This is a genomic window from Variovorax sp. GW821-FHT09D04, assembly GCF_059416405.1.
Window position 1 is genome coordinate 1 of sequence record NZ_JBWKPA010000011.1, and the last position, 108,865, is coordinate 108,865.

The window sequence follows — 108,865 nt, forward strand, 5'->3', positions numbered from 1 at the left end:
AGGTCAGTGGAACACCCTGGTCAATATTGGATTGGCACTTTGCGGTTTAGCTGGTCAAGATTGCACTGGCACTAACAGAGGAGGGGGAGAGCGACTCGCAAGGGAATCAAACCGCCGGGGTCAAGCGGCTTCTCCCACCTGCAGCGCACCAGTACAGGCGTCGCCTCGGGGCTATAGAACTTCACGTCAAGCCGCTCTGCGGTTATGTAAGCGGCGGGGTTCTCCGGCAGGTTTTTGACCGAGTCGAGCACCGCTTGGGCACCCTCCCCATAGGGGCACGTGATAAATCCACTCACAAATGTTTGGATGTGGTCGATTCCGGAGTAGCCGCAACGATCGTTCGGCCTGGTCTCCGGACTGTGATCGTCGTGGTTGCTGACGAGCGGGTGCCAGGTAGGGTACGTGTGCACCACAGGCCCGAGCTGATCGACGATCTCGCGCAACGCTTCCTTGCTTCTTGCACGCTCAGCCTCGTCGACGCCGCTAAGACGCCCGATCAAATAGCTTTCGGCCTCTTGGTATCCGTCTTGTGCCGCCTCGTCTGCCCTAAAAGCCATCGCATGCCTCACATATAGTTGTTCATCTGTGCATGATATCTGCGTTGCATGCGCAATGTTTGCTTTTTATGCACATCAAAGCAAATTTGCGGGCCCTGCCTCCCTAGGTCGGGGCTGCACTGCAGATCGGCCCCAAGCTCTACTCGGTCTTGGCCGAACGCAACCGAATCTCCGAACCAGACGTGATCGGCAAGGGTCCGAGCGGCAATTGGCATGCAAAAAGACACTCTTTGCATGCTTATTCTCGGTGATTGCTTGCAGTCCGAATGGTTTTTACGATAACATGCAAACCATGCGATTTTGCATGCATTAATCGGAGATCATCATGGTCGACGTTCACTTCACCTTCGACGAGCTACTTACGCTAAAGGCTTTGCAGTTCAAGTCCTCCTTGAGTGGGCATGAGAGCAACGCCTTTGTGGGCCGCATTCTTGAGCAGGACCAGGCGCAGGCCGAAGCCATCGGCATGAAGAACATGTGCTTTCGCGTGAACCCTGTCTTGCAAGCCCGATTCGAAGCCATGTTGAGCGTGTTGGACATGTCAAAGCAAGAAGCGCTAACAGAGGCGGTGCAAGACATGGTGAATCGGGCCGACGAGAAGCTCGAAAAACTTGGGCTGGGGCCGGTGTCCTATGACGCTCGCCTTCGCGAGCTGGGATTCGAACTCGGCGAGCCTGACGCAGAAGGCCGCCGCAGCATCAATCGCATCGCGAAGGAAGGAGCTTGAACATGGCCTTCGAATCATTTGAAGATCTTGCTCGCGCTGGCCTCAAGCGCGTTTCGATGGGGCCGACCCGAGTCCTAGTGAAGTCGGAAGTCAGCACCAAGGGACGCACTCAGACACTGTTCAGGTTTTCTGACGACTTGGTTGAGAAGGCAGGCTGGACGGCCGGCAAGGATCGGATCACGCTTTCGATCGATCGAATAGATCTGGCGATTAGAGCTCGTCGGACCCTCGTCGGCGGCTACAAGCTGATCGCCAATGGATCTGCACGCCCGTACCTCAAGTTCACTGCAGCGCGTGGCATGCCAATCGCTGATGCGCCGTCGGAATCAATAGACGTCGTTGTTGTGGGCGGCGAAATTTTGTTCACGCTCCCGTACGGCGTGCGGCTCGCTGCCTAGCGAGCGTTTGATGCTATTTGCTGATGCGCTCTTGGGAGGGCTGCGTGGCGATCGCGGAGGAGGACGCGATCACCGTCAGAATCTTCTTGGCCTCGTCGATTGAGCTTTGACTACTCGCTTCACCTTTGAGTATTGATCCGAGCTCATTGAGGAACTTTTCCTCGAGTGGCGCCAATAGCGAAGGGAAAGCAGCGGATCCGGTGCTTTCGATAAACGCACTTTGTTCGGGCAGCACAGCCTTGAGAATTCTTGTGCCCACTGCATCATCGAACAGCTGAGTCTTGAGCCCAAGCTTCGCTTGCTTGATCTTCATCATGCCGGTGATCAGCAGCGTTGTGTATGCCTGAAAAATCGCCCAAGCCAACGGGGAGACGTATGGGCGGGCCATGTCACCGTCGAGCTTGAGCGTCTTTGGGTCGAACACGTCCAGATCTGCGAACAAGTTTCGAATATTCGCGTCCGACCTGGAAATCTTCAACATCTCTTCGTACTTGATCGTTCCGACTATGGAGAGCGAAAGACGCAGCGAAGCGAACGAGGACCACGCAGCCCAGAGGCGATCAACAGCCTCCAACTGCTTCGCCTGCAGCGCCAGTTGCCTATCCTTCAGTCCCGACAGCCCATGGTTGCGCAGCATCTGCAATTCAGACTCTTTGCCTTTGAGGTCGGATCGCAGAAGCTCGAGCTTTTCATCGAACTCGTGCTTGACCGAAGCGGCCAGCCGGTTCAGGACGACCGCCTTGCCGAGCGCTACCGCCGCGGCCGCGAGGGCTGCCCAGGAAATGAAGGGGTGCAGGAATTGGAGGTCAGGCATCACCGGAGCGCCCACGCTGTTTGTGTCGGGGCATTCTGGCGCACTGGAGGGCGAGCAGCTCCCCTCCCACGCTTCGTGTTGGCCCGGAAAGGGCGAGCCCTTGGTCACGGCAAGCCTATTTTTCTCGCCAGGTACTTACGCACCTAGTCAGCCGAGTTGCCGATCGCCCTCACTGCTTCGCGCAGCTGCACCTCCGTGAATCCCAAGCTCTTTGTCCAGTCGCGGACCTCATAGTCCTGCTCCAGCAAAACGCGCTTTCGACCTTGAACTGTTTACTGCGCGTTGTTGCTCACGGACATCTCCAGTCAAGCGCCAGCTCCAGGGAATGGAGAGCGGAGCAATGTAGGCCCTCCCCCCGCTTAGTGAGCGCAAGTTTGACACGACGGGACACATCCAACAGCCAGTCTATTCGTGCGGTCGAAGTCACAAAACCTTCGATATCCCAACGCTCTTGACTGCAATCTTTGACGGAATTTTTTGCTCTCCATTTTGATTTCATTATGCAAGAATGCGGAAATCAACTAGAGGAGAAGCTCATGCGTATTGATAAGGTGAAAATAAAGAACTTCAAATGCTATGAGGGCCAATTTGAGGCGGTGTTTAAGCCTGGCGTGAATATCATTGTAGGAGGCAATGAGGCTGGAAAATCGACCATACTGGAAGCGCTGCAGCTTGCGATGACGGGACTCTTGAATGGCCGTTCAATCAGGAATGAAGTCTCAAGTTACCTCTTCAACGTCAACATCGAACAGGCCTACTTAGCGAGTCTCTCCACAAAATTTCCGCTCGCACCTCCTGAGATTTGTATTGAGGTTTTCTTCTCCGGTTCGGGCCCGGAACTCGCCGAGCTTGAGGGTGACGGCAACTCGGAAAAAACTCCTGCATCTGGAGTCGTTTTTAAAATCCAGTTCGACGAAGAGAACTTTAAAGACGCATATGAAGAAATGCTGAAAGCCGGGGATGTCGGATCCATTCCGATTGAATATTACGTGCCAAAGCTAACTTCATTTGCACGAAAAGGGATCACTGCACGAAACATTCCCATAAAATCTGCTCTGATCGATTCAACGAGTTCCCGTTATCAAAACGGCTCTGACACCTATATATCTAGGATCATAAGGGATAGCTTGGAAGAAAACGAGCGGGCATCCATCTCGCAAGCGCACCGAAAATTGCGCGAAGCCTTTATGTCCGATGCCCAACTAAAGCTAATAAATGACAAGATAACAACGGCAGCAAAAATTAGCAATAAAGCCGTTAGCATTTCTGTCGACTTATCTTCTCAGAATGCTTGGGAGAGCAGCCTGATGACATATATCGATAACATCCCATTTCACTACATCGGAAAGGGCGAGCAATGCATAATAAAAACTAAACTTGCCCTTAGCGCTAAGAAAAATAAAGAGGCAACTCTCTTACTTATCGAGGAGCCCGAAAATCATCTCTCCCACTCTCGACTCAATCAACTGATTCGTGAATTGAGTACTGACAACGGCGACAAGCAAGTCATTCTCTCCACTCATAGCAGTTTTGTCGCCAACAAGCTCGGTCTAGATAATCTGATGCTCTTGAAAAAGGCAAAAATGATTCGCGTCGCTGAACTGAAGGCTAGCGATTTTTTCAAAAAACTCGCCGGCTACGATACTCTGAGATTGGTTTTATCCTCAAAGGCAATCCTCGTCGAGGGGGACTCGGATGAGCTTGTCGTGCAGCGAGCTTATATGGATGTGAACGGCGGGCGTCTACCGATTGAGGATTCGATTGACGTGATCTCTGTGGGGACGTCGTTTCTTCGATTTCTCGAGCTCGCAGCCGCTCTTGAAATCACTGTGGCTGTCATGACCGACAGCGACGGCAATCCTGCCGCCCTAAAGAAAAAGTACGCGGACTATGCTGACAAAGATCACATCCGAATTTGCTATGACGAATTCGTCGACGACGGAGATCTCTTGATCGGCAAAAAAGCTTTCAACTACAACACGCTTGAACCAAAAATTCTGAAGTCCAATGGCCTTAAGAAAATGAATGATCTGCTGGGGAAGGCCTTCAAGACAGAAGACGAAATGCATGTTCACATGCACGCGAATAAAACAGAAGTCGCGCTCGCGATATTCAATTCAAAGACCGCTATTGACTACCCCAAGTTCGTCAAGGACGCTATTTCACTATGAGCGGTATGAATGAACTGGTTGTCGCCGTGGCCGGATCGGGCAAAACGACCTACCTTGTTCGCGAAGCGCTAAAGGTAAGAAACGAAAACGTCTTGATTGTTACGTACACAGAGTCGAATGAGGCGGAAATAAGACAAAAAGTGCTTGAGGAAAATGGATTCATCCCAGCCAATATCACTATTGGAACATGGTTTGCATTTTTGATTAGCCATGGAGTTCGCCCGTTTCAGGGGGCGATTTTCTCGTTCGACGTCAAGGGCATGTTGCTGGTTTCAAGTCAGTCCGGGGTTAAATACACAACCAAAGCTGGCATACCTGTATGTTGGAGCGAAGAAGAGGCATTTGAAAAACACTACTTTGACTCTCGGAGGAGAATTTATTCGGACAAGTTATCCAAGTTGGCGATAAGATGTAATTCTGCTTCCCATGGGAAAGTCTTCGATAGGATTGCAAGAATCTATCAGAATATTTTCGTGGATGAAGTGCAGGATCTTGCAGGCTACGATCTTGAATTCATAGTTGGACTATTCCAGTCCTCGGCTCGAGTTCGGGTTGTGGGCGATCCAAGGCAAGTCACATATCTAACCCATCATGAGCGAAAGTACAGCAAATACCGTGATGGGGGAATAGTTGATTTTATTAAAAACGAGATTCCAAAGAGGTTGGTTGTCAGCATCGACCAAGGCAGTTTGACTGTCTCTCATCGAAATAGCCAAGAAATTTGCGACCTGTCTTCGAAGCTGTACCCAAGTTTGCCAAAGAGCGTTGCGTGCGCGTGCGAAGCGTGTAGGGATAGGAAATCCATTTGGAACGGGATTTTTATCGTTCATCCTCGACTCTATGCCCAATATTTACGGCAATGCGCACCGATGCAATTGCGCGACAGCGTAGTGACAAAAGGAATTTTGAAAGATTATCCGGTCATGAACTTCGGCGGTTCGAAGGGTCTAGGGTTTGACCATGTTGCGATACATCCGACGAAAGGGATGGTCGACTGGCTGTCGAATGTGAGCGAGCCACTAAAAGCCATGACCAGGGCGAAGCTATACGTAGCCCTCACGCGTGCGAGATTTAGCGTGGCTATCGTGGCGGACTGGACGGGCAAGACAGTTCCCGCAGGCTTCAGCCTTTACGAGTGATTTGCCGGGCGAAACGTCCGTATTGAGGTTGCAAGGCGCGCTCGAGTTGACGGCGTGCAAACGGAAATCGCAATCGATCGGTGGGGCAAATCGCTTTCGGCATTGGCGAACGACACTCGCACCGACTCATGCCAGACTTGACGTGCCTCCGCTGAGACACCCGGTGCTGACGCGGCGATAGAAGAGTTGCTCCTCGGGTTCACTCAACAAGGAAGAAAGGCCTAGGCCCTCTGCACAGTCTTGTTAGATGTGTTGCCGCTGCTCTTCGCTCGTCTAGGAACGAGGACGTCGCGAGTTTGGATCGAACGGCGGAAGACCGGCTCGTGCACGTAGCAAATTAAATTCTTCAAGCACTGCCGCCTCAATCTCATGGCGCTCGATGGGCTTGTCATCGAACATGTAGTCGAGAGCCACCCAGTGATCGCTGAAGGTCAAGATAGCGTACTCAAGCCAACTCTCAAAACCATCAGGCGGTTGCGGACGGGAGGCGCCGCCTGTTGGTGGGGCGACGGGGGAACTGCCCAACAGGTCAGTTGGCGGAAGGTGTTGTGCCATGCGCGTGCAATCAGCCCTCTCGAATGCCCGCGATGCCTTGGACCGTGCTCAGGACTGTGAACGTGAAGGGCGTCGACGGGTCATAGACATAGAGGCACATGGCTTCTCCGTCAAGCAGGCGCATCGTGCAGGACTTTTTCCCCGTCGGACGTACCAAATTGAGTGTCATGCCATCGCAGGTGCTGCTTTTTTAACTCTCGAAGACGGTGCCCGTTGAGCGGGTCAACAAAATTCCCGCAGTCCGTCTCGAACAGCCATGCAGATGAGCTCTTCGTCCCTCTGACGCCGCATTCCCACAGCGAGATGCATCGAGCGAACTTGGGCACAGCCAGTTCGGCCATGTAAGCCGGAAGAATCACGTGCAGCTTCGTAGCTGCCCAGGTCTTGCTGGAGAGAATGAACAAAACCTCTGCAGGCCGAGTTGCGATAAAGCGGCGCCAGAACTGGCACTCGCCTGCGGAATCCGGGGACGAGAGAGCTTCAATATGCCAAAGGGGAGCGTTCACGCAGTGCTCTGCCCAGTAAAAATTGCGCGAATGAAAGTCTTGCTCCTCAACCATTGGAGAGGGAGTTTCGAAGCGCGTATCAACGCGAAGCATAAGAGCTCAGTATGTGGAAGATCGTCCGTGGTGTGATCGTACTCATGGCGGGGCCATTTTGTCCATGCCCAGTCCGTCCCCAAAACACGCCAGAGACCCAGCTCTTGTGGCGCTTGGTGGCGCGATAAGGTCCTCGCGTAAATCGCGTGGGATTTCGCAGGAAGAGCTCGCACATCAGTGCCAGGTTGATCGCTCGTACATGAGCAGCATCGAACGCGGCGAGCAAAACCCTGGAGTGATGACCATCGTTCACGTCGCCAAAGCCATAGGCGTCTCCGTCGCGCAACTCGCAGCGGAAGCGAACCGCTAGCCGCCAGCCTTGGACGCCCGGCAATTGGGCGTTCTCGTGGCACTTTGGTGTGGTGAGCGCTCTGCGAGCGCCCAAAGTTATCCACAATCGTCGGGCCAAGTTTGCTTTTCGATTGAAATGATCAAGGCTCTCCCTCTACCTTGCTCAGATCTGGCAAAGAGAGCTTGACTACATCTGATCTTCTTGTTGGTCGGAAATTCGAGCCCGGCGTTCTGGATCGCCGAGCGCACGCGCTCGCGCGCCTCCTTGACCTCGGTCTCGGCCAGCCCGACCAGCGTGAAGCTCGGCAGGCCGTTCGCCAGATGCACCTCGACCGTGACGGCTGCGGCCTCCAGGCCGAGCAAGGCGCGGCTTTGCACCAAAGACAGACTCATTTTTCTCCCTCTCCCCAAGTTGGTGCGCCTGCGACGTGCAAGCCCAGGACCGTGCAGCGTGCAAGCGTGTGCAACTGCCGGAAACAGGGCTTGTAACGATTTGGCGCTCATCGCCGGACACCTGCGCCCTCTGGCCGGGGCGGTATTCGTGCAGTTTGGCACGCTCCCTGCTTTGAGGGTGCTCAGGTCCAACAACACACTTGCGAGGAGTTCCCTGATGACGCACCGTACCGCCGCCCAGGCGTTGATCGTTCTGGCCACTGCACTGACCGCCTCGGGCGCCGCCATGGCCCAGGCCGCCGACGCCGCCGCACCGGCGCCCGCGCCCCTGCTCACGGGCAATGTCTCGCTGACCACGAACTACAAGTTCCGCGGCCAGGACCAGGACATGATCGGCAAGAACGACTACGCCAAGACCAAGGGCTTCAAGCCCGCCATCCAGGGCGGCTTCGACTACGCCTTCGGCGACAGCGGCTTCTACATCGGCAACTGGAACTCCAGCGTCAACTGGCTCAAGGGCAACAGCATCGAGAGCGACCTGTACGGCGGCTACAAGTTCAAGGCCGGCCCGGTCGACATGGACGTGGGTGCGCTCACCTACATCTACCCGGGCAACTCGGTGGGCAACACCACCGAGCTGTACGTGGGCGCCACCTACGCCAACGACAGCTTCGGCTCGTTCACGGCCAAGTACTCGCACACGGTGTCCAAGGACTACTTCGGCTACGCCGGCGCCAAGACGGGCTCGGGCCTGAAGGGCCGCAACACCGGCTACCTGAACCTGGCCTACAGCAAGGAGATCGTGCCCAAGGTCACGCTCAAGGCCGCCGTCGGCTTCACCAACATGTCCAGCGACATCCGCAGCCTGGGCTACAAGAGCTACGTGGACTACAACATCGGCGCCACCTACGACTTCGGCAGCGGCCTGACGCTCACCGGCTCGGTGCAGGGCGCCAACAAGAAGGCCAACTACCAGGTCGTGGCCTACCCGGGCATCGAGATCCCCGACTTCGGCACCTTCGGCACCACCTACTACTCGCCCAACAAGGCACGCTTCATCCTCACGCTGACGAAGACGCTGTAATCGACACAACAACCAGGCGCGGCCCACGTTGCCGCGCCGCCTTTCATCCATCCAGAAGGAGCAACTCATCATGAAGCTGGTCACAGCCATCATCAAACCGTTCAAGCTCGACGAGGTGCGCGAAGCGCTCTCGGCCATCGGCGTGCAGGGCATCACCGTCACGGAAGTGAAGGGCTTCGGTCGCCAGAAGGGCCACACCGAGCTGTACCGCGGCGCCGAGTACGTGGTCGACTTCCTGCCCAAGGTGAAGATCGAGGCGGCCATCTCCGACGAGCTGGTCGACCGCGTGATCGAGGCGGTGGAAGGCGCCGCGCGCACCGGGAAGATCGGCGACGGCAAGATCTTTGTCTACAACCTCGAGCAGGTCGTGCGCATCCGCACCGGCGAAACGGGCCGCGAAGCCCTCTGATCGAGTCCTGGCCCGAAAGAACAACGACTATGAAAAAACTTCTTGTCTCTCTTGCGCTCGGCTTGAGCGTCTTCGTCGCCGGTACTTCGGCGCTGGCCCAGGCACCCGCCGCCACCCCTGAGGCACCGGCTGCATCGGCACCTGCTGCACCTGCCGCTGCTGCGCCCGCGCCTGCAGCAGCTGCAGCACCCGCGGCCGCCGAGGCCGCGCCCGCCGCACCGGCCGCTGCTCCCGCGCCCAAGGTCGACTCCGGCGACACCGCCTGGATGCTCACCTCGACCCTGCTCGTGATCCTGATGACCATCCCCGGCCTGGCGCTGTTCTACGGCGGCCTGGGCCGCTCCAAGAACATGCTGTCGGTGCTGATGCAGGTCTTCGTGATCTTCTCGCTCATCAGCCTGCTGTGGGCCATCTACGGCTACAGCCTGGCCTTCACGGGCGACGGCAACTTCTTCGGAAGCTTCGACAAGATCTTCATGAAGGGCATCACGCAGGAGACCTTCGGCGCGTTGACCACGATCCCCGAATACGTGTTCTTCGCCTTCCAGGGCACCTTCGCGGCCATCACCGTGGCGCTGATCGTCGGCGCTTTTGCAGAACGCGCCAAGTTCTCGGCCGTGCTGCTGTTCTCGGTGATCTGGTTCACCTTCAGCTACGTGCCCATGGCCCACATCGTGTGGGGCGGCGGCCTGCTGGGCAAGGACGGCGCGCTCGACTTCGCCGGCGGCACCGTGGTGCACATCAACGCCGGTATCGCCGGCCTGGTCGGTGCCTACATGGTCGGCAAGCGCGTGGGCTACGGCAAGGAAGCCTTCACGCCGCACTCGCTCACGCTCACCATGGTCGGCGCCTCGCTGCTGTGGGTCGGCTGGTTCGGCTTCAACGCCGGCTCGGCAGGTGCGGCCAACGCGGCTGCCGGCCTGGCCTTCGTGAACACGGTGCTCGCCACCGCCGCCGCGGCCCTGTCGTGGATCCTGGGTGAGAGCCTGCACAAGGGCAAGGCCTCGATGCTGGGCGCTGCATCCGGTGCCGTGGCCGGCCTCGTGGCTGTCACGCCCGCCGCCGGTTTCGTCGGCCCGATGGGCTCGATCGTGATGGGCCTGCTGGCCGGCCTGGTCTGCCTGTGGGGCGTGGGCGGTCTCAAGCGCATGCTCGGCGCGGACGACGCGTTCGACGTGTTCGGCGTGCACGGCGTGGGCGGCATCCTGGGTGCCATCCTGACCGGCGTGTTCGCTGCCAAGGGCCTGGGCGGCACCGGCGGCCTGACGCCCGACACCTTCTCGATGGGCGCGCAGGTCTGGATCCAGGTCAAGAGCGTGCTGTTCACCATCGTGTGGTCCGGCGTGGTTGCGTTCATCGCCTACAAGATCGCCGACCTGACCCTGGGCCTGCGTGTGTCGGAAGAAGAAGAGCGCGAAGGCCTCGACATCTCGTCCCACGGCGAAACGGCTTACAACCGCTGATTCGCACACAGACAGCGGGTGGTCCGGCACGGCGCCGGCCCCCGCTCCTCCAAGACCACCACCCCCCTTTTCGATACAAAGAAGAACAACCACTCCCGGTTTTTTCAGGCGAGTCTCCTTTGGATGTTCAGCCCGCGAGCGCTTCGGCGTCAGCGGGTTTTTTTTTGCCCGCGGCCCGCGTGGCCGGGGGCACAATCGCCCCACCATGTGGACCTCCATCGAAGACAGCCTCTGCGAACTGGGTGAATCGCCGTTCTGGCATCCGCACGAACGCGCGCTCTACTGGCTCGACATCCCGGGCCGCGCCGTGCTGCGCACGCGCGGCGAGATCGGCTCGCCCACGGCCACGGTCGAGCGATGGGCCTTGCCCACCGAACCCGGCTGCATGGCGCCGGCGCGCAGCGGCGGCCTCGTGATCGCGCTGCGCGACGGCATCTACCGGGCCCGCGAGTGGGGCGGCAGCCTTGTGGCCATGGCACGCGCGGAGCACGACGTGCGCACCATGCGCTTCAACGACGGCAAGTGCGACGCGCTCGGCCGCTTCTGGGCCGGTTCGCTCAACGAGGCCAAGGACCGCGCCAACGCCGCGCTCTACTGCTTCGACGCACGCCCGGGAGACGTCTCGCCCACCATCACGTCGATGCTGGAGCACGTCACCACCGCCAACGGCCTGGCGTTCTCGCCCGACAACCGCACCCTGTACTGGGCCGACACCGCCGCGCACGTGGTGCGCGCCTGGGACTGGGACGCCGAGGCCAACACGCTGTCGCATGCGCGCGTGTTCCAGCAGTTCGACCCCAAACCCGCGGGCTGGGTACCCAGCACGCCCACGCACTACGACGGCCGCCCCGACGGCGCCACCGTCGACGCCGCCGGCCACTACTGGGTCGCGATGTTCGAGGGCGCGCAGCTGCTGCGCTTTGCGCCCACGGGCGAGCGCGTTGCGGCCATCGCGGTGCCGGTGCAGTGCCCGACCATGCCCTGCTTCGGCGGCGACGACCTGCGCACCCTGTTCGTCACCAGCGGGCGCAAGGGCCGTCCGGCCGACGAGCTGGTGCAGCGCCCGGCCTCGGGCACCGTGCTCTCGATGCGCGTCGACACGCCGGGCCTGCCGGTGAATTTCTTCGAAGACTGAGTCGGGCCGCTGCCGAGGATGGCCCTGCACCACATCCCCCCGATCCAATGCCTGCTGACCTTCGAGGCCGTCGCGCGGCTGCGGCATGCGGGTCGCGCGGCCGACGAGCTGTGCGTGACCGCCAGCGCCGTGAGCCACCGCATCCGCCAGCTCGAGGCGCACGTGGGCTTCAAGCTCTTCGGGCGCAGCGACTTCAGCCTCACGGCCGACGGCGCGGCCTACCTGGCGAACGTGCGCGTCGGCCTGGCCGCGCTGCAGCAGGCCACGCCCGGCAGCCGTGACGCGGCACTGCGTGCGCCGCGCCTGAGCGTGGCCGTCACGCCCACCTTCAGCCGCCAGTTCCTGATGCCGCGGCTGGAGCTCTTTCGCAACCTCTACCCCGACATCGAGCTGGCGCTGCATGTGTCGATCCCGCTGCTCGACGTCACGGCCGAGCAGACCGACCTGCAGGTGCGCTACGGCATCGGCGCCTACGCCGACTGCGAGCACCGCCTGCTCATCGCCGAGGACGTGGTGCCCGCCTGCAGCCCGAGCTACCTGAACGAGTTCGGGCCCTTCGACGGCTTTCGCACCGCGGCCGAGATCGCCAGCGCGCGGCTGATCCGCAGCCCGCTCGAGCCCTGGGGCACCTGGTTCGCGAGCTGCGGCATCGACCAGCCCGAGCCGCACCTGGGCGCGCAGTTCAACGACCTGGGCCTGGTCTACGACGCGGCCGCCAGCGGCTTCGGCGTGGCGCTGGTGCGACAGAAGCTGGGCGCCGCCTGGTTCGAATCGGGCCGGCTGGTGGCGCTGTCGGAACGCCCCGTGCCCTCGCCGCACCGCCACTACATCTGCTGGCAGCCGGGCACGCTGGAGCGCTGGGAATGCGCGGCCTTCGTCGACTGGATCGTTCAGACGCTGCACTGACCGACACGCCGGCCCGACAAATTTTTATCAAGGTCCGGGCAAAAAACCTTCAATCCGGACGGTGCGCATCTCCCTAGAGTGCGGGGCACAACAACAGCCTCCCCGGAGACAACGCATGACCTGGCAGCAGATCTACGACCCGTTCGGCAACATGATCATTTCCACCGCGCTCGCCGCGATCCCGGTGGTGGTGATGCTTGCGTGCCTCGGCTTCTTCCACATCAAGGCCCACATCGCCGCCGGCCTGGGCCTGCTGGCGGCGCTGGCCGTCGCCGTGTTCGCCTACGGCATGCCGGCCGAAATGGCCGGGCGCGCCGCGCTCTTCGGCGGCTTCACGGGCCTGCTGCCGATCGGCTGGATCGTGCTGAACATCATCTTCCTGCAGCAGCTGGCCGAACAGAACGGCAGCTTCAAGGTGCTGCAGGACTCGCTCTCGGGCATCACCGAAGACCGCCGCATCCAGCTGCTGCTGATCGCCTTCTGCTTCGGCGCGTTCTTCGAGGGCGCGGCGGGCTTCGGCACGCCGGTGGCGGTCACGGCCGGCATCCTGATCGGGCTGGGCTTCTCGCCGCTGGCCGCCTCGGGCCTCTCGCTGATCGCCAACACCGCGCCGGTCGCTTTCGGCGCGCTCGGCACGCCGGTGATCACGCTGGCCAAGGTGCACGGCTACGACCTGATGGAAGTCACCGCGATGATCGGGCGCCAGCTGCCGTTCTTCTCGCTGCTGGTGCCGTTCTGGCTGGTCTGGGCCTTCGCCGGACGCAAGGCGATGATGGAAGTGTGGCCGGCCATCCTGGTCACGGGCGTGTCGTTCGCGGTGCCGCAGTACCTGGTGTCGAACTTCATCGGCCCCGAGCTGGTCGACATCATCGCGGCCATCGTGTCGATGGCCAGCCTGGTGCTGTTCCTGCGCGTGTGGCAGCCCAAGAACGTGTGGCGCTCGCCCTCGCTGCGCGGCAAGGACGTGAGCGCGCACGAGGCCAAGCCGCCGGCGGCCATCGTCGTGCACAGCCGCGAAGCGCTGGTGCGCGCGTGGATGCCCTGGGTGATTCTTTCGGTGTTCGTCTTCATCTGGGGCCTGCCGGCGGTGAAGACCGCGCTCAACGGCGTGTTCGCGCCCTCGTTCCCGATGGGCGGGCTGCACAACCTGATCGAGAAGATGCCGCCGGTGGTCACCGCGCCCACCAAGGAAGGCGCGGTGTACGTGCTGAACCTGCTGTCGGCCACGGGCACCGGCATTCTCCTGTCGGCGATCGTGAGCGCGCTGTTCATGAAGTACAACCCGATCGAGATCGTGCGCACCTTCTTGCGCACGCTCTGGATGGTGCGCTACTCGCTCATGACCATCGTGCTGATGCTCGCGCTGGGCACACTCACGCGCTACTCGGGCACCGACACCACGCTGGGCTTGGCGTTCGCCAACACCGGTGTGTTCTATCCCTTCTTCGGCACGCTCATGGGCTGGATCGGTGTGGCCATGACCGGCTCCGACACGGCCTCGAACGTGCTCTTCGGCGGCATGCAGAAGGTCGCGGCCGAGCAGCTGGGCCTGGCGCCCAACCTCATGGGTGCGGCCAACAGCTCGGGCGGCGTGATGGGTAAGATGATCGACGCCCAGTCGATCGTGGTGGCCTCCACCGCCACGCGGTGGTTCAATCACGAAGGCGACATCCTGCGCTACGTGTTCTTCCACTCGATCGCGCTGGCCTCGCTGGTCGGCCTGTACGTGACGCTGCAGGCCTATGTGTGGCCATTCACCCTGATGGTCGTCCGCTGAAAGTTGTTCCCGCCATGAATGCTCCCGTCACGACCGACCAGCACGCGCAGCTGTCGAAGGCGGAGCGCCAGGCGCAGGTGGTGCGGGCGCTGCAGGCGCACCTGCCCGCGCATGCGCTCATCTGGCACGCCGAAGACACCACGCCCTACGAGTGCGACGGCCTCACGGCCTACCGCCAGCGCCCGCTGGTGGTGGCCTTGCCCGAGACCGAGGCGCAGGTGGCCGCCGTGCTGCGCGCCTGCCATGCGCTGGCCGTGCCCGTGGTGGCGCGCGGCGCCGGCACCGGGCTCTCGGGCGGCGCCATGCCGCACGCGCTGGGCGTGACGCTGTCGCTGGCCAAGTTCAACCGCATCCTGAAGGTCGACCCCGTGAGCCGCACGGCCGTCGTGCAGTGCGGCGTGCGCAACCTCGCGATCAGCGAGGCCGCCGCGCCTTTCAACCTCTACTACGCGCCCGATCCGTCGAGTCAGATCGCCTGCACCATCGGCGGCAACGTGGCCGAGAACTCGGGCGGCGTGCACTGCCTGAAGTACGGCCTCACGCTGCACAACGTGCTGCGCGTGCGCGGCTTCACGGCCGAGGGCGAGCCGATCGAGTTCGGCGGCGAGGCGCTCGATGCGCCGGGGCTCGACCTGCTCGCGCTGGCCATCGGCAGCGAAGGCATGCTGGCCGTGACCACCGAGGTCACGGTCAAGCTCGTGCCCAAGCCGCAGCTCGCGCGCTGCATCATGGCCAGCTTCGACGACGTGCGCAAAGCCGGCGACGCGGTCGCGGCGGTGATTGCCGCAGGCATCATCCCGGCTGGCCTGGAGATGATGGACAAGCCCATGACCGCCGCCGTCGAAGACTTCGTGCACGCGGGCTACGACCTCGACGCCGCGGCCATCCTGCTGTGCGAATCCGACGGTACGCCGGAAGAGGTCGAAGAGGAAATCGGCCGCATGACCGACGTGCTGCGCGGTTGCGGTGCCACCGCCATCGCCGTGAGCACCAGCGAAGACGAGCGCATGAAGTTCTGGAGCGGCCGCAAGAACGCCTTTCCGGCGTCGGGCCGCATCAGTCCCGACTACATGTGCCTCGATTCGACCATCCCGCGCAAGCGGCTCGCCGACATCCTGCTGGCGATCCAGGAGATGGAGAAAAAGTACAACCTGCGCTGCTGCAACGTGTTCCACGCGGGCGACGGCAACCTGCACCCCCTGGTGCTGTTCGACGCCAACGACCCCGACGAGCTGCACCGCTGCGAGCTGTTCGGCGCCGACATCCTCGAGACCAGCGTCGCCATGGGCGGCACCGTGTCGGGCGAGCACGGCGTGGGCGTGGAAAAGCTCAACAGCATGTGCGTGCAGTTCACCGCGGCCGAGAACGAGCAGATGTTCGGCATCAAGCGCGCCTTCGACCCCGCCGGGCTGCTCAACCCCGGCAAGGTGATTCCCACGCTGCAGCGCTGCGCCGAATACGGCAAGGAAGTGGTGCGCGGCGGCCGGCTGGCGCATCCCGACCTGCCGAGATTCTGAGAGCTTCATGAACACGGATACCGCCCTCCAGAAGGTCGTCGAGCGCGTGCGCGCCGCCGCGGCCGATGCCACGCCGCTGCGCCTGCGCGGCGGCGGCACCAAGGATTTCTACGGCCAGCCGCCGCGCGGCGAGCTGCTCGACCTGCGCGCGCTCGCCGGCATCACGAGCTACGAGCCCAGCGAGCTGGTCGTCACCGTGCGTGCCGGCACGCCGCTGGCCGAGCTCGAGGCCGCGCTCGCCGAACAAGGCCAGTGCCTGCCCTTCGAGCCGCCGTGCTTCGATGCCGGCGGCACGGTGGGCGGCATGGTCGCCGCCGGCCTCAGCGGCCCGTCGCGCGCCAGCGTGGGCGCGGTGCGCGACTACGTGCTCGGCACCACGCTCATCAACGGCCGCGCCGAGGTGCTGAGCTTCGGCGGCCAGGTGATGAAGAACGTCGCCGGCTACGACGTCTCGCGCGTGCTGGCCGGCTCGCTCGGCACGCTGGGCGTGATCGCCGAAGTGAGCCTCAAGGTGCTGCCCGTGGCGCCCGCCGAGGCCACGCTCGCCTTCGCCTGCAGCCAGGCCGATGCGCTGCGCCTGCTCAACGAGTGGGGCGGACGCCCGCTGCCGCTGAACGCGAGCAGCTGGTTCGAACACGCGCCCGGCGCGGGCGTGCTGCGCCTGCGGCTGCGCGGCGCCGTGGCGGCCGTCGAAGCCGCTTGCGCGCAGCTCGGCGGCGAACGCCAGGACCCGGTGCGCGCGGCCGCCGGCTGGGCCGCGCTGCGCGACCAGCGCATGCCGTGGTTCGCGGTCGACGAAGCCGGGTCGCTGGCGCTGTGGCGCCTCTCGGTGCCGCAGACCGCGCCGGTGATCGCCATCGACGGCTGCGCCGCGCCGCTGGTCGAATGGCACGGCGGGCAGCGCTGGTACCTCGCGCCGCCCGCACAGGCCGCGCGCCTGCGCGAAGCCGCGCGTGTCGCCGGTGGCCATGCGACGCTGTTCCGTGTGCCCGCGGCTCAATCAGCTGATTGCGACGTGCCGCGCTTCGACGCGCTGAGCGCGCCGGTGGCGCGCATCCATCGCGCGCTGATGCAGGAGTTCGATCCGCACGGGGTCTTCGACCGCGGCCGGCTCTTCGCAGGCGACCAATAAGAAAAGAAACGACACCCCCGCGATGCAAACCGAACTAGCCCCCGAATTCCGCGACACCGACGCGGGCCGCGAAGCCGAAGCCATCCTGCGCAAGTGCGTGCATTGCGGCTTCTGCACCGCCACCTGCCCGACCTACCAGCTGCTCGGCGACGAGCTCGACGGGCCGCGCGGGCGCATCTACCTCATCAAGCAGGTGCTCGAAGGCCATGCGCCCACGCGCAGCACGCAGCTGCACCTGGACCGCTGCCTCACCTGCCGCAACTGCGAGAGCACCTGCCCGAGCGGCGTGCAGTACGGGAACCTGGTCGACATCGGCCGCAAGATCGTCGACGAAAAAGTGCCGCGCCCCGCCATGGAGTCGGCCACGCGCTGGCTGCTGAAGGAAGCGCTGCCGTCGCCGCTGTTCAGCCCCGCGATGAAGCTCGGCCAATCCGTGCGCGGCCTGCTGCCCGAAGCACTGAAAGCCAAGGTGCCCGCCCAGCAGGACGCCGGCCGCTGGCCCACCGCCACGCATGCGCGCAAGGTGCTGATGCTCGCGGGCTGCGTGCAGCCGTCGATGGCGCCGAACATCAACAGCGCGACCGCGCGCGTGCTCGATGCGGCCGGCATCCAGGCCGTGATCGCGCCCAAGGCGGGCTGTTGCGGCGCGGTGAAGTTCCACCTCAACGACCAGGACGGCGGCAAGGCGCAGATGCGCGCCAACATCGACGCCTGGTGGCCCTTCGTCGAACGCGGCGAGGTGGAGGCGATCGTGATGAACGCCTCGGGCTGCGGCGTCACCGTGCGCGAGTACGGCCACCTGCTGCAGCACGACGCGGCCTATGCCGCCAAGGCCGCACGCATCAGCGCGCTCACGCGCGACCTGAGCGAGCTGCTGCCCGAGCTCGTGCCCGCGCTGCAGGGCCGCGTGTGCGCACCCGAAGGTGTGGTCGCCTACCACCCGCCGTGCACGCTGCAGCATGGCCAGAAGCTGCGCGGCGGTGTCGAGACGCACCTGCGCGCGCTCGGCTTTGATGTGCGCGTGGCGATGAACGAATCGCACCTGTGCTGCGGCTCGGCCGGCACCTACTCGGTGCTGCAGCCCGAGCTGGCCTACCCGCTGCGCGACCGCAAGCTCGGCCACCTGAAGCAGCTGCAGCCCACCACCATCGCCTCGGCCAACATCGGCTGCATCACGCACCTGCAAAGCGGCAGCGGCGACACGCCCGTGCGGCACTGGGTCGAGCTGCTCGACGCGGCGCTGCAGACGCCCGCAGGGTAGGGCGCGCGCGCACGGCAGGGTACGTTGCCGTCCGACGTGCGCACCGCGCGTCGGGGCGCATCATGGCGAACCGAAGACGCTGCAAGGAGTTCGTGCCATGTCTTTCGTTTCTGCATTTCCGCTGCGCCGTGCGTTGCTGGCCGCCGCCTGCATCGCAGGCACCGTCGCCGCGCAGGCGCAGCAGCCGCCCTCGGCCCTGCCGCCCTGGCAGGGCATCGGCACCACGCGCTACGTGTGCGGCGGCATCGGCTCCGACGAGTCGAACGCCATGCGCGCCGCCACGAAGAACCATCCGCTGTCGCTGCTGTTCGCGCGCGCCGACGGGGCGTACCTGGCCAACCTGAATGTCGCGATCAAGGGCGGCGACGCGAACTCGTCCGCCGCCATGGCCTTCACCGCCACCGGCCCGGTGTGCCTCATCGACCTGCCGGCGGGGCGCTATGTGATCGACGTGAGCACGTCGACGGGCGAGACAAAAAGCCAGACCGTGACGGTCGGCGGCGCGCCGAAGAGCGCCGATTTCCGCTTCTGAACTCAGCCGGCGGCCAGCGCCGCCTCGATGTCGCGCGTGAGCGAGGCCGGCGTGTCCAGCGGCGCATAGCGCTTGAGCACCGCGCCGTCGCGCCCGACCAGGAACTTGGTGAAGTTCCACTTGATGGCCGTGCTGCCCAGCAGGCCCGGCTTTTCCTTGGTGAGCCACTGGTACAGCGGCAACGCGTTGCTGCCGTTGACGTCGATCTTCTCCATCATCGGGAAGCTCACGCCGTAGTTGGTCATGCAGAAGGCGCCGATTTCCTCGTTGGTGCCCGGGTCCTGGCCGCCGAACTGGTTGGAGGGAAAGCCCAGCACCGCGAGGCCCTGGTCGGCGTACTTTTCGTGCAGCGCTTCCAGGCCTTCGAACTGCGGCGTGAAGCCGCAATTGCTCGCCGTGTTGACGATCAGCAGCACCTTGCCGCGGAAGGTCGAGAGCTTCACCGGCTTGCCGTCGATGCGGGTGGCCTGGAAGTCGTAGACGCTGGTCATGGAGAGAGCTCCTCAGGTGGACGCGGAAACGCCATCATCGCGCGCGGGCGGGGTTCGCGCAAACGCCGACCACACCGCGCCCAGCACGATCAGCGCGCCGCCGACGAGGATGCGCGAGTTCATGGTGGACGCGCCCAGCGCCACCGACGAGACGCTGGCGAACAGCACCTCCGACAGCATGATCACCGAGGTCGCGCTGGCCGCCAGCTTCGGTGCGCCGTACTGCAGGCACACGTTGGCGACGATGAAGCCCGTGCCCAGCAGCGCGGCCCAGCCCAGCCAGCCCGGCGAGGCGAGCAGCGGTGAATCGATGCCGCCGAACGCGGCGCCGCTCACCGCGCCGACGCCCGCCACCACCGTGCAGCCCCAGAACATGGCCAGCGCGCGCGACTCGCCCGGCGCATGGCGCAGGTGGCGCAGCACGATGTTGGTCACGGCAAAGCCGAAGCCCGCCGCCACGCCCAGCCAGTCGGGCAGGCTCGAGGGCACGGGCCAGTCGGTGCCCGGTGCCTTCAGCACAACCACCACGCCGGTGAGCGCCAGCGCCACGCGCATCAGCGCGCCGCCCGTGGGCCGCTCGCCCAGCAGCAGCCAGGCCAGCAGCACGCTCCACAGCGGCATCAGGTAGAACAGCAACACCACGCGCACCACGTCGCCCTGCGTCACGGCCCAGTTGAAGCCCACGTTGGTGAAGCCCGCCGCCAGGCCCAGCGCCACCAGCATCGGGAACGCGGCGAAGGCCTTCCAGGCGTGCCGGCGCACGAGGCCCATCGCCGTGGCGATGACGAGGTAGATCAGGCAGGTGGTCCACAGCGGATGCAGGCCGTGGCTGGCGATCTGGCGGAACGGAATCCACGAAACGCCCCACACGAAGGCGTTGAACATCAGGGCGAGGGCGGGCATGGGGCGAGGTCTTTTTCAAGGAACACCGCGGAACCGGCTTTGCCGGGCCGCTGGTGTTGCCCCCGGCGAGGGGGTTGGCGGAGCGACACGAAGTGCGCGCAGCCTGGGGGAGGTCAGTGATGCTTGTCGCTGCGGGCGATGGCAAGCAGGTGCTCGACTTCCTCAGGATACTTCTTGAGGTTGTTCTCGTGCCAGCGCTTGATGATCCACATGCAACCCGCCACCACGAGGCCGAAGGCGCTGATCGCGCCGTAGGCCGACAGGCCCAGGCCCGTGCACACGCTGTAGAAGCCGCCCAGCAGAAGAATGCAGGCCTGCTCGTTGAAGTTCTGCACGGCAATGGAGCGGCCCGCGCCCATCAGGTTGTGGCCGCGGTGCTGCAGCAGCGCGTTCATCGGCACCACCAGGAAGCCGCCCAGGCCGCCCAGGATGATCAGGAACGGCACCGCCAGCCAGACGTTGCCGATGAAGTTCATGCAGATCACCATCAGGCCCATCGCGATGCCCATCGGGATCACGCGCGTGGCCATGTCCAGCCGCATGTACATCGAGGCCACGATGGCGCCCACCGCGGTGCCGATGGTGACCACGCCGGTCAGCGCCGAGGCCTGGGTGGTGTTGTATTCGAGCGCCACGGCGGCCCAGGCCAGCACGATGTACTTGAGGTTGCCGCCCGCGCCCCAGAACAGCGTGGTGGTCGCCAGCGAGATCTGGCCCAGCCGGTCGCGCCACAGGCGGGCGTTGCAATGCCAGAAGTCGGGCAGCAGGCCGGCCAGGTTGCGCACCATGCTCTGCTCGGGGTTGGAGCGCAGCGGGCGCATCTCGACGCCGGTGTGCGGGATGCGGGTGTTGAACCAGGCCGCGAGCACGTAGACGAAGATCAGCACCGCAATGGCGGCTTCGGCCGGCGAGTCGATGCCGGTGTCGATGAACGGCAGGTCGATGAGCAGCAGCTGGCTCGACACCGCATGGCCCACCAGCATGCCGCCGAGCACGATGCCCAGCAGGATCGAGGCGATGGTCAGTCCTTCGATCCAGCCGTTGGCCTTGACCAGCTGCGACGACGGCAGCAGCTCGGTGAGGATGCCGTACTTGGCCGGCGAGTAGGCCGCGGCGCCCAGGCCCACGATGGAATACGACAGCAGCGGGTGCGAGCCGAACAGCATCATCAGGCAGCCCACGACCTTGATCGCGTTGCTGATGAACATCACCTTGCCCTTGGGCAGCGCGTCGGCAAAGGCGCCCACCAGCGGGGCCAGCACCACATAGAAGACCGCGAAGATCGGCACCAGGGCGGCCCGCTGCCATTCGGGGGCGCCCGAACTTCGCATGAGATCGACGGCAACGACGAAAAGCGCTTGGTCGGCCAGCGACGAAAAGAACTGGGCCGACATGATCGTGTAAAAACCGCGCTTCATCGATGGGCTGGCTGGCCAGAGGGTCTGCTGGCGGTAGTGAAAAAGTGTCGCGTCAGGCGCGAATGGGCGGTTATAGCATGGGGGTACGACGCGAATTCAGGCATCCCCACGGGATTCGACCCCATTCCCGAAGATGCTAAAACGTGGTCTGAAACCACCCCAACACCCGCCATGCCGCGCCCCATTCTCGCCACCGTCCACACCGCCGCCCTGCGCCACAACCTCGACCGCGCCCGCCGCTCGGCCGTCGACGCCCGTGTCTGGGCCGTGGTCAAGGCCAACGCCTACGGGCACGGCATCGAGCGTGTCTTCGAAGGCCTGCGCGGCGCCGACGGCTTCGCGCTGCTCGACCTGGCCGAGGCCGAGCGCGTGCGCGCGCTGGGCTGGCGCGGCCCGGTGCTGCTGCTCGAAGGCGTGTTCGACGCGCGCGACCTGGAGCTGTGCTCGCGCCTGGACCTGTGGCATTCGGTGCACTGCGACGAGCAGATCGACATGCTCGCGGCCCACAAGACCCTCAAGCCGCAGCGCGTGTTCCTGAAGATGAACTCCGGCATGAACCGCCTGGGCTTCTCGCCCGAGCGCTTCGGTTCGGCCTGGACGCGCCTGAACGCGCTCCCGCAGGTCGACGAGATTTCGCTCATGACGCACTTCAGCGACGCCGACGGCCCGCGCGGCATCGAGCACCAGCTCGAGGTGTTCGAGCGCGCCACGCGCGACCTGCCCGGCGAACGTTCCATCGCCAACAGCGCGGCCACGCTGCGCCACGCGCCGCGCACGCGCGGCGACTGGGTGCGCCCCGGCATCGTGCTGTACGGCAGCGCCCCCGACTTCCCCGAACACGACGCGGCGCACTGGCAGCTGCAGCCGACCATGACGCTGTCGACCCGGCTCATCTCGGTGCAGACGCTGAAGGCCGGCGACACCATCGGCTACGGCTCGCGCTTCGCGGCCGAGGGCCCGCTCACCATCGGGATCGCGGCGGTCGGCTATGCCGACGGCTACCCGCGCCATTGCGACACCGGCACCCCGGTGCTGGTGAACGGCGTGCGCACCCGCATGGTGGGCCGCGTGAGCATGGACATGATCACCGTCGACCTCACGCCCGTGCCCGACGCCGCCTTCGGTGCCGAGGTCACGCTGTGGGGCCGCTCGGCCCTGACCGGCGCGGTGCTGCCGATCGACGAGGTGGCGCAGGCCGCCGGCACCGTCGGCTACGAACTCATGTGCGCGGTCGCGCCGCGGGTGCCATTCGCACCCGCCGACGAATGACGTGAAGGTTCTTTCCAACTGGCGCTCCGTGCGCCTGTGGGAAACCCAGGTCGAACGCGACCTGCACCGCGATCACAGCCTGCGCACGCACGGCCTGCTGATCGGCACTTTCACGCTGCTGCTGATGTGGGGCGTGTCGGCGCTGCAGATGCACCTGCTGCATGTCGAGTCGCTGGCCGTGCGCTACCTCGTCACGCTGGGCGTGGGCTATGTCGGGTATCTGTGCGTGCTGCGCTGGTGGGCGCAACGGCTGGTGGAGCGGCGCACCGAGTTCGAGGCGCCCGATGCGGACCTGAGTGCCGACGGCTCCAGTGATCATGGATGCGCGCCCGACGCCGCCGACGGTGGCAGCGCACTCTCCGACGTGGCCAGCGGCGCGCTCGACGCCGCGGGCGGCGCCGACGAAGGCGCGATCATCGTCGTGCCGGTGCTCGCCATCTTCCTGCTGTGCGTGGCCGTCGTGCTCGGCGCGGGCTCGCTCGTGCTGCTGTACTTCAGCTGGGACGCGCTGCTGGCCGTGGCGATCGAGGTCGCCTTTTCCTACGTGTCGGCCCGCGCCGCCGTGCGCGTGGCGCGCGAAGGCTGGCTCATGGCGGCGGTGCGGCTCACCTGGAAGCCGCTGCTGGGCGCCGTGGTCTGCGCGGTGGCGCTGGGCGCGCTCATCGACCACTTCATGCCGCAGGTCCACTCGCTGCCCGAGGCCGTGCGCGTGCTCACGGGGAAGGCACCGCGCTGAGCAGGTGCTCGACCAGCACCCGGCACTTGGGCGGCAGGTAGCGGCTGGGCGGGTACATCAACCACGCGTGCCCCTGGTAGGTGCCTTGCAGCGCCCAGTCGGGCAGCACGCGCACCACGTGGCCGTCGTCCAGCGCCTCGCGCGCCGTGAAGGCCGGCACGCAGGCCACGCCCAGGTCCGCGAGCGCGCCGTCGAGCCGCATCTCGCTGTGGTTGCAGACGTAGCGGCCGTCCACCACCACCTCGACCTCGTCTTCACCGTCTTTTCGAAAGCGCCAGTGGTTGTCGCGCTCGTGCTCGCCCAGCGACAGGCAGCTGTGCGCGCGCAGGTCGTGCGGGTGCGCGATGGTGCCGTGGCGTGCCAGGTAGGCCGGCGTGGCGCACAGGATGTGCTCGACCGCCATCAGCCGCCGCGCCACCAGCCCCTCGGGCGGCGCCGTGGTCAGCCGCACCACGAGGTCGACGCCTTCGCGGATCGGGTCGATGTCGCGGTCGGCCACGATCAGCTGCACGTCCACTTCCGGATAGGCGCGCAGGAAGTCGAGCAGGTGCGGGTGCAGCACGCGCCGCGCAAAGGCCTTCGGCGCGCTCAGGCGCACCCGGCCGGCCGGCGTGCGCGCGAACTGCGCGCCGATGTCCATCGCGCCCTGCGCCGCCGCCACCAGTTCGCTGCAGCGCGCAAAGGCTTCGGCGCCTGGCTCCGTGAGCCGCAGCTGGCGCGTGGTGCGCTGCAGCAGCTGCACGCCGATCTCCTGTTCGAGCCGCTTCACCTGCCGGCTCGCGGCCGAGGGCGTGATGCCCAGCAGGTCGGCCGCGGCCGAGAAGCTGCCCCGTTCGGCGACCCGCACAAAGGTCACCATCTCGGGCAGCACCTTGAGAAATGAATTCGTTCCGACCACGCAAGAGTCCTGTTCCGGCCGACGGCTGTGCGGCCCTGGTGCCGCCCGGAACAATGCGCCTTCTCTTCTTCTTTCAGGCGCCCCGGGCCGCGGGCAGACAGTATGGATTCAAAGGCGTTGCAAGGTGCGGTCCCGACGGGGCGCGGGTCGTGGACGGCCGGCTTCGGCCCGGCCGAGCTCATGCTGCTGCTCGTGGCGGCGGTCTGGGGCGGCAGCTACGCCGTGGCCAAGCAGGCGACGCAGCAGCTGCCCGTGCTCGAGTTCGTCGCGCTGCGCTTCGGCCTCACCTTTCTCGTGCTGCTGCCCGCGCTGCGGCCGCTGTGGCGTGACCCGCAGTGGCGCCAGGGGCTCGCCGTGGGCGGCCTGCTGGGCGCCAACCTGCTCGCCATCTTCCTGTGCGAGACCTTCGGCGTCTCGCTGACCCTGGCGAGCAACGCCGCCTTCCTCATCAGCCTGTGCGTGGCGATCACGCCGTTCGTCGAATGGTGGCTGCTGGGCCGGCGGCCCGCGCGGCGCGTGTTCTGGGCGGCGGGGCTCTCGGCCGTGGGCGCGGCCCTGCTGTCGGCGCCCTCGCTTGCCGACCTGTCGATGGGGTGGGGCGACGCGCTCATGCTGGTCGCCGCCTTCCTGCGCGCCGTCATGGTGTGCCTCACGCGCCGGCTGGCGGGCCGCCACAACCTGCCGGCGCTCACGCTGACGGCCGTGCAGTCGGGCGTGATGGCGCTGGGCGCGGCGGCGCTGTCGCTGCTGGCTGCGTCGGGCGGGCGTGCTTGGCACCTGCCGCCCGCCACGGCCGGTTTCTGGTGGGGCATGGCGTATCTCGTGCTGCTGTGCACCGTGTTCGCCTTTTTCGCGCAGAACCACGCGGCCTCGCGCAGCAGCCCGAGCCGCGTGTCGCTGCTCATGGGCAGCGAGCCGGTCTTCGGTGCGGCCATCGCGGCGCTCGGGCTGGGCGAGCGCATCGGTGCCTGGGGCTGGGCCGGCGGCCTGCTGATCGTGGGCGCGGCCCTGTGGGTGAGCCTGGCGCCGGAGGAAGGCGGGCAGACGGGGCGCCCCTGACGGCGGAAGGGGGCCGGCTGGGCGCGGCCCCCGGCTCGTGGCATCCTCGGGGGCTGCGGCGTTTCGCCGCCCCCCACAACACCAAGGAATGCAGACATGGGCGCGCAATGGAAAGCCAAGCACAAGGACGTGGCCGCGAATGCCAAGGGCCGGCTGTTCGGCAAGCTGGCCAAGGAAATCATGATCGCCGCGCGCAACGGCGCCGATCCGGCCTCGAACGCGCGGCTGCGGCTGGTCGTCGAGCAGGCCCGCAAGGTCTCGATGCCGAAGGACACGCTCGACCGCGCCATCAAGAAGGGTGCCGGCCTCACGGGCGAGGCGGTGCACTTCGACCACGTCATGTACGAGGGCTTCGCCCCGCACCGCGTGGCCGTGATGGTCGAGTGCCTGACCGACAACGTGAACCGCACCGCGCCTGAAATGCGCGTGCTCTTCCGCAAGGGCCAGCTCGGCACCTCCGGCTCGGTCTCGTGGGACTTCGACCACCTCGGCATGATCGAAGCCGAGCCCGCCAGCAAGGACGCCGACGCCGAAGTGGCCGCCATCGAAGCCGGTGCGCAGGACTTCGAGCCGGGCGCCGAAGACGGCACCACCCTGTTCCTGACCGAGCCCGCCGACCTCGACCTGGTGAGCCGCGCCCTCCCGGCCCAGGGCTTCACCGTGCTGTCGGCCAAGCTGGGCTACCGGCCCAAGAACCCGGTCGATCCGGCGAGCTTGAGTGCTGCTGACCTGGAGGAGGTCGAGGCGTTTCTTGCCGCGATCGATGCGAATGACGACGTGCAGAACGTGTACGTCGGGTTGGCGGGTTGAGCTGAGCGCCTGACGTTCGGGGCGACGCTCCCGCCGACGCGGTACCTTGCTCCGCGAATGTCCCCCGGGGCTTCGCCCCTCCTCCTTGATTTCGCTGCGCAAGGCACCGCATCGGCGTGAGCGTCATCAGCAGTGGTCGTTGATCGGCGAGCACCCGCAGCGTGTCCCGTGCGCAGGACACCGGGTGCTTCCCGCAGCGAAATTAAGGGGGAGGCCGCAGGCCGGAGGACATTCGCGGAGGGAAGTACCCGGTGGCCTGTGCACACGCCCTGAACATCGTCGATAGAACCGAGCCGCCACGCCGGAGACAATCCGCGCCGGAGGAAAACAGTTCAATGACCCATTCGACGAAGAAACGAACGCCGTCGCGTGCCACACGGCATGCCCTCGGCCTGGCACTGGCCATCGCCGGCTTCTCGGCACAAGCCCAGACCGAAGCGCCATCACCGGCAGCAGACCCGCCCGCAGCCACTGCATCGGCGCCTGCCCCTGCCAATGCCGCGATTGATGCAACCCAGCAAACCCGTCTGCGCTTCAACCGCGGCACCTACAAGCCCGGCATCGAGCACCTGCGCGTGGTGCGCCGCGAGAACACGATCAGCAACGTGGCCGGACAGGTGGCGCTGAACGTCGCGTTCGCGGTGCTGGCCGGCGGCGTGGGTGCGCAAGGCTTCTCGAAAGACGACCTGGGCGGCACCACGCTCGAGGAACTCAAGGACGATCCGCTGGGCGTCAACCCCGCCATGCGCGAACTCAACGACGCCTTGAGCAAGGTCGCCACCGACATCTATCGCAAGCGCGCCGAGGCCGCGCTGGCCACCGCCCTGACGGACGGTTCCACGCCCGAGGAGATCGAGGCGGCGCGCCAGATTCCGAAGGAAGCTGACACCCCGCTGCTCCCGGGACCGTGGCACCTGGTCTACGAGAACCTGCTGGGATCGGACGAGCTGTTCCGCCTCAAGTTCGGCGCCGACCTGGGGCGCCCCGGCTTCATGCGTCCGCCGATCGAATGCCGCTACCAGTCGGAGCCGGTCGCCTGGGCGCGGTGGCAGGCCGACAACTGGCAGCTGCTGCGCGAAGAGCGCGCAAAGGCCGTGGAGGCCTGCACCAAGATCATCTCTGCCGCACCCGAGAAGCGCTGGTAAGTCCGTGCCTTCGGTCGCTCAGTACAACCCGAGCTGCCGCGTGCGCAGCCGCGCCAACCCCAGCAGCGCGTCGGTGAACGGCGTGGCCACGCCCGTCAGTTCGCCCAGCTCGCGCACCACCGTGACGAGCGCGTCGAGCTCGACCGAACGGCCCGCTTCCACGTCCTGCAGCATCGAGGTCTTGAACGCGCCGAGCTTCATCGTCACCGCATGCCGGTCCTCGGGGCTTTGCGTGATCTCGATGCCGATGCGCCGGCCGATCTCCTTGGCCTCGAGCATCACGGCCGAAATGAACCCGCGCACGTAGTCGTCGCCCATGATCAGGTCGGTGGTGGCACCGGTGAGCGCGCTGATCGGGTTCACCGTCATGTTGCCCCACAGCTTGAACCACACGTCCTTCTGGATCTGCGGCGACAGCGTGGTGTCGATGCCCGTGCTCTTGAGCAGCTCGACCAGCTTCTGCACGCGCGGCGTGGCCTGGCCCGAAGGCTCGCCCACGATCAGCCCGTTGCCGAAGTGGTGCCGCACCACGCCCGGCCCGTCGAGCGAGCAGCTGGCGTGCACCACGCAGCCGATCACGTTGCGCGACGGAATGGCCTTCGCAATGGCGCCCTCGGGGTCGACGGCCGCGAGGCGGTGCCCCGTGATCTCGCCGCCGAAGCCGCCTTCGAGGAACCACCACGGCACGCCGTTCATGGCCACCAGCACGATCGTGTCGGGCCCGATCAGCGGCCCGATGCGTTCGGCCACGCCGGCCAGCGCGGGCGCCTTCACGGCGATCACCACCAGGTCTTGAACGCCCAGTGCCTCGGGGTCGGCCACCGCGTTCACCGGCACGCGCGTGCGCACGTCGCCGCGCATCAGCGAGAGGCCGTCCTTCTGCAGCGCGTCGAGCGTGGCACCGCGCGCCACCACATTGAGGCGCTGGCCCGCCTGTGCGAGGCCGACGCCGATCCATCCGCCGATCGCGCCGGCGCCGTAGATGCAAATCTTCATGGGAACAGGCGCCTCAGTTGCGGTAGCTCGGGTCGATGCGGTCCACCTGCCGCACCAGTGCATTGAACACGTCCTGCCCGGCGCCGTGCGCGGGGCTGAACTGCAGCGCGTCGCGCGTGCAGCGCTGCGCGATCTCTTCGCTCACCGGAATCGCGGCGCCCATCGAGAAGGTCGCCATCTGGATCTCGCAGGCGCGTTGCAGCGTCCACAGGATCGCGAAGGTCTGCGGCAGCGTCTGGCCCCAGGCCAAGAGGCCGTGGTTGCGCAGGATCACCGCGTTGCGATCGCCGATGCTTTTCAGCAGGCGCGGGCCTTCGTCGGCATGGATCGTGATGCCCTCGAAGTCGTGGTACGCCACCATGCCGTGCAGCTGGGCGGTATAGAAATTGGTCTGCTGCAGGCCGCCCTGCAGGCAGGCCACGGCCACGCCGGCTGTGGTGTGCGTGTGCATCACGCAGTGCGCGCCGGGCAGGCCGTCGTGGATGGCCGCGTGCACCACGAAGCCGGCCGGGTTCACCGGGTAGGTCGAGCCGTCGAGCACCTTGCCCTGCAGGTCGATCTTCACCAGGTTGCTGGCCGTCACCTCGCTGTAGTGCAGGCCGAAGGGGTTGATGAGGAACTGCTTCTCGCCACCGGTCACGCTGTCGGGCAGCCGCACCGTGATGTGGTTGTAGATCATCTCGGTCCAGCCCAGCATCGCGAACACGCGGTAGCAGGCCGCGAGCTCCTCGCGCGCGGCGCGCTCGTCGGGATGGATCGAGGGATGGACCAGCGCCGATGGCGCGGTGGTGGCGAGTGTGTTCATGGCAGTTCCTTCATGTGATTAGCCTTCCGCGGTGAAGCCGACTTCCTTGACGATCGGCGCCCACTTGGCGGTGTCCTTCTTCAACAGATCGGCCAGCTCGGCCGGCGTGGAAGACATGGCTTCCAGGCCGAAGGTGCCGAGGCCGTCGATCACGTCCTTCTGTGCGAGCGCGTTCTTCATCGCCGTGTTGAGCTTCGTCACCAGCTCGGGCGAGGCCTTGGCCGGCAGGAAGAAGGCGAACCATTCGCTGTGCGCCATGTTCTTGATGCCCTGCTCGCCGAAGGTCGGCACATCGGGCGCGAAGCGGCTGCGCTTGGCACCCGACACGCCCAGGATGCGCACCTTGCCCGACTGCAGGTGCTGCGTGATGTCGCCGATGGGGCCCGACACCGCCGAGATGTTGCCGCCCAGCAGGTCGAGCATGGCCGGCTGCGTGCCGCGGTAGGCCGCGTGCTTGAGTTCGACGCCCGCCTGCTTGCCCAGCAGCGCGCCGATGAAGTGCGGCGTGGAGCCCGCGGCCGGCGAGCCGTAGTTGGCGCCGGCCGGGTTGGCCTTGGCCCAGGTGAGGAACTCGGGCACCGTCTTGATGGTGGCCGGCACGGCCGGGCCGACCGCGAAGCCGAAGTCGAAGATGCAGGCCAGGCTCACGGGCGTGAGGTCGACCATCGGGTCGTAGGGCAGCTTCTTGTAGATGTGCGGGTAGATCGTGAGGATCGACGTGGGCGTCTGCAGGATGGTGGTGCCGTCGGCCGGACGGCCCTTCACGTAGCTCACGGCGATCTGGCCGCCCGCGCCGGTGCGGTTCTCGACCACGGCGGTCTTGGCGTAGTCGGGGCTCAGCTTCAGCGCAATGCGCCGGCAGGTGGTGTCCGAGGTGCCGCCGGCCGCGAAGCCGGTGACGATGGTGGCGTTCTCGAGCGCGGCAGCCTGCGCAAAGGCCTGCTGGCCGAGGCTGGCGAGCAGCGCCGAAGCGCCGGTGGACTGCAGCATGTGGCGGCGGGTGAAGGTCATGTCTGTCTCTTTTCGGGATGGTGAGGAGGGAACAGGATCACGACTCGTCGCGCAGCCAGGTGACCGCGCCCGAGTGGGTCACGGCGCCCTGGTGGGCAGGACGCACGGTGAGCGCGTATTTTTCCAACAAACCACCGTGCGCCGCCCCCGCGTTTACCTCACGTCCGGCCAGCCGCGACGCGATTTCTTCAGCGCTCAGTTCGACCGAGATGCTGCGCGCCGCGGCGCGTGCATCGATGGCCACCATGTCGCCGTCGCGCAGCACCGCGATCGGCCCGCCGTCGGCCGCCTCGGGCCCCGCGTAGCCGATGCACAGGCCGCGTGTGGCACCCGAAAAACGCCCGTCGGTGAGCAGCGCCACCTTGTCGCCCATGCCCTGGCCGTAGAGCAGCGCGGTGATGCCCAGCATCTCGCGCATGCCGGGGCTGCCCTTGGGGCCTTCGTTGCGGATGACGATCACGTCGCCCGCTTCGTAGCGGCGGTTCTGCACGGCGGCCTGCGCTTCCTCTTCCGAATTGAAGACGCGCGCCGGGCCGCGGTGCACCAGCGTCTTCAGGCCCGCCGTCTTGAGCAGCGCACCGTCGGGGCAGAGGTTGCCCTTGAGCACGGCCAGCCCGCCGTCGCGCGTGATCGGGTTGCCGGCTTCGCGCACCACGCGGCCGTCGGGCGCGGCGGCGTCGGCCACTTCCTCGGCCAGCGTGCGGCCGGTGAAGGTGAGGGCGTCGCCGTGCAGGAAGCCCTGCTCCAGCAGCGTGCGCAGGATGACGCCCGCGCCGCCGATGTAGTACACGTCGCGCGCCAGGTACTGGCCGCCGGGGCGCAGGTCGGCAATGAGCGGCGTGCGCGCGAAGATCTCGGCCACGTCGTCCAGATGGAACTTGATGCCGGCTTCATGCGCAATGGCTGGCAGATGCAGCGCGGCATTGGTCGAGCCGCCCGTGGCCGAGACCACGGCGCAGGCGTTTTCGAGCGCCTTGCGCGTCACGACGTCGCGCGGCAGCGGGCCGTCGCCCATCACCGCCTTCATGAGCTGTTTCGCGGCGCGGCGCATCAGCGGCGCGCGTTCGCTGAACACCGCCGGCACCATGCTCGAGCCGATGGGCGCCAGGCCCAGCGCCTCCGACACCATGCCCATCGTGTTGGCCGTGAACTGCCCCGCGCAGGCGCCGGCCGTGGGCAGGCAGGCGCGGCTCATGGCGTCGAGTTCGTCGTGCGTGGCGGTGCCGGCCAGCACCTTGCCGATGGTCTCGTAGGTGTCGACCACGTTCAGGTCGCGCCCGTCGGGCCCGGGCATCTGCCCCGGCAGGGCAGAGCCGCCGTGCACGAACACGCTGGGCACGTTGCAGCGGACCATGCCCATCATCAGGCCCGGCAGGTTCTTGTCGCAGGCGCCGATGGCGAAGATGCCGTCCCACTGGTGGCCGCGCGTGGACGCTTCCACGCTGTCGGCGATGAGCTCGCGCGAGATCAGCGAGAAGCGCATGCCCGAGTGCGCCATCGTCAGGCCGTCGCTCACCGACACCACGGGGCATTCGTGCGGCGTGCCGCCGCCGGCGTAGATGCCGGTCTTGGCGTGCTGCGCCTGCTCGCGCAGGTTGAGGTTGCACGGGCTCATCTCGCCGCCCGTGTGGAACACGCCGACGTGCGGGCGCGCGATGTCCTCGTCGTCCTGGCCCAGCGCGTGCAGGAAGCTGCGCGTGGTCGCGCGGATCGTGCCCTCGCGGATGGTCGCGGAGCGGAAGCGTTTCGTGGGGTCGGTGGGCGTGGTCATGCGGCTGGCGAAGGCTGGCTCGTGGAAGGGCGGGGCGTCAGAACATGCCGTTCTTGTTCGCGGCGGTCTCGGGCACGGGCTGCACCACGTCCCAGTGCTCGACGATCTTGCCGTTCTCGAGCTTGAAGATGTCGACGATGGCGCTGCCGCGCGTGCCCGGCTCGCGCACCGCGTTCACGTGCAGGATCACGTAGTCGCCGTCGACGAAGCTGCGCTTGATCTCGCTCTTCGAGTTCGGAAACTTCTCGCGCAGGAAGGCGATGAACTTGCGAAAGCCCTCGGGCCCGTCGGCCGCCGTCGGGTTGTGCTGCACGTAGCGGTTGCCCACGTACTGCAGCGCCGCGTCGGCGTCCTTCTGGTTCAGGCCTTTTTCATAGAAGGCGAGCACGGTCTGGCGGTTGGCTTCCTGCCGGGCCTGCGAGGCCGGGGCCGGGCCCGTCTGGGCGCAGGCGCCAAGGAACAGTGCTGCGGCAGCGGCGAAAGCCGCGAGGGTGGTGCGTCGCATCGAAATGTCCTTGAAAGGGAATCAGTAGCCGTTGGGCGCGGTGGCGCCCGGCGCGGCCTTGTACTTCGCGAGCAGTTGCTTGGCGGCGGCCGCGAGCAGGATGGTGTCGACGCCCACGGCCACGAACAGCGCGCCGGCCGCGAGCCACTTGCGCGCCTGCTCCTCGGTGGTCGACAGGATGCCGGCCGCCTTGCCGGCCTTGCGGATGCGCGCGATGGCGTCGGCGATCACGGCCTGCACCTCGGGGTGGTTGGGCTGGCCCACGAAGCCCATCGAGGCCGACAGGTCGGCCGGGCCGATGAACACGCCGTCCACGCCCGGCGTGGCCGCGATGGCGTCGATGTTCTTCATCGCCTCGACCGTCTCGGCCTGCACCAGCAGGCAGGTCTGCGCGTTGGCTTCGTGCAGGTAGTTCGGGTAGGCCTGCCAGCGCGAGGCACGCGCCAATGCGCTGCCCATGCCGCGGATGCCTTCGGGCGGGTAGCGCATGCCCTGAACCAGCTTCGCGGCCTGCTCGGCGGTGTCGACCATCGGCACCAGCAGCGTCTGCGCGCCGATGTCCAGGTACTGCTTGATCAGCGTGGTGTCGCCGACCGGAATGCGCACGACGGGATGCGAGCGCTGCGCGTCGGGTTGCGCCGACCACGCGCTGGAAATGCCCTGCAGCTGCGCGAGCACCGAGCGCACGTCGTTGGGCGCGTGCTCGCCGTCGACCAGCAGCCAGTCGTAGCCGGTGCCGGCCAGCAGCTCGGCCACGTAGCCGTCGCCCAGGCCGACCCACAGGCCGATCTGGGGTTGGCCGGCCTGCAGGGCCTGCTTGAAGGTGTTGAGTGGGGTGTGCATGGTTCAGTCCGACAGGTCGATGGGTGACGGTTTCATTCGTGGAACACCGCGGAACCGGCTTTGCCGGGCCGCTGGTGTTGCCCCCGGTAGGGGGTTGGCGAAGCGACACGAAGTGCGCGAAGCCTGGGGGCGAGCTTCATACAAAACGGAAGGCGATGGAGCCGAGCGGGCCGTAGTCCGCGTGGAAGGTGTCGCCCGGCACGGCGTTGGTGGGGCGCGTGAACGAACCGCCCAGCACGATCTCGCCGGCTTCGAGGCATTCGTCCCACGGCGCGAGCTTGTTCGCGAGCCAGGCCACGCCGGTGGCCGGGTGGTTGAGCACGGCTGCGGCCACGCCCGACTCTTCGATCACGCCGTTCTTGTAGAGCAGCGCGCTCACCCAGCGCAGGTCGACCGCGTCGGGCTTCACCGGCCGGCCGCCGAGCACGATGCCGGCATTGGCCGCGTTGTCGGCGATGGTGTCGAACACCTTGCGCATGGCCTTGGTGTGGCGGTCGAACTGCTCGATGCGCGCGTCGATGATCTCGATGGCGGGCACCACGTAGTCGGTGGCGGCCAGCACGTCGAAGATGGTCACGTTGGGCCCCTGCAGCTTCTTGCCGAGCACGAAGGCCAGCTCGACCTCGATGCGCGGCGCGATGAAGCGCGTGAACGGGATGTCGCCGCCCTGCTCGAAGAACATGTCGTCCAGCAGCGTGCCGTAGTCGGGCTCGGTGATCTGGCTGGCCTGCTGCATGGCGCGCGAGGTGAGGCCGATCTTGTGGCCCTTCACGATGCGGCCTTCGGCGATCTTGTGCTTCACCCATTCGCGCGAGATGGCGTAGCCGTCCTCGATGGTCATCTCGGGGAAGCGCTTGGAGAAATGCTCGACCTGCACGCGCGACTTCTCGCTCTCGTGCAGTTCGGCGGCCAGTTGGGCGATGGTGGCGGTGGAGAGCATGGGGGCTCGCTTCTTCTTTATGGCTTGTTGAACAGGGGATGCAGGTTGCTGTGCTTGCCGTCGTACACCTGCCCCGGCGCTTCGTCGATCTGCAGCGTGATGCCGATGTGGCGCTGCGTGAAGACGGGCTCGAAATGCGCGCGCACGGCGGCCAGCAGCTCGTCGCCGGCTTTCTTCTTCACCGCCTCGGAGCGGCCCGAGGCCATGCGCAGGTTGAGGTACACGAAGGCGTAGTCTGCCCGGCCGTCGGCCACCGCGTAGTGGGCGGCGGGGTAGGCCAGCACGCGCGTGCCGCCTGTGGGGAACACCGGCTTGCCGGCCTCGTCGCGCTGTTCGAGCATGGTGTCGGCCAGCGTGCGGCACAGCGCCGACATGTCGGTCTCGGCTTCGATGTTGGGCGTGTACAGGATCACCAGGTGCGGCATGGTCGTGCTCCGTTCAAACCACCGACATCGTCGCGGCCGTGCAGGTCACCGCGAAGATCGGGATGGCCTTCATGTGGAAGATCTCGCCCTTGCCGCGCGCGGCCGCGGCCACGCTCAGGAAGGTGCGGATCTCGAAGCCGCCCTGGCCCGCTTCGCGGTAGGTGGCCTCGTCGCCGTAGTCGGCCTGCGACAGCAGCGCCTCGCGGTCGTTGGCGCACCAGCGGCGCATGAACTCGGCGTCCCACTCGGCATTGACCTTGCCCGAATCGGGCGTGGCCGGCCAGTGCGAGATGCCGCCCGTGCCCACCAGCGCGATGCGCTCGGGCACCTTGTCGCAGGCGCGGCGCAGGGCTTCGCCGAAGGCCCACGCGCGGTGCAGCGGCGTGAGCGGCGGGCCCTGGCAGTTGATGTTCACGGGAATGACCTTGGTGTCGAAGTTCGGCGTGAGGAAGTTCAGCGGCACCATGATGCCGTGGTCGAACTTCCATTCTTCCGCGTAGGCCACGTCCACCGTCTGCATCACCTCGCGGATCAGGCGCTGCGACAGCGCGGCGTCGCCGGGGATGGTGTGCTTCTCGATGCCCAGCCACTTCGGGTCTTCGATCGGGCCCTCGTAGCTGTCGGCCATGCCGATCGCATACGCCGGCATGTTGTTCATGAAGAAGTTCGCGAAGTGCTCGGCCGCGATGACGATCACCGCGTCGGGCTTCGTGGCGCGCATCGCCTCGCCGAAGCGATGGAACTGCGCGTGGAACTCGTCCTTCACCGCCGGGTCGGCGAGGTGCGCGCGGCCGGTGATGCCGGGGGCGTGGCTGCACACGCCTGCGAATACGAGACTCATACGCCTGCCACTTTCTCGTCGGTTCCGGTTGTCATTGCGTAGATGCCGGCGCGCACGGGGCCGTACTTGCGCACGCCTTCGCGCATGGCTTCGAGGTAGTCGGCCCACGCCACGCCGAGCAGGGGCGCGAAGTGCATCAGCAGCTGGCCGTTGCACCCGAGCACGTACAGCTTGCCGATGTCGCCGCTGCCGATCGCTTCGCGCTCTTCGTCGTTCAGGTCGTAGCCGGCCAGCAGCGTGGCGCGCGTGTCGCCGCCTTCGCCGAAGCGGCGCTGCACGTCCGCGTCGCGGTTCAGCGCGAACAAAAATTTCTGCATCGCATAGAGGCTCATGGTCAGCCCTCGATCTGGATGTTGGCCTTGCGGATCACGTCGCCGTACTTCGCGATCTCGCTGCGGATGAACTCGGCAAAGCGCTCGGGCGTGCCCGACAGCGACGCGATGCCGCCCTTGTGGAACGCCTCGGTCACGGCCGGCGAGGCGAGCGCGCGGTTCACTTCGGCGTTCACGCGTTGCACGATGGCGTCGGGCGTGCCGGCCGGGGCCAGCAGGCCGTTCCACGAATTGGACTCGATGGCCACGCCCTGTTCGGCCAGTGTGGGTATCGCGGGCGCGTACTGCGAGCGCTGCGCGGTCGCCATGCCCAGCGCCACCAGCTTGCCGGCCTGCACATGGCCGCGGAACTCGGGCCAGTTGCCGAACATGACGGTCACCTGGCCGCCGAGCAGGTCGGCCAGCGCCGGGCCCTGGCCCTTGTAGGGCACGTGCACGATGTCCAGGCCCATCTGCAGCTTGAGCATCTCGCCCGACAGGTGGGCCGAGGTGCCGTTGCCGAAGGAGGCGAAGCTCAGCGTGCCGGGCTTGGCCTTGGCCTGGCTGCGCAGGTCGGCCAGCGTCTTCAGGCCGCTGCCCGGGTGCGTGGCGAGCACGTGCTCCGACATGCCCATGAGCGCGACCGGGCGCAGGTCTTTCAGTGTGTCGTAGGGCAGCTTGCGCACCAGGGTGGGGTTGGCCGTGAAGCTGTTGGCCACGCACACGAAGCTGTGGCCGTCGGGCGCCGACTTGGCGACCGCATCGACGCCGATCACCGTGCCGGCGCCGGGCTTGTTCTCGACGATCACCGGCTGGCCCAGCGCCTTGCCGAGTTCGAGGCCGACGAGGCGCGCGACGAAGTCGGTGGTGCCGCCGGGCGTGAAGGGCACGACGATGCGCACCGGCTTGGCGGGCCACGCCGTCTGCGCGCGTGCCAGCGCGGGCAGGGCCGCGAGTGCGGCCGCGCCCTGCAGCAGCAGGCGGCGTTGAACGCTCACGCCACGCCCCAGTGCGGAATGTGGTGTGAGCCCATCGACACCGCGATGTTCTTCGGCTCGCAGAACACTTCGTAGCTCCAGGTGCCGCCTTCGCGGCCCGTGCCCGAGGCCTTGGTGCCGCCGAAGGGCTGGCGCAGGTCACGCACGTTCTGGCTGTTGACGAAGCACATGCCGGCTTCCACGGCGGCGGCCACGCGGTGCGCCTTGCCGATGTTCTCGGTCCACACGTAGCTGCTCAGGCCGTAGGCGATGTCGTTGGCCAGTTCGATGGCGTGCGCCTCGTCCTTGAACGGGATCAGGCAGGCGACCGGGCCGAAGATCTCGTCCTGCGCGATCTTCATGCGGTTGTCGACATCGGCGAACACGGTGGGCATCACGTAGTTGCCCTTCTTCACGCGGTCGGGCAGGTTGCTTGGCGCCTCGAGGCCGCCGCACAGCAGCGTCGCGCCTTCCTTCGGACCCAGCTCGATGTAGCTGCGCACCTTGGCCAGGTGGGCCTGCGAAATCATCGGGCCGACGATGGTCTTCTCGTCGAGCGGGTCGCCCACGGTGATGCGCTTCGCACGCTCGGCGAACTTGGCGGCGAAGTCGGCGTAGATCGACTGCTGCACCAGGATGCGCGAGCCGGCCGTGCAGCGCTCGCCGTTGTTGCTGAAGATCATGAACACGGCCGCGTCGAGCGCGCGGTCGAGGTCGGCGTCCTCGAAGATCACGAACGGGCTCTTGCCGCCCAGTTCCATGCTGAACTTCTTCAGGCCCGCGCTCTTCACGATGCGGTTGCCAGTGGCGGTGGAGCCGGTGAACGAAATCGCGCGCACGTCGGGGTGCGCCACCAGCGGCTCGCCGGCTTCCTTGCCGTAGCCGTGCACGAGGTTCAGCACGCCGGCGGGAATGCCCGCTTCGAGCGCCAGCTCGCCCAGGCGCGCCGCCGTCAGCGGCGAGAGCTCGCTCATCTTCAGCACGGCCGTGTTGCCGAAGGCCAGGCAGGGCGCGACCTTCCAGGTGGCCGTCATGAAGGGCACGTTCCACGGGCTGATGAGCGCACACACGCCCACCGGATGGAACAGCGTGTAGTTCAGGTGCGTGGGCGTGGGGTAGGTGTGGCCGTCCACCCGCGTGCACATCTCGGCGAAGTAGTAGAAGTTGTCGGCCGCACGCGGAATGAGCTGCTTGCCGGTCTGCGCGATCACCTGGCCGCAGTCGTTGGTCTCGGTCTGCGCGATCTCGGGCACGTGCTTGGCGATCAGGTCGCCGAGCTTGCGGATGAGCTTGGCGCGCTCGGGCGCGGGCAGGCCGGCCCACTTGGGGAAGGCGGCCTTGGCGGCGGCCACGGCGGCGTTCACTTCGGCCTCGCCGCCCGAGGCGACTTCGGCCAGCACTTCCTGCGTGGCGGGGTTGACGGTTTCGAAGTAGTCGGCGCCTTGGACTTGCTTGCCGTCGATGAGGTGATGGATCTGTTGCATGGGCGTGAGGGTGTTGCGGCCTTGCGGCGGTGTGTCGTCAGTCGAGCTTGATGTCGCGCGCCTTGATCAGCGCGTGCCACTTCTTGCGTTCGGTGTCCACGAAGCGGGCCATCTCGGCGGCGTCCGTGGGGCGGGCTTCCCAGCCGGCGTCGTAGAGCTTCTGCTTCACGCCGGTGTCGTTCATGCTTTTCAGCAGGTCGGCGCCCAGGCGCGTCTGGATGTCTTTCGGCGTGGCGGCCGGTGCCACCAGCCCCTGCCAGGTGTAGGCCTCGACGGCGTAGCCGAGTTCCTTGGCCGTCGGCAGCTGGGGCAGCTGCGGCACGCGCTCGGACGACATGGCCAGTAGCGGAATGACCTTGCCGGCCTTCACGGCGCTGATGCCGCTGGGCAGGTCGAGCATCATCAGCGGCACCTGGTTGCCCATGAGGTCCTGCAGCGCGGGCGCGCCGCCCTTGTAGGGAATGTGCAGCAGCGAGACGCCGGCTTCGCGCTGGAACAGCTCGTAGGCCAGGTGGTGCGGGCTGCCGGTGCCCGGCGTGGCGATGCTGTACTTGCCCGGCGAGGCCTTGAGCGCGGCGATGAGCGCCTTGGCGTCGCTGAAGCCTGCGCCCGGCGCGGCCGTGATGATGAGCGGCGAGCGGCCCATCATGCCGAGCAGCGCGAAGTCTTTCTCGGCGTCGTAGGGCAGCTTCTTGTAGAGCGCGGGGTTGTAGACCAGCACGCCGTTGTCGGCCGAGAACACGGTGTAGCCGTCGCCCGGCGAACGCGCCACGTTTTCCGACGCGATGATCGCGCCCGCGCCGGGGCGGTTGTCGACCGTGACGGGCTGTGCGAGCTGCTGCGAGAGCTGCGCACCGGCCGTGCGCGCGAGGTAGTCGGTGCCGCCGCCGGCCGGGTAGCCCACGACCCAGCGCACGGGCTTGGTCGGGTAGGTCGAGGCGGTCTGTGCGGTGGCGGCCGGTGCGAGCAGCAGCGTGGCGGCGCTGGCCGCCACGAAGGCGGCAGCAAGGCGGAAGGTCCGGGTTCTGGCGGTCGTCATGGCGGTGTGTCTCCGTTTTTTTGAAAGGGGTGGCGCAGTCAGCCGATCAGCGCGCGGCGATGGTGTTGACCAGCGCGCCGATGCCGTCGATCTCGGTCACGACCACGTCGCCCGGCTGGCAATCGACCACGCCGTCGGGCGTGCCGGTGAGGATCAGGTCGCCCGGCGACAGCGTCATGAAGCGGCTGAAGTATTCGATGAGGAAGGGCGCGTCGAAGATCATGTCGCGCGTGTTGCCCTGCTGCGTGACGGTGCCGTTCACCGTGGTGCGCAGCGCGAGCGCCATCGGGTCGGCCACGTCGGCCGCATCGACGAACCACGGGCCCAGCGGCGTGCAGGTGTCGCGGTTCTTCACGCGCAGGTTGGGGCGGTACCAGTTCTCGAGGTAGTCGCGAATGGCGTAGTCATTGGCCACCGTGTAGCCGCCGATGAAGTCGTAGGCGTCGTCGCGCTTCACGTGCTTCGCGGTCTTGCCGACCACGATGGCGAGTTCGCACTCGTAGTGCATGAACTTCACGTCGGCCGGGCGGTGCGTGAGCTGGCGGTGGCCGATGAGCGTGCTCTGGCCCTTGACGAACACCAGCGGTTCCTCGGGCGCCTTGAACTCCAGCTCTTTCGCGTGGTCGGCGTAGTTCAGTCCGAGCGCGAGGATGGTGCGCGGGCGCGCCGTGGGCGCGAGCGGCGGCAGCCACACGAGTTGCTCCTGCGGCACGACGCGGCCATCTTGGAGCCGCACGGCCGCGTCGGCCTGGCCGTTGAATTCGTGCGCGGTGCCGGTGTGCTCGCGGCCTTCGAAGATGACGCGTGCGTGCTTCATGCTGCTTCCTTCACCAGCGTGTTGCTCAGGGTCTCGAACCCCGGCGCGGAAATGTCGATGCGGTCGCCCGCGCGGGCCAGCGGACGGCCCAGGTCGCAGCCGAGCATCAGCACGTCGCCGTGCGCCAGCGTCATGAACTCGCCCACGTCGGCCAGCAGCTGGGGCGCGGGGCGCACGAGCTGCGAGAAGTCGATCGATTGCTTGAGTTCGCCGTTGATGCGCACCTCGACGCGGAACTGCCCCGGGTCGGCCACCTCCTGCGCGTCGCGCAACGCCGGGCCGATGCCCAGGAAGCCGTCGACGCACTTGAACTTCACCGGCGGACGGAAGAAGCTCGCATGCGGGATCGACAGGTCGTTCAGCAGCACGAAGCCTTCGATGTCGCCCTCGGCGCCGATCACCATGCCGATGCTGGCGCCGACTTCCACGTCGGACACCGCGGCGGGCACGGTGACGGTGCTGCCGTGCGGGCTCCAGGTGTTGGCCGTCTTCACGTAGAGCACGGGCGCCTTCGGCGGTGCCTTGTAGGGCGCTTCGGTCATCTGCGGCGCGAACGCCGCGGCCTCGGCGCGGAAGTTCAGCAGCGTGCCGTACACGGTGCCGGTGGGGAGAAAGGAGGAGGTGGTCATGGTTCGGGTTGCTCCAGCGCGATCAGTTCGTCCAGCAGGCCGTAGAGCTGCGTCAGCTTGGCCTTGCCCAGCGACTGTTCCATCCAGTCGTAGTGCGCCTCGATGCTGGTGCCCAGGCGCTTCACGAGCTTCATGCCGTGCGGCGTGGCCTCGACCACGGTGCGGCGCTGGTCGGCCGGGTCGCGGGCGCGGGTGATGAGGTTGTCGCGCTCCATGCGTGCGAGCACGCCCGTGAGGCTGGGACCGAGGATGAAAGCCTCGCGCGCGACGCGGCCGGTGTCGACCGCGCCGTGCTCGCCGAGCACGCGCAGCACGCGCCATTGCTGGTCGGACAGCGCGTGCTCGCGCAGGCTGGGCCGCGTGTGGGCCATCACGGCTTCGCGGGCCTGCAGCAGCAGGCGCGGCAAATTGCGGTGCGTGAAGGTGGTGCTCAAAAGCTGTGCCTCTCAGAATTATTTAACATGTTAAATGAATGCCGAGAAAACACGCCTGCGGGATAACCCTTGCGGGCCGTCGGGTGCTCAGTCGATCGTGGTGCCCGAAGCGCGGATCACCCGACCCCAGCGTTCGGTTTCGCTGCGGATGTAGGCGGCCAATTGCTCCGGCGCGCCCGCGCCGTGCGCCCCGGGCGCGGCCGGTTCGAAGCCTTCGTTCTCGAGCTTCTGGCGCAGCGCGGGCTGCGCGACGAGGCGGGCGATCTCCTGGCTGCAGCGGTCGATGAAGGCCTTGGGCGTGCCCGCGGGCGCGACCACGCTCTGCCACGCCACCGCCTCGAAATCGGCGGTGCCCGCCACGCCCGACTCGGCCACGGTCGGCACGGCGGGGAAGGTCGGCTGGCGCTTGCGCGAGGTCACGGCCAGCGCGCGCAGCTTGCCGCTGCGCACGTGCTGCAGGGCCGGTGCGATGTCGGTGAACATGAGCTGCAGCTGGCCGCCGAGCAGGTCGGTCAGCGCGAGTGCGCTGCCCTTGTAGGGCACGTGCACCATGTTCGCCGCGGTCGCGACCTTGAACATCTCTGCGCCCAGGTGCTGCGGGCTGCCGTTGCCGGCGGAGCCGTAGCTCAGCGCATCGGGCCGCGACTTCGCGAGCGCCACCAGCTCGGCCAGCGTGGTCGCCGGCACCGACGGATGCACCACCACCATCAGCGGCACCGCGCCGATGAGGCCGACCGGTGCGAAGTCTTTCGCGGGGTCGTACGAGAGCTTCTTGTAGAGCCAGGGGTTGATGGCGAGCGTGGTGCTGGTCGCGACCAGCAGCGTCGTGCCGTCGGGTGCCGCGCGTGCCACCTGCGAGGCGCCGATGGCGGTGCCGGCGCCGGGCCGGTTGTCGACGATCACGGTGCGGCCCAGCGCGGCGCCCAGCTGCTGCGCGATGAGCCGCCCGAGCATGTCGGTCGTGCCGCCGGGCGCGTAGGGCACGACGAGGGTGATGGGCTTGTCGCCTTGTGCCCGCACGAGGGCGGGGCCTGCGGCGCAGGCGGCGGCGGACAGCGCGCCCAGATGGCGCAAGGCATGGCGGCGGTTCATTGGCTTGTCTCTCTTTCTTTTTCGGATGTCGGTGTGGCCACTGCAGTGGCGCCGCGCAGCAGGTCGACCAGCGCGAGCGCGTCGACCGGCACGGCGTGCCCGCGCCAGGCCACGTGCTGGTCGGGGCGCGAGATGACGAGCGGCCGGTCGTACACGGCGGTGGCGGCCGAGGCGCGGATGTCGAGCGTGCGCAGCGGCAGGCCGCGCGCCGCGGCGGCGGCTTCGAGAGGCGCGACATCGATCGCGGGGTCGAAGCGCAGCAGCGTGTAGCCCTCGCCGGGCATCGCCATCGCGTCGTACAGCGAGCGGCCGTCGTCCAGCCACAGGTGCGGCGTGCGGCAGCCCGGCACCGTCGAGGGCGTGAACTCGTACATCGTGTAGGCGGGCGCGGCCTCGCCGTCGTAGGCAATGAGCGGCGAGCCCTCGTAGAAGTAGCCGAAGTTGAGGCCGCCGCAGCAGTACTGCTGCACGTTCAGGTCGTACAGCGCCTGGCCGCGCACGGCGCGCAGCGCGTCGCCCTCGGGCCCGGGCGCCTCGATGTTCTCGGGCACGCCTTCGCGCTGGCGTTGGAGCGCGAGCGCGTGGTTCATCGCGAACCGCGACACCTGCTCGGTGATCGGCTGGCGCTCGGCCTCATGCGCCGCGAGCGCGCCTTCGGCCAACCAGCCGTGCAGCCGGCCCGCGAGCAGCCACGAGAGGTTCATCGCATCGGCGATGCCGGCGTTCATGCCGTAGCCCGCCATCGGAATCCACAGGTGCGCGGCGTCGCCGCAGATGAACACGCGGCGGTCGCGGAAGCGGTCGGCCACGAGCCGGCGACCCACCCAGTCTTCGTTGGAGATCACCTCGTACTCGAAGTCCTCGCCCACGCCCAGGATCTGGCGGATCGCCCAGTCGCGGTCGATCGAGTCGAAGTCGGTCTCCTCGGGCAGCAGGTAGTTGTGCAGCAGCCAGGTCTCGCGCCCGTCGATGGCGTACACGTTGCCGCAGCGGCGCGGGTTCAGCGCGAAGGTGGCCCAGGCCGGCGGGTGCTTCAGCAGGCCCAGCAGCGCGGGCGCACGGAAGTAGGTCGACTGCACGCGGCCCACCACGTCGGTGCCGTGCAGGCCGGCGCCGATCTTCTTGCGCACCGTCGAGCGGCTGCCGTCGCAACCGACGAGGTACTGGCAGCGGATGCGCACCGCGCGGCCGTCGTCCAGGTCCACGCCCGTGGCCCACACGCCCTCGTCGTCCTGTTCGAAGTCGTCGATGCGCGTGCGGTTGCGGATGCGCAGGCCGGGCGTGGCCTCGGCATGCGCGAACAGCACCGGCTCCAGGAAGATCTGGTTGATGCGGTGCGGCGGCTCGGCCGTGGGCCACCAGGTGTCGGGGCCGCCGGTGGCGGTGTAGCGCTCGCGGCGCGCGGGGATCGGAATGCGCGACAGCTCCATGCCCGTCACGGCCGTGCGGTAGGCCACGTCGTTGGGGTAGTCGGCCGGCAGGCCCGCGTCGCGCAGCGCCTGCGCCACGCCCAGGCGGCGGAACACCTCCATCGAGCGCGCCGCCACGTGGTTGCACTTCACGTTGGGTGGTTCGCCGCGGTGGCGGATCTCGGTCATCAGCACGTCGATGCCGCGTTGCGCCAGGTCGATGGCCAGCGTCAGCCCCACGGGGCCGGCGCCGACGATCAGCACCTGGGCTTGCAGTTGCTCGGTCATGGGTCGCTTGTCTCCAGATTCTTGTGAGGCGCCATTACAGTGCCGAACCGGCTCGCGGAAAAAGTGAAACTTTCATGGCCATTCATAAAAAACCGTTATCAATGCGCGGTGTGCCCTCGGTGCGGCAGTTGCGTGCGTTCGCGGCCGTGTACCACAGCGGCCAGCTGTCGAGCGCGGCGGCTTCGCTGTCGCTGACGCAGCCGGCCGTCAGCGTGCTGCTGCGCGAGCTCGAAGCGCGGCTCGGCGTGCGCCTGTTCGACCGCACCACGCGTTCGCTGCAACGCACCGAGGCCGCGAACGAGGCCATCGCCTATGCCGAGCGCGTGCTGGCCGAACTCGATGCACTGGGCACCGGCATGGCCGAGCTGGCGGCGGGCCGGCGCGGGCGCGTGCGCATCGCGGCCACGTCCACCATCGCGCAGACGTTGATGCCCAAGGCCCTGCGCCGCTACCTCGACCTGCATCCCGACGTGAAGGTCGCCATCGAAGACTGCGCGCCCGGGCAGTTCGTGGAGAAGGTGCTCGGCGAGCAGGTCGACTTCGGCGTGGGCACGCTGCAGGCGCGCACGCCGGGGCTGGACCAGCGCGTGTTCGTGCACGACCACCTCGCGGTGATTGCCGACCGCGACCTGCGCCTGCCCGGCACCGACCGCATCACCTGGCGGCAGCTCGCGGGCCATCCGCTGATCACGGTCAAGCCGGGGTACGGCGTGCGCAGCAGCATCGACATCGCTGCCGCAACCGCCGGCGTGCGGCTGGACATCGCCTACGAGGTGACGCTGTTGACCACGGCGCTCGCGATGGCGGCCAGCGGGCTCGGCCCGGCGCTGCTGCCGGCGTCGATCCTCGCGCATGCCGACCACACGCGGCTGGTCGCGCGGCGGCTCATGCGCCCGACGGTGGCGCGCAACATCGCGGTCGTGACGCGGCAGGGCCGTTCGCTCTCGCCGGCCGCGGCGGCGTTCGCGGACCTGCTGGTGCGCGAATTCGCCATCGCCTGAACCGCGCCCCCTAAACTCGCTGCATGGCCAAGGACAAAACAACTTTCGTCTGCAGCGAATGCGGCGGCACCAGCCCCAAGTGGCTCGGCAAATGCCCCAGCTGCGGTGCATGGAACACACTCATCGAACAGGTCGCCGGCGCGGCCAACGGACCGGCCAACAACCGCTTCGGCACGCAGTTCGCGTCGCTCGCGGGCGCCTCCGAACTCGCCACGCTCTCGGAAATCGAAGCCACCGATGTCGCGCGCACGCCCACCGGGCTCGACGAGCTCGACCGCGTGCTCGGCGGCGGCATCGTGTCGGGCGGCGTCACGCTGATCGGCGGCGACCCGGGCATCGGCAAGTCGACGCTGCTGCTGCAGGCGGTCGATGCGCTGCAGCGCGCGGGGCAGAACGCGCTGTACGTCACCGGCGAGGAAAGCGGCTCGCAGGTGGCGCTGCGCTCCAAGCGGCTCGGGCTCGACCACTCGCAGGTGCAGGTGCTGGCCGAGATCCAGCTCGAAAAGATCATCGCCACGCTCGACGCCACGCGCCCGGCCATCGCGGTGATCGACTCGATCCAGACCGTGTACTCCGACCAGCTCACCTCCGCGCCCGGCTCGGTGGCGCAGGTGCGCGAATGCGCGGCGCACCTCACGCGCTTTGCCAAGACCAGCGGCACGGCCGTGGTGCTGGTGGGCCATGTCACCAAGGAGGGCGCGCTGGCCGGCCCGCGCGTGCTCGAGCACATGGTCGACACGGTGCTGTACTTCGAGGGCGACACGCACTCGAGCTTTCGCCTCGTGCGCGCCATCAAGAACCGCTTCGGCGCGGTGAACGAGATCGGCGTGTTCGCCATGACCGAGCGCGGCCTGAAGGGCGTGACCAACCCGAGCGCGATCTTCCTGAGCCAGCACGCCGAGCCGGTGCCCGGCAGCGTGGTGCTGGTCACGCTCGAAGGCACGCGGCCGATGCTGGTGGAAATCCAGGCGCTGGTCGACAACGGCGGGCCGAGCCCGCGCCGGCTGTCGGTGGGCCTGGACCGCGACCGCCTCGCGATGCTGCTGGCCGTGCTGCACCGCCACGCGGGCGTGGCCTGCATGGACCAGGACGTGTTCGTCAACGCGGTGGGCGGCGTGCGCATCAGCGAGCCCGCGGCCGACCTGGCCGTGATGCTGGCCATCACCTCCAGCCTGCGCGGCAAGCCGCTGCCCAAGGGCTTCATCGCCTTCGGCGAAGTGGGCCTGGCCGGCGAGGTGCGGCCTGCGCCGCGCGGCCAGGAGCGCCTGCGCGAAGCGGCCAAGCTCGGCTTCAGCGTGGCCGTGGTGCCGAAGGCCAACGCGCCGCGCAAGGGCACGAAGGAGATCGAGGGCCTGACCATCCACCCGGTCGACCGCATCGAGGAAGCGATGGACGTGGTGCGACGGCTCGACTGACGCGCACCCGCACGACAACACCCCCACCAGGAGACCCCCCATGCAACTCATCGTCTCCGCCGGGCTGATCGCCGTGGTCGTGCTGTGGGGGCTGGTGTCTCCCGCGTCGCTCGACCGCGTGTTCAGCACCGCGCTTGCCGACATCACGCGCAACTTCGGCTGGTTCTACCTGTGGGTGGTGCTGGGGCTGGTGGTGCTGGCGTTCTTCCTGGCCTTCAGCCGCTTCGGCGACCTGAAGCTGGGCGATGAAGACGACGAGCCCGAGTTCTCCATCGGCGCCTGGTTCGCGATGCTGTTCGCGGCCGGCATGGGCATCGGCCTGGTGTTCTGGGGCGTGGCCGAGCCGATCTCGCACTACGCGAACCCGCCGCCGGGCGTGACCCCCGGCACGCCCGATGCGGCCGGCGTGGCCATGCGCTACGCCTTCTTCCACTGGGGGCTGCACCCCTGGGCGATCTACGGCATCGTCGGCCTGTCGATCGCCTTCTTCAGCTTCCGCCGCAAGGCGCTGCCGCTGGTCAGCTCGGCCACCGAGGCGCTGCCGTGGCGCTTCGTGCAGCGGCTGTCGCCGGCCTTCAACGTGCTGGCCGTGGTGGCCACCGCCTTCGGTGTCGCGGCCTCGCTGGGCATGGGCGCGACGCAGATCAACAGTGGGCTGCATGCGGCCTTCGGCGCGGAGATTGGCCGCTGGACGCAGGCGGCGATCATCGTGGTGACGACGGTGCTGTTCATCACCTCGGCGGTCACGGGCGTCGAGCGCGGCGTGAAGTGGCTGTCGATGGGCAACCTGGTGCTGGCGGCGCTGCTGGCGCTCACGGTGCTGGTGGTGGGGCCGACCATCGCCATCGTCGAGACCTTCACCAACACGCTGGGCTCGTACCTGGCCGAGTTCGTGCGCATGAGCCTGCGCATGAACCCGTTCCGCAACAGCTCGTGGGTGGCCGACTGGACGCTCTTCTACTGGGCCTGGTGGCTGGCGTGGTCGCCGTTCGTGGGCCTGTTCATTGCGCGCGTGTCGCGCGGCCGCACGATCCGCCAGTTCATCCTGGGCACGGTGATCGCGCCCACGCTGGTGGGCTTCGCGTGGTTCTCGGTGTTCGGCGGCGCGGCGCTCAACTTCGAGATCTTCCAGGGCGTGCCGCTGGTCGAGTCGGTGAAGGCCGACGTGTCGACCACCATGTTCGTGATGTTCAAGGCGATGCCCATGGGCGGGCTGCTGTCGATCGTGGCGACGCTGCTGGTGTTCGTGTTCTTCGTGACCTCGGGCGATTCCGCGACGCTGGTGCTGGGCATCATGAGCACCAAGGGCAACCCGAATCCGCCGGCCCGCGTGAAGATCACCTGGGGCGTGCTGGTGGCGGCCATTGCGCTGAGCCTGCTGTTCGCGGGCGGCATCAAGGCGATCCAGACGGCGACCATCGTGTTCGCGCTGCCCTTTGCGTTCGTGATCCTGCTGATGGCGCTGTCGGTCACGCTGGCCATCCGCGACGACTGGAACGCCGAGCAGAAGCGCGAACGCGAGCTGCGACGCAAGATGCGGCAGCTCGTGAACTGGTAGGGCGGACAAAAAAACGCCCGGCGCGCGGTGGACACGCGCCGGGCCTACCCTCCCTGGCCTCCCTGGCCTCCCTGGCCTCCCTGGCCTCCCTGGCCTCCCTGGCCTCCCTGGCCTTCTGTGTTCTTTGCTTAGCTTCCGATGTGCATCGTGAACGCCGGCCCGTTGTTGAGCACGCACTGGCCGCTGCCCAAGGTGGCGGAGTTCATCGTGTACTGGCAACTCAGGTTGCCGCCGCGACTGCCGGTGGCGTTCGCCACGCCGGTGGTGCGCGAGCCGGCCACGCGGGTCGCCTCTCCCTGAAACTGTTCGGCACCGATCTGTGCGCTGAAGTGGCCGCGGCCGTTCATGTCGTTGGTCACCGTGCCCCCGACGGCGCCGTAGCGCGCGGCTTCGGCGTTCGACGGATACAGCCGCGCGCTGAAGGTCTGTGACACAGGCCCCGGTGCCACGGCGTAGCTTTGCTGCGACGGCGCGACGGGAGCGGGTTGTCCGAGTGGCACCACGTAGCAACCGCTGAGGACGGTGCCCGCGAGTGTGGCGGCAAGGGTGAGTCGAACGAAGGTGACGGAACGCGGGATGTTCATGCGTTTCTCGGTGGCCCGGGCAGATGCCCGTGCGGCGAAATGTGCCCGCACCCGCCCCGGCACCGCGTGCCTTTCGCCGGGAGTACCGCTTTCTGCGCCCGGCGGTAGCCACGGCGGCTACTGCGACGGGGTCGGGGCCGCACAATCGCGGGCCGTTTCCCGCTGTCGCCGAATGAAATCCACCGCACCGCCCATTGCCGCCGTCATGGTCCACGTCACCGATGTGAACGCGGCACTGCGCTGGTACGCCGACGCCTTCCCCGATGCCGTGCCGATGTCGATCGGCTCGCCAGCCTTCGAGTGCCTGTCGGTCCACGGTGTGCTGCTGGAACTCGTGCCGGCCGACGCGAAGGTCGGCGCCGGTGCCTCGGGCTCGGTCGTGTACCGGAACGTCGCCGACTTCGATGCGGCGCTGGCCCATCTCGAGGCCTGCGGCGCGCCGCTGTACCGCGGCCCCTTGCGGCTGGAGGGCGACGAGCACATGGCGCAGGTGCGCGACCCCTGGGGCAACTGCCTCGGCCTGCGGGGGCCTTCCACCGGGCGGCGACAATGCGCCCCATGAATTTCCAGAAATTGCTGGTGCCCGTGGGGGCCGTCGTTCTCCTCGGCCTGTCCTGGCACCAATACGGATGGGCCGGCGTGGCGTTCGCCGGCGGTGCGATCGTGATGTTCCTGCTGATGCACTTCAACCGCACGATGCAGGTGCTCAAGCGGGCCGCCGACCGGCCCATCGGTACGGTGGCGAGTTCGGTGATGCTCAACGCCAAGCTGAAGCCCGGCGTGACGCTGATGCACGTCATCGCGATGACGCGCGCGCTCGGCGAACAGCGCTCGCCCGAGAACGAGCAGCCCGAGCTGTACCGCTGGACCGACGCCGGCGGCTCCTACGTCGATACCGTGTTCAACGGCGGCAAGCTGCAGAGCTGGACGCTCACGCGGCCCGAGGCGTCGGCTGACGAAGAAACGCCCGCGGCCTGAAGGCGGCGCGGGCGCTTCGCCTTAGCCTTACTTAGAACGGCGCGTCTTCTTCTTCGGGCGTGTCGGCCTGCGCCGCAGGCGCGGTGGCCGCAGCCTTCGGCGCTTCATCCGGCGGTGCCGCCGAGAACGCCGCCTCGCCGCCCAACGCATCGAGCAGCGCCGGCACCAGCTGGCCGAGTTCGCCGGTGGCAATGGCCACGTCGGCGTCGAAGTTGTCTTCCTTCTTGCCACCCGCCGCGCCGTCGCCCGTGCCTTCGAGGAAGGTGATCTTGCGGATCAGCAGGCCGTGCGTGAGTTCGAAGGACACGCGGTCGTCCCAGGTGAGCGCCAGGCGCGTCGGTCGCTTGCCGTCGGTGATGTGCTGCTTGACCTCGTCGATGTCCAGCGCGTGCTTGGCGTAGCGCACCACGGCCTTCGAGTCGTCGGAGGCCTTGAGCTCGCACTCGCGGTCGATGCTGAAGCCGGCCGGCGGCTCCTGCGTCAGCAGCCAGTTGGCCATGGCGGCGGCCGGCTCGATCTGCGTGTTGATCAGCGCCACGGCAAAGCCGTCGAGCGACTTCACGAGGCTGGTGACCACTTCGTCGGCGCGCGCGGCATTGCCGCAGTTGATCACGAGGCGGTTCTCCGCCTTGTCGATCCACACCGTGACGCGCGCGCTGCGCGTGAAGGCCATGGGCAGCAGCTCCAGGGTGATGTCTTCCTTGAGCTCCTTCTTTTCCTTCTTGCCGGGCTTGCGGCCGGTGGTCGTCTCGATGTGGGCGCAGCGCTCGTCGAGCTTGCGGCGCACCACGGAGCCGGGGACTTGCTTGCTCTCGATCATGTACTCGACCAGCCACTGGCCGTCGATGGATTCGACCAACGGGCCGTTGGCTTCGCCGCGCGGCTCGACCCAGCCGGCGGACTTTTCCTGCGAGGGGCCGCAAGGCACGAAGCGTTGCTTGCCGAGCCCTTCTTCTGCCTCGGTCAGTGATTGGGACCAGGCAGGTTCGATGCGATAGACGATGACGTTCTTGAATACGGACACGGGAACCCTTTTTCCACTGGTTGGCACAACCGGCCATTGTCGGGCACCCGGTTCCGGGCTCGGCCGTAAAATCGAAAGCTTTTGCGACTTCCCAGTGGGTCGCACCCCCACACCGCTCCCAAAGGAATCAGGAAATGAGCTCGATCCCCCCCTCGCTGGACGACCGTGACGGCAAGATCTGGATGGACGGCGAACTCGTGGACTGGCGCGACGCCAAGATCCACGTGCTGAGCCACACGCTGCACTACGGCTGCGGCGCCTTCGAGGGCGTGCGCGCCTACAAGACGGCCGACGGCGCCACCGCCATCTTCCGCCTGGCCGAGCACACCGAGCGCCTGTTCAACAGCGCCAAGATCCTGCGCATGAAGATCCCGTTCTCGCAGGAACAGCTGAACGAAGCCCAGAAGCAGGTCGTGCGCGAGAACAAGCTCGAGAGCTGCTACCTGCGCCCCCTGATCTGGATCGGCTCCGAGAAGCTGGGCGTGAGCCCCAAGGGCAACAAGATCCACGCCATGGTCGCGGCCTGGTCGTGGGGCGCCTACCTCGGCGAAGAGGGCATGCGCCGCGGCATCCGCGTGAAGACCTCCAGCTACACCCGCCACCACGTCAACATCACGATGACGCAGGCCAAGACGGTGAGCAACTACACCAACTCGATCCTCGCCAACATGGAAGCGCTGGACGACGGCTACGACGAAGCACTGCTGCTCGACGCGAGCGGCTTCGTGTCCGAAGGCGCGGGCGAGAACGTGTTCGTGGTCAAGGGCGGTGTGGTCTACACGCCCGACCTGTCGGCCGGCGCCCTGAACGGCATCACGCGCAACACCATCCTGCACATCTGCAAGGACCTGGGGATCGAGCTGGTGCAAAAGCGCATCACGCGCGACGAGGTGTACGTGGCCGATGAGGCCTTCTTCACCGGCACCGCCGCTGAAGTCACGCCCATCCGCGAACTCGACCGCATCGAGATCGGCAACCGTGGCGACGGCGGCGCGCGCGGCCCGGTCACCGAGAAGATCCAGTCGGCCTTCTTCGACATCGTGAACGGCAAGAACCCCAAGTACGCCCACTGGCTCACGAAGGTCTGAGGAACAACATGTCCACCAATGCAGTCGTCGAACTCCTCGCGAAGGAGCTCAACCACCAGGGCGGCGTGTTCTGCCCCAGCCCCAAGGCCGACATGAAGCTCTGGAACAGCCACCCGAAGGTCTACCTCGACGTGGCGCGCACCGGCGAAGCCAAGTGCCCGTACTGCGGCACGGTGTACCGCCTGAAGGCGGGCGAGACCGTGTCCAGCCGCCACTGAGCGGCCAGGCGGAAAAAAGAAACCGGCCCTTGCGGCCGGTTTTTTCGTTTCAGCTTCGCTGGGCCCTCGGCCACAGGCCGCGCCACGGATCGGGGTCCTGCGATTCCTGCGCCAGCCGCAGGTAGACCATCGCGATCCACAGCACGGCCAGCCCGATCTGCGCATCGCGCATGGCAGAGTTCACGCTCGACGCGATGAGCGCGATGAGCGTGGCGGCCAGCGCGTAGCGCCCGGCGATGTCGGGCCGGCGCCAGGCCTGCCAGACGGCGACGAGCATGATCGCCAGCAGGCTCAGGATGCCCGGGATACCGCTCTGCGCGCCCACCCAGAGGAAGTCGTTGTGCGGCATGTTGGAGTCGGCGAACAGCGCCGGGCCGCGCTTGTGCCACTGGTCGGTCCAGCCGCCGATGCCCCAGCCCGCGACGGGCTGGTCGGCGATCATGGCGCCGGTGTCGCGGTACATGTAGTAGCGGATGATCCAGCTGCCGTGGAACACGGCGCCGGTCTGCGCCTTCTCGAGTTCCTCGATGCCGGTTTCGACCTTCTGCTGCAGCTGCGGCAGCTGGTACAGGCTTGCGCCGATCACCACCGCGCCCAGGATCAGCGCGGCCGACAGCGCCTTCAGGTGGTTCTTCCACTGGTGCAGGCAGACCACCGGAATCACCAGCAGCAGCGCCAGCACCGAGGTGCGCGAGGTGAGCGGCAGCGCGACGACGGCGCCCAGCCCGAGCACGAGCGCGAAGGCCGCCAGTGCGCGCAGGGGCCGGTGCCCCGTGATCTGCGACAGCCCGTAGACCGCCGCGCTGGCCGCGACGATGCTGAACAGCAGCGCGTTGCTGATCGACTTGTTGCCCACTTCCATCACCACGCCGCGCAGCGCGCCTGGTACCGGAAAGCCCAGGCTGTAGTGCAGCACGATGAGCACGATGTTGAGCGCCGCGATCAGGAGGAAGCCGCGCAGCGCCCACAGCGCCTCTTCGCGCGTGAGCGCCATCGCCATCAGGAAGGTGAAGGCGATGCGCAGCCCGTGGAACAGGTTGGAGGGGGTCTCGGGGTAGTGCGGCCGCACGGCCAGCACGATGAAGGTCCACGCCACGTAGGCGACCACCGGCCACCACAGCGGGTTGGCGCGCAGCCTTGCATAGCGCTCGCGCAAGCCGCCGCCCACCAGCAGGGCAAGCAGCAGCACGATGGCCGACAGGTAGGTGACGCCGACCGGCATGAACACCACCAGCCCCCAGAACATGGCCGCGGGCCGAACGATGTGCGATCTCTGCATAGGGCCGGGATTTTAGGTGGGGGCTTTTGCCCGAACCTGACTTGACCCTGCGCGTCCGCGGGCGTCAGTGCGGTGCGGCGATGGTGCCTTTGGCCGGCAGGCAGATCACGAAGCTCGCGCCGCCACCCGGCCGGTCTTCGCAGCGCACCGAGCCGCCGTGGCGCTCGGCGATCGACTTCACGAGCGCCAGCCCCAGGCCGACGCCGCCGTTGCGCTCGCTGGCGCCCGGCAGGCGGTAGAAGGGCTCGAAGATGCGTTCGCGCAGCGTTGCCGGCACGCCCGGCCCGCGGTCGTTGACGCGCACCGTGGCGTAGCCGCCGGCGCTGCCGAGTTCGACGCTGATCTCGCCGGCGCCGTAGCGGCGGGCGTTCTCGAGCAGGTTGCGGATCGCGCGGCGCAGCAGGCGCGACACGCCCGGCACGGTGAGCGTGGCGTTGTCGGTGCCTTCGGCCAGGTCGAGTTCGGCGTTCACCTGCGCGCACTCTTCGGCGGCCAGACCGGTCAGGTCGACGGCTTCGATGGTGCCCATGTCGGCCTCGCTGGCGTCGAGCCGGCTGGCCAGCAGGATCTCGTCGATGAGCTGGTCGAGCTCGCCGATGTTGCGCGAGATTTCCTCGCGCGCCGCCGGGCTGGGCTGATCGCCCATGAGTTCCAGGCCCATGCGGATGCGGGTGAGCGGCGAGCGCAGCTCGTGCGAGGCGTTCGCCAGCAGCGACTTGTGGGAACGCACGAGCTGCTCGATGCGTTCGGCGGAGGCATTGAATCGCTTGGAGAGATCGGCCACTTCGTCTTGTCCTTCCTCGATCACGCGCGCCGAGAGGTCGCCCTCGCCCCAGCGCTGCACGCCGCGCTGCAGGGTCTCGAGCCGCTGGGTGATGCGCCGCACGATCGGGTAGACGCCCAGCGCCACCGCCACGCCCACCAGCGCAATCATCCAGCCCAGCCCGAACGGGGTGCGCCAGGGCGCGAAGCCGCCGGTGCCGGTAGGGCGCTCGCGCGGCGCCACGCGCAATGTCATGTCGCGGCCGTCGCTCAGCTGCACATCGAACTCCAGGCCCTGGCCGGGCACGCGCATGGCCTTGCCGGTGCCGATGGTGCGGTCCTGGCTGTCGAGCACGACCACCTCGCGCGGCACCGGCGCCAGGCGTTCGCGTTCGGCCTCGGCGGCCACGCGCACGATCCAGTTGGCCATCAGCGTGAGGATGACCACGCCGCCGACCACCGCGAGCCAGATGCGGACGTAGAGGTGGCGGCGGTAGAGGCTGCGCAGCATCGCGGGGCGGTCCTGGTCAGTCCTGTTGCTTGGCGAACACGTAGCCCACGCCGCGCACCGTCAGGATGCGCTTCGGGTTCTTCGCGTCGACCTCGATGGCCGCGCGGATGCGGCCCATGTGCACGTCGATCGAGCGGTCGAAGGCCTCGAGCTCGCGGCCACGCACGGCTTCCATGATCTGGTCGCGCGTGAGCACGCGGCCCGCGCGCTCGGCCATGGCCACCAGCAGGTCGAACTGGTAGGAGGTGAGGTCGGCCAGCGCGCCGGCCACCGACACGGTGCGCGCGTTGCGGTCGATCTCCAGCGTGCCGAAGCGCATCACCGTGGAGGCTTCGGCCTCGGTGGCGTTCTCGCTTCGCCGGCGCAGCACGGCGCGGATGCGCGCCAGCAGCTCGCGCGGCTCGAAGGGCTTGGGCAGGTAGTCGTCGGCGCCGATCTCCAGGCCGATGATGCGGTCCATCGGGTCGCCCTTGGCCGTGAGCATCAACACCGACACCTTGGCCAGCGGGCCGGGCAGGGCGCGGATGCGGCGGCAGACCTCGAGGCCGTCGGTGTCGGGCAGCATCAGGTCGAGGATCACCAGGTCGGGCGCGTGCTGCTGCAGCTGCTCCAGGCCGGTGGCGCCGTCGCCGGCGTGGTTGAAGGCGAAACCCGACTGCGTCAGGTACTCGCCCACCATCTGCGCCAGGCGGGCGTCGTCTTCGATCATCAGGAGTTGGGGGGTGCTCATGCGCTTCATGGTCGTTCACCGGGAGCAAGCGGGCTTGAACGCTCCGTAAAGTTGGGTAAACGCAGCATCGCCCTGTCAACCTGGATCGCTGCGAAAAACATAGCGCCTCGCCCAGGTTGCGTGGGCGCCATGCGGCAATGATGACGTACCGGGGCGCGGTTGCGTGTGTCAACACGCACCGCCGCCCCCGGGCGCAGGCCGGTCAGCCCGCGGACTGCAGGCGCAGCCGCAGGGCCAGCGCGGCCGACAGCGGCAGGTCGATGGGCGCATCGGCGCTGCCCGGAGCCTGGGCCAGCGCCTCGAACAGGGGCAGGGCGTCGGCCATCGGGTTGATGTCCTTCAACGTGGCGGCGGCGGCCGAGCGCGGCGCCGTCGCTGTGCCGGCGGCGTCGCCGACCAGCGACCAGTCGAGGCTGGCCACGGTGCGGGCCGTGCGTTCGGGTGCGATCACCAGCGCCACGGCCAGCAGGCCGCGGCTGTCGGTCACCGAGGCCAGCGCGCCGACCGTGGGGGCGTCGTAGCCCACCAGCAGCACCGGCGTCTGGTCGGCTGCGCACTGCACGGCCGCTTCGAGCAGGCCGGCGGCAAAGCTGTGGCCGTAGGCCGAGACGGCGTTGCTGGCCGCCATGCAGCCGGTGCCGATGGTCCAGTAGCCCACGGCCGCGTTGTGCACCGAGTTGTGGAACTTGGTGGGCGACAGCATCTTCGGGTCGCCCGCGAGCGTGCTGCACATGTAGTCGTTGATCGACAGGTCGCCGTGCGCCGAGGTGAACACGCAGGGCACGTCGGCCGCGGGCCGGTCGGCGCCCGCGATGGCCGCGGCGGCCACTTCGAGCGCCAGCGCCACGGTGTCGGGCGCGCGGCGGCGCTCGGCCGGGGCCAGCACCTGCGGCGAGGGCCGCTTGGCAGGCGGATCGGCCAGCGCGCCTTCGCCGCGGAAGGCCGCGCGCGCGGCCTCCCAGCCGGGCAGCGTGGGGGTCCAGAAGGCGGGGCCTTCGATGTAGAGCGTCGGTGGCGTGTTCATGCGGCCACCGCCTTGCCGAAGACCAGCGCGCAGTTGTTGCCGCCGAAGCCGAAGGAATTGGACAGCGCGTAGCGCACCTCGCCCGTCGCAGGTTCGAGCTTGATCTGCGGGCCGAAGCCGTCGTCCAGCGTGCGCGTGTTGACCGTGCCCGGCATCAGGCCGCGCTCGATCGCCAGCAGGCAGACGACGGCCTCGACGATGCCCGCGGCGCCCAGCGTGTGGCCCATGAAGCCCTTGGTCGAACTGGCGTGCGTGCGCGCCGGGAAGCGGCGCGCCACCAGCGCGCCCTCGACCTCGTCGTTCTTCTGGCTCGCCGTGCCGTGCATGTTGATGTAGTCGATGGCGTCGGCAGCCAGGCCCGCGCGCGCCAGCGCGTCGTCGAGTGCGCGCTCGGCGCCCAGGCCCTCGGGGTGCGGCGTCGACATGTGGTGCGCGTCGCTCGCTTCGCCGTAGCCCAGCAGCTGAGTGGCGCTCTCGCCCGCCTGCACGCGCTCGACCAGCGCAAAGCCGGCTGCCTCACCGAGGCTGATGCCCTTGCGGTCGGCATCGAAGGGGCGGCAAGGCTCGGTGGAGACCAGCTCCAGCGAGTTGAAACCGAACAGCACGCTGCCGCACAGCGTGTCGGCGCCGCCGACCACGGCCGCGTCGGCCAGGCCCAGGCGGATCAGGCGCTCGGCGGAGGCGAACACCTTGGCGCTGGACGAGCAGGCGGTGGAAATCGTCTCGCTCGGGCCGTCGATGCCCAGCACCTGCTGCACGAACATGGCCAGCGAATGCGGCGTGTGGACGGCCGCGCGGCGCTGGTCCGGCGGAAAGTTGCCGTCGGCGTCGAGCTGCGTGTAGGCCAGCTCGGTCTCGCCGATGCTGGCCGTGGAGGTGCCGAGCACCAGCGCGATGCGCGTGGCACCGTACTTCTGGCGCGCGGCGGCGACCGCCTCGAGGAAGCCGTCGGCCTGCAGGCCCAGCCAGGCCAGCCGGTTGTTGCGGCAGTCCCAGAACGCGGCCGACTCGGGCAGGCGCACGTCTTCCAGGCCGTCGACGCGGCCGATCCAGGTCGGCAACGGCGCTTCGCCGAAATCGTTGGCGCGCAGGCCGCTGCGCGAGTGCGCGAGTGCGTCGGCGTGCGCTTCCTTGCCGACGCCGACGGCCGAGGTGGCCGTGTAGGCACTGATTTGAAGGGGAGAAATTCGGGACGGCACGATGGATGTGGGAGCAGGCGACAGGCGAAAGGGCGTCGGCGACAGAAGAAAAAGCGGGAAAGCGCAATTTTCACGCAATGAATGTCGCAGCCTACCAGCGTTGCGTATCAGGTTGCGTCGGCTGTTTCCTATAGATGACAGCTCCGGCGCAGGCCCTATTGACGCTCGCCGTCGCCTGTGCGGGCCGCCATGCGCGAGGCCAGCGCCACCAGCAGCAGCACCGGCACGCCCAGCAGCGCGGTGGCGGTGAAGAAGGTGCTGTAGCCGTAGGCGTCGACAAACGCGCCCGAATAACCGGCGATGAACTTCGGCAGCAGCAGCATCAGCGAGCTGAACAGCGCGTACTGCGTGGCCGAGTAGCTGATGTTGGTCAGGCTCGACAGGTAGGCGATGAAGGCCGCCGAGGCGATGCCGCCGGCCAGGTTGTCGGCCGAGACCACCGCGATCAGCGCCGTCAGGTCGTGCCCGCGCGTGGCCAGCCAGGCGAACAGCAGGTTGCTCGCGGCGCTCAGCACGGCGCCCAGCATCAGCACCCGCATCACGCCCAGGCGCATCGACAACACGCCGCCCACGAAGGCGCCCACCAGCGTCATGATCACGCCGTAGATCTTGCTGACCGTGGCCACCTGGTCTTTCGTGAAGCCCATGTCCACGTAGAAGGGGTTGGCCATGATGCCCATCACCACGTCGCTGATGCGGTAGATGGCGATCAGCGCCAGGATCAGCGCCGCCTGCCACTTGTAGCGGCGGATGAAGTCAGCAAAAGGCTCGATCAGCACGCTTCGCAGCCATTCGCCCGCGTTCTTCGCCTTCGGCAGCACGCGCCGCACCGGTTCGGGCGACAGCAGCACCGTGAGCACGCCGACCGCCATCGAGGCCGCCATGACGAGGTAGGCCGTCTTCCAGGCGCCGTTCTGGTAGGCCGCCGCGCCGGTGACGGCCACGGCGGGCGCCACCTCGGCCCAGGCCGCGACCCACAGCACGCCGGCGCCGGCCCAGATCATCGCCAGCCGGTAGCCCGTTTGATAGGCGGCGGCCAGCGCGGCCTGCTTGCGCGTCTCGGCCGATTCGATGCGGAAGGCGTCCAGCGCGATGTCCTGCGTGGCCGAGCCGAAGGCCACCAGCAGCGCGCACCAGATCAGCGGCTGCAGCCCCAGGCGCGGGTCGTTCATCGCCATGCCGACGAGCCCGACGATCACCATGCCCTGCGCCAGCAGCAGCCAGCCGCGCCGGCGTCCGAGCAGCGTGGTCAGCGGCGGCAGCGGCAGCCGGTCAACCAGCGGCGCCCAGACCCACTTGAAGCCATAGGCCAACCCGACCCAGCTCAGGTAGCCGATGGTGGTGCGGTCGATGCCCGCCTCGCGCAGCCGGAAACTCAGCGTGCCCAGCACCAGCAGCAGCGGCAGGCCGGCCGAGAAGCCCAGCGCGAGCATGCGCAGGGTGGCGGGTTCGAGGTAGACCTTGAGCGCGTCGCGCCAGGGCAGGGCGGCGCTCGCGGGGGCTTGGGTGGGTTCGGCGGGCGGTGCGGACATGAGTGGGGGATTGTCCATGAGCTATGGAGGACATCGACGCGCCCGCTCGTCTCCATTTGTTCCTATCATCCGGGCACCTATGTGCACACGATGCGAACGCCCCCTTTCCGCCCTCTCCGAAGCCTCGGCCTGGAACCCGCGCCGGGCCTTCCTGCTGGCCGCCGCCGGTGCCGCGCTGAGCGCACCGGCACTGGCGCAGGTCAACGTCGGCAACGCCTCGGTGGCGCGCAACCTCGTGCCCGCCGACCAGATCGAGGCGGCCGGCGTGCAGCAGTACGGCCAGCTGCTCGAACAGGCGCGCGCCAAGGGCGCACTGGCCGGTGACGGCAACCCGCAGCTGCAGCGCCTGCGCACCATCGCGCAGCGGCTCATTCCCTTCGCCCTGCCGTGGAACACCCGCGCCCGCGAGTGGAAGTGGGAGGTGAACCTCATCGGCAGCAAGCAGATCAACGCCTTCTGCATGCCCGGCGGCAAGATCGCCTTCTTCACCGGCATCCTCGAGCAGCTCAAGCTGAGCGACGACGAGGTCGCGATGGTCATGGGCCATGAAATGGCGCACGCGCTGCGCGAGCACGCCCGCGCGCGCATGGCCAAGAGCGTCGGCACCGGCGCGGCGCTGTCCATCGGCGCGCAACTGCTGGGGCTCGGCCAGGTCGGCGACCTCGCGGCGCGCGCCGGCACGCAGCTCATCACCTTGAAGTTCAGCCGCAGCGACGAGACCGACGCCGACCTCGTGGGCCTGGAGCTCGCCGCGCGCGCGGGCTACGACCCGCAGGCCTCGGTGTCGCTGTGGAAGAAGATGGCCACCGCTTCCAAGAACCAGGGCGGCCTGAGCTTCCTGTCGACCCACCCGAGCGGGCCGGACCGCATCGCCAAGCTCGAGGCGAACGTGCCGAAGGTCGAGAACCTGTACCGGGCGGCTGCGCGCAAGTAGCTGCGCTTCCCGCCGCGCTCAGTCGGCGGTGATGTTCCCCTTCTTCACCACCGTCGCCCAGCGCTGCGCGTCCTTCTGGATCAGCGCGCCGAACGCCGCCGGCGTCGAGCTGGCGGGCACCATGCCCTGCGACTCGAAGGACTTCGCCACCTCGGGCGACTTCAGCACCGCGGCGATCTCCGTGTTGAGCCGTGCCACCACGTTGGCCGGCGTGCCCTTGGGCGCGAGCACGCCGTACCACATGTCGACGTTGTCGGCGGTCACGCCGGCCTCGGCCAGGGTGGGCACGTCGGGCAGCTGCGGCAGGCGGTGGCCGCTGCCGGTGGCGAGCGCCTTGAGCTTGCCGGCTTGGATGTGCTGCAGCGCCACGTGCACCGGCAGGAACATCGCATCGATGCGCCCGCCGAGCAGGTCGGTGACGGCACCGGCCGTGCCCTTGTAGGGCACGTGCAGCAGGTCGGTGCCGGTGCCCTGCATCAGCAGCGCCATCGACAGGTGGTGCGGCGTGCCGACGCCGGGCGTGGCGTAGGTCAGCTTGCCGGGGTTGGCCTTGGCGGTGGCCACCAGCTGCGCGAGCGAACCCGCCTTCTGGGTGGACGGGTTGGTCACCAGCAGCAGCGTGCCCCACGAGGTCTGCGACACCGGCGTGAAGTCGGCCACGGGGTCGTAGGCGAGCGACTTGTACAGGCCCTTGTTCATCACCAGCGTGTTGACCTGCACCAGCAGCGTGTAGCCGTCGGGCTTGGCGCGCGCCACCTTCTCGCTGCCGATGTTGCCGCTCGCGCCGGCCAGGTTCTCCACGATCACCGGCTGGCCGAGCACGGCGGGCAGGCGGGCCGAGAGCTGGCGTGCGATCAGGTCGATGCCGGTGCCGGGCGTGTAGGGCACCACCAGCGTCACCGGCTGGTCGGGCCAGGCATGGGCCGCGGCGGCGCTGGCCGCGACCAGCAGGGTGGCGAAGGTCCGGGTCAGAAATCTCATGGGGTCTTGTCTCCGTCTTGATCTGTGAATGTGCCGGCGCTCAGAGGTACGACGCGCGCGCCTTCAGCGCCGCCGGGTCGTAGCCGGCCACGCGCTTGTAGTGGTCGGAGATCGCCTGCAGTTCCTGCTGCGTGACGATCGCGTCGAGGTTCTCGACGCGCCGGCCGCCCGAACGCTCGAACACCTCGCGCAGGATGGTGTCGGGCGGGTTGCTGCGGTTGGTCAGCACCACGTCGGTGGTGGCCTTCACGCGCACGCGGTCGTAGGTCTCGAGCGCAGCGATGCCCACGCCCTCGCGCTTCATCGCACCGGCGAGAAAACGCGCGTCGATGATCGCCTGGCCCGCGCCGTTGGAGCCGCGCGGCACCATCGGGTGCGCGGCGTCGCCCAGCAGCGTGAGGCGGCCGTGGCTCCAGCGCGGCAGCGGGTCCTGGTCGACCATCGGGTACTCCAGGATGGTGTCCGAGGCCAGGATCAGCGCGGGCACGTCGAGCCAGTCGAAGTGCCAGTCGGCGAAGGCGGGCAGGAAGTCCTCGAGGCGGCCGGCGCGGCTCCAGTCGCGCATCGCGGGCTGGGGCGCGTGGATCTCGGCGACCCAGTTCACGAGCTGGCGGCCCTGGTCGTCGATGTCGTTGCGGATCGGGTAGATCACCATCTTGCCGACGGTGAGCCAGCCCGCGCGCACCATGCTGCCGCCCGAGAGAAAGGGCTTCCAGGCCGCGGTGCCGCGCCACATGTTGATGCCCGAATAGCGCGGCGCGCCCTCGTTCGGATACAGCTGCTTGCGCAGCGCCGAGTGGATGCCGTCGCAGCCCACCGCGACCGCGCCGCGCACCGGCGCGCGGCCGTCGGCGAAGTGCACCGTCACGCCGTCGGCGTCCTGTTCGACGCCGGTGCAGCGGTGGCCGCACTGCACGCTGTCGGGGCCCAGGCGCTTCAAGGTTTCGTTCAGCAGCACGGTCTGCAGGTCGCCGCGGTGGATCGAGTACTGCGGCCAGTCGTAGCCCGCGTGCTGGCCGGCGGGCTCGCGGAACACCAGCTGGCCGTGCTCGGTGAAGAAGACCGCCTCCTGCGTGCGCACGCCCACGGCGTCGAGCGCGTCGAGCAGGCCCAGCTCGGACAGCTCGCGCACCGCATGCGGCAGCAGGTTGATGCCCACGCCGAGCGGGCGCAGCGCGGGCACGGCCTCGTACACGCGGCAGGCGATGCCGGCCTGGTGCAGGCTCAGGGCGAGGGTCAGGCCGCCGATGCCGGCGCCGAGGATGATGACTTCGTTAGGTGCGGTGCTCATGGGGTCCGTATTGGGACCGCAAACGAGGTATATGGGAAATTTAGATGTGATATGGATTTATCATGAATCCTTATGAACCTGACCACGCGCCAGATGCGCGCCTTCCTGCAGGTGGCGCGCATCGGCAACTTCACCCGCGCGGCGGAGCAGGCGCACATCACCCAGGCCGGCCTGAGCATCCTGATCCGCGAGATGGAGAAGCAGCTCGGCTGCCGCCTGTTCGACCGCACCACGCGCATGGTGAGCCTCACGCCGGCCGGGCGCCGGCTGCTGCCGGTGGTGGAGCGGCTCGTCACCGACCTCGATGACGTGGCCGCCGAACTCGGCGCCGAGGGCGATGCGGCGCGCCAGACGCTGCGCATCGCGGCCACGCCGCTGGTGTCCTCGCACCTGCTGCCCTGGGTGTTCGCGAGTTTTCGCGCCGCGCATCCGCAGGTCGTGCTGCGCCTCTTCGACGCCGACCTGCGCGACGTGGAAGCGATGGTGGCCGCGGGCGAGGCCGACCTCGGCCTGGGCTTTTTCTTCAAGGCGGCGACGGGGCTCGACCGCACGCCCGTGGGGCGCTTCGAGCTGATGCGGGTCACGCAGGCCACGGCCGACGGCGAACCGGTCGGCACCGCGCCCTGGTCCGCGCTGCGCGGCGCCACGCTGATCGGCCTGCCGCCCGGCAACCCGATCCAGAAGGTGATCGAACGACAGCTCGGCGAGATCGGGCTGGCCGACGCGCAGCGGCCCGCCTTCAACTTCTTCGGCACGCTGATCTCGATGGTCGAGGCCGGCTTCGGCACCGCCGTGATGCCCACCTTCGCGCTCGCGGCCTGCCGCCGTCACCGCGTGAAGACCGACGTGCTGCTGAAGCCGCGCGTGGGCATGGACTTCTTTCGCCTGACCAAGCGCGGCACGCACGAGACCGAGGCGATGCGCGCCTTCAGCGAGACGCTGGCGAAGGCCTTGCCGGCGCTTTCTCGGTAGCCGTCAGACCATCGCGTTGTCGCCGCCCGGGATCTCGTGCGCCTTGATCTGCCGGCGCGTGAGCTTGTAGAGCGTGGACGACAGGAAGCCGTCCTGGTGGGTGTTCTTGGTGACGTTCACCACGAACTCGTCCTCGGGCGCCACGGCCTGCGCGCCCATGATCCAGCGCACGCTCTCGCGGTAGTTGTAGAGCACCTTGTCGTTGGCGTCGGCCAGCAGGGTCGACAGCGTGGCCATGGCGATGGCGTCGCCGTTGGTCGCGTGCTCGCGCACGAAGTCCAGGTGGCGGTGGCGCACGGGGATATCGGACAGGTCGCTGATGAACATCAACGCGCCCTCGGTGGCGTCGTCGTGGCCCAGCTCGCGGGCTTTCAGCATGGCCTCGACCGCCTGCGCCTGCAGCGCGGGGCGCTGCGCCGCGGGCGTGGCGTTTTCCCAGGCCATGTCGTGGCAGAGGTAGCCCAGCTTGTAGGCTGCGACGCTGTTGCCGGCCTGTGCCGCCTGGCCGTAGCAGTGCATCGCCTGTTGCCGGTCCTTGGTGCCGTGCTCGCCGCCCGCGTGGAAGATGCCGAGCGTGAGCAGGCATGAGGTGTCGCCGGCGGCCAGCCCCATCTCCAGGATCTCGAAGGCTTCCTGGTTGCGCGGCACGCGCCACAGTGCGCGCGCCAGGTCGTCCCAGTTCTCGGTGCCGGCGTTGCGTTCGCGCGCGGCCGCCAGCCAGGCGTTGCCGGTCGCCGCGTTGGGCACGAAGCCGAAGGCGCCCTTCAGGCTGCAGTAGCCGTGCAGGATCAGCGCGGTGTTGCATTCGTAGGCGTTGGCGCTGTTGCAGATGGCCTGGCCCAGCCACTGGCCGCCGGGGTCCTGCTCCAGGGCGACGTGCACGGCCATGTTCATCGCGTAGTCGTCGTCGATGGGGTGGTGGCTCTCGGCCTCGCGCAGGCAGGCCAGCGCTTCGGCGTGCTGGTCGAGCATGTAGTGGCTCACGGCCAGCCAGCGCAGGGTTTCCCAGCGGTGGTAGGGGTAGAGCGCCTCCTGGGCGCGCTGGCGCGTGGCGGCCATGCGCTGCTGCGCTTCGGCCGGGTCTTCGTCCTTGTCGACCGCGTTGCCCTGGTATTCGTCGCGCCAGATCTCGTGGCGCAGCCGGTCTTTCTCGACGTCGTTCAGGTGGGCGCAGGCGGGCGAGGCGATGAAGGCGCGCACGCGCTCGTGGCTGCCGCCCCAGCGCGGCTGCTGGAACCAGACGCACTGGCGCATGAAGAAGAACAGCCGCGGGTGCACGTGCAGCGTGGCATGAATCCAGTAGGACGTGCCGCTGATCACCTTGCGGCCCTGCACGGGCGAGGGCAGGGCGGTGGGCACGGCCTCGGGACAGGCGACGCGCTCGTCGTGCGCCAGGCCGGAGCGCGCGAGCTGCGCCAGCAGCTCGTCGCGGGTGGCCGCATCGTCGTCCAGGGAGAAGTCGTGCTGCAGCGGCTTGTCGGGCCAGCGGCCGCTGCGCACCAGCTCGGTCAGCCAGTCGGGCTCGTTGAAGGCCGAGGTGCTCTGCAGCAGCAGGGCGCAGGCGGTCCACATCGTGGGCGCGAGCGTCAGTGCGCGCAGGGCGGCCACGGCGCAGCGCGTGGCGCAGGCATGGGCGCATTCCCAGCCGAGCGCGGTGACCGTGCTGGCCCAGCCCGAGCCGCGGTACTCGTAGGCCCAGTGGTACCAGTAGTGCGCTTCGCAGAGCCAGGCGTGGGCCGATTGCGGGCGGGCGGCCTGCCACGCGGCCAGGCGGGCCAGCCCTTCGGCGCCGTCGGCGGTGCAGCCGGCCAGGTCGTCGGGCAAGGCGCCGTAGTAGCGCTCTTCCTCGTCGCGGTCTTGAAAGCTGGCGGCCAGCGCGTCGTCGAGCCGCTGGTCGAGTGCGGCGTAGTCGCCGGCGCGCAGCAGGGCGTCGATGTCGCAGAGCTTCCAGCGCGCGGGGGCGGGGGGAATCACGGTCGCTGCGGCGGAGGGCGTGTGGGTGGTCATGGGCGGGGCTCGCGCGTCAGGCCGACGCGGCAGGGGCGAGAGTGACGGGTTGGGGATCGAAGATGCGGTAGCGCTTCCAGGGCAGCGTGAGCCAGTTGCCCTGGGTGTTCTGCAGGTGCTCCTGCACTTCCAGCGTGGCGCGCGACGAGGCGGGGCCGTCCTGGCTGCTGATGCGCAGCCAGTGCAGCCGCGCCCGCGCATAGGCGTGGCCGAAGTCTTCCCAGCTTTCGAAGCTGTCCTGCGCGCGCTGTGCGTTGAGGAACAGCACCAGCCAGGCCTGCGACTCGGGCACCCAGCCCAGCAGCGCGATGCAGCGCACCAGGAAGGCGGTGCGCGCGCAGTCGAAGGCCAGCGCGTCGCGCACCTGGCCTTCTGCCGCGAGCTGTTCGTAGAAATTGGCGTGGGTGCGGCCGAGCCCGCCGACCCAGCCGACCAGCGCGGCCTGCATCTGCGTGGCGATGTCGCGCTCGGGCAGGTCGGCGGCCATGTTCATTTCGCGCAGCACCTGCTTGGCCAGCCGCTGGCGCTGCTCGGCGGGCACGTCGAGCGCCAGCGTGTCGCTGTCGCAGCGCAGGCCGTTGCGCAGCAGCAGGATGTCGCCGAGCGCCAGCGCCCAGCGGCGGCGGTTGGGCACCACCTTGCCGGCGTCGGCCCGGGCCTGCGCGGCGCGCACCGCGAGGTCGGCGTTGGCCTTTTCCATGTGGCCGATCGCCGTGCCCGAGCCGCGCACGACGATGCGGAATGCCGTGCGCACGACGAACCACGCGATGCGCACCCCGAGGTACAGCAGGCCCAGGAACACAACGATGACGATGGCCTGCGTCATGGCAATGCCGCTCCCAGCGGCGGCGCGCACACGGCGGCGCTCAGCGAGATGCCTTCGATCTCCAGCATCGCGGCGGGCGTCGGCGTGGGGGCTGCTTGCAGCGACGGCGGCAGCCGGTTCGCGGGCAGCGTCAGCCGGGCGGCGGCGGCCACCGCCACGTCCATCTGGCGCAGCCGCGCCAGCTCGTGCGGCGCGATGCGCAGCAGCAGCCATTGCAGCGCCGGCGGCGGCTGCTCGAAGTGCTCGATCAGGTGGAAGTTGCCGCTCATCACGCTGAGCAGGAAATCGGGGCTTTGCACGTCGGTCACGAACTTCCATTCGCCCCGGGCGGCGTCCGAGGCCTCGGGCTCGAACACCAGGCCCATGCCCTCGCAGTCGCTGTGGCGCTCGCCGCGCGGCGGCAGCGTGCGCAGGAACTGCAGCACGTCGTCCGCGTACTTGCGGATCGGGTGGCGGTTCTGCTTGCCCTTGATCTGGTCGACCCGCAGCCCGTCGGGATGAACGTCGAGGCTGATGGTCACGTGCGGCAGGTTGCCCGCGCTGCGCAGCGTGAACAAGCGCAGCCGGCCGCTCTGCGCGGCGCTGGCGTACTGCTCGCCGTAGCCGCCGTTCAGCTTCTTGATGTTGGCGAACTGGCCCAGGCAGTGCTGCATGTGGAACGACTCGTAGGCCATTTCCTCACGCAGCGCCGCATGGCTGCCGATGAACTCGAAGATCACGCCGTTGGGCGTGCGCAGCACTTCCTTCAGCGCCAGGCCGCTGCTGGGCACCCAGCCCTTGTTGCGCTTGGCCTGCATGCGCTGGTGCTCCTGCTCCCACAGGGCCATGGCCATGAAGCAGGTGATGCGCTGCAGCTTCTGTTCGAGCCGCGTGCCGCGCCGCGAGCGCAAAAACTCGACCAGCATGCGTTCGCGGTCGACCAGCAGCAGGTGGTCGGGGTCGAGGTAGTAGAAAGTTTTCGGGGCGGCTTCGGCGGCCGGCGATTCGGCCTTGTTGCCCTTGTTGCCCTTGGACTTTTCCTTGTCCTGCGCGGACGCCGCGTTCACCGCGACAGGGGCGCGCGGCTGCAGCTGCTTCGCCAGCCACTCGGGCAGTGGCTTGTCGGGCCCGGCCGCGGCCAGGTAGTCGGCGGGCGACTGCACCGGCAGCACGTTGCCGAAGCTGCCGATGGCCCAGCGGAAGAAGTGGTTCTGCAGCCAGGCCGCCATGTCGGCGTCGTCGCCGCGCTCGGCGCTGCGCCGCGCGATCGCGGCCTTGACTTCGGGCGCGTTCACCACGTCGCGTGGCAGGTACACCGCCGTCGCCGCGGCCGTGGGCGGCGAGGACGGGTTCGTGGACGGAGACGGAGTCGGGATCGGCATCGACGGGCGGGCGACTTACAGCGTGAAGTCGTACTCCACCGTGATCGGCGCGTGGTCGCTGAACTTGACCGTCTTGTAGATCGCCTCGGTGCGCGCCAGCGCGCCCATCGCCGGCGTGGCCAGGTGGTAGTCCAGCCGCCACCCCACGTTGTTCGCGTAGGCCTGGCCGCGGTTGCTCCACCAGGTGTAGGCGTCGCCCGTGGTGTCGGGCTTGAGGCGGCGGTACACGTCCACCAGGCCGGCGCCTTCGGTGCCGGCGTCGAGCAGGCGCGTCATCCAGGCGCGTTCCTCGGGCAGGAAGCCGCTGTTCTTCTGGTTGCCGCGCCAGTTCTTCAGGTCGATTTCCTGGTGCGCGATGTTGATGTCGCCGCACAGGATGAACTCGCGCTCCTTCTTCAGTGCCAGCAGGTGCGGGAAGAAGCCCTTCAGGAAGCGGAACTTGGCGGCCTGGCGCTCCTCGCCCGAGCTGCCGCTCGGGAAGTAGCAGCTGATCACCGAGAACTTGCGCTTGGGCGTGTCGAAGCGCAGCTCGAGGTAGCGGCCTTCGGCGTCGAATTCGGGATCACCCCAGCCCACCACCACGGCGCTGGGCGCATGCTTCGTGTAGATGGCGGTGCCCGCGTAGCCTTTTTTCTCGGCAAAGTGGAAGTGGCCCTGCAGGCCGGCCATCTGCTCGAAGCGGCCCTCGACATCGCTGGCCTGGACGCGGATCTCCTGCATGCAAATACAATCCGGCGCGAGTTCGGCCACCCAGTCGGCGACGCCCTTGGTGGCCGCCGAGCGCAGGCCATTGAGATTGAGACTGGTCAGTTTGAACACAAGGAATTTCCAATGGCTGTAGACGGTCAGACAAGCAGCGCGGTGGCACAGGACTTCGTCCAGTTCGCGCTCGACGCCGGCGTGCTTCGCTTCGGCGAATTCAAGACCAAGGCCGGTCGCATGAGCCCGTATTTCTTCAATTCGGGCCTCTTCGACGACGGCGCCAAGATCGCGCGGCTCGCCGGATTTTATGCAGACCGCCTGGTCGAAAGCGGCCTCGAGTTCGACATGATCTTCGGCCCCGCCTACAAGGGCATCCCGCTGGGCGCCACCGTGGCCGCCGAGCTGGCCCGCCGCGGGCGCAACTACCCCTTCGCCTACAACCGCAAGGAAGCCAAGGCACACGGCGAAGGCGGCAACTTGGTGGGCGCGCCGCTGAAGGGCCGCGTGCTCATCGTCGACGACGTGATGTCGGCCGGCACCGCGGTGCGCGAATCGATCGCCGCGATCCAGGCCGCGGGCGCCACGCCGCATGCCGTGGCCATCGCCCTGGACCGGCAGGAAAAAGCCACCGAGAACGGCGTCGACGTGGACCACAGCGCCGTGCAGTACGTGCGCAACCAGCTCGGCCTCGCGGTGGTGCCCATCGCCACGCTGGACGACCTGCTGAGCTACCTCTCGGGCCATGCCGCCGCCGACCTCGGCGCGCACCGCGAGCGCGTGCTGGCCTACCGCATGCGCTACGGCGCCTGAGACGCAGCGCCGATGCGACGCCCCGCGCGCGAACCCTCTTCTGCCGCCGCCGTGGCGTCGCTGTGGCTGGGCCTGGCGGCCCTGTCGTCGTGCGCAACGGCGCTGGCCCAGCCCGCCAGGACGGACGGGCCCGGTGTCGGCATCTACACCTGCGTCGACGCGCGCGGGCGCACGCTCACGGCCGACCGGCCGATCGCCGAGTGCAGCGACCGCGAGCAGCGCGAACTGGGCCCGAGCGGCACGGTGCGCCGCAAGCTGGAGCCGACCTACACGGCGCGCGAGCAGCAGGAGCGCGAGGACCGCGCGCGCGAAGCCGCCATCCAGGCCGCACGGCTCATCGACGAGCGCCGCCGCGAGCGCGCGCTGCTGGTGCGCTACCCCAACGCCACCACGCACGACCGCGAGCGCGTCGAGGCCCTGTCGCAGATCGATGCGGTGATCCAGGCCGCGAAGAAGCGCCTCGTCGAGCTCGCTGACGACCGCAAGAAGATCGACGAAGAGCTCGAGTTCTACAAGCAGGACACGAGCAAGGCGCCCGGCGCGGTGCGCCGCAGGATCGAGGACAACACGCAGAGCGTGGCCGTGCAGAACCGCTTCATCACGGAGCAGGAAGACGAGAAGAAGCGCGTGAATGCGCGCTTCGACGAAGAGCGCGGGCGCCTGAAGACGCTCTGGTCGCCGCAGAACGGCGGCAACCCGCGCTGAACGAGCCCGCCGGGGCCTGGCGCAAGGCCCCGGGGCTCGTTCGTGATCAGCCCAGCTTGGCTTTCAGCAGCTCGGTGACCTGCGCCGGATTGGCCTTGCCCCCGCTGGCCTTCATGACCTGGCCCACGAGGCCGTTGAGCGCCTTCTCTTTACCGCCGCGGTATTCCTCGACGTTCTTCGCGTTCTTGGCAATCACCTCGTCGAGGATCTTGTCGAGCGCGCCGGCGTCGTTCATCGGCTTGAGGTCCTTGGCTTCGATGATCGCGTCGACATCACTGCCTTCGCCACTCCACAGCGCTTCGAACACCTGACGCGCCGCGTTGTTCGGCAGCGTGCCGTCGGCGATGCGCGTCACCAGCTGCGCGAGCTGCGCGGCCTTCACGGGCGCGGCCTCGATGCCGATTTCAGCGGCGTTCAGGCGGCGTGCCATCTCGCCGGTGATCCAGTTGCTGGCCAGCTTGGGCGCCGCGCCGGCGTTCACTGCGTCGTCGAAGTAGCGGGCCAGCGCCGCGCCTTGCGTGAGCTGCGCGGCGTCGTATTCCGACAGGCCGTGGTCGCGCACATAGCGCTCGGCCGTGGCACGCGGCAGCTCGGGCATGGTGGCGCGCACGCGCTCGATCCACTCGGCGGCCACCACGAGGGGCGGCAGATCGGGATCGGGGAAGTAGCGGTAGTCGGCCGCGTCTTCCTTGGTGCGCATGGTGCGCGTCTCGCCGGTGGCGGGGTCGAACAGCACGGTCGCCTGCTCGATGGCGCGGCCTTCTTCGAGCTCGTCGATCTGCGAGTTGATCTCGTAGTCGATCGCCTGCTGCATGAACTTGAAGCTGTTCAGGTTCTTGATCTCGCGGCGCGTGCCGAGCTTGTCGCCGGGCTTGCGCACCGACACGTTGGCGTCGCAGCGGAAGCTCCCTTCCTGCATGTTGCCGTCGCAGATGCCGATCCACGTGACGATCTTGTGCAGCTCCTTCGCATAGGCCACGGCCTCGGCGGTGGAGCGCATGTCGGGCTCGGTCACGATCTCCAGCAGCGGCGTGCCGGCGCGGTTCAGGTCGATGCCGCTCTGGCCGATGAAGTCTTCGTGCAGCGACTTGCCCGCGTCTTCCTCGAGGTGGGCGCGCACCAGGCGCACGGTCTTCTTCTCTTCGCCGAGGAAGAACGACACCGCGCCGCCTTGCACCACCGGGATCTCGAACTGGCTGATCTGGTAGCCCTTGGGCAGGTCGGGGTAGAAGTAGTTCTTGCGCGCGAACACGCTGCGCGGCGCGATGTGCGAGCCCAGCGCCAGGCCCAGCTTGATGGCGCGTTCGACCGCGCCCTTGTTCATCACGGGCAGCGTGCCGGGCAGTGCCAGGTCGACCGCGCAGGCCTGCGTGTTGGGCTCGGCGCCGAAGGCGGTGGAGGCGCGGCTGAAGATCTTGCTCGCGGTCGACAGCTGGGCGTGCGTCTCGAAGCCGATGATGACTTCATAGCCGCGCACCAGCGGGCCGGTCGGGCGGCCTTGTTGTTGTGCTTCGAATGTGTTCACGGTCTCGCTCATGTCAGAAGCCCTCCGGCGTGCGCGTGTGCCAGTCGGTGGCTTGCTGGAAGCGGTGCGCTGCATTGAGCAGCTTCGCTTCGCCGAAGTAGTTGCCGATCAGCTGCAGGCCCACGGGCATGCCGCCGTCGAAGCCCGCGGGCACGCTCATGCCGGGCAGGCCGGCCAGCGAGGCGGGCAGCGTGAAGATGTCGGCCAGGTAGTCGGCCACGGGGTCGTCGCCGTGTTCGCCGATCTTCCAGGCGGTGGTCGGCGCGGCGGGGCCGGCGATCACGTCGCATTGCGTCAGCGCCTGCTGGAAGTCGTCCGCGATCATGCGGCGCACCTTCTGCGCCTGCAGGTAGTAGGCGTCGTAGTAGCCGTGCGAGAGCACGTAGGTGCCGATCATGATGCGGCGCTTCACTTCGTCGCCGAAGCCTTCGGCGCGCGTGCGTTCGTACATCTCGGCCAGGTCCTTGTACTGCTTGGCGCGGTGGCCGAACTTGACGCCGTCGAATCGGCTCAGGTTGCTCGAGGCTTCGGCCGCGGCCAGGATGTAGTACACGGGAATCGACAGCTCGGTGCGCGGCAGCGAGACTTCGACGCGCTTGGCGCCGAGCTTCTCGTACTGCGCGAGCGCCGCGTCGATGGCGGCGCGCACGCCGGGCGCCACGCCGTCGCCGAAGAACTCCTTGGGCACGCCGATGCGCAGGCCGTCGAGCGAATCGTTCAGCGAGCGGCCGAAGTCTTCGGCGGGCTTGTCGAGCGAGGTCGAATCGCGGTCGAGGTCGGGGCCGCAGAAGGCCGACAGCAGCAGCGCGCAGTCTTCGGCCGAGCGGGCCATCGGGCCGGCCTGGTCGAGGCTCGATGCGAAGGCCACCATGCCGTAGCGCGAGGCGCGCCCGTAGGTCGGCTTGATGCCGGTGATGCCGCAGAACGAAGCGGGCTGGCGGATCGAGCCGCCGGTGTCGGTGCCGGTGGCGGCCGGTGCGAGGCGCGCGGCCACGGCCGCGGCGCTGGCGCCCGACGAGCCGCCCGGAATGCGTTCGAGGTTCCAGGGGTTGCGCACCGGCACGGCTTGGTCGTGGCCCACGGCGGGCACGGCGACGTTCTCGTTGGCCGAGCCCATCGCGAACTCGTCGCAGCTGAGCTTGCCCAGCGTGACCGCGCCGGCTTCGGCCAGGCGGCGCACCACGGTCGCGTCAAAGGGCGAGCGGTAGCCCGCGAGCATCTTCGAGCCGGCGGTGGTGGCGAAATCGGTGGTGACGAAGATGTCCTTGTGCGCAATGGGCACGCCGGCCAGCGCGGGCGCGTTGCCGGTGGCGATGAGCGCGTCGGCCGCGCGGGCCTGGGCCAGCGTGACTTCTTCGTTGACGTCGACAAAGGTGCCGAGCGATTCGTGGGCCTTCATGCGGCCCAAGAAGGCCTGCGAGGCTTCGACGGCCGAAACCTTGCGCTCGGCCAGGGCCTTGGCCAGGGCGACCACGCCCATCTGGTGCAGTTGCTCGCCGCTCATTATTCGATCACCTTGGGCACGAGGAACAGGCCGGCTTCGACGGCCGGGGCGCTCTTCTGGTTGGCTTCGCGGTTGTTCGGCTCGCTCACGACGTCGTCGCGCAGGCGCAGCGTCACGTCCTCGAGCGCGGCCACCGGGTGCGCCAGCGGCTCGACGCCGGTGGTGTCGACCGCGCGCATGCGTTCGACCAGATCGAAGAAGCCGTTGATTTGAGTGAGCATGCGCTCGCTTTCATCTGGGGCAAGCTGCAGCCGCGCCAGGGAGGCGATGCGTGCAATATCGGAAGCGGAAAGAGACATAGATGGCTGACGGGTCGAAAAAACCGGAGGCAATCGCACGCCGAAGAGGGTGCCGACACGGGATTCAGAGGGGATTCGGTTATTATCCCGCCTTTGCCGCAACCCCCGCGAACGCGCCGGCTTTTGCGCCAAAAACGATCAATTCACCCCGTCAAACGACCCAAAAATAGAGCGACGACCTGCCGATGCGCAGGCCGTGCTCAGAGGATTCCGCACATGTTTGGAGCTTTCCGTCGGTACTTCTCCACCGACCTGGCGATCGACCTCGGCACCGCCAACACCCTGATCTTCGCCCGCAACAAGGGCATCGTGCTGGACGAGCCCTCCGTGGTCGCGATCCGCCACGAAGGCGGTCCCCATGGCAAGAAGGTGATCCAGGCCGTCGGCCGCGAAGCCAAGGCCATGCTGGGCAAGGTGCCCGGCAACATCGAGGCCATCCGCCCAATGAAGGACGGCGTCATTGCCGACTTCGTGATCACCGAGCAGATGATCAAGCAGTTCATCAAGATGGTGCACCCGCGCACGCTGCTCACGCCGAGCCCGCGCATCATCATCTGCGTGCCCTGCGGCTCGACCCAGGTCGAGCGCCGCGCCATCAAGGACGCGGCCGAAGCCGCCGGCGCCACCGCCGTCTACCTCATCGAAGAACCCATGGCCGCGGCCATCGGCGCCGGCCTGCCCGTCAGCGAAGCCTCGGGCTCGATGGTGGTGGACATCGGCGGCGGCACCACCGAAGTGGGCGTGATCTCGCTGGGCGGCATGGTCTACAAGGGTTCGGTCCGTGTGGGCGGTGACCGCTTCGACGAAGCCATCATCAACTACATCCGCCGCAACTACGGCATGCTGATCGGCGAACCGACGGCCGAAGTCATCAAGAAGAACATCGGCTCGGCCTTCCCGGGCTCCGAAGTCAAGGAAATGGAAGTCAAGGGCCGCAACCTCTCCGAAGGCGTGCCGCGCAGCTTCACCATCAGCAGCAACGAAGTGCTGGAAGCCCTGACCGATCCGCTCAACAACATCGTCTCGGCCGTGAAGAACGCGCTGGAACAGACGCCTCCCGAACTGGGCGCCGACATCGCCGAGCGCGGCATGATGCTCACCGGCGGCGGCGCGCTGCTGCGCGACCTCGACCGCCTGCTCGCCGAGGAAACCGGCCTGCCGGTGCTCGTGGCCGAAGATCCGCTGACCTGCGTGGTGCGCGGTTGCGGCATCGCCCTGGAGCGCATGGACCGTCTGGGCAGCATCTTCACGAGCGAGTAAAAGGCGAAAGCCATCATCGGCCGGCCTCTGCTTGCGCAGGCCGGCTTTTTGTTATTTGATGCCGCACCACCGCCGGGTCTGACTACATGCCTCTGGGCACGCTCGATCGCACAGCGCCACCCCTGTTCAACCAGGGGCAATCGGCACTCAGCAAGCTGATCTTCTTCGGCGCGCTCTCGCTCTTCCTCATGGTCGCCGACGCCCGCTTTCACCTCGTGAAGCCGATCCGCTCGGCCATCGGCGCGGTGCTCTACCCGGTGCAGATGGCGGCGCTCAAGCCGGTCATGCTGGTGATGGGCGGCAGCCGCTACTTCGAAGAGCTGCAGACCGCGCAGCGCAACGAAGACGAGGCCCGCAAGGCGCTGATGCTGCAGGCCGAGACCGCCAGCCGCGCCGACACGCTGGCACAGGACAACGCCCGCCTGCGCGAGCTGCTCGAGCTGCGCCAGACCACCACCACGCCGGGCCGCCCGGCCGAGGTGCTGTACGACGCGGCCGACCCCTACACGCGCAAGATCGTCATCGACCAGGGCCTCGCCCAAGGCGTGGCCGCCGGCTCGCCGGTGATCGACGCGCGCGGCGTGCTGGGCCAGGTGACGCAGGTGCTGCCCTTCACGAGCGAGGTCACGCTGGTGATCGACCGCGACCTGGCCATTCCCGTGCAGAACACCCGCACCGGCGTGCGCAGCGTGGCCTTCGGCGACGCCTCGGCGCACGGCGGCGGCATGGAGCTGCGCTTCATGGCGGCCAACGCCGACCTGCAGGAGGGCGACCTGCTGTCCACCAGCGGCGTCGACGGCATCTACCCGGCCGGCCTGCCGGTGGCGAAGATCGAACGCATCGAGCGCCGCGCCGACTCGGCCTTCGCGCGCATCTACTGCGTGCCGCTGGCCCGCGTGACCGCGGCGCGCTACGTGCTGGTGCTCGAGCCCTCCGGCGCGCCGGTGGCGCCGCCGCACGTCGAGGCCGCCTCCACCCAGCGCAAGCGCCCCGAAGGCAAGCCGGGCGCCGGCAAGAACGAGAAGAAACCGTCGGGAGCCACGCGATGATCAAGCGCCCCGGCCAGCAGCAGCTGTTGCTGCCCGTCAGCCCCGTCTTCATGTGGACCAGCCTGCTCGTGGCGCTGCTGGTCAACATGATCCCCATCGGCCGCGCCGCCTGGATGCCCGACCTGCTGGCGCTGGTGATCGTGTTCTGGGGCGTGCACCAGCCCGCGCGCGTGGGCATTGGCGCGGCCTTCATGTTCGGCCTGCTCATGGACGTGCACCAGTCGTCGATGCTGGGCCAGCATGCGCTGTCCTACACCACGCTGGGCTTCTTCGCGATCATGATCCACCGGCGCCTGCTGTGGTACCCGGTGCTCTCGCAGGCGCTGCAGGTGCTGCCGCTGTTTGCGCTGTCGCAGTTCATCGAGGTGATCACGCGCATGATCGGCGGCGGCGTGTTCCCGGGCTGGGGCGTGCTGGTCTCGCCGGCCCTCGAGGCGGCGCTGTGGCCGCTGGCCACCGCGCTGCTGCTGGCGCCCCAGCGCCGCACGCCCGAACCCGACGAGAACCGCCCCCTCTAGTCATGGTGCCCCCCGGCTTTTCACTTCGCTTCGCTGCGTGTAACTCCACCCCCCGAGGGGGAGGCGCGGCCCGCCTTGGGGCGGCCCGGCGGCGGCCGCCCGTCGCATTTGCCATCGCACCTGCGCACGCCTAAGCTTCCTGACGCCATGACCGAAATCCGCAACGTTGCCGCCGACCTGGCGCGCTTCAAGCGCCGCGTGATCGTCATCGGCCTGGCGGTGCTGTTCGCCTTCAGCCTGCTGGGCTCGCGGCTGGTCTACCTGCAGGTCGTGCGCCATGCCGACCTGGCCGAGCAGGCCGAGAGCAACCGCACGGCCGTGGTGCCGGTGGTGCCGAACCGGGGGCTCATCCTCGACCGCAACGGCATCGTGCTGGCCTCCAACTACTCGGCCTACACGCTGGAGATCACGCCCTCGAAGGTCGGTGACGTCGAGGAGACCATCAACAGCCTGACCAGCGTGCTCGAGGTGTCGCCGCGCGACCGCCGCCGCTTCAAGCGCCTGCGCGAAGACTCGCGCAGCTTCGACTCCATTCCGATCCGCACCCGCCTGAGCGACGAAGAGGTCGCGCGCTTCGCGGCACAGCGCTACCGCTTCCCGGGCGTGGAGATCAAGGCGCGCCTGTTCCGCAACTACCCGCAGGGCGAGCTGGCCTCGCACGTGCTGGGCTACATCGGCCGCATCAACCAGCGCGAGAAGACCGCGATGGAAGACTGGGACGAGGAAGACCAGGCCAACTACAAAGGCACCGACTACATCGGCAAGCTGGGCATCGAGCAGAGCTACGAGAAGATGCTGCACGGCCAGACCGGCGTCGAGCAGATGGAAACCTCGGCCGGTGGGCGCGCCGTGCGCCGGCTCGCCAGCCACCCGGCCACGCCGGGCAACACCGTCATGCTGTCGCTGGACATCAAGCTGCAGAAGCTGGTGGAAGACATGTACGGCGACCGGCGCGGTGCGCTCGTGGCCATCGACCCCAAGACCGGCGAGGTGCTGGCCTTCGTGAGCAAGCCCACCTTCGATCCCAACCTGTTCGTCGAAGGCATCGACACCGAGAGCTGGCAGGCGCTCACCGAATCGATCGACAAGCCGCTGCTCAACCGCGCGCTGCGCGGCACCTACCCGCCGGGCTCCACCTACAAGCCCTTCATGGCGCTGGCGGCGCTGCAGACCGGCAAGCGTGCCGCGAGCGTGGTGGTGAACGACCCCGGCTACTTCAACTTCGGCGGCCACCGCTTCGGCAGCCCCGAGGGCTACCTGGGCGGCGTCGACATGCGCCGCTCGATCCAGGTGTCGAGCAACATCTACTACTACTCGCTGGCCAACGAGATGGGCGTGGACCTGATCCACGACTTCATGAAGCCGATGGGCTTCGGCCAGATCACCGGCATCGACCTGGGTGGCGAGGTGCGCGGCGTGCTGCCCAGCACCGAGTGGAAGCGCAACGCCTACAAGCGGCCCGAGCAGAAGAAGTGGTACGCGGGCGAGACCATCTCGCTGGGCATCGGCCAGGGCTACAACGCCTTCACCATGCTGCAGCTGGCGCAGGCCACGGCCATCGTGGCCGACGGCGGCATGAAGCACCGGCCGCACCTGGCGCTGGCGATGCGCAACACGGTCAGCGGGCAGGTCGTGCCGCTGCCGCAGCCGCCGGCCGAGAACCTGGGCTACACGGCGGCCAACGTGGCGGTGATCCGCGAGGGCCTGACCAGCGTGGTCACCAGCGGCACCGCGCGCGGCGTGTTCGCGGGCGCGGGCTACCAGGCGGCCGGCAAGACCGGCACGGCGCAGGCCGTGACGCAGGCCAAGAACACCAAGTACAACGCGCGCGCGCTCGAAGAACACCAGCGCGACCATGCGCTGTTCATGGCCTACGCTCCGGCCAACAACCCGAAGATCGCGCTCGCGGTCATCGTCGAGAACGCCGGATGGGGCGCGGGTGCCGCGGCGCCGCTGGCGCGCCGCGTGTTCGACTACTGGCTCATGGACCAGTACCCGAGCGAGGCCGACATGGCTGCCGTGCGCATCGGCCGCGCGGGCGCGCCGATGGGCAAGCCGCGCGTGGCCAGCGAGGTGGCCTGGCCCGCGGCGGCCGCGGTGCCGGCACCGGTGGGCGCGGCATCGTCGGCAGCGCCGACGCCCTGAAAGATGCGCCCCTCGGGGCGCACTGTCGCTCAGACCAGGGTCAGACCACCGTCCCGGCGACTTCACCCAGGCCGATGCGCACCGCGCCTTCGCGCTCGCACCAGCCGCGCATCACCAGCGTGTCGCCGTCTTCCAGGAAGGTGCGCTTCTCGCCGTTCGGCAGCGTGACCGGCTGCTTGCCGCCCAGCGTGAGTTCCATCAGCGAGCCGGCCTGGTCGGGCTGCGGGCCCGACAGCGTGCCCGAACCCAGCAGGTCGCCAGGCTGCAGGTTGCAGCCGTTCACCGTGTGGTGCGTGATGAGCTGCGCGGCGGTCCAGTAGGCGGCCTCGGTGGTGTTGCCCAGCGTGAGGCGCACGGGCGCCACGCCGTCGGCGCGCATCTTCGCGGTCTGCAGCAGCACTTCGAGCGTGATGTCGAGCGCGCCGCTGTCGCGGTTCGAGGGCGCATCGAGGTAGGGCAGCGGTTGCGGGTCTTCGGCGGGGCGCTCGAACTTGGCGCGGAACGGTGCCAGCGCTTCGGTCGTCACGATCCAGGGCGACAGCGTGCTGGCGAAGTTCTTCGCCAGGAACGGGCCGAGCGGCTGGTACTCCCAGGCCTGCAGGTCGCGCGCCGACCAGTCGTTGAGCAGGGTCACGCCGAACAGGTGGTCTTCGGCGTCGGCGATGGCGATGGGCTCGCCCAACGCATTGCCGCGGCCCACGAGGAAACCCAGCTCCAGTTCGTAGTCCAGCCGCTTCGAGGGGCCGAAGCTCGGCGCCACTGCGTCGGGTGCCTTGGTCTGGCCTTGCGGGCGCTTGAAGACCTGGCCGCTCACGCCGATCGACGAGGCGCGGCCGTGGTAGCCGATGGGCACCCACTTGTAGTTGGGCATCAGCGGCTGGTCGGGGCGGAACAGCTTGCCGATGGTGGTGGCGTGGTGGATGCCCGTGTAAAAGTCGGTGTAGTCGCCGATGCGGCAGGGCACGGTCATCTCGGCCTGGGCTTGCGCGAGCAACGCCTTCGACCATGCAGCCTGCTGGCCGCTGCCTTCGGCGAGGCCCGCGGAGATCGCGGCGCGCAGCGCCTGGCGGTCTTTCACCGAGGCGTTCATCAGCACGTTCATGTCGTCGGTGTCGATGAGGCCGGTGGCGCGCAGGTCGAGGATCTGGTCGCCGATGGCCACGCCGATGCGGAAGGCCTCGCTGCTGCCGGCGGCGCGGAAGCGGCCGAAGGGCAGGTTCTGGATCGGGAAGTCGGTGCCGGCCACGTTGGCGGCGGCGACCCAGCTGCGCAGCTTCGGGTCGTGGGTGGCGTTGAGTGCGGTCATGGAGGTCTTTCGGTTCTTGAATCGGATCAGTCTGCGGTCATGCTCGCTTTTTTGGCGACGTCGCCCAGGCGCTTGTATTCGGTGTCGGTGAGCGTGGTGAGCTCCTGCGCGCTCGAGCCGCGCGGCGAGAAGCCGGCCTGCTGCAGCTTGGCCTTCACGTCGGGCATCGCGAGCGCTTCGACGAACGCTTCGTTCAGCGCCTTCACGATCGGCGCCGGCAGCTTCGCCGGGCCGTACACGCCGAACCACGGCTCCAGCGCATAGCCCTTGAGGCCCGCTTCGGCCATCGTCGGCACGTCGGGCAGCGAGGGCGAGCGCGTGGAGCCCGCCACCGCCAGTGCGCGCAGCTTGCCGGCCTGGATGTGCGGCAGCGACGCCGGCAGGTTGTCGAACATCACGCCGATGGTGTTGCCCAGCATGTCGGTGATGGCCGGGCCGCTGCCCTTGTAGGCCACGTGCGTGAGCTCGGTGCCGGTCATCTGCGCGAACATCACGCCGGCCAGGTTCATCGAGGTGCCGGCGCCTGCGGTGGCGTAGGGCAGGCCGGGGTTCTTCTTCGCGACGGCGATGAGCTCGGGCACGGTCTTGATGGCCGAACTTGCGGGCACTTCGAGCACGATGGTCGACATGCCCAGCAGGCTGATGGCCGTGAAGTCCTTGCGCGGATCGAAGGCCATCGACTTGTAGATGTGCGGGTTCAGCGCGTTGGTCGAGATGGCGCCGAAGCCGATGGTGTAGCCGTCGGGCGCGGCCTTGGCCACGGCGTCCATGCCGATGTTGCCGCCCGCGCCGCCGCGGTTGTCGATGAGCACGGGCTGGCCCAGCTTCTCCGACACCTTCTGGCCCACGGTGCGCGCCACCAGGTCGGTGGTGCCGCCGGCCGTGTAGGGCACGATGAACTTGATGGGCTTGGACGGAAAGTCGGCCGCGTGCGCCAGCAGCGGCGCGGCCAGCAGCGCGAGGGCCGCGGCGCGGCGGGTGAGGGTGAGAGCGTGCGTCATGCCTTGAACTGGTCCTTCAACCCTGCCCAGCAGTCGGTGTAGTCGGTGTCGAGCGCCGGGCTTTGCAGCGCGAAGTTCGTCGGGATGAAACGGTAGCGGCTCTCGAACATGAAGGCCAGCGTGTTGTCCAGCTTGTGCGGCTTGAGGTCGGCGTGGGTGGCCTTGTCGAAGGCTTCCTCGTCGGGGCCGTGCGGCACCATGCAGTTGTGCAGGCTCGCGCCGCCGGGCTTGAAGCCGCCCGGTTTGGCGTCGTACTCGCCCAGCACCAGGCCCATGAACTCGCTCATGAGGTTGCGGTGGAACCATGGCGGACGGAAGGTGTTTTCCATCACCATCCAGCGCGGCGGGAAAATCACGAAGTCGCAGTTGGCCGTGCCGGGCGTGTCGCTGGGCGAGGTCAGCACGGTGAAGATCGACGGATCGGGATGGTCGAAGCTGATCGAGCCGATGACCATGAAGTTGGCCGTGTCGTACTTCACCGGCGCGAGGTTGCCGTGCCAGGCGACCACGTTGAAGGGCGACTGTTTCGTCGGTGCGGTCCAGAAGCGGCCGCCGAATTTCTTCACCAGCTCGTAGGCGCCGCCGTCCGCCTCGAAGGCCGCCACGGGCGCCTGGAAGTCGCGCGCGTTGGCCAGGCCGTTCGAGCCGATCGGGCCGAGCTCGGGCAGGCGGAAGTGCGCGCCGTAGTTCTCGCACACGTAGCCGCGCGAGAGGCCGTCGGGCAAAGCCACCTTGAAGGCCATGCCGCGCGGCAGCACCACGATTTCGCCGGGCTTCACGTCGAGCACGCCGAGTTCGGTCGTGACGACGAGGCGGCCTTGTTGGGGCATCACCAGCATCTCGCCGTCGGCGTTGACGAAGGCGCGCTGCTCCATCGAACGGCCCGCCAGGTACATCAGCGAGCCGATGCCGACCTGCGACTCGGCGTCGCCGTTGGCGGCCAGCGTGTGCATGCCGTCGATGAAGTCGACGTCGGCCGCGCCGTCCAACGGCAGCGGGCCCCAGCGCATCGGCTCGGGCGGCAGCGCGATCTCGCGGTCGGCGCCGGTGGTCCAGTGCGCCTGCGCGTAGGGCTGGTAGCGGCCCGACACCACCGAGGGCTGGCGGCGGTACAGCCAGGTGCGGCGGTTCTCGTGGCGCGGCGCCGTGAAGGCGGTGCCCGAGAGCAGCTCGGTGTACAGGTCGAAGGGGCCGCGCTGCGGGTTGTTGCGGCCTTGCGGCAGCGCACCGGGCACGGCCTCGGAGGCGTACTCGTTGCCGAAGCCGCTCTGGTAGCGCCGTTCGGTGGCGGGTGTTGCTTGGGTCATGGGCTTGTCTTTCGAAAGTCGCGATGAGGTGGGAACGTGCGGCCGTTCAGCCGGCGCGCGCCGCGTCGAAGGCTTCGCGCAGCACGGCCAGCGAGCCGACGTGGTTGGCCAGCACGAGCACGAGCCGTGCGTTGAAGGCGTGGCTTTCTTCGGTGGAAAGCCCTTGGTGGGCCTCGATGAGCGCTTCGTAGAAATCGTCGGGCGCTTCGAGGTTCGGCGTGGTGATCAGTTGCGGTTGCATCGGGGTCATGCCTTTGCCAGTGCGTGGTCGAGGGCCGCGCGAAGGTTCGCCGCCGTGGGGTGGCGCCAGCGCGCGCACACGTGCTGGTCGGGCCGCAGCAGGTAGACGGTGCCGGGCTGCGCGTCGTAGCGCTGCGTGGCGAGTTCGGCGTCGGCGCCGGTGCCTTCCACGCGCACCACATGCAGCGCGAGGTCGCTGCTCTTCAGCGCCTGCAGGCTGCGCTCGGCGGCGTCGCCGGTGCCGAACACCAGCGCAGTGAAGCGCGCCACATGGCATTCGCGCAGCAGCCAGCCGGTGCTGCCGTCGGCGCGCCGCACGGGCGCGTCGGCCGCGGCGGCGCCGGGCACCATCGCGCCGGCGAAGGGGTCGGCGTCGGGCGTGTTGAGCGGCGAGTCGCGCAGCACCGTGGCCACCGACAGCCGCCCGCTGTTGACCAGCGAGCGTGCGAAGGCGTGGCGCTTGGTCAGCTCGAGCACCGCGTCGCGGAAGAGGCGGCTCACCTCGCTCTTGGGCGTGATGAAGTCGGTGGCGCGCGTCGAATTGCGGATGTTCTCGTCGGCCGCGAATTCGCGTTCGCTCGCGTAGCTGTCGAGCAGCGCGTCGGGCGCGTCGCCGGCCAGCACGGCCGCGAGTTTCCAGGCGAGGTTGTCGGCGTCCTGCACGCCCGAGTTGGCGCCGCGCGCGCCGAAGGGCGACACGCCGTGCGCCGAGTCGCCCGCGAACAGCACGCGGCCGTGGCGGAAGCGCTCCATGCGCTGGCAGGCGAAGGTGTAGACGCTGGCCCAGCCGATCTGGAACTGCACGCCTTCGAAGCCGATGCTGTCCAGCAGCGCGCGCACGCGCGGCGTGATGCGCTCGGGCTTGCGCTCTTCCACCGGGTCGGCGTCCCAGCCGAGCTGGAAGTCGACGCGCCACATGCCGTCGGCCTGCTTGTGCAGCAGCACGCTCTGGCCGGGGTGGAACGAGGGGTCGAACCAGAAGCGGCGCTCGGTCGGCAGCTGCGCGTCCATCGTGATGTCGGCGATCAGGAAGCGGTCGCGGAACACGCGGCCCTTGGCTTCCTGCCCCAGCATCTGGCGCAGGTTGGAGCGCGAGCCGTCGCAGGCGGCCACGTAGCCGGCCTGCAGGCGGTACTCGCCCTCGGGCGTTTCCACGGTCAGCACCGCGCCGTCATCGCCTTGCGCGATGCCCGTCACCTTGTTGTTCCAGCGCAGGTCGATCAGCGGCAAGGCCGCGGCGCGTTCGACGAGGTAGCCCTCGACGTAGTACTGCTGCAGGTTGATGAAGGCCGGGCGCTCGTGGCCGGGCTCGGGCAGCAGGTCGAAGCGGTAGACCTGCTCGTCATGGAAGAACACCTTGCCGACGTTCCACGACACGCCCTTGTCCACCATGCGGTCGCCGCAGCCGAGGCGGTCGAACACCTCGAGCGTGCGCTTGGCGAAGCAGATCGCGCGCGATCCGCTGGACAGGCTGTTGTCGTTGTCGAGCAGCACCACGGGCACCTGGCGCAGGGCGAGGTCGATGGCGAGCGTGAGGCCCACCGGGCCGGCGCCCACGACCACCACGGGGTGGCGGGCGGGCGCGGCGGCGTCCTGGTCGGCGTGGCGGGTGTAGTCGAAGCGCAGGCTTTGATAGTCGATCACGTGATGTCTCCGTGTCCTTGTCGTTTCCGTCGCCTTCCCCGCGCGGGGGAAGGTCGCGGCGCGATCAGCCTTCCAGGGCCTTCCACATGTCGATGTCGCGCTGTGCCGTCCACACGCGCGGGTCGGCGTGGCCCGAGGCCTCGTCGTAGGCGCGGCTCACGTCGAAGGGCATGCAGTGGTCGAAGATGACCCACTGCTTGTATTTGGGCTGCAGCTTCGCGTAGGTTTCCTTGTAGACCGCGTTCAGGTCGCGCCCGGCCTTCACGCCTTCCTGCACGCTGGCGTACACGTCGGAAATGAAGGCCCGCGTGCCGTTCAGGCCCTCGGCCACGGCTTCGGGCGTGGTCAGCGCGGCGCCGCGGCCCGGCACCAGGGCCAGGGGCTTCAGGGCGGCGATGTTGTCCAGCGTCTGCGGCCAGTCCTGGAAGTAGGCGTCGCCGGCGTACGGCGTGGCGCCGAACTCGACCAGGTCGCCCGACAGCAGCGCGCGCTCCTGCGGCAGCCAGACGACCGTGTCGCCCTTGGTGTGGCCGCGGCCCAGCTGCAGCAGCTGCACTTCGAGCTTGCCCAGCCACAGCGTCATCTTGCCGGTGAAGGTCATGGTGGGCCAGGTCAGGCCCGGGGGCACCGTTTCGACGTTCTGGAACAGGCGCGGGAAGCGGCCGATTTCGCTGGCCTTGTCTTCCTCGCCGCGCTCCACGATCAGGTCGCGCGTGTCCTGGCTGGCCAGGATGTGTTCGGCGCCGTAGCCCGCCGCGCCCAGCACGCGCACCGCGTGGTAATGGGTGAGCACCACGTACTTGATGGGCTTGTCGGTCACTTCGCGGATGCGGCGCACCACGTCGGCGGCCATGGCGGGCGTGGCCTGGGTGTCGGCCACCAGCACGCAGTCGTCGCCAATGATGATGCCGGTGTTGGGGTCGCCCTCGGCCGTGTAGGCCCAGGCGTGCTCCGAGATCTGGCTGAAGGTGATCTTCTTTTCTTCCAGGTCAGCCTGGCTGGCGAATTTCTTGGCTTGGCTCATCGTGTGTCTCCGGTGGGGTGGTTTTGGGATTCGCCTGATTCGTTTAAGGCGAACGAGTTTGCAGATAACGAATGCGCGGAGTGTAAGCCCGAGATCAGTTCATGTCTAATGCCTTCTTCATGAACGAACAACCAGACGGCAAGGCGGCCATGGCAGCGACTGACACCGACCGCGCCCAGCGCGGCATCCAGAGCATCGAAGTCGGCGGGCAGCTGCTGCGCGCGCTGGTGCACCACGGCCGCCCGATGGCGCTCAAAGACCTTGCCCGCGAAGCGGACATGACGGCCGCCAAGGCCCACCCGTACATGGTGAGCTTCGGCCGGCTGGGCCTCATCGAGCAGGACCGCGCCAGCGGCCACTATCTGCTCGGCCCGCTGGCCTTGCAACTGGGGCTGATCAGCCTGCAGCAGGCCGACCCGGTGCACATCGCCACGCCGCTGATCGGCCAGCTCGCGCAGCAGATCGGCCACACCGTGGCGCTGGCCGTGTGGGGCGCGCGCGGCGCGACCATCGTGCGCACGGCCGAGTCGCCCTCGCCGGTGCACGTGAACATGCGCCACGGCACGGTGTTCTCGCTCACCAATACGGCCTCGGGCCGCGTCTTTGCCGCCTACCTCGACCCAGTGGTGGTGCGCGCGCAGCTCGAGGACGAGCGCCAGCGCCAGAAGCAGCGCAAGGGCGCCGCCGAGCCCCCGCCGCCGGCCGGCATGCCGCCGGTGCAGCCGCTGCCCTCGTGGAGCGACTTCGAGCGCCAGTGCCAGGAAGTGCGCGACCACGGCATCAGCCGCTCCGACGGCGAGGTGATCGAGGGCGTGAGCGCCATGGCCGCGCCGGTGTTCGACCACACTGGGGCCATCGTGCTGGCCGTGACCGCCATCGGCCCGGCCGGCATCTTCCACACCGCCTGGGACGGCGAGATCGCGCGCGCGCTCAAGACCTGCGCGGGCACGGTGTCGCAGCGCCTGGGGGCGAGCGCCACCGGCGCCGTGGTTCCCTCGGTTTCCGATCGATGACCCTGTTTTCTTCCGCCTTGTCTTCCACGTCTTCTTCTTCCTCCGACGACCTCGCGCTGCGCATCGACCGCACCGTGGCGTTGCTGCGCGGCGCGCGCCGCATCGTGGTCTTTTCGGGCGCGGGGCTGTCCAAGGCCTCGGGCATCCCGACCTACCGCGACGCCGATGGCCTGTGGATGAGCCAGAACGCGCTCAAGTTCTCGCATGCGGCCGATCTCGCGCGCGACCCGGGCGGCTTCACGAAGTTCTGGGCCCAGCGCCTGGCGCTGATCGAGACCGCGTCGCCCAACCCCGGCCACCTCGCGCTCGCGCAGTTGCAGCGGCTGCGCCCTGCGACCCGGCTCATCACGCAGAACGTCGACGGCCTGCTCGGCAAGGCCGGCGGGCAGGACGTGCTCGAACTGCACGGCTCGCTGCGCCGCTGGCGCTGCGACCACTGCGGCAATCGCAGCGGCCCGTGGCCCTTCCACCGCTGCCTGCGCTGCGGCTCGCACGCGCGGCCCGACGTGGTCATGTTCGGCGAGATGCTGAACGCCGGCGTGCTGCTCGACGCGCAGGTGGCGGCGCAGGAGTCCGACCTGTTCCTGGTGGTCGGCAGCACCACCATCGTCTACCCCGCGGCCGAACTGCCCAAGCTGGCGATGGCGCGCGGTGCGCGGCTGGTCACGCTGAACATCGAGCCGTTGCCGCACCTGGACGATGCGGCGGCGGTGGTGTTGCGGGGGGCGTCGGAAGACCTGTTGCCGAAGTTGGTCGCCGGCATGGTCGGCGACTGAAGCGCTAGCCGGCCCGCACCTTCTCGCGCAGCACGCGCCAGCGCGCGAGGCTCTCGGCGGGCCAGTAATCCTTGCGGTCGTAGTACTCGTGCACTGCCGGCGCGCCGACCGGCAGCACCACCCACGGCTGCTTGGACATCGTGAAGATGTGCAGGTCCGGCGGCAACCGGTCGGGCGTGTCGAGCGTGCCCACGCGGATGAAGCTCACGGCGTCGCCGGCGCCGGCGTAGTGGCTCCACAGCGCGACATGGCAGGCCGGGCAGCGCGCGTACTTCTGGCCGCGTCCGCTGGCCGAGGGCGTGAGCACGAGGTCGACCGCGCCCTGCAGCACCTGCACGTGTTCCGGTTCGATGAGCGCGTTGAGCGCGAAGGACGAGCCCGTCTCGCGCTGGCACCAGCGGCAGTGGCAGCAGTGCACGAAGAGCGGCGGGGCGTTCAGGCGGTAGCGCACCTGCCGGCAGGTGCAGCCGCCTTCCAGCGGCACGAAGGCGTCGGCCATGGCAGTGATTGGCGGGCGCTCAGCCCTTCTTGCCACCCAGCAGCACCAGCGCGCCGCCCACCACGATCGCTGCCACGCCGGCCCAGGCCGGGATGTTGACGGTCTGTTTTTCCTTCACCGAGAACTCCAGCGGGCCCAGCTTGGCCTGGTGGGTTTCCTTGGTGAAGCTGAAGCCGCCCAGGCCGAGCCCGGCGATGCCGGCGACGACCAGCAGGATGCCGACGATGCGCGTTGCGTTCATGGGACGGGTCTCCTCAGGGTTGGTTGGAATGAAAAGCCGTTCAGCGCCGCGGCGCCGCCGTGCGCGGCTGCGGCGGCTCCTGCTGCTGCAGCTGGTCGACCCACTGCACGACCTCGGCCATGGCCGCGTCGCTCGCCGCGATGAGCGCCTTCACGCCGCCGGGCGCGTCGGCGCTGGCGGCGGGGCGACGCACGGTGAAGGTCCGCTGGCCCATCACGCGGTCGCCGCCGGTGGCGGTGCGGACCAGCGTGGCGCGCAGGCGCACCAGGCCCGTGCTGCTCGCGGGCGCGTCGAAGTAGTGGCTGAACTCGTCGAGCGAGATGCGCAGCGTGTCGGGCACGATGCCCTCGGTGCGCGCGAGCGTCGCGCTTTCCTCGGGGCCGAGCACGGTGCGGCGCTCGGCCAGCGTGTCGCGCAGCCGCTGGCGCAGCAGTTGCGCGGGCGGCAGGCTCCAGCGCGACTGGCCGTAGGGGCGCAGCTCGTTGGCGTCGGCATAGCCCAGGCGGTACAGGATCTGCGTGCCGTCCAGGCGCGTGTTGCTGTCGAACTCCGCGAGGGACAGCGCCGGCAGCGCGGTGGCCGGCGCGGCAGCGGTGGCAGGTGCGGCGGCGGAGAGGCCGGGCCCGAAGTCGTACAGCGTGGCGCGCGCCGGCTTGTCGGGCAGCATGCCGCAGCCGGCGACCAGCAGCACGCAGCCGAGGCTGGCGAGGGCGGGGAGGGTGTTCTTCATGCGCATGGTGTGTCTGCTCCCGGTCAGTGGCGTGCGGCGGGCGCGACGAAGCCGGGCTCGCCCGGGCCCGCGGCGGCGCCGCCGTTGCCGAACAGCAGCGATTGCGGGTTGTCGTTGATGCTGTCGGCCGCGCGGCCCAGGCGGCGCACCGCGTGCGCGGTGTCGTCGGCCACGCGGTTCACGCGCGGCAGGGTGGCGGCGTTGAACGAGTCGACCGCCTGCGCCAGCGCCTTGGTGCCCTCGCTCAGGCGTTCGACCGGACCGTCGGGTGCGTTGAGCCGGCCCACGGTGGAGTTGAAGTTGTTGGCCACGCGCGAGACGTCGCCGGCCGCCTTCTTCACCGTCGACAGCGTCTCGGGCATGGCGGCCAGCGTCGGGTTCAGGCCGGTTTTCACGGTGTTGTCGAGCTGCTTGAGCAGCGTGTTGGCGCTGGCCGAGGCGGCCGCGATGTTCTCCAGCGCGTCGGCCACGCGCTTCTGGTTGGCGTCGGCCAGCAGCGCGTTGGCGCGCTTGGTCACTTCTTCCACCTGGTCGATGATCTCCTCGCCGCGGTCCTGCAGCTTCGCGAGCATCGAGGGCTTGAGCGGAATGCGCGGCGGGTTGTTGTTGTCGGGCTTGAGCGCGACGGTCGATTCGCCCTCGTCGTCCAGCGCGATGAAGGCCAGGCCGGTCACGCCCTGGTAGCTCAGCGTGGCGAAGCTGGAGGTGGTGAGCGGCACGCGCTCGTCGACCGTGATGCGCACGCGCACGTTGCCTTTGGTCTTGGGGTCGAAGTCGATCGAGGTCACCTTGCCGACCGAGATGCCGCGGTAGCGCACCTGGGCCTGCGGCTGCAGGCCGCTCACGGCGTCGCGGGTGGAGAGTTCGTACACGTTGCGCACGGTGTTGTCGCGCGTGAACCAGACCACCAGCGCGACGAGCGCGGCGATCAGGCCGAGCACGAAGGCGCCGGCGGCGAGGGCATGGGCCTTGTTTTCCATGAGGGGACCTACCTTTCGTCAGCGCGCGCGGCCTCGGGCTGCGGCGCGGGTGGTGCTTTGCCGGCGGCGGGCTTGTCGTGCAGCGCCTCCAGGGCGCGCTGGCCGCGCCCGCCGAGAAAGTATTCGTGGATGAAGGGATGCGGATAGGCGATGACTTCGCGCGCCGTGCCGCTCACGATCACCTTCTGGTCGGCCAGCACCGCGATGCGGGTGCTCAGGTCGAACAGGGTGTCCAGGTCGTGCGTGACCATCACGACCGTCAGGCCCAACTCGCGGTGCAGGCCGCGCAGCAGGTCGCAGAAACTGTCCGACGCTTCGGGGTCGAGGCCGGCCGTGGGCTCGTCGAGCAGCAGCAGCGGCGGGTCCATGATGAGCGCGCGCGCCAGCGCCACGCGCTTGATCATGCCGCCCGACAGGTCCGACGGGCTCTTGTTCGCATGCTGCGGCTCCAGCCCCACCATCTGCAGCTTCACGAGCGCGGCGTTGCGGATCAGCTCGTCGGGCAGCAGCTTGAGTTCGCGCAGCGGAAAGGCGATGTTCTCCAGCACGCTGAAGGCCGAGAACAGCGCACCGTGCTGGAACAGCATGCCCACGTTGGCCGCACCGGCCGCGCTGAGTTCGCCCGGCGCCCGGCCCAGCACCTCGACCGCGCCCTTCGTGGGTTTCTGCAGCCCGAGAATCTGCCGCAGCAGCACCGTCTTGCCGGTGCCCGAGCCGCCGACCAGTGACAGCACCTCGCCGCGGTCGAGGTGCAGGTCGAGGTCGCGGTGCACCACCTGTTCGCCATCGGGGCTCTTGAACACGGTCCAGAGCTTGCGGATGTCGACCACGGTGCTCGACGGGGACGTCACGGCGGCGCTCATCCGCGGAATCCTATGCCCTTGAACAGCACTGCGAAGAGCGCGTCGACCAGGATCACCGCGGTGATCGAGGTCACGACCGACGACGTGGTGCCGCGCCCCAGGCTCTCGGTGTTGGGCTTGACCTTCATGCCGAAGTAGCAGCCGATCAGCGCGATCAGCACGCCGAACACCGCCGACTTGGCCAGGGCCAGCCAGAGGTTGGAGATGGGCACCGCGCGCGGCAATGCCGACAGGAAATACGACGGCGAGATGCCCAGCGCCGCATCGGCCGCGAGCATGCCGCCGGCCAGCGCCGCCATCGAGGTCCACAGGCTGATCAGCGGCATCGCGATGGCCAGCGCCAGCACGCGCGGCATCACGAGACGGAAGCCGTGCGGGATGCCCATGACGCGCATCGCGTCGAGTTCTTCGGTGACCCGCATCACGCCGATCTGCGCCGTGATCGCCGAGCCTGAGCGGCCCGCGATCAGCACGGCGGCCAGCACCGGCCCGAGCTCGCGGATCAGCGACAGCCCGAGGATGTTCACCACGAAGGCCTCGGCGCCGTAGTTGCGCAGCTGCTGGGAGATCAGGTACGCCAGCACCACGCCGATCAGCAGGCCGACCAGCGCCGTGATGTGCAGCGCCGTGGCGCCGAACTGATAGAGGTGGCCCGAGAAGTCGCGCCACGGCGCGCGGTGCGGCGCGCGCGCCAGCGTGCACAGGTCGAGCGCGAGCTGGCCGATGAGGCCGACGAAGTCGCGCAGCACGACCATCGCGCGCGGGCCGTGGTGGGCCAGTGCGTGCAGCCGGTCGCTCAGCGACTTGGGCGGCTCGTCGGGCGTGGCCACCGTGAACTTCGCCACCTGGTCGAGCACCGCCTGGTGCTGCGGCGACAGCTCGATCGTGGCCGGCCAGGCCTGGCGCCAGTGCTCCCACAGCAGCTGGGCGCCGATGTGGTCGAGCTGGCCGATGGGGCGCAGGTCCCAGGCCCGGTCGTCCGCGGGCGGCAGCGCCGCGAGGTCCCTGGCCAGCGCTTCCCAGGCCGGGCGCGTCGACATCGCCAGCGTGGTCCAGCAACCGCTGGCCACGGCCCAGGTGCGGCCGTCCACGTCCTGCGTCTGCGCGCGCGGCGGCGCGAAGGCGTCGTCGGTGGCGGGGGCGTCAGCGGGCGACGGGGTGGGCGACATGGGCAAAGGTGCGGGACAAAACGTAAACAAAGGTCCAAGCGAGAGCGCGCATCGTAACCGCGTGCATCCGGGGCTTGTGTGCGTCTGGCCCTTCGTTTGCGTAGGGCCAGACGCCGTTTTTTTCAGCCAATCTTCAGCTCCAGGCCCGGGCCAGCGCATCCCAGGCGCTGGCGATCACGGGCTCGTCGCGCCGCGCGGCCAGCGAGACGAAACGCAGCGCGCAATCCAGCCGCACGCGGTCGGCCAGCACGAGGCCGTGGGCCTGGCTTTCGCGGATGGCGATCGAGTCGCGCACCAGGCTCAGGCCCACGCCCGACTTCAGCAGGTCGAGCATCGAGGCCTCCTGGTCGACCAGTGCCACGCGCCGGGGCGCCAGGCCGAGCGGGCCGAACACGCGTTCCAGCAAACGGTGGTGCGCCGACTCGGGCGGCGTGGCGAGCCAGGGCAGGGCGGCCAGCGCCTTCCAGTCGCGCCCCAGCACCTGCGGGCCCCAGCCGGCCGGCGCGACCACGCGGTAGCTGAAGCGGGTGAGCGTGCGCACCGCCAGCGGCGCCGGGGCGGCGTCGTCGGGTTCATCGCCGGGGTCGAGGTGAAAGCCCACGTCGAACTCGCCGCGCAGCACCTGCGCCAGCACGCTGCCGCTCATGCCGTGGCGCAGCTCGGTCTCGATCTGCGGCGCGGCCTCGACCAGCTCGCGCAGGAACACGCCCAGCCGCGTGAACTCGGGGTCGAGGATGGTGCCGATGCGCAGCGCCCCGCGCACCGTGACCTGCAGGTTGCGCGCGGCCTGCTGCAGGTCGCCCACGGCCGCCAGCACGCGCTCGGCCTGCGGCAGCATGGCCGCGCCGTCGGCCGTGAGCGCCAGCCCGTGCGGCGTGCGGGTGAACAGCACCAGCCCGGTTTCTTCCGCAAAACGCTTGAGCTGCAGGCTCACCGCGGGCTGCGTCAGGTGCAGCTTTTCGGCGGCGCGCGAGACGTTGCCCTCGCGCGCCGCCAGGATGAAGGCGCGCAGAATCTGGAGGTCCATCGATGACGTAGTCATATAAGACTGATTTATAGCGCCATCGACGCGAATTCATTGGCTTTCTCTTCGTGGATTGGGCCAAATTGCCTTCAGGAGACCCGCACATGTCCATCAGCACCCGAAATATCGACCACCACATCGCCGGCGCCCCCGCCGCCAACACCTCCGGCCGCACGCAGGACGTGACCAACCCCGCCACCGGCGCCGTCACCGGCAAGGTCGGCCTGGCCGACGCCGCGCAGGTGGGGGCCGCCGTGGCCGCTGCCCAAGCCGCGTTCCCGGCCTGGGCCGACACGCCGCCGATCCGCCGGGCGCGCGTGATGTTCAAGTTCCTCGAGTTGCTCAACCAGCACAAGGACGAGCTCGCCCACCTCATCACCGCCGAGCACGGCAAGGTCTTCACCGACGCGCAGGGCGAGGTGAGCCGCGGCATCGACATCGTCGAGTTCGCCTGCGGCATCCCGCAGCTGCTCAAGGGCGACTTCACCGACCAGGTGAGCACCGGCATCGACAACTGGACGCTGCGCCAGCCGCTGGGCGTTGTGGCCGGCATCACGCCCTTCAACTTCCCGGTGATGGTGCCGATGTGGATGTTCCCGGTGGCCATCGCCGCGGGCAACACCTTCGTGCTCAAGCCCAGCCCGACCGACCCAAGCCCGTCGCTGCTGATGGCCGAGCTGCTCAAGAAGGCCGGCCTGCCCGACGGCGTGTTCAACGTGGTGCAGGGCGACAAGGCCGCGGTCGACGCGCTGCTGGAGCACCCCGACGTCAAGGCGATCAGCTTCGTGGGCTCCACGCCCATCGCCAACTACATCTACGAGACCGGCGCGCGCCACGGCAAGCGCGTGCAGGCCCTGGGCGGTGCGAAGAACCACATGGTCGTCATGCCCGACGCCGACATCGACCAGGCCGTGGACGCCCTCATCGGCGCCGGCTACGGCTCGGCCGGCGAGCGCTGCATGGCGATCAGCGTCGCGGTGCTGGTGGGCGACGTGGCCGACCGGTTGCTGCCCAAGCTCATCGAGCGCACGAAGACGCTGAAGGTGCTCAATGGCGAGAACCTCGCGGCCGAGATGGGCCCGATCGTCACGCGCGCCGCGCACGAGCGCATCACCGGCTACATCGAGCAGGGCGAGAAGGAAGGCGCGAAGCTGCTGGTCGACGGCCGCAGCTTCGACGGCAACAAGGCTGGCGAAGGCTGCGGCGACGGCTTCTGGATGGGCGGCACGCTGTTCGACCACGTCACGCCCGAGATGCGCATCTACAAGGAAGAGATCTTCGGCCCCGTGCTGGGCTGCCTGCGCGTCGCGACCTTCAAGGAAGCGGTGGACCTCATCAATGCGCACGAGTTCGGCAACGGCGTGAGCTGCTTCACGCGCGACGGCAACGTGGCACGCGAATTCGGCCGCCGCATCCAGGTCGGCATGGTCGGCATCAACGTGCCGATCCCGGTGCCCATGGCCTGGCATGGTTTCGGTGGCTGGAAGAAGAGCCTGTTCGGCGACATGCACGCGTATGGCGAAGAGGGCGTGCGCTTCTATACGAAGCAGAAGTCGATCATGCAGCGCTGGCCGGAGAGCATCGGCAAGGGCGCCGAGTTCGTGATGCCCACGGCGAAGTAAAGGTAAAAGGGGGCGCTGCACGCGCGGCGCTGCTTCCATCCGAAGAACAACGAGAGACAAAAAGCCAGCCGCCATGAGCGACACCACCTTCGACTACATCATCATCGGCGCCGGCACCGCCGGCTCGCTCATCGCCAACCGCCTGAGCGCCGACAAGACCAAGCGTGTGCTGCTCATCGAGGCCGGCCGCAAGGACGACTACCACTGGATCCACATTCCGGTGGGCTACCTGTACTGCATCGGCAACCCGCGCACCGACTGGCTCTACAACACCGAGCCCGACGCGGGCCTCAACGGCCGCACGCTGCGCTATCCGCGCGGCAAGACGCTGGGCGGCTGCTCCAGCATCAACGGCATGATCTACATGCGCGGCCAGTCGCGCGACTACGAGCACTGGGCTGAACTCACGGGCGACGAAGGCTGGCGCTGGGAGAACGTGCTGCCGGCCTTTCGCAAGCACGAAGACTTCTACCTCGGCGCCGACGAGATGCACGGCGCGGGCGGCGAGTGGCGTGTCGAGAAGCAGCGGCTGCGCTGGGACATCCTCGACGCCTTTGCCGATGCCGCCGTGCAGGCCGGCGTGCCGCACACCGCCGACTTCAACCGCGGCAGCAACGAAGGCGTGGGCTACTTCCAGGTCAACCAGAAGAACGGCTGGCGCTGGAACACCGCCAAGGCCTTCCTGCGGCCCACCTGCTACGGCCGCCCCAACTTCGAGCTGTGGACCGGCGCGCAGGTGTCGCGCCTGCTGTTCGAGGCGCTGCCCGACGGCACCAAACGCTGCACCGGGGCGCAGGTGTGGGACGGCTCCGAGATGACCACGGCGCACGCCGAGTGCGAAGTGATCCTGAGCGCGGGCGCCATCGGCTCGCCGCAGATCCTGCAGCTGTCGGGCGTCGGCCCGGCCGAGCTGCTGCGCCAGCACGGCATCGACGTGGCGCTGGACGCGCCCGGCGTCGGCGCCAACCTGCAGGACCACCTGCAGATCCGCGCGGTCTACAAGATCGAGGGCGCGCCCACGCTCAACGTGCTGGCCTCGTCGCTGGTCGGCAAGGCGAAGATCGGCCTCGAATACCTGCTGAAACGCAGCGGCCCGATGAGCATGGCGCCGTCGCAGCTCGGCGCGTTCACGCGCAGCTCGCCCGACCGCGCGTGGCCCAACATCCAGTACCACGTGCAGCCGCTGTCGCTCGACGCCTTCGGCGAGCCGCTGCACAGCTTTCCGGCTTTCACCGCGAGCGTGTGCAACCTGAACCCGACGAGCCGGGGCTCGGTGCGCATCAAGAGCGCGCGTTTCGAAGACGCGCCCGCCATCGCGCCCAACTACCTGAGCACCGAGGAAGACCGCAAGGTCGCGGCCGATTCGCTGCGCGTGACGCGCCGCATCGCGCAGCAGCCCGCGCTCGCGAAGTACAAGCCGCAGGAGTGGAAGCCCGGCGTGCAGTACCAGACCGACGAAGACCTCGCGCGGCTGGCCGGCGACATCGCCACCACCATCTTCCACCCGGTCGGCACCACCAAGATGGGCGCCGACGGCGACCCGATGGCGGTGCTCGACGCGCGCCTGCGCGTGCGCGGCGTGCGCGGCCTGCGCGTGGTCGATGCGGGCGCGATGCCCACCATCACGAGCGGCAACACCAACAGCCCGACGCTGATGATGGCGGAGAAGGCGGCGGGCTGGATCCTGGAAGACAACCGCAACCGCTGAGGCGGCTCAGCGGCGCGGCTTGGCGCCGCGCTGGGTGTCAGCCTGCAGGCGCGCCTTCGCGCCTTCGCGCCTTCGAGCATGAGGTCCACGCCGACCTCGAACATCGCATCGGGGCCGGCCTTGCGGTAGCTGGCGAAGGCCTCGGCCAGCAGCGGGCGCGAGGCCGCGGCGGCATCGAGCGCCTGCTGCCGGATTTCCGCATCGGGCGGTGCCGCCTGCTCCTCCAGCCCACGGCGCAGGGCTGGCCGGCGCCGTGCGCTATCTGCTGTGCCTGCCGGTGATGCTGTGCAGGTCGCCTGCGGCGGAGGGCTAGCTCTCGAAGAACGCCAGCTTGCGCGCGCGCGGCAGCGCCTTGAGCGCGATCTCCGCCCGCAGCGCGGCGCCCTTGTCGGGGTACTGGCGCGCCGCCAGCACGCGCTGGGGCGGACGCGCGCGCGTGAACTTGGCGCCCAGCCCGAAGACATGCTGGAAGAAGCGCTGCTCCACGTCGAGCGCGATGCCCGCGTAGTACACGCCGCCTTCGCATTCCAGCAGGTAGAGCCAATAGGGTGGGGGCGGCGAGGGATCGGGCGAGGTTCGGGGCACGCGCGCATTGTGCGGGCAGGCGCTTATCGTGCGTCGAACGAAGGTGTCACCATGAAGTTCATTCGAAAAACGCACCAAGTCCTTCCAATTTTTCGCTAGGCAAGGGCGCGGCTTTCGCACATATTGGCCCGTTCCCGCCGCTGCATTTCTTCTTCTGTCCTTCTTTCTCCCTGGAGCGTCCATGCCAGAAGCCCAGACCCCCGTGTCCCTCCCCGCCGAGGTCGAACAACTGCTGCATCGCCTGGGCGTGCCCCGCACCGCCCACACCCGCGGCGAGCTCACGGTGCGCTCGCCGGTCAGCGGCGAGGTGATCGCGCAGGTGCCGCAGACCACGGCGGTGGAAGCCACCGGTGCCATCGGCCGCGCGCACGAGGCCTTCAAGGCCTGGCGCCTGGTGCCGGCGCCGCGCCGTGGCGAGCTGGTGCGTCTGCTGGGTGAAGAACTGCGCGCCGCCAAGCGCGACCTGGGCCGCCTCGTCACGCTGGAGGCCGGAAAGATTCCGTCCGAAGGCGCGGGCGAGGTGCAGGAAATGATCGACATCTGCGACTTCGCGGTCGGCCTCTCGCGCCAGCTCTACGGCCTCACGCTGGCCACCGAGCGCGCCGAGCACCGGATGATGGAAACCTGGCATCCGCTGGGCGTGTGCGGCGTGATCTCGGCCTTCAACTTTCCCGTGGCCGTGTGGTCGTGGAACGCGGCGCTCGCGCTGGTGTGCGGCGACCCGGTGGTGTGGAAGCCGTCCGAGAAGGCGCCGCTCACCGCGCTGGCCGTGCACGCCATCGCGCAACGCGCCATCGAACGCTTCGGCGACGCGCCCGAAGGCCTGCTCGGTTTGCTGCTGGGCCCGCGCGACATCGGCGAGGTGCTGGTCGACGACCCCCGCGTGCCGATCCTCTCGGCCACCGGCTCCACGGCGATGGGCCGGCAGGTCGGGCCCAAGCTGGCGGCGCGCTTTGCCCGCGCCATCCTCGAACTGGGCGGCAACAACGCAGCCATCGTCACGCCCTCGGCCGACCTCGATCTCACGCTGCGCGGCATCGCCTTCGCGGCCATGGGCACGGCCGGCCAGCGCTGCACCACGCTGCGGCGCCTGTTCGTGCACGAGAGCGTGTACGAACAGCTGGTGCCCAAGCTGGTGAAGGTCTACGGCAACGTGCAGGTGGGCGACCCGCGCGAGGCCGGCACGCTGGTCGGTCCGCTGATCGACCGCGCCGCCTTCGACGGCATGCAGAAGGCCCTGAACGAAAGCCGCGAGACCGGCGCCACGGTGCACGGCGGCCAGCGCGTCGAGGGCATCGGCACGCAGGACGCGTTCTATGTGCGCCCCGCGCTGGTGGAGCTGAAGTCGCACGCCGGCCCCGTGCTGCGCGAGACCTTCGCGCCCATCCTCTACGTGGTGCGCTACCGCACGCTCGACGAAGCCATCGAATGGCACAACGCGGTGGGCGCGGGCCTGTCGTCCTCGATCTTCACGCTCAACGTGCGCGAGGCCGAGCGCTTCATGTCCAGCGCGGGTTCGGACTGCGGCATCGCCAACGTCAACATCGGCCCGAGCGGTGCCGAGATCGGCGGCGCCTTCGGTGGCGAGAAGGAAACCGGCGGCGGCCGCGAAGCGGGTTCGGACAGCTGGAAGGCCTACATGCGCCGCGCGACCAACACCATCAACTACTCGACGGCACTCCCTCTCGCGCAGGGCGTGACCTTCGACATCGGCGACTGAACCACCCCGGCCCGTGGTGCCTGCTGCGCGGCATTTCGCCGCAGCGGCCAGGCAGCGGCCGCACCTATCCCCCAGAAAAACCACCAGGAGACAGCAAAGATGAAGATGCAACTGAAGACCCTCGCCACCGCCGCGCTGCTTGCGCTCGCCTTCGGCACCACCGCCACCGCGCAGCAGGCGCCCACGGGCGGCACGCTCGACAAGATCAAGGCGAGCGGCAAGGTCGTGCTCGGCGTGCGCGAAGCCTCGCCGCCCATGGCCTACATGCTGGGCGCGGGCGAGAAGTACGTGGGCTACCACGTCGAACTCTGCGAGCGCGTGCTGAAGGACATCACGCCCAACGCCAAGCTCGAGTACATGGCCGTGACCGCGCAGAACACCATCCCGCTGGTGCAGAACGGCACGCTGGACATCGGCTGCGGTCCCACCACCAACAACACCGCGCGCCAGCAGCAGGTGGCCTTCGCGCTCACCACGTACGTGAGCGAAGTGCGCATGGCGACCAAGGTCGACTCGGGCATCACCACGCTCGACCAGCTCGCGGGCCGCAACGTGTCGGCCTCGACCGGCACCACCGCCGTGCAGCTGCTGCGCAAGCGCGAGCGTGCGCAGAACGTCTCGTACAACACCATGCTCGGCAAGGACCACCTGGAAAGCTTCCTGCTCATGGAGTCGGGCCGCGCCGATGCCTTCGTGCTCGACGACAACCTGCTCGCCGGCATCATCGCGAACTCGAAGAACCCCACGGCCTACCGCATCACCGGCGAGGCGCTGGGCTCCGAGCCGATCGCGCTGCTGTTCCGCAAGGACGACCCGGCCTTCAAGGCGGCGGTGGACGACTCGCTGCGCAAGCTCATGAAGAGCGGCGAGCTCGAGAAGATCTACACCAAGTGGTTCGTGGCCGCGATCCCGCCGAAGAACACCAGCCTCAACCTGCCGATGAGCCCCGCGCTCAAGCAGCTGCTGCTCGAGCCCAACGACAAGCCGCTGGAGGCCTACGCCAAGTGACCGACGCCGCCGTGTTCTCGCCGGCGCAACGCGTGCGCGCCATCCACGTCTCGGAGATCCTGCGCATCACCGACCACGCGCAGGCGCTCAAGCGCGCCGGCCGCCCGGTGATCGTGCTGGGCGCGGGCGAGCCCGACTTCGACACGCCCGAGAACATCCGGCATGCGGCCTCGCAGGCCATTGCGCGCGGCGACACGCGCTACACGGTGCTCGACGGCAGCCCGGCGATGAAGGCGGCGGTGCAGCTGAAGTTCAAGCGCGACAACGCGCTGGACTTCGCGCTCGACGAGATCAGCGTGAGCGCGGGCGCCAAGCAGGTGATCTTCAATGCGCTGATGGCGAGCCTGAACCCGGGCGATGAAGTGATCCTGCCCGCGCCGTACTGGACCTCGTACGCGGACATCGTGCAGATCTGCGGCGGCGTGCCGGTGTCGGTGGCGTGCGGGGAGGAGAACGGCTTTCGGCTGACCGCCGCGCAGCTGCAGGCGGCCATCACGCCGCGCACGCGCTGGCTGTTTCTCAACTCGCCGTCGAACCCGAGCGGTGCGGCCTACAGCGCGGCACAACTGAAGCCGATCACCGACCTGCTGCTCGACCATCCCCACGTCTGGGTGCTGGCGGACGACATCTACGAACACATCCTTTACGACGGCCTCGCGTTCGCAACGCCGGTGGCCGTGGAGCCGCGGCTGCGCGAACGCACGTTGACGGTGAACGGTGTGTCGAAGGCCTACGCGATGACCGGCTGGCGCGTCGGCTACGGCGCCGGGCCGCGCGCGTTGATCGCTGCCATGGCCGTGGTGCAGAGCCAGTCGACCTCGTGCCCGTCGTCCGTGAGCCAGGCCGCGGCGATCGAGGCGCTCACCGGCCCGCAGGGCATCGTGGCCGAGCGCTGCGCATCCTTTCAACAGCGCCGCGATGTCGTCGTGGCCGCGCTCAACCGCACGCCAGGCCTGCATTGCCGCGTGCCCGAGGGCGCCTTCTACACCTTCGCAAGTTGCGCCGGCGTGCTCGGCAAGCGCACGGCCAGCGGCACGCTGCTGCAGACCGACAGCGACTTCTGCCGCTACCTGCTGCAGGAGGTCGAGGTGGCGGTGGTGCCAGGCAGCGTGTTCGGGCTCGCGCCGCATTTCCGCATCTCGTATGCGACGTCGATGGCGCAGCTCGAAGAGGCCTGTGCGCGCATCGCCGCCGCCTGCGCCGCGCTCTCCTGACCTCTCCTCTTCATTTCACTGGAACCCTCATGACTTCCTCCCGCACCGGCGGCCAGATCCTGGTCGACCAGCTCATCACCCACGGCGTCAAGCAGCTTTTCTGCGTGCCCGGCGAAAGCTTTCTGGCCGTGCTCGACGCGCTGCACGACGCATCGATCGACGTGACGGTGTGCCGGCAGGAAGGCGGCGCGACGATGATGGCCGAGGCGCAGGGCAAGCTCACGGGCCAGCCCGGCATCTGCTTCGTCACGCGCGGCCCCGGCGCCACCAACGCGGCGGCGGGCGTGCACATCGCGCACCAGGATTCGACGCCGCTGCTGCTGTTCGTCGGCCAGGTCGCGCGCGACGCGATGGGTCGCGAAGCCTTCCAGGAGCTGGACTACGGCGCGGTCTTCGGCACGATGGCCAAGTGGGTCGTGCAGATCGACGACCCGGCGCGCGTGCCCGAGCTGGTGTCGCGCGCCTTCCACGTCGCGACCTCGGGCCGGCCCGGTCCGGTGGTGATCGCGCTGCCCGAAGACATGCTGACCGAAGCCGCTGTGGTGGCCGATGCGCTGCCGTATGCCGTCACCGAAACGCATCCGGGCGCGGCGCAGATCACCGAGCTGCAGCAGCGCCTGTCGCAGGCGCAGCGGCCGGTCGTCATCCTGGGCGGCAGCCGCTGGTCGGAAGCCGCGACGCAGCAGTTCGCGCAGTTCGCCGAGGCGTATTCGCTGCCCGTGTACTGCTCGTTCCGCCGTCAGATGCTGATGTCCGCCGAGCACCCTTGCTACGCGGGTGACCTGGGGCTCGGCGCGAACCCGCGCATGCTGGCGCGCATCCGCGATGCGGACCTCGTGCTGCTGGTCGGCGGGCGTCTGTCGGAAGTGCCGTCGCAGGGCTATGAACTGTTCGCGATCCCGCAGCCGAAGCAGGCACTGGTCCATGTGCACGCCGATGCCGACGAGCTCGGCAAGCTCTACCGCCCGACGCAGGGCATCCACGCCACGCCGCAGGCGTTTGCCGAAGCGGTGTCTGCGTTGCGTCCGGCGTCGCCGCCCGTGTGGCAGGCCGAGACGAAGACCGCACGCGAAGACTTCCTGCGCTGGAGCGATCCGGCCGCGATTCGCATTCCCGGCCCGCTGCAGATGGGCGAGGTCATGCAGCACCTGCGCGAGGTGCTGCCGGCCGACACCATCTTCTGCAACGGCGCGGGCAACTTCGCGACCTGGGTGCACCGCTTCTGGCCGTTCCGCGCGTTCGCGAGCCAGCTCGCGCCGACCAGCGGCTCGATGGGCTACGGCCTGCCCGCCGGCGTCGGCGCCAAGCGCCTGTGGCCCGAACGCGAGGTGGTCGTGTTCGCGGGCGACGGCGATTTCATGATGCACGGCCAGGAGTTCGCCACCGCCGTGCAGTACGGCCTGCCGATCCTCGTGGTGCTGCTGGACAACGGCATGTACGGCACGATCCGCATGCACCAGGAAAAGCACTACCCCGGCCGCATCAGCGCCACGCAGCTGAAGAACCCCGACTTCCGCGGCTACGCCGAGGTGTTCGGCGGCCACGGCGAACGCGTGACCACGACGGAAGAATTCGGCCCCGCACTCGCGCGTGCGCGTGCCAGCGGCAAGCCGGCGATCCTGCATTGCCTGCTGGACCCGGAGGCGATCACGCCCGCGAGCACGCTGGCGTCGATCCGCAAGGCGGCGCTGGCCGCGAACTGAAGCGTCGTCAGCGCAGGCCGCCGACGTAGCGCGGCGGCGGCGTGGGCGGCAGGCCGTCGGGCTGGCGCGCTGCCAGCCGTGCGGCGCGGGCCAGCGGTTCCATGGCCTGCTCGAGCCGCGTGGCGAGCTGGTCGAGTTCGTCGTCCTTCGTCTCGGCGGCGTGCTGGCGCGTCATGCGCACGATCTCGGCGGCGTACTCGGCATTGGTGGCCATCCATTCGGTGTCGGTCACGCGCCCGTGCTTTCGCCGCAGTGCCACGTGAAGGCGTGCTGCAAGCGCGATGCGTTCGCTTTCGGACATGGATGGCATGGCGTCTCCCTCGGGTGGTCAGGCTCCCAGGTGTTCACGATGCTGAGCAAGATCGAGGCCCGCCAGTTCACTCTCGGGGTCGACGCGCAATCCGACCAGCACATGCACCAGGAACAGCACGATGGCCGTGCCGGCCGCGCTGTAGATCGCCACGCTGGCGACCGCGATCGCCTGCGTCAGCACATTGCCCGCCGCGCCCGAGATGCGCGGGTCGGCGAACACGCCCGTGAGCAGCGCGCCCACGATGCCGCCGATGCCGTGCACGCCGAACACGTCGAGCGAGTCGTCCGCACCGAGCAGGTGCTTCAGGCCCGTGGCGCCCCAGTAGCAGGCCAGCCCGGCGATGGCGCCGATGGCCAGCGCCGACAGCGGCGTGACGAAGCCGGCCGCCGGCGTGATCGCCACCAGCCCAGCCACGAGGCCGGAGCACAGGCCCAAGAGCGAGGGGCTGCGGCGCACGATCCATTCGCCGATCATCCAGCTCATGGCGCCAGCCGCCGCCGCGATGTGCGTCACCAGCATGGCCAGGCCGGCGCGCCCGTCGGCCGCCACCGCCGAGCCGGCATTGAAGCCGAACCAGCCCACCCACAGCAGGCCCGCGCCCGTCATGGTGAGCGCCAGGCTGTAGGGCTCGAAGGCCTCGCGCCCGTAGCCCCGGCGCGGCCCGAGCGCATAGGCGCACACCAGCCCCGCGATGCCCGCGTTGACATGCACCACCGAGCCGCCCGCGAAGTCGAGCGCGCCCATCTGCGCGAGCCAGCCGCCCGGCTCCCACACCCAGTGCGCGACCGGCGCGTACACGAGCACGCTCCACAGCAGCGCGAACCACAGCAGCGCCGAGAAGCGCATGCGCTCGACAAAGGCGCCGAGCACCAGCGCGGTGGTGATGATCGCGAAGCTCAGCTGGAACATCGCGTAGACCGATTCCGGCACGTTCGGCGCCACGTGGCTCACGGCCACCTGGCCGGCCTCCTTCAGGTACTCGAAGCCCGAAAAACCGATGCGCGAGAGCTTGCCCAGCCAGGGCCAGCCGGGCGTGAAGGCCAGCGAGTAGCCGAGCGCGAACCAGGTCAGAGAGACCACGGCGGCGATCGCCACCACCCCGGCCATGGTGGCCAGCACGTTCTTGCGCCGCACCATGCCGGCATAGAAGAGCGCGATGCCGGGCAGCGTCATCAGCAGCACCAGCGCGGTCGAGGTCATCATCCAGGCGGTGTCGGCCGCGTTCAGGGAGGCTTGGGGTGCCAGCAGGGCCATGACCGTTTCTTCTTGGAGTGGTGGACAAGAGGCCTGTGTGCACGAGTCATGCCATCTTGTTAACTGACTGAAACACTTTGGTTTCCCAACCGGAGGGTCGAAGTAACACGAAGCGGGTAATTCCTAATGCACCGGGCGGGTGCGCGCTTGCACAATCTGCGCACTCGCGACGGGCCCTGCTCGTACTGCCGAGGGTCCGAGGAGACAAGCTTCCGATCGATCAACAAGAACATTCTTCAAAGGCTCCGTACGAGATGCCTGTCTGATATTTGAAAAGCGCCGCTGGTCGGCGCTTTTTTTTGCCCGTTCACAGCACGGACGCGGGTGCTTTCTTCCAAGCCAAATAAGCCTCTTGGCCAGCCCGTACCGGCCACCACAGCTATCGTTTCGATAGCGATTCCGGTGAGACAATCGTCCGCATGGAAATGCTGGTGGTCACGGGCGCCTCACTGCTCGCGGGTTTTATCGATGCGATCGTGGGCGGCGGCGGGTTGATCCTGGTGCCGGCCCTCTTTGCGGTGTTTCCGGGCGCGCCGCCCGCCACGCTGCTGGGCACCAACAAGAGCGCGTCCATCTGGGGCACGGCGGCCTCGGCGGCCCAGTTCAGCCAGCGGGTGCAGATGCGCTGGGGCGCCATGTGGCCGGCCGCGCTGCTGGGTTTCGGCGGCTCGATGCTCGGCGCCTGGACCGTCACGGTCTTCCCGGGCGACTTCCTGCGCCGGGCGCTGCCGGTCATCCTGCTGGGCGTGCTGGTCTACACGCTGGCGCGCAAGGACATGGGCCGGCTGCACGCGCCGCGCTTCAGCGGCCGCGCCGAGACGCTGGCGGCCAGCACCATCGGCCTGACCATCGGTTTCTACGACGGCTTCTTCGGGCCGGGCACGGGCAGCTTCCTGGTGTTTTTGTTCGTGCGCTGGATGGGCTACGACTTCCTCAACGCCTCGGCCTCGGCCAAGGTCATCAACACCCTGACCAACGCCGCCGCGCTGATCCTGCTGGCCGCCAAGGGCCACGTCTGGTGGCACTACGGGCTGGTGATGGCCGTGGCCAACGTGGCCGGCAGCCTGGTCGGCACGCGCGTGGCGCTGAAGCATGGGGCGGGCTTCGTGCGGATCGTGTTCATCGTGGTGGTGAGTGCGCTGATCCTGAAAACGGCCTACGACGCGTTCCTGAAATAAAAAAGCCCCTGGAGCAACAGGCTCGCCCCCAGTCTTCGCGCACTTCGTGTCGCTTCGCCAACCCCCTACCGGGGGCAACACCAGCGGCCCGGCAAAGCCGGTTCCGCGGTGTTCCTGGAAGGAGCCTCCAGCTCAATCCTCAACGAAGGCTTCTTCGCGCTTCGCCTTGATCGCGGGCAACAGCACGATGGCCAGCAGCAAGGCTGCAGCGATCAGCAGGCCCGCCGACAGCGGCCGCGTGACGAACACGCTCCACGCGCCGCGCGACAGCAGCAGCGCGCGCCGCAGGTTCTCTTCCATCATCGGCCCCAGGATGAAGCCCAGCAGCAGCGGGGCCGGCTCGGTGCGCAGCTTCAGGAACAGGTAGCCGATGAAGCCGAAGATCGCCACCATCCACACGTCGAAGGTGTTGTTGTTGGTCGAGTACACACCGATCGCGCAGAACAGCACGATGGCGGGGAACAGGAACTTGTAGGGCACCGTCAGCAGCTTGATCCACATGCCGATGAGCGGCAGGTTCAGCACGATCAGCATCGCGTTGCCGATCCACATCGAGGCGATGAGGCCCCAGAACAGCTCGGGGTTGCTGGTCATCACCTGCGGGCCCGGCTGGATGTTGTGGATGGTCATCGCGCCCACCATCAGCGCCATCACGGCGTTGGGCGGAATGCCCAGCGTCAAGAGCGGAATGAAGGAGGTCTGCGCGCCGGCGTTGTTGGCCGACTCGGGCGAGGCCACGCCCCGTATGTTGCCCTTGCCGAAGGCGACTTCGCCGGGGCGCATCTTGATCTTCTTCTCCAACGCATAGGCCGCGAAGGCCGCCAGCAGCGCACCGCCGCCCGGCAGGATGCCCAGCGCCGAACCCAGCGCCGTGCCGCGCAGCACGGCCGGCGTCATGCGCTTGAAGTCGTCCTTGGTGGGCCACAGGCCCTTGACCTTGTGCGTGAACACCTCGCGCTCGTCGTCGGGCTGCGAGAGGTTGCCGATGATTTCGCCGTAGCCGAACACGCCCATGGCGATCACCACGAAGCCGATGCCGTCGGTGAGCTCGGGAATGTCGAAGCTGAAGCGCGCCACGCCCGAGTTCACGTCGGTGCCCACGATGCCCAGCAGCAGGCCCAGCACGATCATCGCCACCGCCTTGAGCAGCGAACCCGAGGCCAGCACCACCGCGCCGATCAGGCCCAGCACCATCAGCGAGAAGTACTCGGCCGGGCCGAACTTGAAGGCCAGCTCGGTCAGCGGCGGCGCGAAGGCCGCAAGAATCAACGTGCCGACGCAGCCCGCGAAGAACGAGCCCAGGCCGGCCGCAGCCAGCGCAGGGCCTGCGCGGCCCTGCCTTGCCATCTGGTAGCCGTCGATGCAGGTGACCACCGAGGACGACTCCCCGGGCAGGTTCACCAGGATGGCCGTGGTCGAGCCGCCGTACTGGGCGCCGTAGTAGATGCCGGCCAGCATGATCAGCGCCGACACGGGCGGCAGCGCGTAGGTGGCGGGCAGCAGCATCGCGATGGTCGCGACCGGGCCGATGCCTGGCAGCACGCCGATCAGCGTGCCCAGGATGCAGCCGACCAGGCAGTACAGCAGGTTGGTGAAGGTGAAGGCGACGCCGAAGCCGGTCGCCAGGTTGTGGAACAGTTCCATGGCGGTGTGCTCCTCAACCCGAAATGAACGTGGGCCAGACCTGGATCTGGAGCTTGAGCGCCCAGATGAAGGCCACATAGCTGCCGGCCGCCAGGATGGTGGAGAGCACCAGCACGTCGCGCAGCTTGAAGTGCTCGCCGGCCATGCTCGAGATGATCGTCAGCGCGTAGATCGCGATGATCATGCCCATCGCCGGCAGCCCGACGCTGGGCAGGCCACCCAGCAGCACGCCGAAGGCCAGGTTGGCGCCGAGCACGAAGGCCAGCGGCTTCCAGGCCCATTTGCCGATCTTGTCGCCGTCGGCGCTCTCGACCACCATGGCCTGGAACATGATCAGCGCGCCCAGCAGCGCCAGCAGGATGCCCAGCATCAGCGGGAAGTACCCCGGCCCCATGCGGGCGCCGTCGCCGATGGTGTAGGTGGTGGCGCCGATGGCGAACGCGCCACCGACGGCGGCGAACATGACTCCTGAGAAGAAGTCCGCCTGTCTCTTGATTTTCATTGTCTCGACCCTCTGTTTTCGAAGGGACGAGGGTCGTCGCCAGCGGCTGACCGTCGGCTGACCAGCGCGGTACGGACAAATGCTTACAGGGAAAGTACGGGCTCTCCCCCAGGCTTCGCGCACTTCGTGTCGCTACGCCAACCCCCTCCGGGGGCAACACCAGCGGCCCGGCAGAGCCGGTTCCACGGCGTTCCTCGAAGGGGCAGGGACCGGGGCCGGGTTGTGGGGTGGGCCGGAAACGAAAAAAGCTCCCGAAGGAGCTTTTTATTCATTCAGAGCGCCGAGGCGCTCATGAGTGTGTGGGGGAGGGCTTAGTAGCCGCCGCGGCCACCGCCGCCGCCGCCGTAACCACCGCCGCCACCGCTACGGCCGCCACCGCCGCCGCCGTAACCGCCGCCGCCGCCACCACCACCGTAGCCGCCGCCGCCACCACCGCCGTAGCCGCCACCACCGCCGGTGCGGGGGGGACGTGCTTCCATCGGACGGGCTTCGTTCACCGTCAGGGCGCGGCCCTGCAGCGATGCGCCGTTCATGCCTTCGACAGCTGCGAGTGCTTCAGCGTCCGTGCCCATTTCGACGAAGCCGAAGCCCTTCGAACGGCCGGTGTCACGTTCCATCATGACCTTGGCGCTGACGATCGAGCCGAACTCGCCGAAAGCCTGTTCCAGGTCGTTGTCACGCACGGAGTAGGCGAGGTTGCCCACGTAAAGTTTCTTGCCCATGGAGGGACTCCTAATTCAAACCAAAAAAACACAAAGCGATGGAGTCCCAGAATCACAACAAACTAATGCGCTGTGGCGCGAAACTGACCGATCACCAAATTACGTGCACGGGAGCCGAAGCTCGCAGACACGTGAGCCGGATTATCCGGCCCGATTTCCGAAAAAAGGGGGGAAATCTTGTGTTATCGAGAAACATTCCGACCCGACGGGCGGTTTCGCAACGGTTTCAGGAGGTCGGACAGGCCGTTGTGGTCTATTTCATGCATCAAAGCGAGCAGCCGGCCAATTTCTCCCGCGGGAAAACCCTCGCGCGCGAACCAGGTCAGGTAATTTCCGGGCAAATCGGCGATCAGCGTGCCCTTGTGCTTGCCAAAAGGCATTTCGAGCGTCACCAGGCGCTGCAGGTCTTCGGGGTTCATGCGATCTTCAGCCGCCCGCGCGCTTGACCGTGTGGCCCTGCTTCACGAGGGCGGCGATCACCACCTCGCGGTGATCGCCCTGGATCTCCACGGTGCCGTCCTTCACCGTGCCGCCCGTGCCGCAGGCCGCTTTCAGCTGCTTGCCCACGGCTGCCAGCGCCGCCGCGTCGAGCGGCAGGCCCTTGACCACGGTCACGCCCTTGCCCTTTCGGCCCTTGGTCTCGTGCGATACGCGGACAATGCCGTCCGTGGCCGCCGTGCGGGCCTTCGCGAGTTCCTTGCAGCGGCATTGCGCCATCGGGGCGCCGCAGTCGGGGCACATGCGCCCGCCCGCCTCGGTGGAGTACACCAGCGTGCTGCCGGTGCGGCTGTTCTTCATCGTTCCCATTCGATCCGTCTTTCTTTCGATCTCTCTCTTTTTCCCGGTGCCCGTTCCATGCCATTCGATACCCTGGGCCTGACCCCCGCGCTCGCGCAAGCGGCCGCCGCGAGCGGCTTTGCCGCGCCGACCGCCATCCAGGCGGCGGCCATCCCTGCCATTTTGCAGGGCCGCGACCTGCGGGGCTCGGCACAGACCGGCTCCGGCAAGACGGCCGCATTTTCCCTGCCGCTGCTGCAGCGCCTGGCCGCCGAGCCTGCCTCGTCGGCGTCGCGCCGGCTGCGCGCGCTGGTGCTCGTGCCCACGCGCGAACTCGCGGCCCAGGTCGGCGAGACGCTGGAAGATTTCGCGCGGCACCTGCCCGAGCGCCTGAAGATCGTCGTCGCGGTCGGCGGCGTCTCGATCAACCCGCAGATGATGCGCCTGCGCGGCGGCGCCGACATCGTGGTCGCCACGCCCGGCCGGCTGCTCGACCTGGTCGAACACAACGCACTCGCGCTCGACGCCGTGTCGACGCTCGTGCTCGACGAGGCCGATCGCCTGTTCGACCTGGGCTTTGCCGAGGAGCTCCAGCGCATCCTGGCGCTGTTGCCGGCGCGGCGCCAGAACCTGCTCTTTTCGGCCACCTTCCCGATCGCCATCCAGGCGCTGGCCGACGACATGCTGCATGACCCGGCGCTGGTCGACGTGCAGGGCGAGCCCGGCAACCGGCCCGACATCGTGCAGCGCGCCATCGAGGTCGACGCCGCCCGCCGCACCCAGCTGCTGCGCCAGCTGCTGAAGGACAACGAAGGCACCTGGGACCGCGTGCTGGTGTTCGTCGCCACGCAGCACGCCGCGCAGACCGTGGCCGAGAAGCTGTACCGCAACGGCATCTACGCCGTGCCCTTCCATGGCGACATCGCGCAGGGCACGCGCCGCGACATCCTGGCGCAGTTCAAGCAGAGCCGCTGGGACGTGGTGATCGCGACCGACCTGGCGGCGCGCGGCCTGGACATCGCGCAACTGCCCGTGGTCATCAACTACGACCTGCCGCGCTCGCCCACCGACTACATCCACCGCATCGGCCGCACCGGCCG

The 108,865-nt window shown here is 68.1% G+C and carries 109 protein-coding genes and 1 pseudogene (1 of these 110 cut by a window edge); 45 read left to right on the top strand and 65 right to left on the bottom strand.

Annotated features, from left to right (window positions below; genetic code table 11):
- Positions 1–71: 71 nt before the first annotated feature.
- Complete coding sequence (locus AC07O4_RS26195; protein ID WP_495306053.1) at positions 72–557, bottom strand: hypothetical protein; 486 nt, start codon at positions 555–557, stop codon at positions 72–74.
- A gap of 325 nt (positions 558–882) precedes the next feature.
- On the opposite strand from AC07O4_RS26195, the gene AC07O4_RS26200 reads away from it, so the two are divergent.
- Both AC07O4_RS26200 and AC07O4_RS26205 read left to right on the top strand, forming a co-directional pair.
- Positions 883–1,284: a hypothetical protein gene (locus AC07O4_RS26200; RefSeq protein WP_495306054.1), complete on the top strand. Its 402-nt coding sequence runs from the start codon at positions 883–885 to the stop codon at positions 1,282–1,284.
- Positions 1,285–1,286: 2 nt separating this feature from the next.
- Entirely contained in the window at positions 1,287–1,682 is a 396-nt protein-coding gene (locus tag AC07O4_RS26205) for a hypothetical protein (RefSeq protein WP_495306055.1), read from the top strand.
- Between the two features lie 13 nt (positions 1,683–1,695).
- On the opposite strand, the gene AC07O4_RS26210 is transcribed toward AC07O4_RS26205, so the two are convergent.
- A complete protein-coding gene (locus AC07O4_RS26210; RefSeq protein WP_495306056.1) occupies positions 1,696–2,496 on the bottom strand; it encodes a hypothetical protein in 801 nt (266 codons plus the stop codon).
- Between the two features lie 143 nt (positions 2,497–2,639).
- The gene (locus AC07O4_RS26215) at positions 2,640–2,744 is read right to left on the bottom strand and encodes a DUF3606 domain-containing protein (protein WP_495306057.1); all 105 of its coding nucleotides are present in this window, start codon (positions 2,742–2,744) and stop codon (positions 2,640–2,642) included.
- Between the two features lie 288 nt (positions 2,745–3,032).
- Between AC07O4_RS26215 and AC07O4_RS26220 the strand changes: the two genes are divergently transcribed.
- On the top strand, positions 3,033–4,667 hold the full coding sequence (locus tag AC07O4_RS26220) for an ATP-dependent nuclease (RefSeq protein ID WP_495306058.1): 1,635 nt from the start codon (positions 3,033–3,035) through the stop codon (positions 4,665–4,667).
- 5 nt (positions 4,668–4,672) lie between these two features.
- Positions 4,673–5,806 carry a UvrD-helicase domain-containing protein gene (locus tag AC07O4_RS26225; protein WP_495306059.1) on the top strand — a complete coding sequence of 378 codons (1,134 nt, stop codon included), beginning with the start codon at positions 4,673–4,675 and terminating at the stop codon, positions 5,804–5,806.
- A 665-nt stretch (positions 5,807–6,471) separates the two neighbouring features.
- Here AC07O4_RS26225 and AC07O4_RS26230 read toward each other — a convergent pair.
- Positions 6,472–6,960 (bottom strand): hypothetical protein, encoded by a 489-nt coding sequence (locus AC07O4_RS26230; protein WP_495306060.1) that lies wholly within the window; start codon positions 6,958–6,960, stop codon positions 6,472–6,474.
- Positions 6,961–7,024: 64 nt separating this feature from the next.
- On the opposite strand from AC07O4_RS26230, the gene AC07O4_RS26235 reads away from it, so the two are divergent.
- Entirely contained in the window at positions 7,025–7,270 is a 246-nt protein-coding gene (locus tag AC07O4_RS26235; protein ID WP_495306061.1) for a helix-turn-helix domain-containing protein, read from the top strand.
- A gap of 161 nt (positions 7,271–7,431) precedes the next feature.
- Here the strand turns inward: AC07O4_RS26235 and AC07O4_RS26240 are convergent.
- A pseudogene (locus AC07O4_RS26240) lies at positions 7,432–7,644 on the bottom strand (magnesium chelatase domain-containing protein); the annotation flags it as partial.
- 217 nt (positions 7,645–7,861) lie between these two features.
- Between AC07O4_RS26240 and AC07O4_RS26245 the strand changes: the two are divergent.
- The 10 genes from AC07O4_RS26245 to AC07O4_RS26290 all read left to right on the top strand — a co-directional run bounded on the left by AC07O4_RS26245 (position 7,862) and on the right by AC07O4_RS26290 (position 18,860).
- Positions 7,862–8,728 carry a TorF family putative porin gene (locus AC07O4_RS26245; protein WP_492700050.1) on the top strand — a complete coding sequence of 289 codons (867 nt, stop codon included), beginning with the start codon at positions 7,862–7,864 and terminating at the stop codon, positions 8,726–8,728.
- A gap of 70 nt (positions 8,729–8,798) precedes the next feature.
- Complete coding sequence (gene glnK / locus AC07O4_RS26250; protein ID WP_056583732.1) at positions 8,799–9,137, top strand: P-II family nitrogen regulator; 339 nt, start codon at positions 8,799–8,801, stop codon at positions 9,135–9,137.
- A gap of 29 nt (positions 9,138–9,166) precedes the next feature.
- On the top strand, positions 9,167–10,600 hold the full coding sequence (locus AC07O4_RS26255; protein WP_159273472.1) for an ammonium transporter: 1,434 nt from the start codon (positions 9,167–9,169) through the stop codon (positions 10,598–10,600).
- A 205-nt stretch (positions 10,601–10,805) separates the two neighbouring features.
- Positions 10,806–11,735, top strand: a complete 930-nt coding sequence (locus tag AC07O4_RS26260) for an SMP-30/gluconolactonase/LRE family protein (protein WP_307589546.1) — start codon at positions 10,806–10,808, stop codon at positions 11,733–11,735.
- Between the two features lie 18 nt (positions 11,736–11,753).
- Complete coding sequence (locus tag AC07O4_RS26265; protein ID WP_070063527.1) at positions 11,754–12,641, top strand: LysR substrate-binding domain-containing protein; 888 nt, start codon at positions 11,754–11,756, stop codon at positions 12,639–12,641.
- A 115-nt stretch (positions 12,642–12,756) separates the two neighbouring features.
- Positions 12,757–14,418, top strand: a complete 1,662-nt coding sequence (locus AC07O4_RS26270; RefSeq protein WP_495306062.1) for an L-lactate permease — start codon at positions 12,757–12,759, stop codon at positions 14,416–14,418.
- Between the two features lie 14 nt (positions 14,419–14,432).
- Positions 14,433–15,935: an FAD-linked oxidase C-terminal domain-containing protein gene (locus AC07O4_RS26275; RefSeq protein ID WP_495306063.1), complete on the top strand. Its 1,503-nt coding sequence runs from the start codon at positions 14,433–14,435 to the stop codon at positions 15,933–15,935.
- Between the two features lie 7 nt (positions 15,936–15,942).
- A complete protein-coding gene (glcE, locus tag AC07O4_RS26280) occupies positions 15,943–17,067 on the top strand; it encodes a glycolate oxidase subunit GlcE (protein ID WP_495306064.1) in 1,125 nt (374 codons plus the stop codon).
- Between the two features lie 22 nt (positions 17,068–17,089).
- Positions 17,090–18,328 carry a glycolate oxidase subunit GlcF gene (gene glcF / locus AC07O4_RS26285; RefSeq protein ID WP_495306065.1) on the top strand — a complete coding sequence of 413 codons (1,239 nt, stop codon included), beginning with the start codon at positions 17,090–17,092 and terminating at the stop codon, positions 18,326–18,328.
- Between the two features lie 97 nt (positions 18,329–18,425).
- Positions 18,426–18,860: a carboxypeptidase regulatory-like domain-containing protein gene (locus AC07O4_RS26290; RefSeq protein WP_495306066.1), complete on the top strand. Its 435-nt coding sequence runs from the start codon at positions 18,426–18,428 to the stop codon at positions 18,858–18,860.
- A 2-nt stretch (positions 18,861–18,862) separates the two neighbouring features.
- Here the strand turns inward: AC07O4_RS26290 and AC07O4_RS26295 are convergent, their stop codons facing one another.
- From AC07O4_RS26295 to lplT, 3 genes are all read right to left on the bottom strand, one after another.
- Positions 18,863–19,351 (bottom strand): glutathione peroxidase, encoded by a 489-nt coding sequence (locus AC07O4_RS26295; protein WP_139703432.1) that lies wholly within the window; start codon positions 19,349–19,351, stop codon positions 18,863–18,865.
- Positions 19,352–19,363: 12 nt separating this feature from the next.
- Positions 19,364–20,254 carry a DMT family transporter gene (locus tag AC07O4_RS26300; protein ID WP_495306067.1) on the bottom strand — a complete coding sequence of 297 codons (891 nt, stop codon included), beginning with the start codon at positions 20,252–20,254 and terminating at the stop codon, positions 19,364–19,366.
- A 113-nt stretch (positions 20,255–20,367) separates the two neighbouring features.
- On the bottom strand, positions 20,368–21,672 hold the full coding sequence (gene lplT, locus AC07O4_RS26305; protein WP_062476894.1) for a lysophospholipid transporter LplT: 1,305 nt from the start codon (positions 21,670–21,672) through the stop codon (positions 20,368–20,370).
- A gap of 171 nt (positions 21,673–21,843) precedes the next feature.
- Between lplT and alr the strand changes: the two genes are divergently transcribed.
- Both alr and AC07O4_RS26315 read left to right on the top strand, forming a co-directional pair.
- Positions 21,844–22,941, top strand: a complete 1,098-nt coding sequence (gene alr, locus AC07O4_RS26310) for an alanine racemase (protein WP_070063521.1) — start codon at positions 21,844–21,846, stop codon at positions 22,939–22,941.
- A gap of 1 nt (position 22,942) precedes the next feature.
- Positions 22,943–23,677: a hypothetical protein gene (locus AC07O4_RS26315; RefSeq protein ID WP_495306068.1), complete on the top strand. Its 735-nt coding sequence runs from the start codon at positions 22,943–22,945 to the stop codon at positions 23,675–23,677.
- On the opposite strand, the gene AC07O4_RS26320 is transcribed toward AC07O4_RS26315, so the two are convergent.
- Entirely contained in the window at positions 23,655–24,536 is an 882-nt protein-coding gene (locus AC07O4_RS26320; protein WP_495306150.1) for a LysR family transcriptional regulator, read from the bottom strand. The genes AC07O4_RS26315 and AC07O4_RS26320 overlap by 23 nt on opposite strands.
- 141 nt (positions 24,537–24,677) lie before the next feature.
- On the opposite strand from AC07O4_RS26320, the gene AC07O4_RS26325 reads away from it, so the two are divergent.
- The 3 genes from AC07O4_RS26325 (at position 24,678) to AC07O4_RS26335 (ending at position 27,589) form a co-directional block, all read left to right on the top strand.
- Positions 24,678–25,634 (top strand): DMT family transporter, encoded by a 957-nt coding sequence (locus tag AC07O4_RS26325; RefSeq protein WP_495306069.1) that lies wholly within the window; start codon positions 24,678–24,680, stop codon positions 25,632–25,634.
- A gap of 96 nt (positions 25,635–25,730) precedes the next feature.
- Positions 25,731–26,444, top strand: coding sequence for a YebC/PmpR family DNA-binding transcriptional regulator (locus AC07O4_RS26330; RefSeq protein ID WP_095949820.1), 714 nt, complete (start codon positions 25,731–25,733; stop codon positions 26,442–26,444).
- 335 nt (positions 26,445–26,779) lie between these two features.
- Positions 26,780–27,589, top strand: a complete 810-nt coding sequence (locus tag AC07O4_RS26335) for a hypothetical protein (RefSeq protein ID WP_495306070.1) — start codon at positions 26,780–26,782, stop codon at positions 27,587–27,589.
- Between the two features lie 18 nt (positions 27,590–27,607).
- Here AC07O4_RS26335 and AC07O4_RS26340 read toward each other — a convergent pair whose 3' ends face one another.
- The 18 genes from AC07O4_RS26340 to AC07O4_RS26425 all read right to left on the bottom strand — a co-directional run bounded on the left by AC07O4_RS26340 (position 27,608) and on the right by AC07O4_RS26425 (position 44,206).
- Positions 27,608–28,585 carry a 2-dehydropantoate 2-reductase gene (locus AC07O4_RS26340; protein WP_095949818.1) on the bottom strand — a complete coding sequence of 326 codons (978 nt, stop codon included), beginning with the start codon at positions 28,583–28,585 and terminating at the stop codon, positions 27,608–27,610.
- 13 nt (positions 28,586–28,598) lie between these two features.
- Positions 28,599–29,390: a class II aldolase/adducin family protein gene (locus AC07O4_RS26345; RefSeq protein ID WP_095949817.1), complete on the bottom strand. Its 792-nt coding sequence runs from the start codon at positions 29,388–29,390 to the stop codon at positions 28,599–28,601.
- 18 nt (positions 29,391–29,408) lie between these two features.
- On the bottom strand, positions 29,409–30,401 hold the full coding sequence (locus AC07O4_RS26350) for a Bug family tripartite tricarboxylate transporter substrate binding protein (protein ID WP_095949816.1): 993 nt from the start codon (positions 30,399–30,401) through the stop codon (positions 29,409–29,411).
- A 37-nt stretch (positions 30,402–30,438) separates the two neighbouring features.
- Positions 30,439–32,172, bottom strand: a complete 1,734-nt coding sequence (gene ilvD / locus AC07O4_RS26355) for a dihydroxy-acid dehydratase (protein ID WP_447740183.1) — start codon at positions 32,170–32,172, stop codon at positions 30,439–30,441.
- Between the two features lie 37 nt (positions 32,173–32,209).
- A complete protein-coding gene (locus AC07O4_RS26360) occupies positions 32,210–32,677 on the bottom strand; it encodes a nuclear transport factor 2 family protein (protein WP_492733344.1) in 468 nt (155 codons plus the stop codon).
- Positions 32,678–32,698: 21 nt separating this feature from the next.
- Positions 32,699–33,520 carry a 4-hydroxy-2-oxoheptanedioate aldolase gene (gene hpaI, locus AC07O4_RS26365; protein WP_495306071.1) on the bottom strand — a complete coding sequence of 274 codons (822 nt, stop codon included), beginning with the start codon at positions 33,518–33,520 and terminating at the stop codon, positions 32,699–32,701.
- A 136-nt stretch (positions 33,521–33,656) separates the two neighbouring features.
- Positions 33,657–34,460, bottom strand: a complete 804-nt coding sequence (gene hpaH, locus AC07O4_RS26370) for a 2-oxo-hept-4-ene-1,7-dioate hydratase (protein WP_062476860.1) — start codon at positions 34,458–34,460, stop codon at positions 33,657–33,659.
- A 17-nt stretch (positions 34,461–34,477) separates the two neighbouring features.
- Positions 34,478–34,885, bottom strand: coding sequence for a 5-carboxymethyl-2-hydroxymuconate Delta-isomerase (locus AC07O4_RS26375; RefSeq protein WP_495306072.1), 408 nt, complete (start codon positions 34,883–34,885; stop codon positions 34,478–34,480).
- A 13-nt stretch (positions 34,886–34,898) separates the two neighbouring features.
- Entirely contained in the window at positions 34,899–35,726 is an 828-nt protein-coding gene (locus AC07O4_RS26380) for a DODA-type extradiol aromatic ring-opening family dioxygenase (RefSeq protein WP_062476853.1), read from the bottom strand.
- A complete protein-coding gene (locus AC07O4_RS26385) occupies positions 35,723–36,058 on the bottom strand; it encodes an aromatic ring-opening dioxygenase subunit LigA (RefSeq protein WP_159273489.1) in 336 nt (111 codons plus the stop codon). Before AC07O4_RS26385 ends, AC07O4_RS26380 begins: the two co-directional genes overlap by 4 nt.
- Positions 36,059–36,060: 2 nt before the next feature.
- On the bottom strand, positions 36,061–37,035 hold the full coding sequence (locus AC07O4_RS26390; RefSeq protein ID WP_495306073.1) for a tripartite tricarboxylate transporter substrate binding protein: 975 nt from the start codon (positions 37,033–37,035) through the stop codon (positions 36,061–36,063).
- Entirely contained in the window at positions 37,032–38,498 is a 1,467-nt protein-coding gene (gene hpaE, locus AC07O4_RS26395) for a 5-carboxymethyl-2-hydroxymuconate semialdehyde dehydrogenase (protein WP_495306074.1), read from the bottom strand. Before hpaE ends, AC07O4_RS26390 begins: the two co-directional genes overlap by 4 nt.
- A 37-nt stretch (positions 38,499–38,535) precedes the next feature.
- The gene (locus tag AC07O4_RS26400) at positions 38,536–39,537 is read right to left on the bottom strand and encodes a Bug family tripartite tricarboxylate transporter substrate binding protein (RefSeq protein WP_495306075.1); all 1,002 of its coding nucleotides are present in this window, start codon (positions 39,535–39,537) and stop codon (positions 38,536–38,538) included.
- 46 nt (positions 39,538–39,583) lie between these two features.
- The gene (locus AC07O4_RS26405) at positions 39,584–40,354 is read right to left on the bottom strand and encodes a fumarylacetoacetate hydrolase family protein (protein ID WP_095743204.1); all 771 of its coding nucleotides are present in this window, start codon (positions 40,352–40,354) and stop codon (positions 39,584–39,586) included.
- A complete protein-coding gene (locus tag AC07O4_RS26410) occupies positions 40,351–40,983 on the bottom strand; it encodes a fumarylacetoacetate hydrolase family protein (protein ID WP_495306076.1) in 633 nt (210 codons plus the stop codon). The genes AC07O4_RS26405 and AC07O4_RS26410 overlap by 4 nt, the downstream gene beginning before the upstream one ends.
- Positions 40,980–41,417, bottom strand: a complete 438-nt coding sequence (gene hpaR / locus AC07O4_RS26415) for a homoprotocatechuate degradation operon regulator HpaR (RefSeq protein WP_056583837.1) — start codon at positions 41,415–41,417, stop codon at positions 40,980–40,982. The genes AC07O4_RS26410 and hpaR overlap by 4 nt, the downstream gene beginning before the upstream one ends.
- Positions 41,418–41,504: 87 nt before the next feature.
- Entirely contained in the window at positions 41,505–42,509 is a 1,005-nt protein-coding gene (locus AC07O4_RS26420; protein WP_495306077.1) for a tripartite tricarboxylate transporter substrate binding protein, read from the bottom strand.
- On the bottom strand, positions 42,506–44,206 hold the full coding sequence (locus AC07O4_RS26425) for an FAD-dependent oxidoreductase (RefSeq protein ID WP_495306078.1): 1,701 nt from the start codon (positions 44,204–44,206) through the stop codon (positions 42,506–42,508). Before AC07O4_RS26425 ends, AC07O4_RS26420 begins: the two co-directional genes overlap by 4 nt.
- 101 nt (positions 44,207–44,307) lie before the next feature.
- Here AC07O4_RS26425 and AC07O4_RS26430 point away from each other — a divergent pair, with 101 nt between their 5' ends.
- From AC07O4_RS26430 to AC07O4_RS26440, 3 genes are read left to right on the top strand one after another with little or no spacing between them, the layout of a single operon-like run.
- Entirely contained in the window at positions 44,308–45,207 is a 900-nt protein-coding gene (locus AC07O4_RS26430; RefSeq protein ID WP_495306079.1) for a LysR family transcriptional regulator, read from the top strand.
- Between the two features lie 23 nt (positions 45,208–45,230).
- Positions 45,231–46,622 (top strand): DNA repair protein RadA, encoded by a 1,392-nt coding sequence (gene radA / locus AC07O4_RS26435; RefSeq protein ID WP_070063503.1) that lies wholly within the window; start codon positions 45,231–45,233, stop codon positions 46,620–46,622.
- 40 nt (positions 46,623–46,662) lie between these two features.
- Entirely contained in the window at positions 46,663–48,180 is a 1,518-nt protein-coding gene (locus AC07O4_RS26440) for a BCCT family transporter (protein WP_495306080.1), read from the top strand.
- Between the two features lie 128 nt (positions 48,181–48,308).
- Here AC07O4_RS26440 and AC07O4_RS26445 read toward each other — a convergent pair whose 3' ends face one another.
- The gene (locus AC07O4_RS26445; protein WP_495306081.1) at positions 48,309–48,764 is read right to left on the bottom strand and encodes a hypothetical protein; all 456 of its coding nucleotides are present in this window, start codon (positions 48,762–48,764) and stop codon (positions 48,309–48,311) included.
- 172 nt (positions 48,765–48,936) lie between these two features.
- Between AC07O4_RS26445 and AC07O4_RS26450 the strand changes: the two genes are divergently transcribed.
- Both AC07O4_RS26450 and AC07O4_RS26455 read left to right on the top strand, forming a co-directional pair.
- Complete coding sequence (locus AC07O4_RS26450) at positions 48,937–49,326, top strand: VOC family protein (RefSeq protein WP_495306082.1); 390 nt, start codon at positions 48,937–48,939, stop codon at positions 49,324–49,326.
- The gene (locus AC07O4_RS26455; RefSeq protein WP_495306083.1) at positions 49,314–49,742 is read left to right on the top strand and encodes a glycerate kinase; all 429 of its coding nucleotides are present in this window, start codon (positions 49,314–49,316) and stop codon (positions 49,740–49,742) included. The genes AC07O4_RS26450 and AC07O4_RS26455 overlap by 13 nt, the downstream gene beginning before the upstream one ends.
- Before the next feature lie 31 nt (positions 49,743–49,773).
- Here AC07O4_RS26455 and AC07O4_RS26460 read toward each other — a convergent pair whose 3' ends face one another.
- Positions 49,774–50,766 (bottom strand): recombination-associated protein RdgC, encoded by a 993-nt coding sequence (locus AC07O4_RS26460; protein ID WP_447740217.1) that lies wholly within the window; start codon positions 50,764–50,766, stop codon positions 49,774–49,776.
- Between the two features lie 134 nt (positions 50,767–50,900).
- Between AC07O4_RS26460 and AC07O4_RS26465 the strand changes: the two genes are divergently transcribed.
- Both AC07O4_RS26465 and AC07O4_RS26470 read left to right on the top strand, forming a co-directional pair.
- Positions 50,901–51,854 carry a branched-chain amino acid transaminase gene (locus AC07O4_RS26465; protein WP_095949799.1) on the top strand — a complete coding sequence of 318 codons (954 nt, stop codon included), beginning with the start codon at positions 50,901–50,903 and terminating at the stop codon, positions 51,852–51,854.
- A gap of 8 nt (positions 51,855–51,862) precedes the next feature.
- Entirely contained in the window at positions 51,863–52,072 is a 210-nt protein-coding gene (locus AC07O4_RS26470; RefSeq protein ID WP_007836801.1) for a zinc-finger domain-containing protein, read from the top strand.
- 49 nt (positions 52,073–52,121) lie between these two features.
- On the opposite strand, the gene AC07O4_RS26475 is transcribed toward AC07O4_RS26470, so the two are convergent.
- From AC07O4_RS26475 to AC07O4_RS26500, 6 genes are all read right to left on the bottom strand, one after another.
- A complete protein-coding gene (locus AC07O4_RS26475; protein WP_495306084.1) occupies positions 52,122–53,351 on the bottom strand; it encodes an O-antigen ligase family protein in 1,230 nt (409 codons plus the stop codon).
- Positions 53,352–53,415: 64 nt separating this feature from the next.
- Entirely contained in the window at positions 53,416–54,624 is a 1,209-nt protein-coding gene (locus AC07O4_RS26480) for an ATP-binding protein (RefSeq protein ID WP_495266467.1), read from the bottom strand.
- 16 nt (positions 54,625–54,640) lie between these two features.
- On the bottom strand, positions 54,641–55,363 hold the full coding sequence (locus AC07O4_RS26485) for a response regulator (RefSeq protein ID WP_062476797.1): 723 nt from the start codon (positions 55,361–55,363) through the stop codon (positions 54,641–54,643).
- A 193-nt stretch (positions 55,364–55,556) separates the two neighbouring features.
- Positions 55,557–56,378 carry a beta-ketoacyl synthase chain length factor gene (locus AC07O4_RS26490; RefSeq protein WP_495306085.1) on the bottom strand — a complete coding sequence of 274 codons (822 nt, stop codon included), beginning with the start codon at positions 56,376–56,378 and terminating at the stop codon, positions 55,557–55,559.
- Positions 56,375–57,577 carry a beta-ketoacyl-[acyl-carrier-protein] synthase family protein gene (locus AC07O4_RS26495; RefSeq protein WP_174254409.1) on the bottom strand — a complete coding sequence of 401 codons (1,203 nt, stop codon included), beginning with the start codon at positions 57,575–57,577 and terminating at the stop codon, positions 56,375–56,377. Before AC07O4_RS26495 ends, AC07O4_RS26490 begins: the two co-directional genes overlap by 4 nt.
- Positions 57,578–57,732: 155 nt before the next feature.
- Positions 57,733–59,127, bottom strand: a complete 1,395-nt coding sequence (locus AC07O4_RS26500; protein ID WP_070063493.1) for an AmpG family muropeptide MFS transporter — start codon at positions 59,125–59,127, stop codon at positions 57,733–57,735.
- A gap of 61 nt (positions 59,128–59,188) precedes the next feature.
- On the opposite strand from AC07O4_RS26500, the gene AC07O4_RS26505 reads away from it, so the two are divergent.
- On the top strand, positions 59,189–60,043 hold the full coding sequence (locus AC07O4_RS26505; RefSeq protein ID WP_070063492.1) for a M48 family metallopeptidase: 855 nt from the start codon (positions 59,189–59,191) through the stop codon (positions 60,041–60,043).
- An 18-nt stretch (positions 60,044–60,061) separates the two neighbouring features.
- Here AC07O4_RS26505 and AC07O4_RS26510 read toward each other — a convergent pair whose 3' ends face one another.
- Positions 60,062–61,024 carry a tripartite tricarboxylate transporter substrate binding protein gene (locus tag AC07O4_RS26510; RefSeq protein ID WP_390347288.1) on the bottom strand — a complete coding sequence of 321 codons (963 nt, stop codon included), beginning with the start codon at positions 61,022–61,024 and terminating at the stop codon, positions 60,062–60,064.
- 40 nt (positions 61,025–61,064) lie between these two features.
- Positions 61,065–62,315: a flavin-dependent oxidoreductase gene (locus tag AC07O4_RS26515; protein WP_495306086.1), complete on the bottom strand. Its 1,251-nt coding sequence runs from the start codon at positions 62,313–62,315 to the stop codon at positions 61,065–61,067.
- 72 nt (positions 62,316–62,387) lie between these two features.
- Between AC07O4_RS26515 and AC07O4_RS26520 the strand changes: the two genes are divergently transcribed.
- A complete protein-coding gene (locus AC07O4_RS26520; protein WP_495306087.1) occupies positions 62,388–63,287 on the top strand; it encodes a LysR family transcriptional regulator in 900 nt (299 codons plus the stop codon).
- Between the two features lie 3 nt (positions 63,288–63,290).
- On the opposite strand, the gene AC07O4_RS26525 is transcribed toward AC07O4_RS26520, so the two are convergent.
- The 4 genes from AC07O4_RS26525 to AC07O4_RS26540 are packed head-to-tail and all read right to left on the bottom strand — an operon-like array spanning position 63,291 to position 68,300.
- Positions 63,291–65,294 (bottom strand): DUF4034 domain-containing protein, encoded by a 2,004-nt coding sequence (locus AC07O4_RS26525; protein WP_495306088.1) that lies wholly within the window; start codon positions 65,292–65,294, stop codon positions 63,291–63,293.
- A gap of 16 nt (positions 65,295–65,310) precedes the next feature.
- Positions 65,311–66,120 (bottom strand): DUF1266 domain-containing protein, encoded by an 810-nt coding sequence (locus AC07O4_RS26530; RefSeq protein ID WP_354345299.1) that lies wholly within the window; start codon positions 66,118–66,120, stop codon positions 65,311–65,313.
- Entirely contained in the window at positions 66,117–67,481 is a 1,365-nt protein-coding gene (locus tag AC07O4_RS26535) for a hypothetical protein (protein WP_495306089.1), read from the bottom strand. Before AC07O4_RS26535 ends, AC07O4_RS26530 begins: the two co-directional genes overlap by 4 nt.
- A gap of 15 nt (positions 67,482–67,496) precedes the next feature.
- Positions 67,497–68,300, bottom strand: a complete 804-nt coding sequence (locus AC07O4_RS26540; protein WP_062472711.1) for an exodeoxyribonuclease III — start codon at positions 68,298–68,300, stop codon at positions 67,497–67,499.
- A 12-nt stretch (positions 68,301–68,312) separates the two neighbouring features.
- Here AC07O4_RS26540 and pyrE point away from each other — a divergent pair, with 12 nt between their 5' ends.
- A complete protein-coding gene (gene pyrE, locus AC07O4_RS26545) occupies positions 68,313–68,993 on the top strand; it encodes an orotate phosphoribosyltransferase (protein ID WP_495306090.1) in 681 nt (226 codons plus the stop codon).
- A gap of 12 nt (positions 68,994–69,005) precedes the next feature.
- Positions 69,006–69,698 (top strand): DUF4124 domain-containing protein, encoded by a 693-nt coding sequence (locus tag AC07O4_RS26550; protein WP_495262076.1) that lies wholly within the window; start codon positions 69,006–69,008, stop codon positions 69,696–69,698.
- A gap of 46 nt (positions 69,699–69,744) precedes the next feature.
- Here AC07O4_RS26550 and gatB read toward each other — a convergent pair whose 3' ends face one another.
- The 3 genes from gatB to gatC are packed head-to-tail and all read right to left on the bottom strand — an operon-like array spanning position 69,745 to position 73,026.
- A complete protein-coding gene (gatB, locus tag AC07O4_RS26555) occupies positions 69,745–71,235 on the bottom strand; it encodes an Asp-tRNA(Asn)/Glu-tRNA(Gln) amidotransferase subunit GatB (RefSeq protein WP_307696485.1) in 1,491 nt (496 codons plus the stop codon).
- Position 71,236: 1 nt separating this feature from the next.
- Positions 71,237–72,727, bottom strand: coding sequence for an Asp-tRNA(Asn)/Glu-tRNA(Gln) amidotransferase subunit GatA (gene gatA, locus AC07O4_RS26560; protein ID WP_495306091.1), 1,491 nt, complete (start codon positions 72,725–72,727; stop codon positions 71,237–71,239).
- Entirely contained in the window at positions 72,727–73,026 is a 300-nt protein-coding gene (gatC, locus tag AC07O4_RS26565) for an Asp-tRNA(Asn)/Glu-tRNA(Gln) amidotransferase subunit GatC (protein ID WP_056583926.1), read from the bottom strand. Before gatC ends, gatA begins: the two co-directional genes overlap by 1 nt.
- A 216-nt stretch (positions 73,027–73,242) precedes the next feature.
- Here gatC and AC07O4_RS26570 point away from each other — a divergent pair, with 216 nt between their 5' ends.
- The 4 genes from AC07O4_RS26570 (at position 73,243) to mrdA (ending at position 77,998) form a co-directional block, all read left to right on the top strand.
- Complete coding sequence (locus AC07O4_RS26570; RefSeq protein WP_056583929.1) at positions 73,243–74,286, top strand: rod shape-determining protein; 1,044 nt, start codon at positions 73,243–73,245, stop codon at positions 74,284–74,286.
- Between the two features lie 86 nt (positions 74,287–74,372).
- Positions 74,373–75,335, top strand: a complete 963-nt coding sequence (gene mreC, locus AC07O4_RS26575; RefSeq protein WP_062472719.1) for a rod shape-determining protein MreC — start codon at positions 74,373–74,375, stop codon at positions 75,333–75,335.
- The gene (gene mreD, locus AC07O4_RS26580) at positions 75,332–75,853 is read left to right on the top strand and encodes a rod shape-determining protein MreD (protein WP_062472721.1); all 522 of its coding nucleotides are present in this window, start codon (positions 75,332–75,334) and stop codon (positions 75,851–75,853) included. The genes mreC and mreD overlap by 4 nt, the downstream gene beginning before the upstream one ends.
- A gap of 147 nt (positions 75,854–76,000) precedes the next feature.
- Positions 76,001–77,998, top strand: a complete 1,998-nt coding sequence (mrdA, locus tag AC07O4_RS26585) for a penicillin-binding protein 2 (RefSeq protein WP_495306092.1) — start codon at positions 76,001–76,003, stop codon at positions 77,996–77,998.
- A 40-nt stretch (positions 77,999–78,038) separates the two neighbouring features.
- Here the strand turns inward: mrdA and fahA are convergent, their stop codons facing one another.
- The 6 genes from fahA to AC07O4_RS26615 all read right to left on the bottom strand — a co-directional run bounded on the left by fahA (position 78,039) and on the right by AC07O4_RS26615 (position 84,520).
- A complete protein-coding gene (gene fahA, locus AC07O4_RS26590; protein WP_495273243.1) occupies positions 78,039–79,304 on the bottom strand; it encodes a fumarylacetoacetase in 1,266 nt (421 codons plus the stop codon).
- Positions 79,305–79,330: 26 nt separating this feature from the next.
- Complete coding sequence (locus tag AC07O4_RS26595) at positions 79,331–80,305, bottom strand: Bug family tripartite tricarboxylate transporter substrate binding protein (protein WP_495306093.1); 975 nt, start codon at positions 80,303–80,305, stop codon at positions 79,331–79,333.
- Positions 80,302–81,612, bottom strand: a complete 1,311-nt coding sequence (gene hmgA / locus AC07O4_RS26600) for a homogentisate 1,2-dioxygenase (RefSeq protein ID WP_495306094.1) — start codon at positions 81,610–81,612, stop codon at positions 80,302–80,304. The genes AC07O4_RS26595 and hmgA overlap by 4 nt, the downstream gene beginning before the upstream one ends.
- Before the next feature lie 46 nt (positions 81,613–81,658).
- Positions 81,659–81,853 carry a DUF2783 domain-containing protein gene (locus AC07O4_RS26605; protein WP_062472729.1) on the bottom strand — a complete coding sequence of 65 codons (195 nt, stop codon included), beginning with the start codon at positions 81,851–81,853 and terminating at the stop codon, positions 81,659–81,661.
- Positions 81,854–81,858: 5 nt separating this feature from the next.
- Complete coding sequence (locus tag AC07O4_RS26610) at positions 81,859–83,496, bottom strand: FAD-dependent oxidoreductase (protein ID WP_495306095.1); 1,638 nt, start codon at positions 83,494–83,496, stop codon at positions 81,859–81,861.
- A gap of 64 nt (positions 83,497–83,560) precedes the next feature.
- Positions 83,561–84,520 carry an MBL fold metallo-hydrolase gene (locus tag AC07O4_RS26615; RefSeq protein WP_159278856.1) on the bottom strand — a complete coding sequence of 320 codons (960 nt, stop codon included), beginning with the start codon at positions 84,518–84,520 and terminating at the stop codon, positions 83,561–83,563.
- 149 nt (positions 84,521–84,669) lie between these two features.
- Between AC07O4_RS26615 and AC07O4_RS26620 the strand changes: the two genes are divergently transcribed.
- Together AC07O4_RS26620 and AC07O4_RS26625 are read left to right on the top strand one after the other, a co-directional pair.
- On the top strand, positions 84,670–85,533 hold the full coding sequence (locus AC07O4_RS26620) for an IclR family transcriptional regulator (RefSeq protein WP_495306151.1): 864 nt from the start codon (positions 84,670–84,672) through the stop codon (positions 85,531–85,533).
- Complete coding sequence (locus AC07O4_RS26625) at positions 85,530–86,309, top strand: SIR2 family NAD-dependent protein deacylase (protein WP_495306096.1); 780 nt, start codon at positions 85,530–85,532, stop codon at positions 86,307–86,309. The genes AC07O4_RS26620 and AC07O4_RS26625 overlap by 4 nt, the downstream gene beginning before the upstream one ends.
- A gap of 4 nt (positions 86,310–86,313) precedes the next feature.
- Here AC07O4_RS26625 and AC07O4_RS26630 read toward each other — a convergent pair whose 3' ends face one another.
- The 7 genes from AC07O4_RS26630 to AC07O4_RS26660 all read right to left on the bottom strand — a co-directional run bounded on the left by AC07O4_RS26630 (position 86,314) and on the right by AC07O4_RS26660 (position 91,833).
- Positions 86,314–86,808, bottom strand: a complete 495-nt coding sequence (locus AC07O4_RS26630) for a GFA family protein (protein WP_495306097.1) — start codon at positions 86,806–86,808, stop codon at positions 86,314–86,316.
- A 19-nt stretch (positions 86,809–86,827) separates the two neighbouring features.
- Positions 86,828–87,049 carry a hypothetical protein gene (locus AC07O4_RS26635; protein WP_062472741.1) on the bottom strand — a complete coding sequence of 74 codons (222 nt, stop codon included), beginning with the start codon at positions 87,047–87,049 and terminating at the stop codon, positions 86,828–86,830.
- Between the two features lie 40 nt (positions 87,050–87,089).
- Positions 87,090–87,779 carry an ABC-type transport auxiliary lipoprotein family protein gene (locus tag AC07O4_RS26640; protein WP_495306098.1) on the bottom strand — a complete coding sequence of 230 codons (690 nt, stop codon included), beginning with the start codon at positions 87,777–87,779 and terminating at the stop codon, positions 87,090–87,092.
- Between the two features lie 23 nt (positions 87,780–87,802).
- Entirely contained in the window at positions 87,803–88,759 is a 957-nt protein-coding gene (locus AC07O4_RS26645; RefSeq protein WP_139703980.1) for an MlaD family protein, read from the bottom strand.
- 8 nt (positions 88,760–88,767) lie between these two features.
- Complete coding sequence (locus tag AC07O4_RS26650) at positions 88,768–89,622, bottom strand: ABC transporter ATP-binding protein (RefSeq protein ID WP_495306099.1); 855 nt, start codon at positions 89,620–89,622, stop codon at positions 88,768–88,770.
- Positions 89,619–90,791: an MlaE family ABC transporter permease gene (locus AC07O4_RS26655; protein ID WP_139703979.1), complete on the bottom strand. Its 1,173-nt coding sequence runs from the start codon at positions 90,789–90,791 to the stop codon at positions 89,619–89,621. Before AC07O4_RS26655 ends, AC07O4_RS26650 begins: the two co-directional genes overlap by 4 nt.
- A gap of 133 nt (positions 90,792–90,924) precedes the next feature.
- Entirely contained in the window at positions 90,925–91,833 is a 909-nt protein-coding gene (locus AC07O4_RS26660; RefSeq protein ID WP_495306100.1) for a LysR family transcriptional regulator, read from the bottom strand.
- 86 nt (positions 91,834–91,919) lie between these two features.
- Here AC07O4_RS26660 and AC07O4_RS26665 point away from each other — a divergent pair, with 86 nt between their 5' ends.
- Both AC07O4_RS26665 and AC07O4_RS26670 read left to right on the top strand, forming a co-directional pair.
- On the top strand, positions 91,920–93,437 hold the full coding sequence (locus AC07O4_RS26665) for a CoA-acylating methylmalonate-semialdehyde dehydrogenase (RefSeq protein ID WP_495306101.1): 1,518 nt from the start codon (positions 91,920–91,922) through the stop codon (positions 93,435–93,437).
- Positions 93,438–93,510: 73 nt separating this feature from the next.
- Positions 93,511–95,145 (top strand): GMC family oxidoreductase, encoded by a 1,635-nt coding sequence (locus AC07O4_RS26670; protein ID WP_495306102.1) that lies wholly within the window; start codon positions 93,511–93,513, stop codon positions 95,143–95,145.
- Between the two features lie 309 nt (positions 95,146–95,454).
- On the opposite strand, the gene AC07O4_RS26675 is transcribed toward AC07O4_RS26670, so the two are convergent.
- A complete protein-coding gene (locus tag AC07O4_RS26675; RefSeq protein ID WP_495306103.1) occupies positions 95,455–95,730 on the bottom strand; it encodes a GIY-YIG nuclease family protein in 276 nt (91 codons plus the stop codon).
- A 181-nt stretch (positions 95,731–95,911) separates the two neighbouring features.
- Between AC07O4_RS26675 and amaB the strand changes: the two genes are divergently transcribed.
- The 4 genes from amaB to AC07O4_RS26695 all read left to right on the top strand — a co-directional run bounded on the left by amaB (position 95,912) and on the right by AC07O4_RS26695 (position 101,375).
- Positions 95,912–97,450 carry an L-piperidine-6-carboxylate dehydrogenase gene (gene amaB / locus AC07O4_RS26680; protein WP_495306104.1) on the top strand — a complete coding sequence of 513 codons (1,539 nt, stop codon included), beginning with the start codon at positions 95,912–95,914 and terminating at the stop codon, positions 97,448–97,450.
- 99 nt (positions 97,451–97,549) lie between these two features.
- The gene (locus AC07O4_RS26685; protein ID WP_095743237.1) at positions 97,550–98,458 is read left to right on the top strand and encodes an amino acid ABC transporter substrate-binding protein; all 909 of its coding nucleotides are present in this window, start codon (positions 97,550–97,552) and stop codon (positions 98,456–98,458) included.
- The gene (locus AC07O4_RS26690; protein ID WP_495306105.1) at positions 98,455–99,672 is read left to right on the top strand and encodes a pyridoxal phosphate-dependent aminotransferase; all 1,218 of its coding nucleotides are present in this window, start codon (positions 98,455–98,457) and stop codon (positions 99,670–99,672) included. The genes AC07O4_RS26685 and AC07O4_RS26690 overlap by 4 nt, the downstream gene beginning before the upstream one ends.
- A 29-nt stretch (positions 99,673–99,701) precedes the next feature.
- Positions 99,702–101,375, top strand: coding sequence for a thiamine pyrophosphate-binding protein (locus AC07O4_RS26695; protein WP_495306106.1), 1,674 nt, complete (start codon positions 99,702–99,704; stop codon positions 101,373–101,375).
- Between the two features lie 7 nt (positions 101,376–101,382).
- On the opposite strand, the gene AC07O4_RS26700 is transcribed toward AC07O4_RS26695, so the two are convergent.
- A complete protein-coding gene (locus AC07O4_RS26700) occupies positions 101,383–101,685 on the bottom strand; it encodes a hypothetical protein (protein ID WP_082818034.1) in 303 nt (100 codons plus the stop codon).
- Positions 101,686–101,703: 18 nt separating this feature from the next.
- Positions 101,704–102,942, bottom strand: a complete 1,239-nt coding sequence (locus tag AC07O4_RS26705) for an ammonium transporter (RefSeq protein ID WP_495306107.1) — start codon at positions 102,940–102,942, stop codon at positions 101,704–101,706.
- Positions 102,943–103,361: 419 nt separating this feature from the next.
- Between AC07O4_RS26705 and AC07O4_RS26710 the strand changes: the two genes are divergently transcribed.
- Positions 103,362–104,120, top strand: coding sequence for a sulfite exporter TauE/SafE family protein (locus tag AC07O4_RS26710; RefSeq protein ID WP_070063465.1), 759 nt, complete (start codon positions 103,362–103,364; stop codon positions 104,118–104,120).
- A 132-nt stretch (positions 104,121–104,252) separates the two neighbouring features.
- On the opposite strand, the gene AC07O4_RS26715 is transcribed toward AC07O4_RS26710, so the two are convergent.
- The 5 genes from AC07O4_RS26715 to AC07O4_RS26735 form a co-directional block, all read right to left on the bottom strand.
- Positions 104,253–105,764, bottom strand: a complete 1,512-nt coding sequence (locus tag AC07O4_RS26715) for a tripartite tricarboxylate transporter permease (protein WP_495306108.1) — start codon at positions 105,762–105,764, stop codon at positions 104,253–104,255.
- Between the two features lie 13 nt (positions 105,765–105,777).
- Positions 105,778–106,266 (bottom strand): tripartite tricarboxylate transporter TctB family protein, encoded by a 489-nt coding sequence (locus AC07O4_RS26720; RefSeq protein ID WP_070063464.1) that lies wholly within the window; start codon positions 106,264–106,266, stop codon positions 105,778–105,780.
- Positions 106,267–106,577: 311 nt separating this feature from the next.
- Positions 106,578–106,988: an RNA-binding regulator gene (rbp, locus tag AC07O4_RS26725; RefSeq protein WP_062472778.1), complete on the bottom strand. Its 411-nt coding sequence runs from the start codon at positions 106,986–106,988 to the stop codon at positions 106,578–106,580.
- Between the two features lie 182 nt (positions 106,989–107,170).
- Entirely contained in the window at positions 107,171–107,407 is a 237-nt protein-coding gene (locus AC07O4_RS26730; RefSeq protein ID WP_056584018.1) for a DUF3820 family protein, read from the bottom strand.
- 7 nt (positions 107,408–107,414) lie between these two features.
- Complete coding sequence (locus tag AC07O4_RS26735) at positions 107,415–107,795, bottom strand: translation initiation factor Sui1 (RefSeq protein WP_062472780.1); 381 nt, start codon at positions 107,793–107,795, stop codon at positions 107,415–107,417.
- A 48-nt stretch (positions 107,796–107,843) separates the two neighbouring features.
- On the opposite strand from AC07O4_RS26735, the gene AC07O4_RS26740 reads away from it, so the two are divergent.
- A protein-coding gene (locus tag AC07O4_RS26740; RefSeq protein WP_495306109.1) for a DEAD/DEAH box helicase crosses the window boundary here: on the top strand, positions 107,844–108,865 show its 5' portion. Its footprint extends 256 nt past the window's final position; the window shows 1,022 of its 1,278 coding nt (coding positions 1–1,022); it begins with the start codon at positions 107,844–107,846; its stop codon lies beyond the right edge, outside the window.

What these genes read in the sequence shown, in the direction of transcription:
- AC07O4_RS26195 (WP_495306053.1), bottom strand. Translation starts at nt 557, where the DNA reads ATGGCTTTTAGGGCAGACGAGGCGGCACAAGACGGATACCAAGAGGCC.
- AC07O4_RS26200 (WP_495306054.1), top strand. Translation starts at nt 883, where the DNA reads ATGGTCGACGTTCACTTCACCTTCGACGAGCTACTTACGCTAAAGGCT.
- AC07O4_RS26205 (WP_495306055.1), top strand. Translation starts at nt 1,287, where the DNA reads ATGGCCTTCGAATCATTTGAAGATCTTGCTCGCGCTGGCCTCAAGCGC.
- AC07O4_RS26210 (WP_495306056.1), bottom strand. Translation starts at nt 2,496, where the DNA reads ATGCCTGACCTCCAATTCCTGCACCCCTTCATTTCCTGGGCAGCCCTC.
- AC07O4_RS26220 (WP_495306058.1), top strand. Translation starts at nt 3,033, where the DNA reads ATGCGTATTGATAAGGTGAAAATAAAGAACTTCAAATGCTATGAGGGC.
- AC07O4_RS26225 (WP_495306059.1), top strand. Translation starts at nt 4,673, where the DNA reads ATGAATGAACTGGTTGTCGCCGTGGCCGGATCGGGCAAAACGACCTAC.
- AC07O4_RS26230 (WP_495306060.1), bottom strand. Translation starts at nt 6,960, where the DNA reads ATGCTTCGCGTTGATACGCGCTTCGAAACTCCCTCTCCAATGGTTGAG.
- AC07O4_RS26235 (WP_495306061.1), top strand. Translation starts at nt 7,025, where the DNA reads ATGCCCAGTCCGTCCCCAAAACACGCCAGAGACCCAGCTCTTGTGGCG.
- AC07O4_RS26245 (WP_492700050.1), top strand. Translation starts at nt 7,862, where the DNA reads ATGACGCACCGTACCGCCGCCCAGGCGTTGATCGTTCTGGCCACTGCA.
- glnK (WP_056583732.1), top strand. Translation starts at nt 8,799, where the DNA reads ATGAAGCTGGTCACAGCCATCATCAAACCGTTCAAGCTCGACGAGGTG.
- AC07O4_RS26255 (WP_159273472.1), top strand. Translation starts at nt 9,167, where the DNA reads ATGAAAAAACTTCTTGTCTCTCTTGCGCTCGGCTTGAGCGTCTTCGTC.
- AC07O4_RS26260 (WP_307589546.1), top strand. Translation starts at nt 10,806, where the DNA reads ATGTGGACCTCCATCGAAGACAGCCTCTGCGAACTGGGTGAATCGCCG.
- AC07O4_RS26265 (WP_070063527.1), top strand. Translation starts at nt 11,754, where the DNA reads ATGGCCCTGCACCACATCCCCCCGATCCAATGCCTGCTGACCTTCGAG.
- AC07O4_RS26270 (WP_495306062.1), top strand. Translation starts at nt 12,757, where the DNA reads ATGACCTGGCAGCAGATCTACGACCCGTTCGGCAACATGATCATTTCC.
- AC07O4_RS26275 (WP_495306063.1), top strand. Translation starts at nt 14,433, where the DNA reads ATGAATGCTCCCGTCACGACCGACCAGCACGCGCAGCTGTCGAAGGCG.
- glcE (WP_495306064.1), top strand. Translation starts at nt 15,943, where the DNA reads ATGAACACGGATACCGCCCTCCAGAAGGTCGTCGAGCGCGTGCGCGCC.
- glcF (WP_495306065.1), top strand. Translation starts at nt 17,090, where the DNA reads ATGCAAACCGAACTAGCCCCCGAATTCCGCGACACCGACGCGGGCCGC.
- AC07O4_RS26290 (WP_495306066.1), top strand. Translation starts at nt 18,426, where the DNA reads ATGTCTTTCGTTTCTGCATTTCCGCTGCGCCGTGCGTTGCTGGCCGCC.
- AC07O4_RS26295 (WP_139703432.1), bottom strand. Translation starts at nt 19,351, where the DNA reads ATGACCAGCGTCTACGACTTCCAGGCCACCCGCATCGACGGCAAGCCG.
- AC07O4_RS26300 (WP_495306067.1), bottom strand. Translation starts at nt 20,254, where the DNA reads ATGCCCGCCCTCGCCCTGATGTTCAACGCCTTCGTGTGGGGCGTTTCG.
- lplT (WP_062476894.1), bottom strand. Translation starts at nt 21,672, where the DNA reads ATGAAGCGCGGTTTTTACACGATCATGTCGGCCCAGTTCTTTTCGTCG.
- alr (WP_070063521.1), top strand. Translation starts at nt 21,844, where the DNA reads ATGCCGCGCCCCATTCTCGCCACCGTCCACACCGCCGCCCTGCGCCAC.
- AC07O4_RS26320 (WP_495306150.1), bottom strand. Translation starts at nt 24,536, where the DNA reads ATGGTGACCTTTGTGCGGGTCGCCGAACGGGGCAGCTTCTCGGCCGCG.
- AC07O4_RS26325 (WP_495306069.1), top strand. Translation starts at nt 24,678, where the DNA reads ATGGATTCAAAGGCGTTGCAAGGTGCGGTCCCGACGGGGCGCGGGTCG.
- AC07O4_RS26330 (WP_095949820.1), top strand. Translation starts at nt 25,731, where the DNA reads ATGGGCGCGCAATGGAAAGCCAAGCACAAGGACGTGGCCGCGAATGCC.
- AC07O4_RS26335 (WP_495306070.1), top strand. Translation starts at nt 26,780, where the DNA reads ATGACCCATTCGACGAAGAAACGAACGCCGTCGCGTGCCACACGGCAT.
- AC07O4_RS26340 (WP_095949818.1), bottom strand. Translation starts at nt 28,585, where the DNA reads ATGAAGATTTGCATCTACGGCGCCGGCGCGATCGGCGGATGGATCGGC.
- AC07O4_RS26345 (WP_095949817.1), bottom strand. Translation starts at nt 29,390, where the DNA reads ATGAACACACTCGCCACCACCGCGCCATCGGCGCTGGTCCATCCCTCG.
- AC07O4_RS26350 (WP_095949816.1), bottom strand. Translation starts at nt 30,401, where the DNA reads ATGACCTTCACCCGCCGCCACATGCTGCAGTCCACCGGCGCTTCGGCG.
- ilvD (WP_447740183.1), bottom strand. Translation starts at nt 32,172, where the DNA reads ATGACCACGCCCACCGACCCCACGAAACGCTTCCGCTCCGCGACCATC.
- AC07O4_RS26360 (WP_492733344.1), bottom strand. Translation starts at nt 32,677, where the DNA reads ATGCGACGCACCACCCTCGCGGCTTTCGCCGCTGCCGCAGCACTGTTC.
- hpaI (WP_495306071.1), bottom strand. Translation starts at nt 33,520, where the DNA reads ATGCACACCCCACTCAACACCTTCAAGCAGGCCCTGCAGGCCGGCCAA.
- hpaH (WP_062476860.1), bottom strand. Translation starts at nt 34,460, where the DNA reads ATGCTCTCCACCGCCACCATCGCCCAACTGGCCGCCGAACTGCACGAG.
- AC07O4_RS26375 (WP_495306072.1), bottom strand. Translation starts at nt 34,885, where the DNA reads ATGCCGCACCTGGTGATCCTGTACACGCCCAACATCGAAGCCGAGACC.
- AC07O4_RS26380 (WP_062476853.1), bottom strand. Translation starts at nt 35,726, where the DNA reads ATGAGTCTCGTATTCGCAGGCGTGTGCAGCCACGCCCCCGGCATCACC.
- AC07O4_RS26385 (WP_159273489.1), bottom strand. Translation starts at nt 36,058, where the DNA reads ATGAGCCTCTATGCGATGCAGAAATTTTTGTTCGCGCTGAACCGCGAC.
- hpaE (WP_495306074.1), bottom strand. Translation starts at nt 38,498, where the DNA reads ATGCAACAGATCCATCACCTCATCGACGGCAAGCAAGTCCAAGGCGCC.
- AC07O4_RS26400 (WP_495306075.1), bottom strand. Translation starts at nt 39,537, where the DNA reads ATGACGACCGCCAGAACCCGGACCTTCCGCCTTGCTGCCGCCTTCGTG.
- AC07O4_RS26405 (WP_095743204.1), bottom strand. Translation starts at nt 40,354, where the DNA reads ATGAAGCACGCACGCGTCATCTTCGAAGGCCGCGAGCACACCGGCACC.
- AC07O4_RS26410 (WP_495306076.1), bottom strand. Translation starts at nt 40,983, where the DNA reads ATGACCACCTCCTCCTTTCTCCCCACCGGCACCGTGTACGGCACGCTG.
- AC07O4_RS26420 (WP_495306077.1), bottom strand. Translation starts at nt 42,509, where the DNA reads ATGAACCGCCGCCATGCCTTGCGCCATCTGGGCGCGCTGTCCGCCGCC.
- AC07O4_RS26425 (WP_495306078.1), bottom strand. Translation starts at nt 44,206, where the DNA reads ATGACCGAGCAACTGCAAGCCCAGGTGCTGATCGTCGGCGCCGGCCCC.
- AC07O4_RS26430 (WP_495306079.1), top strand. Translation starts at nt 44,308, where the DNA reads ATGCGCGGTGTGCCCTCGGTGCGGCAGTTGCGTGCGTTCGCGGCCGTG.
- radA (WP_070063503.1), top strand. Translation starts at nt 45,231, where the DNA reads ATGGCCAAGGACAAAACAACTTTCGTCTGCAGCGAATGCGGCGGCACC.
- AC07O4_RS26440 (WP_495306080.1), top strand. Translation starts at nt 46,663, where the DNA reads ATGCAACTCATCGTCTCCGCCGGGCTGATCGCCGTGGTCGTGCTGTGG.
- AC07O4_RS26445 (WP_495306081.1), bottom strand. Translation starts at nt 48,764, where the DNA reads ATGAACATCCCGCGTTCCGTCACCTTCGTTCGACTCACCCTTGCCGCC.
- AC07O4_RS26450 (WP_495306082.1), top strand. Translation starts at nt 48,937, where the DNA reads ATGAAATCCACCGCACCGCCCATTGCCGCCGTCATGGTCCACGTCACC.
- AC07O4_RS26455 (WP_495306083.1), top strand. Translation starts at nt 49,314, where the DNA reads ATGCGCCCCATGAATTTCCAGAAATTGCTGGTGCCCGTGGGGGCCGTC.
- AC07O4_RS26465 (WP_095949799.1), top strand. Translation starts at nt 50,901, where the DNA reads ATGAGCTCGATCCCCCCCTCGCTGGACGACCGTGACGGCAAGATCTGG.
- AC07O4_RS26470 (WP_007836801.1), top strand. Translation starts at nt 51,863, where the DNA reads ATGTCCACCAATGCAGTCGTCGAACTCCTCGCGAAGGAGCTCAACCAC.
- AC07O4_RS26475 (WP_495306084.1), bottom strand. Translation starts at nt 53,351, where the DNA reads ATGCAGAGATCGCACATCGTTCGGCCCGCGGCCATGTTCTGGGGGCTG.
- AC07O4_RS26480 (WP_495266467.1), bottom strand. Translation starts at nt 54,624, where the DNA reads ATGCTGCGCAGCCTCTACCGCCGCCACCTCTACGTCCGCATCTGGCTC.
- AC07O4_RS26485 (WP_062476797.1), bottom strand. Translation starts at nt 55,363, where the DNA reads ATGAAGCGCATGAGCACCCCCCAACTCCTGATGATCGAAGACGACGCC.
- AC07O4_RS26490 (WP_495306085.1), bottom strand. Translation starts at nt 56,378, where the DNA reads ATGAACACGCCACCGACGCTCTACATCGAAGGCCCCGCCTTCTGGACC.
- AC07O4_RS26500 (WP_070063493.1), bottom strand. Translation starts at nt 59,127, where the DNA reads ATGGACAATCCCCCACTCATGTCCGCACCGCCCGCCGAACCCACCCAA.
- AC07O4_RS26505 (WP_070063492.1), top strand. Translation starts at nt 59,189, where the DNA reads ATGTGCACACGATGCGAACGCCCCCTTTCCGCCCTCTCCGAAGCCTCG.
- AC07O4_RS26510 (WP_390347288.1), bottom strand. Translation starts at nt 61,024, where the DNA reads ATGAGATTTCTGACCCGGACCTTCGCCACCCTGCTGGTCGCGGCCAGC.
- AC07O4_RS26515 (WP_495306086.1), bottom strand. Translation starts at nt 62,315, where the DNA reads ATGAGCACCGCACCTAACGAAGTCATCATCCTCGGCGCCGGCATCGGC.
- AC07O4_RS26520 (WP_495306087.1), top strand. Translation starts at nt 62,388, where the DNA reads ATGAACCTGACCACGCGCCAGATGCGCGCCTTCCTGCAGGTGGCGCGC.
- AC07O4_RS26525 (WP_495306088.1), bottom strand. Translation starts at nt 65,294, where the DNA reads ATGACCACCCACACGCCCTCCGCCGCAGCGACCGTGATTCCCCCCGCC.
- AC07O4_RS26530 (WP_354345299.1), bottom strand. Translation starts at nt 66,120, where the DNA reads ATGACGCAGGCCATCGTCATCGTTGTGTTCCTGGGCCTGCTGTACCTC.
- AC07O4_RS26535 (WP_495306089.1), bottom strand. Translation starts at nt 67,481, where the DNA reads ATGCCGATCCCGACTCCGTCTCCGTCCACGAACCCGTCCTCGCCGCCC.
- pyrE (WP_495306090.1), top strand. Translation starts at nt 68,313, where the DNA reads ATGGCTGTAGACGGTCAGACAAGCAGCGCGGTGGCACAGGACTTCGTC.
- AC07O4_RS26550 (WP_495262076.1), top strand. Translation starts at nt 69,006, where the DNA reads ATGCGACGCCCCGCGCGCGAACCCTCTTCTGCCGCCGCCGTGGCGTCG.
- gatB (WP_307696485.1), bottom strand. Translation starts at nt 71,235, where the DNA reads ATGAGCGAGACCGTGAACACATTCGAAGCACAACAACAAGGCCGCCCG.
- gatA (WP_495306091.1), bottom strand. Translation starts at nt 72,727, where the DNA reads ATGAGCGGCGAGCAACTGCACCAGATGGGCGTGGTCGCCCTGGCCAAG.
- gatC (WP_056583926.1), bottom strand. Translation starts at nt 73,026, where the DNA reads ATGTCTCTTTCCGCTTCCGATATTGCACGCATCGCCTCCCTGGCGCGG.
- AC07O4_RS26570 (WP_056583929.1), top strand. Translation starts at nt 73,243, where the DNA reads ATGTTTGGAGCTTTCCGTCGGTACTTCTCCACCGACCTGGCGATCGAC.
- mreC (WP_062472719.1), top strand. Translation starts at nt 74,373, where the DNA reads ATGCCTCTGGGCACGCTCGATCGCACAGCGCCACCCCTGTTCAACCAG.
- mreD (WP_062472721.1), top strand. Translation starts at nt 75,332, where the DNA reads ATGATCAAGCGCCCCGGCCAGCAGCAGCTGTTGCTGCCCGTCAGCCCC.
- mrdA (WP_495306092.1), top strand. Translation starts at nt 76,001, where the DNA reads ATGACCGAAATCCGCAACGTTGCCGCCGACCTGGCGCGCTTCAAGCGC.
- fahA (WP_495273243.1), bottom strand. Translation starts at nt 79,304, where the DNA reads ATGACCGCACTCAACGCCACCCACGACCCGAAGCTGCGCAGCTGGGTC.
- AC07O4_RS26595 (WP_495306093.1), bottom strand. Translation starts at nt 80,305, where the DNA reads ATGACGCACGCTCTCACCCTCACCCGCCGCGCCGCGGCCCTCGCGCTG.
- hmgA (WP_495306094.1), bottom strand. Translation starts at nt 81,612, where the DNA reads ATGACCCAAGCAACACCCGCCACCGAACGGCGCTACCAGAGCGGCTTC.
- AC07O4_RS26605 (WP_062472729.1), bottom strand. Translation starts at nt 81,853, where the DNA reads ATGCAACCGCAACTGATCACCACGCCGAACCTCGAAGCGCCCGACGAT.
- AC07O4_RS26615 (WP_159278856.1), bottom strand. Translation starts at nt 84,520, where the DNA reads ATGAGCCAAGCCAAGAAATTCGCCAGCCAGGCTGACCTGGAAGAAAAG.
- AC07O4_RS26620 (WP_495306151.1), top strand. Translation starts at nt 84,670, where the DNA reads ATGGCAGCGACTGACACCGACCGCGCCCAGCGCGGCATCCAGAGCATC.
- AC07O4_RS26625 (WP_495306096.1), top strand. Translation starts at nt 85,530, where the DNA reads ATGACCCTGTTTTCTTCCGCCTTGTCTTCCACGTCTTCTTCTTCCTCC.
- AC07O4_RS26630 (WP_495306097.1), bottom strand. Translation starts at nt 86,808, where the DNA reads ATGGCCGACGCCTTCGTGCCGCTGGAAGGCGGCTGCACCTGCCGGCAG.
- AC07O4_RS26635 (WP_062472741.1), bottom strand. Translation starts at nt 87,049, where the DNA reads ATGAACGCAACGCGCATCGTCGGCATCCTGCTGGTCGTCGCCGGCATC.
- AC07O4_RS26640 (WP_495306098.1), bottom strand. Translation starts at nt 87,779, where the DNA reads ATGAAGAACACCCTCCCCGCCCTCGCCAGCCTCGGCTGCGTGCTGCTG.
- AC07O4_RS26645 (WP_139703980.1), bottom strand. Translation starts at nt 88,759, where the DNA reads ATGGAAAACAAGGCCCATGCCCTCGCCGCCGGCGCCTTCGTGCTCGGC.
- AC07O4_RS26650 (WP_495306099.1), bottom strand. Translation starts at nt 89,622, where the DNA reads ATGAGCGCCGCCGTGACGTCCCCGTCGAGCACCGTGGTCGACATCCGC.
- AC07O4_RS26655 (WP_139703979.1), bottom strand. Translation starts at nt 90,791, where the DNA reads ATGTCGCCCACCCCGTCGCCCGCTGACGCCCCCGCCACCGACGACGCC.
- AC07O4_RS26660 (WP_495306100.1), bottom strand. Translation starts at nt 91,833, where the DNA reads ATGACTACGTCATCGATGGACCTCCAGATTCTGCGCGCCTTCATCCTG.
- AC07O4_RS26665 (WP_495306101.1), top strand. Translation starts at nt 91,920, where the DNA reads ATGTCCATCAGCACCCGAAATATCGACCACCACATCGCCGGCGCCCCC.
- AC07O4_RS26670 (WP_495306102.1), top strand. Translation starts at nt 93,511, where the DNA reads ATGAGCGACACCACCTTCGACTACATCATCATCGGCGCCGGCACCGCC.
- amaB (WP_495306104.1), top strand. Translation starts at nt 95,912, where the DNA reads ATGCCAGAAGCCCAGACCCCCGTGTCCCTCCCCGCCGAGGTCGAACAA.
- AC07O4_RS26685 (WP_095743237.1), top strand. Translation starts at nt 97,550, where the DNA reads ATGAAGATGCAACTGAAGACCCTCGCCACCGCCGCGCTGCTTGCGCTC.
- AC07O4_RS26695 (WP_495306106.1), top strand. Translation starts at nt 99,702, where the DNA reads ATGACTTCCTCCCGCACCGGCGGCCAGATCCTGGTCGACCAGCTCATC.
- AC07O4_RS26700 (WP_082818034.1), bottom strand. Translation starts at nt 101,685, where the DNA reads ATGCCATCCATGTCCGAAAGCGAACGCATCGCGCTTGCAGCACGCCTT.
- AC07O4_RS26705 (WP_495306107.1), bottom strand. Translation starts at nt 102,942, where the DNA reads ATGGCCCTGCTGGCACCCCAAGCCTCCCTGAACGCGGCCGACACCGCC.
- AC07O4_RS26710 (WP_070063465.1), top strand. Translation starts at nt 103,362, where the DNA reads ATGGAAATGCTGGTGGTCACGGGCGCCTCACTGCTCGCGGGTTTTATC.
- AC07O4_RS26715 (WP_495306108.1), bottom strand. Translation starts at nt 105,764, where the DNA reads ATGGAACTGTTCCACAACCTGGCGACCGGCTTCGGCGTCGCCTTCACC.
- AC07O4_RS26720 (WP_070063464.1), bottom strand. Translation starts at nt 106,266, where the DNA reads ATGAAAATCAAGAGACAGGCGGACTTCTTCTCAGGAGTCATGTTCGCC.
- rbp (WP_062472778.1), bottom strand. Translation starts at nt 106,988, where the DNA reads ATGGGCAAGAAACTTTACGTGGGCAACCTCGCCTACTCCGTGCGTGAC.
- AC07O4_RS26730 (WP_056584018.1), bottom strand. Translation starts at nt 107,407, where the DNA reads ATGAACCCCGAAGACCTGCAGCGCCTGGTGACGCTCGAAATGCCTTTT.
- AC07O4_RS26735 (WP_062472780.1), bottom strand. Translation starts at nt 107,795, where the DNA reads ATGGGAACGATGAAGAACAGCCGCACCGGCAGCACGCTGGTGTACTCC.